Origin of the sequence: Curtobacterium sp. AB451, from assembly GCF_050585845.1 — a bacterium.
Lineage (GTDB): Bacteria > Actinomycetota > Actinomycetes > Actinomycetales > Microbacteriaceae > Curtobacterium.
Map to the genome: position 1 here is coordinate 449845 of NZ_JBOBQG010000004.1, position 115343 is coordinate 565187.

Sequence of the window (115343 nt, forward strand, 5' to 3'; positions counted from 1 at the left end):
GTCGACGGCGTACACGACGCGGCCGATCCCGGCCTCGAGCAGCGCGACGGCGCAGGGCCCGGTGCGACCGGTGTGGTTGCAGGGTTCGAGGGTCACGACGGCGGTCGCGCCGACGAGGTGTGCCGGGTCGACCCTGGACAGTGCGTCCACCTCGGCGTGTGGGGTGCCGGCGCCCTTGTGCCACCCCTCGGCGAGGACGTCGCCCGCGGGCGAGAGGATGACGGCGCCGACGCGGACGTGGTCGCCGACCGCGGGGCCGAGTGCCGCGAGCTCGAGGGCTCGGCGCATGGCACGCACCTCGGCCGGGGACGCCGAGGAGTGCGCCGGCGGGGATGCCGACGGGTCCGGCGGAGCGGGTGTCGCGGTCACGTTCCGAGACTAGCGGCGATCGGTCGGTGACGCGTCATCACGCTGTCCCCCGTCCGGGTCGATGGGCCAGGGGAGGTCGGACGCCGGCGTCCCGTCGGCGCGGCGCAGGCCCTTCCACGCCGCGGTCGGCGCGCCCTGGCGTCCGGGCACGAGCGCGTCGCCGGTGCCCGTGTACGAGAACCCCGCGGCGCGGGCGACGGCAGCCGAGGCGGTGTTGCCGACGTAGCACTCCCAGTAGACGTCCGGGGCGCCCTCGGCGAAGGCCCAGTCGACCACGAGGCCGACCGCGTCGTGCATGAGTCCGGCGCCGCGTGCCGAGGGTGCGAGCCAGAAGCCGAGGTCGCGTCGGGCGGTGCGGTACCCGATGATCCCCTCGAGCCAGGTGGACCCGGTCCGGCGGATCGCCCACGTGTACTCGCGGTCGGACGCCCACCCCGGGCCGACGAGCGCGTCGACGAAGGTGGCGGCGTCCCGGGCGGTGTACGGCGTCGGGATCGTGGTCCAGCGCACGATGTCCGGGTCCTGGCAGGCCTCGGTGATCGCCGCGGCGTCCGCCCGGGTGGGCACGTCGAGGTGCACCCGGGCGGACGACAGCGTGACGGGGCGCACGGTCAGCGCCGGGTGCGGGGCACGAAGCCGATGCGCTCGTAGACCCGCGCGAGGGTCTCGGACGCGATCGACTCAGCGCGGTCCGCCCCGATCGCGAGCAGTCGGTCGAGTTCGGCCGGGTCGTCGAGCAGCTCGAGCGTGCGGGCGCGCACCGGTTCGAGCTCGGCGACGACGGCGTCGGCGACCTCGCCCTTCAGGTCGCCGTAGCCCTTGCCCTGGAACGACGTCTCGAGGTCGGCGACCGCGGTGCCGGTGAACGCCGACAGGATCGACAGCAGGTTCGTGACACCGGGCTTCGCCTGCCGGTCGGCCCGGATCTCGCGCTCGGTGTCGGTGACCGCCGAGCGGATCTTCTTCGCGGTGCGCTTCGGGTCGTCGAGCAGTCGGATGAGGCCGTTGTCGGACGCGGCCGACTTGCTCATCTTGCTCGTCGGGTCCTGCAGGTCGTAGATCCGCGCCGTGTCGGTGAGGATCCGGGCCTCCGGCACGACGAACGTGTCGCCGAACCGCGAGTTGAAGCGCCCCGCGAGGTCACGCGTGAGCTCGACGTGCTGTCGCTGGTCGTCGCCCACCGGCACGACCTTCGTGTCGTAGAGCAGGATGTCCGCCGCCATCAGGATCGGGTACGTGAAGAGGCCGACCGACGCGGCCTCGGCACCCTGCCGGGCGGACTTGTCCTTGAACTGGGTCATCCGGCTCGCCTCACCGAAGCCGGTCAGGGTGTTCAGGACCCAGGCGAGCTCGGCGTGCGCCGGCACGTGCGACTGCACGAACAGCGTCGCCTTCGTCGGGTCGATGCCCGAGGCGATGTACTGCGCGGCCGTCGCCCGCGTGTTCGCGCGGAGCTCGGCCGGGTCTTGCGGCGAGGTGATGGCGTGCATGTCGACGACGCAGTAGATCGCGTCGTGGTCGTCGAGCAGCGTCCGCCACTGCATGAGCGCGCCGATGTAGTTGCCGAGGTGGAGGGAGCCGGCCGAGGGCTGGATGCCCGAGAAGATGCGCGTCGTGGTCATGGTGCTGTCCTGTGCTGGAGCGTGTGGGGGAGCGGGTCAGAGTTCGTAGTCGACGACCACGGGGGCGTGGTCGGACCATCGCTGGTCGTACGCGGCAGCGCGGTCGACCGTGTACTGCGTGACCTTCGCGGCGAGCTCCGGGGTCGCCACCTGGTAGTCGATGCGCCAGCCCGTGTCGTTGTCGAAGGCCTGGCCGCGCCACGACCACCACGTGTACGGGCCCTCGACGTCGCCGGCCTGGGCGCGGCCCACGTCGACCCACCCGAGGCCCGGACCGGTCGAGCCGTCGGCACCCTCGACCTCGGCCCCCTGCTCGCCGAAGAACCGCGAGAAGTAGGCGCGCTCACGGGGCAGGAAGCCGGCGCGCTTGACGTTGCCCTTCCAGTTCTTGATGTCCCGCTGGTCGTGCCCGACGTTGAGGTCGCCGACGACGACCGCGAGCGGGTTGTGTGCGCGGAGCTCCGGCAGCCGCTCGGTCATCGCGTCGAGGAACTTCCACTTCTCGTCCTGCTTCGGGGTGTCCACCTCGCCCGAGTGGACGTACGTCGACACGACCGTCACCGTGGTGCCGCCGATCTCGTAGTCCGCCTCGAGCCAGCGCCCGGCCGAGTCGAAGTCGTCGGCGCCGAGCGCGACGCGGTGCACGTGGGCGCTGTGGCGCGAGGCGATCGCGACGCCCGCGCGACCCTTCGCGGTCGCGGGGTCGTGCACGATGTCCCACTCGTCGCCGAGGAGCCCGGCGAGGTCGTCGCTCGACGCACGGACCTCCTGCAGCGCGAGGACGTCGACGTCGCGGGTGGCGAGCCAGTCGCCCATCCCCTTCCGGAACGCGGCACGGATGCCGTTCACGTTGACGGATGCGAGGCGCAGGCGTGTCATGCACAACACCCTATCGGCGGGTGCCGACACGGACGCGCCGGTCGTAGGCTCGCGCCGTGACCGTCGTGATGACCGTGGGCGAGGTGCTTGCCGCGTTCCGACCCGTGGCCGAGCAGATGCTGCGTCCGGACGAGTTCCGCGGAGCCGAGTTCTGGGTCTACACCGACGGGCTCGAACGACTCCGCCGCGTGGTCGAGACAGACGTCGCCGACGAGGGCATGGTCCTCGCGTGGTCGATCGCCGGCGACGACGGCGATTCCTGGCTGTGGCTCCAGGAAGGCGAGCAGGAGATGCTCCTGAAGATCGCCGATGACCTGCAGGACTTCATCGCCGAGAGTGCCTTCGCCTGGGGCGAGCTGCGCCCGATCCCGCCACTGGGGCAGTAGGGGCGACCGGACGACGGACGGGAGGCGCGGTGCCAGCCGGCACCGCGCCTCCCGTCCGTCTCGTGGTCGCGTCCGGGACGCGCCCCGCGCGATCAGGCCGCGTCGTGGTCCGTCTTCAGGAACTCGACCAGGCTGTCCGCGGTCGTCTCGGCGTCGTCGCCCGAGACCGTCAGGGTGACCTCGTCGCCGTTCTCGATGCCGAGGCCGAGGAGCGCGAGGATGCTGCCCGCGTTGCCGGACTTGTCGCCCTTCGCGATGGTGACCTGGTGGCCGGACGCGGTCACGGTCTGGACGAAGAGGGAGGCGGGGCGGGCGTGCAGCCCCGACGCGCTGGCGACGGTGACGGTGCGGGTGGCTTCGGACATCGATGTACTCCTGTCGATGGGTGGTTGGCTCATGGTAGCGAGCGCGGGGTGGGCGGTTCCGGTGCGCCTGACCGAGGTCAGTCGCGGCCCGGCCAGAAGACCTCGGTGCCGGCGGCCTCGACCTCGCGGACGAGGTCGGCGTTCACGCCGGGGTCGGTGATGATCGTGTCGATCGCGGCGAGCGGGGCGACACGACCGAACTCCTCGCGGCCGAACTTGGTGTGGTCGGCGAGCAGGATGCTCCGGCGGGCGGACTTGATCATCGCGGACTTCACGGCGGCCTCGGCCATGTTGTGCGTCGTCAGGCCGCGTTCCGGGGTGATGCCGTTGATGCTGATGAACGCGACGTCGACGCTCACCATCCCGATGAGCTGGTGCGTCCAGGTCCCGACGCCGGCGAGCGAGTCGCTCCGGATGTTGCCGCCGAGCAGGTGCAGGTCGATGCCCGGCCGGTTCGCGACGGCCATCGCCACCGGCAGGGAGTGGGTCACGACCGTGAGGCCGCGGTCGTTCGGGAGCAGCTCGGCGAGGCAGATGGTCGAGGTGCCGGCATCGATCATGATCGAGCCGTTCTCGGGCAGCTCCCCGATCGCAGCCTCGGCGATGACCATCTTCTCGGCCTGGTTGATGCCGCCGCGGTCGCCCACGCCCGGGTGCAGGGTGATGCGCTCGACGGGGATCGCGCCGCCGTGCGCGCGACGGACCAGCCCGCGCCGCTCGAGCGAGGTCAGATCGCGGCGGATCGTCTCCGGCGTGACCTCGAGCAGCTCGGCGAGGTCCTTCACGTCGACCCGACCCTGCGCCCGCGCCTGCTCGACGATGCGCTGGTGGCGCTCTGGTGCGTACATCGGGGCCTCGTCGTCTCGGAACGGTGGAGTCGGAACGGAACGGACACGACCGGGCACGTCCTCGGCGACCATGACCGGAACGGTTCAGCCACCAGACGCAAACGGGCATCTGTTTCTGCATTTTTATCCCCGGATGTGTTTGTTTGTCAACGTGGATCGGGGTATGGTGCTGCACAGCCGCACCGGCGGGGTCCCGTCTCCGGTCGTGCGCACCGAACGAACCACCCCACCGCAAGCGCGCGTGAGATGAAGGAGTCTCGAATGTCCGAACTGCTCGGCACCGGCGTCGGCCGCGGCGTCGCCCACGGCCCCGTGCTCCGCATGGCGGACCCGCTCGGCGAACCGTCGAAGGACGCGCTGACGGGTTCCGCGGACGACGCGAAGCAGGCGGTGGCCTCGGCGCTGGCAGCGGTGGCGGACGACCTCAACAAGCGCGGGCAGCTCGCCGGCGGCGACGCCCAGGCCGTGCTCGAGGCGCAGGCGCTCATGGCGCAGGACCCGACGCTCCTCGACGACGTCCACGCCCGCATCGACGGCGGCACCAACGCCGAGCGCGCCGTCTTCGAGGCGTTCGGCCAGTTCCGCGACCTGCTCGTGTCGATGGGCGGCTACATGGGGGAGCGCGCGGCCGACCTGGACGACGTCGCCCAGCGCATCGTCGCCAAGCTCCGCGGCGTCGCCGCACCGGGCGTGCCGGAGTCCGACACCCCCTTCGTGCTCGTCGCCCGCGACCTCGCGCCCGCCGACACCGCGCTCCTCGACCTCGAGAAGGTCCTCGCCCTCGTCACGCGCGACGGTGGCCCGACCTCGCACACCGCGATCCTCGCCCGCGCCAAGGGCATCACCGCCATCGTCGGCGTCACCGGTGCCGACGACCTGGCCGACGGGCTCGAGGTCGTCGTCGACGCCGCGGCCGGCACCGTGGTCACGGACCCCTCCGCCGAGCTCGTCGCCGACGTCGAACAGCGCATCGCCGACCGCCTCGCCGCGGCCGCAGCACCCCTGACCGCCGGTGCGCTCGCCGACGGACACACCGTCCCGCTGCTCGCGAACCTCGGCAGCCCGGCCGACGCCGCGGGTGCCGTTGCTCTCGGTGCGGAGGGCGTGGGGCTCTTCCGCACCGAGTTCCTCTTCCTCGACTCGCCGAAGGCGCCGACCGTCGACGAGCAGAAGGGCTCCTACAAGCAGCTGCTCGAGGCGTTCCCGGGCAAGAAGGTCGTCGTCCGCGCGCTCGACGCCGGTGCCGACAAGCCGCTGCCGTTCCTCACCGACAAGGACGAGGAGAACCCGGCCCTCGGTCGCCGCGGGCTCCGCGCGCTCCGGAACCACCCCGAGGTGCTCCGCGACCAGCTCACCGCCCTCGCCCAGGCCGACGCCGAGACCGAGGCCGACCTCTGGGTGATGGCGCCGATGGTCGCCGACGCCGAGGAGACCGAGTACTTCGTCGACCTGGCTCGCGAGCTCGGCATCCGGACCGCCGGCGTCATGGCCGAGGTCCCCTCGCTCGCGCTCATGGCCGACCAGGTGTTCACCTCCGCCGACTTCGTGTCGATCGGCACGAACGACCTGACCCAGTACACGATGGCCGCCGACCGCATGCTCGGCACCGTCGCGTCGTACCAGGACCCGTGGCACCCCGCCGTCCTCCGACTCGTCGCGCAGCTCGGCACCGCCGGGCAGCACGCGGGCAAGGCCGTCGGGATCTGCGGCGAGGCGGCAGCCGACCCGCTGCTCGCCGTCGTGCTCGTCGGACTCGGCGCCACGACGCTCTCCATGACCCCCGCGGCCCTCGCCGACGTGCGTGCCGAACTCGGCAAGTACACCCTCGCCGAGGCCCGCGAGATGGCCCAGGCGGCACTCGCCGCGTCGACGGCGGCGGCTGCGAAGTCCGCCGCGGCCGCGACGCACGCCGCCTGATCCGACCCCAGCACCACCTTCCCTCCACACGCAGCAGCAGCACCTCACAGAAAGTCACCGCACATGACAACGTCGTCCGTTGCAGCGCCCGACGCTCCCGCGAAGTCGCGGGGCGGCGCACGCGTCGCCGTTCAGAAGTTCGGCACGTTCCTCTCCGGCATGGTCATGCCCAACATCGCGATCTTCATCGCGTGGGGCATCATCACGGCCTTCTTCATCGAGACCGGCTGGACCCCCGTCGGGATCCTCGGTGGCTTCGGTGAGACGAACGGCGTCGCCAACCCCGGCGTCGTCGGCCCGATCCTGACGTACCTCATCCCGCTCGCGATCGCGATCCAGGGCGGCCGGATGGTCTACGAGACCCGCGGCGCCGTCGTCGGTTCGATCTTCGCGATGGGTGTCATCCTCGGCGCCAACGGCACCGTGATGATCCTCGGCGCGATGATCTGCGGCCCGCTCGGCGCGTACATCATCAAGCAGATCGACAAGATCTGGGACGGCAAGATCCGCCCGGGCTTCGAGATGCTCGTGAACAACTACGCGGCCGGCATCCTCGGCTTCGTGCTCGCCATGATCGGGTTCTTCTGGCTCGCGCCGGTCTTCAAGGCCATCGCGAACGGCCTCGGCGCGGCGGTGGAGTTCCTCATCAACCACTCGCTGCTCCCGCTCGCCAGCGTGATCATCGAGCCGGCGAAGGTGTTCTTCCTCAACAACGCCATCAACCACGGTGTGCTCGACCAGCTCGGTGCCGCCCAGGTGAAGGAGTCGGGCAAGAGCATCCTCTTCCTGCTCGAGGCGAACCCCGGCCCCGGTCTCGGCATCCTGCTCGCCTTCACCTTCTTCGGTGTCGGCATCGCCCGCTCGACCGCTCCCGGCGCGATCATCATCCAGTTCCTCGGCGGCATCCACGAGATCTACTTCCCGTACGTGCTGCAGAAGCCGGTGCTGTTCATCGCCGTCATCCTCGGTGGTGCGACCGGTGTCGCGACCAACGTGGCGTTCCACTCCGGCCTCGTCGCCCCGGCGTCCCCCGGGTCGATCTTCGCCGTGATCGGCTCGACCGCGAAGGACAGCTTCGTCGGTGTCATCCTGTCGGTGATCCTCTCGGCAGCGGTGTCCTTCGCCGTGGCCTCGTTCTTCCTGCTGGCCACCCGCAAGCGTGACCTCGCGAACGGCGGCGGGGACATGAGCGCCGCGATGGCGAAGCTCCAGGCCAACAAGGGCCGCGACGTCAACGCCGCGACCTCCGGCCTGCTCGGCAACAACGCCCCCGCCAACGACGAAGAGGCCGAGGCCTCGCTCGGCGGCGTCGGTTCCGCATCGACCGCGACGGCCACCCGCGTGCAGAACGTCGTGTTCGCCTGCGACGCCGGCATGGGCTCGAGCGCGATGGGCGCGAGCGTCCTCCGCAACAAGGTGAAGAAGGCCGGCATCGAGGGCGTCACGGTCGTCAACAAGGCGATCGCGAACCTCGACGGCACGGAGGACCTCATCATCACGCAGGAGGAGCTGACCGACCGCGCGAGGCAGAAGAACCCGGGGGCACAGCACGTGTCCGTCGGCAACTTCATGAACGCGCCGCAGTACGACCAGGTCGTCGACCAGCTCAAGAACCAGTAACGCAGTGCAGTATCGGAGGGGACGGGCCACGGCCCGTCCCCTCCACACGTCCACGACGCCACGTCACGAAGCAAGGAGAACCCCGATGCCCGTCCTGCAGGAGAGCCAGATCCGGATCCACACCGAGGACACCGCACCGACGAAGTCGGAGGCGATGAAGGAGGCGGCCGAGATCCTCGAGGCTGCAGGCGCGGTCACCGCGGACTACTACCCGGCCATGCTCGAGCGCGAGAAGAGCGTCTCGACGTACATGGGGAACTTCCTCGCCATCCCGCACGGCACGAACGACGCGAAGGACGCCATCAAGTCCTCGGCGCTGTCGTTCATCCGCTACGCGACGCCCATCGACTGGGACGGCAACCCCGTCCGCTTCGTCGTCGGGATCGCCGGTGTCAACAACGAGCACCTCGACATCCTGTCCAAGATCGCGATCGTGTTCAGCGACGAGGACGAGGTCCAGAAGCTGACCGACGCGCCGGACACCGCCGCGATCCTGTCGATCCTCGGCGAGGTCAACGAGTGAGCACCCCCACCGCGGTCCACTTCGGCGCGGGCAACATCGGCCGCGGCTTCGTCGGGCTCCTGCTGCACGAGGCCGGGTACGAGGTCGTCTTCGCCGACGTCGCCGCGCCGCTCATCGACGCGCTGGCCGCAGCCGACTCGTACACCGTGCACGAGGTCGGCCACGACGCGCGTGACCACGAGGTCACGAACTTCCGCGCGCTGAACAGCGCCCAGGACGAAGCCGGCGTCGTCGCCGAGATCGCCGCCGCCGCGGTCGTCACGTGCGCCGTCGGCCCGAACGTGCTGAAGTTCATCGCCCCGGTCATCGCCCGGGCCCTCGAACAGCGCGACCCCGACGCCGCCCCGATCGCGGTGATGGCGTGCGAGAACGCCCTGAACGCCACCGACCGTCTGCGCGAGTTCATCGTCGAGGCGCTGCCGGCCGACGTGCGCGACAAGGCGCTCGCCAAGGCCGTCTTCGCGAACACCGCCGTCGACCGCATCGTCCCGGCCCAGCCCGACGGTGCCGGCCTCGACGTCACCGTCGAGACCTACTACGAGTGGGCCATCGACCGCACACCGTTCGGCGGGAACGAGCCCGAGATCCCGGGTGCCCACTACGTGGACGGCCTCGCGGCCTCGATCGAGCGCAAGCTCTTCACCGTCAACACCGGGCACGCCACCGTCGCCTACCACGGCTTCCTCGCGGGGGCGGACAAGATCTCGGACGCGATCGCGATCCCCGCGGTCCGCTCCGAGCTCGAGTCGGTGCTCGCCGAGACGAGCGACCTGCTCGTCCGTCGTCATGAGCTCGACCCCGAGGTGCACCGCGCCTACGTGCAGGCGATCATCGGGCGCTTCGAGAACCCGCACCTGCCCGACACCGTGACCCGGGTCGGCCGGCAGCCGCTTCGGAAGCTCTCCCGTGACGAGCGCTTCGTGTCGCCCGCCGCCGCCCTCGCCGAGGACGGCACGGAGCCGACGGCGTTGCTCGACGCGATGGGTGCCGCGCTGCGCTTCGACGTGCCGGACGACGAGCAGAGCGTCGAACTCCAGGCACTGCTGCGCTCGGACCGGAGCGACGCGGACGTCGTGACCGAGATCACCGGGCTCGACCCGCAGCACCCGCTGCACGCCGCGTTCGCGGACCGGGTGCGGTCCGCGCGCGCCTAGCGTCCTCGACGCCCGCAAGAGACGGACGGGAGGCGCGGTGTCGGCTGGCACCGCGCCTCCCGTCCGTCGTGCACCCGCGTCGGACCGCCGCGTCAGGCCGTCCGCAGCACGAGACCGCCGTGCTCGACGCGCAGGCTGGCGGCGGCCACCAGGCCGAACGGATCGCCGTCCAACTGCAGCTGCTCGGGCTCGTCGAGCACGAGGTCGAGTCGCCGCGCCGTCGTGTAGCCGAGGGTCCGCGACCGCGGCAGGAAGCGTGCGAGCAGGCGGCCGAAGCCCGTGCGGTGGAAGAAGCGGTTGAGCGAGAGGCCGTAGCCGATCTTGGTCCACCCGACACGTCCACGCGGGCGGAACGCCACGGCGTCGAGGAGTCCGTCGTCCGGTTCCGCAGCGGGCAGGAGCAGGAGGCCGGCGGTGAGGGTGCCGCAGTTGCCGACGATGACCGTGTGTGCGCGCATGCCGTGCTCCTCGCCGCCGTCGAGGCGGTACCGGAGGTCGATCTGACGGTTGCCCACGACGGACCGGAGGATCGGGTCGGAGTAGGCGAGCCACCCGAAGCGCTTCTTCAGCCCGGCGTTCGTCTCGGCCGCCATCCGGGCATCGAGACCGATGCCCGCCATCACGAGGAACCCGTGCTCGGCGGTGTCCCCGTCCGCCGAGGTCAGCGCGGCGAACGCGACGTCGACGGGACGGTCCGCGCCGCGGAACGCCGACCGGACGGCAGCCGTCACGTCACCGATCGGGATCCCGAGGTTCCGTGCGTAGAGGTTGCCGGTCCCCGTCGGGAGCAGGGCGATCGGGATCCGGGATCCGTGCAGGACCTCGGCCGCCACCCGGAGCGTGCCGTCGCCACCGACGACCAGCACGACGTCGGGCGCACCGGCTCGCGCCTCCTGCGCGGCGGCGCGGCCGTCGTCGCCGGCAGCGGTCTCGAACCACACGGTGTCGTCCCACCCGAGCGACCCCTGTTCGGTGGCGACCGCCGAACGGAGGGCGGCGAGGTCGACCGCCGAGGGGTTGACCACCACCGCGGCCCGCTGCCGCGCGCTCGGGCGTCGGGCGGGGTCGGGAGCTTCGTGGGGAGAGGGCACCAGACGACGCTACCGTCGGGCGCGGTGCCGGAACGGTCGGCACCGGGCGTGTCCGAACCGCGCGGATCCGGCGAACCTGGCAATCCGGGTCAGTCTGCGCAGGAACACGGGCCAGACTCGCAGCACGGCGAGTGCCGGGCGCCTTCGGCACCTGAGCGGCACCTCTCCTGAACAGGCAGGGGCCGTCATGGCCAGCACGCCCATCGTCCGCTCACTCACCCTCATCGGCACCGGGATCGGACTGGCGGCGGCGCTCGCGCTCGCGTCCTCCGCACCGGCATCGGCCGCGACCGTCATCGACGGTCCGATCAACCTCGGCACCGCAGCGACCTACGGGTCCCTCGGCGCCTCCACCGTCACGAACACCGGGCCGACGACCGTGCAGGGCGACCTCGGCGTCTCGCCGGGCACCTCGATCACCGGTTTCGGCGGCACCGGGAACGGCATCGTGAACGGCACGGTGCACCAGACCGATGCTGCGGCCACCCAGGCGCAGGCCGACACGACGACGGCGTACGGCGTGGCCGCGTCGCTCACCCCGACCCAGACCGGGATCACCGAGCTGAACGGTCTGAGCCTGTCGCCCGGCGTGTACACCGGCGACGCGCTGCGACTCGCCGACACCGGGACCCTGACACTCGCGGGCAGCGCGGACTCCGTCTGGGTGTTCCAGGCCGCGTCCACGCTGACGATCGGGTCGGGGACGCGCATCCTCATCACCGGCGGGGCCAGTTCCTGCAACGTCTTCTGGCAGGTCGGCAGCTCCGCCACCATCGGCAGCGCCGCACAGTTCCAGGGCACCGTCCTCGCGGACCAGTCCGTCACGGCCACCACGGGTGCGACGGTCGTCGGCCGACTCCTCGCACGGAACGCCGCGGTCACGCTCGACACGAACACCATCACGGCGCCGACCGGGTGCCCGGCCCCCGGGACGCCCTCCGAGACGGTCGCGCCGACCATCACCTCGGGTACGCCCACCGCAGCGACCGCCGGGACGCCGTACTCGTTCTCGGTGACCGCGACCGGCAGCCCCGCGCCGACGTACTCCGACGGTGGCACGCTCCCGCCGGGACTCACCATCAACCCCACCACCGGGGTCATCTCCGGCACCCCGACGACACCCGGCACGACGACCGTGACGATCACGGCGGACAACGGCACGGCTCCGGCCGACACCGAGACGTACGTCCTGACCGTCCGCGCACCCGCGGTGGTCCCCTCGCCGTCGGCCACCCCGACGGCTCCGACGTCGAGCGCCCCGGCGGTCCCGGTCGCGGCCGGCTCGGGCGGCGGTGGCTCGGGGACGTCCCCGGCCGAGCTGGCGTTCACCGGCAGCGACCCGACGATCCCGCTCACGATCGCCGGAGCGCTCCTCGTCGCCGGCTCCGCACTCCTCGTGCTGCGGTCCCGTACCCTGCGGACCCGACGACGTCCGGCACCGCGCGCGTAGCGTCGGGGGCATGACGAAGCACTGGGTTGCACCGCGGTTCGGCGGCAGCGAAGTCCTCGAGTACGTCGACACCGAGGTGCCGGCACCCGGCCCGGGCGAGGTGACGATCGACGTCCGTGCCGCCGGGATGAACCCCGCGGACACCAAGCACACCCGGCAGGGCGACCCGTCGGACCTGCCCGTCCCCGTCGGCTACGAGGTCGCTGGGGTCCTCGTCGCCGTCGGACCGGACACCGAGATCGCCTCGGGTGGGGGAGCGGTCGGCGACGAGGTCCTCGCGTTCCGGGTCGCCGGCGGGTGGGCCGAACGGATCACGGTGCCCGCCGGGGACGTGTTCGCGAAGCCGGCGTCGCTCGGGTTCCCCGAAGCGGCGAACCTGCTGCTCGCCGGTACCACCGCGGCAGACATGCTCCGGGTCACCCGTGCGACCGGCAACGACACCGTCCTCGTGCACGGCGCCGCCGGCGCGGTCGGGGTCGGCCTGCTCCAGCAGCTCCGGCTCCTCGGTGCCCGCGTGATCGGGACGGCGTCCGAGCGGAACGCCGACACCGTCGCGGACTTCGGTGGCGAGTGGATCGCGTACGGGGACGGGCTCGAGGACCGCGTCCGGGCGCTCGTCGGGGACGGCACGGACGACCGTGTCGACGTCGCGCTCGACTGCGTCGGCACCGACGAGGCCGTCGACGTCTCCCTCGCGCTCGTCGCCGACCGCTCGCGCATCGTGACGATCGCCGCGTTCGGTCGGGCGGAGTCGGACGGCATCCGAGCGATCGGCGGTGCCCAGCCGGAGAGCAAGGCGTTCCGCGACTCGGTGCGCCAGCGGTTGATCGACCTCGCCGCCTCGGGGGAACTGGTCGTCCCGGTCGCGCGGACGTTCCCGCTCGCCGAAGCACGGCAGGCCGCCGAGGTGCTCGAGTCGCAGCACCCCGGCGGGAAGCTCGCACTCGTCCCCTGACCCTCTGGTGCCCACGTGCCGCGGGGCGCCGCGGTCCGTTGAGTCGTCCGCAGGGATGACGCGTCGGTGCCCCGGCTCTGCTTGACTCGAGGCGCATCGACACGGCTCTGCACGAGCAGGCCACCGGAAGGAACGAACCGTGAGCGACCAGTACCCGCCGCAGGACCCGTACGGCCGACCGTCCGGTGGGCCGGGCCCGTACGGCCAACAGCCGTCCGGCGGGCCGAGCCCGTACGGGCAGCAGCCGTCCGGTGGGTCGAGCCCGTACGGCCAGGACCCGTACGGGCAGCAGCCGTCCGCCGCGCAGAACCCCTACGGCTCGCCCACGCCGAACGGGCAGCAGCAGGGGCCGCCGCCGCTCTGGGCACCCTGGTACGGGATCCCGTTCCCGCAGGCGTTCCTGCGCTTCTGGAAGAAGTACGTCCGGTTCGACGGACGCGCCAGCAAGAGCGAGTTCTGGTTCTGGGCGCTCTGGTACGTGATCGGCAACGCGGCGATCGGCATCGTGGGCTCCGTCATCAACGCGCTGCCGTACATCTCGAACGCCGACGACCGCCTCGTCCAGCTCTGGGCGCTCGCCACCTTCATCGGGTTCATCGCGCTGACCGTCCGCCGCCTGCACGACGTGAACCTCAGCGGGTACTTCGCCCTGTTCTTCATCATCCCGCCGATCGGCGTCCTGTTCGCGCTCATCGTGGGACTGCTCGCCACGGTCCCGCAGGGGCAGCAGTACGACCGACCCGATCGCGGCTGAGTACCCGGAGTGGGCACGGTCCGGGCTCCGAGCGGCGGCGACGAGCGTGCGCGTCCCCCGATCGGGGGTCGTCACGCGGTAACCCGAGCCGCGCTCGATCGATATGGTCGGGAGCGCTGGGCACTGCGCCCGGCAGCGTCCAGCACGTCACACCACCGAGGGGATCCCACATGACCAACGCACAGCCCTACCAGTCCGCCCCCGCTCCGGCCTCCGACCGCTACAGCGTCCTCGCGATCGTCGGGTTCATCCTCGCGTTCGTCGTGAACATCGCGGGGCTCGTCGTCAGCATCATCGCGCTGACCCAGATCAAGAAGACGGGTGAGCGCGGCCGCGGCCTGGCGCTCGCCGGGGTCATCATCTCCGCGCTGTCGATCGTCTTCGGCATCATCTCGATCATCGTGTTCGCCTCGGCCGCGGCGAACATGGGCACGACGACCGGGTACTGATCACCGCGCTCCAGCTCGACCCGAGGCGGCCCGCTCCCGAGGAGCGGGCCGCCTCGCCGTCCGACGGGGACGGGCGACGGGGACGGACGACGGGGCGTCGGTCTGGTTGACTCTCTTCCGTACTCGAGCCGACACACAGGGGGATCCATGAGTGACCAGTACCCACCGCAGAACCCGGACGGACACGAGCCGCAGGGCCAGCAGCCGTCCGGCCAGCCCGGCCAGCAGCCGTACGGCCAGCCCGGCCAGCAGCCGTACGGCCAGCCCGGCCAGCAGCCGTACGCTCAGCAGCCCTACGCACAGCAGCCCTACGCACAGCAGCCCTACGCACAGCAGCCCTACGCACAGCAGCCCTACCAGCCGCAGCAGCACGCCCCGGTCGGCCCCGACGGTGTCCCGCCGCTGTGGGCCCCCTGGTACGGCATCGGGTTCCTCGACGCGTTCAAGCGCTTCTTCGCGAAGTACGCCCGGTTCGACGGGCGGGCCAGCCGCAGCGAGTTCTGGTACTGGATCCTCGCCAACGCCATCGTCACGATCGTCCTGTTCGGCGGGTTCTACGCGGTGCTGATCGGCTCCCTCGTGAGCAGCACACGGGTCGACGCCTACGGCAACCCGTCGGGTGACGCCGCGCCGTCCCCGATCGCGTTCGTGTTCCTCGGCCTCTACGGCATCTGGTGGCTGGGCACCCTCGTCCCGAACATCGCGCTCGGATGGCGCCGGGTCCACGACGCGAACCTCGCCGGCCCGTTCTGGCTGATCGGCATCTTCGTGAACGTCGCGGCGATCGTCTTCGGCGTCCTCGAGTCGAACCCCGCGGGTGCGCGGTTCGACCGACCGGACCTCGGGTAGTCCATCCCGCACGACGAAGCGACCCGCACCACGAAGCGGCCCGCACCGGAGGGTGCGGGCCGCTTCGTCGTGCGGCAGTCGTGCTGCGGGAGCGGCGCGGCAGCCGTGGATCAGGTGACGCGGATCAGACCACGCGGAGGCGTGAGAGCGAACCGTCCACGACGAGGTCGCGCACCGTGACCGACGGATCCGCCGTCTGGAAGCGCAGCGCGCCTCCGGGCTGGTCGAACCAGGGCTGGACGAACCGGACGGTCACGAGGAACGGCCGTTCGACCAGGTAGCGGTGCGTCTCGGGCGACCCGGCCACGTGCGGCGGGAGCGACCGCTGCGCCAGCGGGGTGTCGAGGGGGTGCAGGAGGTAGCCGTCCGGGCCCCCGATCCGGTCGACCGGCACGCCCGCCGGGATCTGGATGGTCAGCCCCTGCTCGCCCGCCTGCGCGACCTGCTGCGCGAGCTGCGGGTACGTGGACGCCGCCCGGTCGCGCAGCCCGTCGAGCTCGTGGCGGGGGATGTCCTTCGGTGCCGGGAACGGACGGTTGAGGAACCGCCGGAGCATCTCGACGGCATCCGCTTCGCCGCGGGCGGTCGCGAGACGCCGGGCGGTGCCGTAGTCCACGACCTCGAGGGCGAAGTCACCGGCACCCTCGACCGGCACGACCCGCAGTGCTCCCTCGACCGGGGGCTCGTGCAGGGTCTCTCCGGGGAGCTGCACGTAGCGGATCGTGTAGCCGAGCTGGTCGAGGATGGGGCGGGTCTCCGCGAACGTCATGGCCGCGAGCCTACCGGGTGCGACCTATGCCTTCCCTCGCATGATCGCCTGCTTGACCTCGGAGATGGCCTTCGTGACCTGGATGCCGCGCGGGCAGGCGTCGGTGCAGTTGAAGGTGGTGCGGCAGCGCCAGACCCCCTCCTTGTCGTTGAGGATGTCGAGCCGGACGTCCGCAGCGTCGTCGCGCGAGTCGAAGATGAACCGGTGCGCGTTGACGATCGCCGCGGGGCCGAAGTACTGGCCGTCGGTCCAGAACACCGGGCAGGACGACGTGCACGCGGCGCAGAGGATGCACTTCGTGGTGTCGTCGAAGCGGGCACGGTCGGCGACGGACTGCACGCGCTCCTTGCCCTTCTCCGGTGCCGAGCTCGCCTGCAGGAAGGGCTGGACCTCGCGGAAGGACTTGAAGAAGGGCTCCATGTCGACGACGAGGTCCTTCTCGAGCGGCAGCCCCTTGATCGCCTCGACGTAGATCGGCTTCGACACGTCGAGGTCCTTGATGAGGGTCTTGCAGGCCAGCCGGTTGCGGCCGTTGATGCGCATCGCGTCGGAACCGCACACACCGTGGGCGCAGGAGCGACGGAAGGTCAGCGAGCCGTCCTGGTCCCACTTGATCTTGTGCAGCGCGTCGAGGATGCGGTCGGTCGGCAGCATCATGACGTCGAAGTCCTGCCAGCGCGGCTCGTCGTCGACGTCCGGGTCGAAGCGCCGGATGATCAGGGTGACCGAGAACGATCCGGGAGGGGCGTCCTGCACGGTGTCGGTGCGGGGTGCGTCGGAGACCAGGGTGTCGGTCATCTCAGTACTTCCTCTCCATCGGCTGGTACCGCGTCACGACGACTGGTTTCCAGTCGAGGGTGATGTGGTCGTCGGCGAGTGACGAGTGCGGATCGCCCGTCAGGTACGCCATGGTGTGCTGCATGTAGTTCTCGTCGTCGCGCTTCGGGTAGTCGTCGCGCATGTGGCCGCCGCGGGACTCCTTGCGGTTGCGGGCCGAGTAGACGACGACCTCGGCGAGGTCGAGCAGGAACCCGAGCTCGACCGCCTCGAGCAGGTCGGTGTTGAAGCGCTTGCCCTTGTCCTGCACGGAGACCTGCATGAACCGGTTCCGGAGCGTGTGGATCGTCTCGGTGACGCGGGCCAGGGACTCGTCGGTGCGGAACACCTGCGCGTTCTTGTCCATCTCGTCCTGCAGTTCCTTGCGCAGCACGGCGATGCGCTCGGTGCCGGTCGACGCGCGGAGCTGGTCGAGCATGTCCTTGACGGCCTGCTCCGGGTGCTCGGGCAGCGGCAGGAAGTCGGCGGTCTTGACCCACTCGGCCGCGTTGTTGCCGGAGCGCTTGCCGAAGACGTTGATGTCGAGGAGCGAGTTCGTGCCGAGTCGGTTCGAGCCGTGGACCGAGACGCACGCGCACTCGCCGGCGGCGTAGAGCCCGGGGACGACGGTCGTGTTGTCGTACAGGACCTCGGCATTGACGTTCGTCGGGATCCCGCCCATCGCGTAGTGCGCGGTCGGCATGACGGGCACCGGCTCGACGACCGGGTCCACGCCGAGGTAGGTGCGGGCGAACTCGGTGATGTCCGGGAGCTTCGTCTCGAGCACCTCGGCGCCGAGGTGCGTGCAGTCGAGCAGCACGTAGTCCTTGTTCGGACCCGCGCCGCGGCCCTCTGCGACCTCTTGCACCATGCACCGGGCGACGATGTCGCGGGGTGCGAGGTCCTTGATCGTCGGGGCGTAGCGCTCCATGAACCGCTCACCCGAGGCGTTGCGGAGGATCGCGCCCTCGCCTCGGGCACCTTCGGTCAGGAGGATGCCGAGGCCCGCGAGCCCGGTCGGGTGGAACTGGAAGAACTCCATGTCCTCGAGCGGGAGACCGGTGCGCCACACGATGCCGACGCCGTCGCCGGTGAGGGTGTGCGCGTTCGAGGTCGTCTTGTACATCTTTCCGAAGCCGCCGGTGGCGAAGATCATCGCCTTGGCGTGGAAGACGTGCAGGTCGCCGGTTGCGAGTTCGAAGGCGACGACACCGGCGGGCTGCTTCCGGGTGACGCCGTCGTCGCCCGTGACGTCCACCATGATGAGGTCGAGCGCGTAGAACTCGTTGAAGAAGTTCACGCCGAGCTTCACGCAGTTCTGGAACAGCGTCTGCAGGATCATGTGACCAGTGCGGTCGGCCGCGTAGCAGGCCCGGCGGACCGGGGACTTGCCGTGGTCGCGCGTGTGCCCGCCGAAACGGCGCTGGTCGATCTTGCCCTCGGGCGTGCGGTTGAACGGCAGACCCATGTTCTCGAGGTCGATGACCGCGTCGATGGCCTCCTTCGCGAGGATCTCGGCGGCGTCCTGGTCGACCAGGTAGTCGCCCCCCTTGATCGTGTCGAAGGTGTGCCACTCCCACGAGTCCTCTTCGACGTTCGCGAGCGCCGCGGCCATCCCGCCCTGCGCTGCACCGGTGTGCGAGCGGGTCGGGTACAGCTTCGAGATGACGGCCGTCTTCGCCTTCGGACCGGCCTCGATGGCGGCACGCATGCCGGCACCGCCCGCGCCGATGATGACGATGTCGAACTGGTGGTGGTGAACGGTGGTCTCGGTCACTGGGGCCTTTCCGGGGTGGTGGCCGCGCCGTCGGGGGAGTGGACGGCGGGCGAGTAGGGGGTCGCGGCTGCGGTCGGCGGGACTACTGCGCGGGGCAGAACGACGGCAGGTCCGCGGCGGCTGCACCGGCGGGGCACGGGTCGAACGTCCAGCAGACGAGCAGGCCGAGCACGATGAGCACGACGCAGGCGATGAGGATCGCGACGAGCAGGGTCTTGCGGATGCCCGGCTTCGACACGTAGTCGTTGACGATCGTGCGCATGCCGTTCGACCCGTGGATCAGCGCGAGGACGAGCATGAGCGAGTCCCACACCTGCCAGAACGGCGACGCCCACTTGCCGGCGACGAACGCGAAGTCGATCTGCTTGACGCCCTCGCCCGCCACCATGTTGACGAAGAGGTGCCCGAAGATCAGCACGACGAGCAGGACGCCCGAGCCGCGCATGTAGATCCAGCCCCACTTCTCCCAGTTGGTGGTGCGACGGGCTGCTGCTGCGGAGCGCGGGGGCTCGATGGTCTGCGTGGTCATCCGGATGCCCCCTAGTTGAAGTCGGCGACGAGGTTCATGAGCTGGCGCGGCAGGAAGCCGGCGATGGCGATCGCCCAGAGGACGAGCACGATCCAGAACATGGCGCGCTGGTACTTCGGGCCCTTCGACCAGAAGTCCACGAGGATGATCCGGAGCCCGTTGAACGCGTGGAAGACGATCGCCATCACGAGGGCGATCTCACCGAGGTTCATGATCGGCGTCTTGTACGTGCCGATGACCGCGTTGTACGCCTCGGGGGACAGCCGCACGAGGGCGGTGTCGAGGATGTGCACCAGCAGGAAGAAGTAGATCGCCACACCGGTGATGCGGTGCAGGACCCAGGACCACATGCCGGTCGAGCCCCGGTAGAGGGTCCCTTGCGGTGTCCGAGAAGCGCGCGGCGCATCGATCGTCACCCGGGGTGCGGCGGTCGCCGTACCCCCTCCGGTCTGCTCGGCCATGAGCTCGTCCTCCCATAGGACGGGCTCGCCCGATCGGCGAGCCCTTGCCGTTCGTGTTCGTGTGGAACACGACCATCCTATGCGCGTGCGCTGACCTTCTCGTGCCAACCGGTCCGGGCACCTCGCGTCGCGGCGGGCGGCGCGCCGATCGTGCGGGCCGTGTCGTGGTGGCCGAGCAGCTGGTCGCCGACCGCCTCCCACGTCGTGCCCTCGACCCGGAGCCGTCCGGCGGAGCCCATCCGTGCGGCCTGGGCGCGGTCGTGGTGCAGGGCGAGCACCGCGCGGCGGAGGGCCTGCGGCTCGTCCGGGTCGTACAGGTCGCCGTCGAGTCCGGGGGCGACCAGGTCGACCGGGCCGCCGGCCGCGGGTGCGATGACCGGCAGGCCGCTCGCGTGGGCCTCCTGCAGGGTCTGCCCGAACGTCTCCGCCGGACCGGTGTGCACGAACAGGTCCAGGGCGGCGTAGGCGTCCGCGAGGGCGTCGCCGCGCAGCGGCCCCGTGAAGGTGACGTCGAGGTGCCGGAGCCGTCGTTCGAGCATCGCCCGCGACGGACCGCCGCCGGCGACGACGATCCGGATCCCCGGGACGCCGCCGAGCTCGGCGAGCCGCTCGACCTCCTTCTCCGGTGCGAGCCGCCCGACGTACCCGACGATCGTCTCGCCGCGCGGGGCGATCCGCCGCCGGAGCGCCCGGACGTGCGCCGAGGAGCGCCGCGCCGGGTGGAACAGGTCGGTGTCGACGCCGCGACCCCAGCGGGCGACCCGCGGGACGCCGTCCTCGGCGAGCATCGCTGCGGTCGCGGTCGACGGCGCGAGCGTCAGCGACGCGCCGGCGTGGATGCGCCCGAGGATCTTCCGCACCAGCGGGATGGTCGCGGTCAGGCCGTTGCGGCGGGCGAACCCGGCCACGTCGGTCTGGAAGACGGCGACGGAGGGGATGCCGAGCCTCCCGGCCGCCGTGATGGCGCGTCCACCCAGCAGGAACGGGCTGGCGGCGTGCAGCACGTCGGCGCCGGAGGCGGCGAGGATCGTGTCGAGCACCGGGTGCGGGAGTGCGACCGGGAACTGGCGGTACGCGACCGCCGGCACCCGGTGGACGTCGAACGAGCGGTAGCGCTCCACCTGCGTCCGCGAGCGGAACTGCGCGATGCCGGGGGTGTCCGGCGCGATGACGACCGCGCGGTGACCGCGGCGTTCCAGGTGGTCCAGCACCGCGAGGACGCTGGTGGTGACGCCGTTGAGGGTGGGCAGGAAGCTCTCGGTCACGACGGCGACGGTCCGTTGGGACGTGCCGCGCTCCACGCTGCGTGCGTTCATGGCGATGCCCATGCTCGGCCCCGGGTGTGTCCCGTCGGGGCCGCCGACGTGAACGCCCGGCACGCAGGCGGTGAACAGCCGCGCCCGCGGGTGGACGGGAGGCGCGGCGCACGACCGGCGGGCCGGCTGCGGCCGTCGCGTGCGGACTCCCGCACCGCGAGCGTGCGGGAAGGGTGCGGGAAGCACCCAGGTCGCGCACGGTGGCACCGGTACGGTGAGCACGTGGCAGACGCACTCGAGGACTTCTACGCGATCATCCCCGCCGGGGGCATCGGATCGCGACTGTGGCCGTTGTCGCGCGCCGACGCGCCCAAGTTCCTGCACGACCTGACCGGGTCCGGCACCTCGCTGCTCCGGCAGACGTGGGACCGCCTCGCGCCGCTCGCCGGCGAGCAGCGGATCATGGTCGTGACGGGCCGGGCGCACCGCGTCGCCGTCGAGTCCCAGCTCCCCGGCGTCGCGGACCACAACGTCGTGCTCGAGAGCGAGCCGAAGGACTCCACCGCCGCCATCGGCCTCGCCGCGGCGATCCTGCGGCGCCGAGAGCCCGACGTCGTGATCGGCTCCTTCGCCGCCGACCACGTCATCGGCGACGCCCGTGGGTTCCGCCGGTCGGTCCGCGAGGCGGTGGTCGCCGCGCGTGCCGGGTACATCACCACGATCGGCATCACGCCGACCGAGCCCGCGATCGGCTTCGGCTACATCCACGCGCACGGCGACCCGATCGGCATCGACGGGGCCCCCACCGCACACGCGGTCCGCTCCTTCGTCGAGAAGCCGGACCTCGACACCGCACGGTCCTACGTCGAGCAGGGCACCTACCTCTGGAACGCCGGCATGTTCATCGCCCGGGCCGACGTGCTGCTCGCCGAGATCGGCCGGACGAAGCCCGCGCTCCTCGCCGGCCTCGAGGAACTCGCCGACGCGTGGGACACCTCGGCACGCGGTGCCGTCGTCGACGCGGTGTGGCCCGAGCTCGAGAAGATCGCGATCGACTACACGGTGGCCGAGCCCGCGGCCGCTGCCGGACGCATGGCGGTCATCCCCGGCGACTTCGACTGGGACGACGTCGGCGACTTCGCCTCGCTCGCGAAGCTGCAGTCCGGCGGCCGCGCCAACAACCTCGCGGTGCTCGGTGACGGCGCCCGCATCCTCGCGGACTCGTCGAGCGGCATCGTCGTCTCGCACAGCCAGCGGCTCATCTCGCTCATCGGCGTCGAGGACATCGTCGTCGTGGACACCCCCGACGCCCTGCTCGTCACCACGAGTGCGAACGCGCAGCGGGTCAAGGGTGTGGTGGATGCACTGAAGATCAGTGGCCGCGGCGACGTCCTGTAGCGCTCCACCACGAAAAGCGCTTGACGTCCCCCGAACTGGGGGTCCCGCCGTGACACCGCGTTACGGGCGCGTTTCCGCGCGGTCGCGATCCCGTAACTGATCCCAGGAGTCCCTCAGGGGCGTTCTGTACCGGCCGGGCGGTCGTGTACTGTCGCCACGATCGCCCGGAACGCACGTGGTCCGGGCACGCTCCCCGGAGGAACCCACCCATGACATCTCGTACCCGTCAGGTCCTGTTGAGCTCCCTCGCGCTGGCCGGCACCGTCGCCGTCCTCGCCGGCTGCTCGGCCGCCCCGTCCGACACCGCGACCGGCAACAAGACCAGCTTCCGCCCCTGCATGGTCTCCGACGCCGGTGGCTTCGACGACAAGTCGTTCAACCAGCTCGGCTTCGAAGGCATGAAGGACGCCGCCGCGGACCTCGGTGCCACCTACAAGTCGGCCGAGTCCAAGGACGCCACCGTCTACGACTCGAACATCGAGCAGCTCATCGGCCAGAACTGCAACCTCATCGTCACCGTGGGCTTCAACCTCGCCGACGCCACGAAGAAGCAGGCCGCCGCGAACCCCGACACCGACTTCGCGATCATCGACGACAACTCGATCGACGCCGAGAACGTCAAGCCGATCACGTTCGACACCTCGCAGGCGGCGTTCCTCGCCGGCTACGCGGCCGCCTCGTACTCGAAGAGCGGCGTCGTCGGCACCTTCGGCGGCATGCAGATCCCGACCGTCACGATCTTCATGGACGGCTTCGCGGACGGCGTGAAGTACTACAACGAGCAGAAGTCGAAGGACGTCAAGGTCGTCGGCTGGGACGTCGACAGCCAGAAGGGCTCGTTCACGGGCGGCTTCGAGGCCGGCACCCAGGCCAAGGCCGTCGCGCAGACCCTCATCGACCAGGACGCCGACGTGATCCTGCCCGTCGGTGGCCCGATCTACCAGTCCGCTGCCGAGGCGATCAAGGACGCGAACAACGGTTCGGTGCTGATCGGTGCGGACAGCGACCTGTACGAGGCCGACCCGCGCTACAAGGACATCGCGTTCACGTCCGTCGAGAAGGGCATGCGCCCCGCCGTCAAGGACGTCGTCGAGCAGGCTGCCGACAAGAAGTACTCCAACGAGCCGTACGTCGGCACGCTGAAGAACGACGGGGTCGGCATCGCGCCGTTCCACGACTACGCCGACAAGGTCGACAGCGGCCTCGAGAAGGAGCTCGACACCATCAAGTCGGGCATCATCGACGGGTCGATCAAGGTCGAGACCAAGGCGACCGTCAAGTAGTCCGGTGGACGCGGGCGGGGGACCCTCCCTCGCCCGCGTTTCCGTGCGCCGATCACAGAAACAGACTCTGAGAACATGAAGCTCGAACTCCGCGGCATCACGAAGCGGTTCGGCCCCCTCGTCGCCAACGACCACATCTCGCTCACCGTCGAGCCGGGTGAGGTCCACTGTCTCCTCGGGGAGAACGGCGCCGGCAAGTCGACCCTGATGAACGTCCTGTACGGCCTGTACCAGGCGGACGAGGGCGAGATCCTGCTGGACGACGTCGTCCAGGACTTCGACGGCCCGGGTGACGCCATGCGTTCCGGCATCGGCATGGTGCACCAGCACTTCATGCTCGTCCCCGTCTTCACCGTGGCGGAGAACGTCATCCTCGGCCAGGAGCAGACCGCGTTCGGCGGCCGGCTCGACCTCGCCGGCGCCCGCAAGCGCGTCCGCGAGATCTCGGAGCGGTTCGGGTTCGACGTCGACCCCGACGCCAAGGTCGAGGACCTGCCCGTCGGCGTGCAGCAGCGCGTCGAGATCATCAAGGCGCTGTCCCGCGACGCGAAGGTGCTGGTGTTCGACGAGCCGACGGCCGTCCTCACCCCGCAGGAGACCGACGAGCTGATGGGCATCATGCGGCAGCTCCGCGCCGCCGGCACCGCCATCGTCTTCATCACCCACAAGCTCCGCGAGGTCCGCGAGGTCGCCGACCGCATCACCGTGATCCGTCTCGGCAAGGTCGTCGGCGAGGCGTCGCCGACCGCGACGAACAACGAGCTCGCGGCGCTCATGGTCGGCCGCGCCGTCTCCCTCGTCGTCGACAAGGCGCCGGCCACCGAGGGCGAGGACGCGCTCGTCGTCGACGGGCTGACCGTCACCGACCCGTCCGGCATCGTGCTGGTCGACGACGTCTCGTTCACGGTCCGGCGCGGCGAGGTCCTCGCCATCGCCGGGGTCCAGGGCAACGGGCAGACCGAGCTGACCGAGGCGATCCTCGGCCTCGAGCCGGTGCACGCCGGGCACGTCACGCTCGACGGCCGCGAGCTCACCGGCCGCACCGTCAAGCAGATCCTCGACGCGGGCGTGGGCTTCGTTCCGGAGGACCGCAAGGAGGACGGGCTCGTCGGCGAGTTCACCATCGCCGAGAACCTCATGCTCGACCGTGCCGACCACGCCGAGTTCGTCCGCGCCGGCACGATCCGGTCGGCGGAGCGCGACGCGTTCGCCGACGAGAAGATCGCCGAGTTCGACATCCGCACCCCGAGCCGCGCGACCGCCGCCGGCCGGCTGTCCGGCGGCAACCAGCAGAAGATCGTCCTCGCCCGCGAGCTGAGCCGCGAGCTGCGGCTGTTCGTGGCGGCGCAGCCGACGCGCGGCATCGACGTCGGGTCGATCGAGTTCGTGCACAAGCGCATCGTCGCCACCCGCGACACCGGAGTCCCGGTCATCGTCGTCTCCACGGAGCTCGACGAGGTCGTGGCACTCGCCGACCGGATCGCCGTGATGTACCGCGGCGCGATCGTCGGCATCGTCCCCGCGGACACCCCGCGGGACGTCCTCGGCCTGATGATGGCCGGCGAACTCCCAGAAGGAACGGCGCAGGTCGCATGATGGCCGCAGAACTCCAGAGCACCCACACGACCGGAACGGAGCTGGCAGCGTGAGCAACACGCCAGACAACACGCAGCCGGACGCACCGCTGACCGACGACCGCCTGCAGGACGTCGAGGCCACCCCGCACCTCATGACCGACTCCGCCGACGACACCGAACGTCGCCAGGGCGGCGACCGCTGGCAGGCGGCGCTCCAGGGCATCGTGAACGGGTCCGCCCTCGTGACGGTCCTCGCCGTGGTGCTCGCCCTCGTCGCGTGCGGCATCCTCATCGCCATCACCGACGAGAACGTCCGCGCGGCGGCCGGGTACTTCTTCGCCCGACCCGCGGACACCTTCCGGGCGATCGGCACCGCGGTCGGCGGCGCGTACGCCTCGCTGTTCGAGGGCTCCGTCGTCAACTTCGGGGCGTCGACCTTCCAGCAGGCCATCGTCCCGATCACCCGCTCGGTCGACTACGCCGTCCCGCTCATCGCGGCCGGTCTCGGCATCGCGCTCTCGTTCCGCGCGGGCCTGTTCAACATCGGCGGCCAGGGACAGATCCTGATGGGCGCCGCGGCGGCCGGCTGGGTCGGCTTCTCGTTCGACGGCCCCGCCGCGATCCACATCCCGCTCACGATCGTCGCCGGCATCGTCGGCGGTGCGGTGTGGGCCGGCATCGTGGGCGTGCTCAAGGCACGGACGGGCGCGAACGAGGTCGTCCTGACGATCATGCTCAACTACGTCGCGCTCTACCTCGTGAGCTACATGCTCCGCACGCCGGGCCTCCTGCAGGCACCGGGCAGCCCGAACCCGATCTCGCCCGCGACGAAGGACAGCGCGGTGCTGCCGCCGCTGTTCGGACCGCGGTACGGCGTGGACCTCGGCTTCGTGGTGGCGATCATCGCGGTCGTCGTCGTGTGGTGGCTCGTCAACAAGTCCTCGCTCGGCTTCCGGTTCCGCACCATCGGTGAGAACCCGCGCGCCGCCCGCGTGGCCGGCATGAGCGTGCCGTCCCTGACCATCTGGGTCCTCGTCATCTCCGGTGCCCTCGTCGGCATCGCGGGCGCGTACCAGGTGCAGGGCGCGGTCACGACGGGCTTCACCTCCGGCATCGACGCCGGCATCGGGTTCGACGCCATCACCGTGGCACTGCTCGGTCGGTCGAAGCCGTGGGGCGTGTTCTGGGCGGCGATCCTGTTCGGCGTGCTGAAGAACGGCGGCTACGCCATGCAGGCCGCGAACGGCATCCCGATCGACATCGTGGGCGTCATCCAGGCCCTCATCGTCCTCTTCATCGCGGCCCCGCCGCTCGTCCGCGCGATCTTCCGGATCCCGCAGCCGGGCGCCCGTCGCCGCGTCTCCACGAAGAACAGCAAGAAGGCGGTCGCCGCGTGAGCACCCTCAGCCCCACCGCGCCCAGCGCGTCCCCGCTCGCCGGCCGTCCGGTCGAGACGACCCGCAGCTGGAAGCTGGCCATCGGGTACGGCGTCTTCACGCTGATCGCCCTCGTCCTCTTCGCGCTGCTGCCCCGCACCGGGACGACCACGTTCCGCCTCGCCAACAGCGGTGACTTCTTCGCCCTGCCCGACGTGCCGCTGCCGGCCGTCGCGACCGGGATCGTCGTGGTCGTGCTGCTCGCCGTGCTCACCGTGTACGCGCTCGTCGAGACCCGTGCGCTCCGCCGCGTGCCGATGTGGGTCACCGCGGTGTTCGCCGTCGTGTTCGTGATCGGGTTCCTGACCTGGGCCGCGGCGGGCAAGTCCCTGCCGATCCCCGGTCTGCTGCTCGGCGCGCTGAGCCTCAGCGTCCCGCTCGTGTTCGGCGCCCTCGGCGGCGTCATCTCGGAGCGCGTCGGTGTCGTGAACATCGCGATCGAGGGCCAGTTCCTCGCCGGTGCCTTCAGCTCCGCGATGGTCGCGTCCATCACGGGCTCGCCGTGGGTCGGCCTGGTCGCGGCGCTCGTCGCGGGCACGCTCGTGTCGTTCATCCTCGCGGCGTTCAGCATCAAGTACCTCGTCGACCAGGTGATCGTCGGTGTCGTCATCAACGCCTTCATCTCCGGGCTGACCGGGTTCCTCTACTCGCAGGTGCTCTCGCCGAACGAGACGACGCTGAACGTGGGCGTCCGGTTCCCGATCGTCCCGATCCCGGTCCTGCACCAGATCCCGGTGATCGGTCCGGTGTTCTTCGAGCAGCGCGTCACGGTCTACCTGGCGTACGTCGCGGTCGCGGTGGTCACCTTCGGGCTCTTCAAGACCCGGTGGGGCCTGCGCCTCCGTGCCGTGGGCGAGCACCCGCAGGCCGCCGACACGGTCGGCATCAACGTCACCGGCACGCGGTTCTGGAACGTCTCCCTCGCCGGCGCGATCGCGGGCCTCGGCGGTGCGTACTTCACGCTCGACGCGGTCGGTCCGTTCACCAAGGACATGACCGCCGGCGCGGGCTACATCGCGCTCGCGGCGGTCATCTTCGGTCGTTGGGACCCGATCAAGGCCACCCTCGCGGCGCTGCTGTTCGGCTTCGCGTCGAACCTGCAGAACACGCTCGGCGCGATCAACTCGCCCGTCCCGAGTGAGTTCCTGCTCATGCTCCCGTACGTGGTGACGATCTTCGCGGTGGCCGGCCTGGTCGGGCAGTCGCGCGGTCCCGCTGCGGCGGGCAAGCCGTACATCAAGAGCTGACGGCCAGGAGGCACGGCACATGACCGACACGCACGCTGCGGGCGACGACCACGTCGCGTCCACCGACCAGACGGGCTGGGCGGACCCGGCCACGGCCCTGGACGGGCGCGGCGGCCGGACCGCCGCCGACGCGGCGGGGGCCGACCCGCGCCTCCCGTCCGACGTGGACTGGACCGCCCTGCGGACCGCCGCGACGGCCGCGATGGGGCACGCCTACGCGCCGTACTCGTCGTTCCCGGTGGGCGCCGCGGCGCTCACCGACGACGGCCGGATCGTCTCCGGGTGCAACGTCGAGAACGCGAGCTACGGGGTGACGCTCTGCGCGGAGTGCTCGCTCGTCTCGCAGCTGCACATGACGGGCGGCGGCAAGCTCGTGGCGTTCACGTGCGTCGACGGCGACGGGGCGACCCTGATGCCGTGTGGCCGGTGCCGCCAGCTGCTGTTCGAACACTCGGCCGAGGGCATGCTCCTCGAGACCGTCTCCGGCATCCGCACCATCGACGAGGTCCTGCCGGACGCCTTCGGGCCGCGGACCCTCGTCACCTACCAGCAGGAGCACTGATCCCATGGCCGTCGAGCCCTTCGACACCGTCGACCTCATCCGCACGAAGCGCTCCGGCGGCGCCCTCAGCACCGCCGAGGTGGACTGGCTCGTCGACGCCTACACGCGCGGCTACGTCGAGGACCCGCAGATGGCCGCGATGGCGATGGCGATCTTCCTGAACGGCATGGAGCGACGCGAGGTGAAGGACCTGACGCTCGCGATGATCGCGTCGGGGGAGCGGATGTCGTTCTCGTCGCTCGGCAAGACGACGGTCGACAAGCACTCAACGGGCGGGGTCGGCGACAAGATCACGCTGCCGCTGGCGCCCCTGGTGGCGTCGTTCGGCGTCGCGGTGCCGCAGCTGTCCGGCCGCGGGCTCGGCCACACCGGGGGCACGCTCGACAAGCTCGAGTCGATCCCGGGCTGGCAGGCGGCGCTGTCGAACGACCGGATGATGGAGATCCTGTCCGACGTCGGCGCGGTGATCTGCGCCGCGGGCTCCGGCCTGGCCCCCGCCGACAAGAAGCTCTACGCGCTCCGGGACATCACCGGGACCGTCGAGTGCATCCCGCTCATCGCCTCGAGCATCATGTCGAAGAAGATCGCCGAGGGCACCGGTGCGCTCGTGCTCGACGTGAAGTTCGGGTCCGGTGCGTTCATGCCGACGTACGAGGCGTCGCGGGAGCTCGCGCAGACGATGGTCGACCTGGGCAACGACGCCGGGGTGAAGACCTCGGCGCTGCTCACCGACATGGGGATCCCGCTCGGGCTGACGATCGGCAACGCGCTCGAGGTGCGCGAGTCGGTCGAGGTGCTCGAGGGCGGCGGGCCGGCCGACGTCGTGGAGCTGACCGTCGCACTCGCGTCGGAGATGCTCGCGCTGGCCGGACTGCCGGACGCCGACCCCGCCGCCGCACTGGCCGACGGCCGCGCGATGGACACCTGGCGCCGGATGATCCAGGCGCAGGGCGGGGACCCCGCAGCCGCGTTGCCGGTCGCCCGCGAACAGCACGTCGTCACCGCACCGTCGTCGGGCGTGCTCGCGCAGCAGGACGCCCTGCCGTTCGGCGTCTCGGCCTGGCGCCTGGGTGCCGGCCGTGCGCGCGCGCAGGACCCGGTGCAGGCCGGGGCGGGCATCGAGCTGCACGTCAAGCCCGGTGACACCGTCGCCGCGGGGCAGCCGCTCTGGACGCTCCACACCGACGACGCGTCGCGGATCCCGCGGGCGCTCGAGTCGCTCGAGGGTGCGTGGTCGATCGGCACCGAGGCGCCCGCGCGGGGACCGATCGTGCGCGAGCGCATCACGGGCTGAACCCGGGCGGTGGGACCGGCCACCGGCCGGGCCGCGGCTGCCTGCCCGGCTGTGGAGAGCCTCCAGTGGGTCCCGTCGTCTGTTGTGCACCGGTGCCTGCGCTCGGTCGGTGACCACCGATAGCCTGAGTGCATGAGCTCCGACGCCACCACCTACCGCCTGCCCGACGCCGGAGCGGTCATCAACGACCTGCCCAAGGTCTCGCTGCACGACCACCTCGACGGTGGCCTGCGTCCGGCGACGATCGTCGAGCTGGCTGCCGAGGCCGGCGTGGCGCTGCCGACCACCGACGCCGTGGCGCTCGGTGCGTGGTTCGCCGACCAGTCGAACTCGGGGTCGCTCGTCGAGTACCTCAAGACCTTCGACGTCACCACCTCGGTGATGCAGACGGCGCCCCAGCTGCACCGCATCGCGAAGGAGTTCGTCGAGGACCTCGTCGCCGACGGCGTGGTCTACGGCGAGGTCCGCTGGGCACCCGAGCAGCACCTGCGCGGCGGTCTGACGCTCGACGAGACGGTCGAGGCCGTGCAGGCCGGCATCGAGGAAGCCGTCGACGCCGCCGGTGGTCGCATCCGCGTCGGACAGCTCGTCACCGCGATGCGGCACGCCGACCGATCGCTCGAGATCGCCGAGCTCGCCGTCCGGCACCGCGACCACGGGGTCGTCGGCTTCGACATCGCCGGGGCCGAGGCCGGGTTCCCCGCCTCGAACCACCGCGCCGCCTTCGACCACCTGGCGTCCGAGCTGTTCCCCGTCACCGTGCACGCGGGCGAGGCCGATGGGCTCGCCTCGATCCGGTCCGCGCTCGTCGACGGCCGTGCGCTGCGCCTCGGGCACGGCGTCCGCATCTTCGAGGACGTCACCCTGTCCGACGCCGGTGACGGCTCGACGCTCGCCTCCCTCGGCGAGGTCGCCTCGTGGGTGCGCGACCGCGAGATCCCGCTCGAGGTCTCGCCGTCGTCGAACCTGCAGACCGGCGCGATCGCGGCGTGGGGCGACGACCTCGCCGACCACCCGTTCGACGTGCTCTACCAGCTCGGCTTCCGGGTGACCGTGAACACCGACAACCGCCTGATGAGCGACACGACGCTGTCGAAGGAGCTCGCGCTGCTCGCGGGCACGTTCGGCTACGACCTCGACGACCTCGCGGCGTTCCAGATCAACGCGGCGCTCGGCTCGTTCCTGCCGCTCGAGGACCGCGAGGACGTCATCGCCACCATCACGGCCGGCCACCAGGAGGCCTGACGCATGCCACTGCCGCCGCTGCCGGACTCCGCCGTCGTGCTCGGGGCGACCGCGTCCTCGTGGCGTGACGCGCTCGGCGCGGCCGGTGGTGCCCTCGTGTCGTCCGGAGCGGCGACCGAGCCCTACACCGACGCGATGATCGCGCTCGTCGAGGAGCACGGGCCGTACATCGTCATCTCGCCGGGGCTCGCGTTCGCGCACGCCCGGCCGGGGCCGGCGGTCCTCCGGGACGGGCTGTCCGTGGTGACGCTCGCCGAACCGGTGACGTTCGGGCACCCGCACAACGACCCCGTCCGGGTCGTGCTCGGGCTCGCGGTCGCCGGTGTCGGCACGCACCTCGAGTCGATCGGCGAGATCGCGAACCTGTTCAACGACGCCTCGGTGACCGGTCGGATCGCCGCGGCGACCACGGCGGACGAGGTCCGCGCGATCATGGGGGTGTCCGCGTGAAGATCGTGACCATCTGCGGCGCGGGCATCGGGGCCAGCGCGATCCTCAAGGTGAACGCCGAGAAGGCACTCGTGACCCTCGGGCTGACGGCCTCGGTGGTGGCGGCCGACGTGGCGTCCGTGCAGCGGGTGTCCGACGACGCGAACGTGATCCTCACGAGCGAGGAGTTCGTTGAGGCGATCGGGTCCACCTACGCCGAGGTCATCGTGATCCGGAACCACTTCGACCAGGCCGAGATCACGGCCGCGGTGGACCGGGCGCTCGGCGAACACTGACGCCGTTCCACGACCGCTCGGCGGGTTCGGTGCCCTCTAGAGTTGGGGCATGAGCACGGAGAACCCGCTGAACGACCCCGCCGCAGACCCGTTCGAGGTCGCGCGTGACGCCGCCGAGGTCATCGCCTCGAAGTCCGGCATCGACCGCCACGACATCGCCCTGACCCTCGGCTCCGGCTGGGGCAAGGCCGCAGACCTCATCGGCGAGACGGTGTCCGAGATCCCGGCGTCCGAGGTCCCCGGCTTCAGCGCCTCCGCCGTGCCCGGACACTCCGGCACGGTCCGTTCGATCCGGCTGGCCGACGGTCGCCACGCACTCGTGATCGGTGCGCGCACGCACTACTACGAGGGGCACGGGGTGCGCCGCGTCGTGCACAGCGTCCGGACCGCTGCGGCGACCGGGGCGTCGATCATGGTCCTCACGAACGGTGCCGGTGGCATCAAGGAGCACTGGACGCCCGGGACCCCGGTCCTCATCAGCGACCACATCAACCTCACCGCCGACAGCCCGCTCGAGGGCGCCACGTTCGTCGACCTCACCGACCTGTACTCGTCGCGGCTCCGAGCGGTCGCCCGCGGCGTGGACCCCTCGCTGGACGAGGGCGTCTACACGCAGTTCCGCGGTCCGCACTACGAGACCCCCGCCGAGGTCCAGATGGCGAAGACCATCGGCGGGCACATCGTCGGCATGTCCACCGCGCTCGAGGCCATCGCCGCGCGGCAGGCCGGCATGGAGGTCCTCGGCTTCTCGCTCATCACGAACCTGGCCGCCGGCATCCAGAAGACGCCGCTGTCGCACGCCGAGGTGCTCGAGGCCGGCCGCGAGGCCGAGCCGGTGATCGCCGACCTGCTCGCCCGGGTCGTGACGGCGCTCGGGGACGACCGGTGAAGCTCGACGTCGACGGGGTCGTCGCTGCCGCACGGGACTGGCTCGCGCAGGACCCGGACCCGGTGACCCGTTCCTCGCTCGATGCGGCGATCAACCGGGCGGCGACCGGCGACGGTCCCGCCGTGCAGGACCTCGCCGCGCGGTTCGCCGGGCGCCTGGCGTTCGGCACCGCCGGCCTCCGCGCCGAGCTCGGGTACGGACCGCTCCGGATGAACCGAGTCGTCGTCACGCAGGCCGCGGCCGGACTCGCCCGGTTCCTCATCGACACCGGCCGGCGGCAGAGCGTGGTCATCGGCTACGACGGCCGGGTGAACTCGGACGTCTTCGCGCGCGACTCGGCCGAGGTCATGCGCGGCCTCGGACTCGAGGTCACCCTGCTGCCGTCGGCGCTCCCCACGCCCGTGCTGGCGTTCGCCGTGCGGCACCTCGACGTCGGTGCCGGGGTGATGGTGACGGCGAGCCACAACCCGCCGCGGGACAACGGGTACAAGGTCTACCTCGGCGAGGACGACGAGGGGTCGCAGATCGTGCCGCCGGTCGACGCCGACATCGCGGCCGCGATCGACGCCGTCGCCGCTGGCTCGATCACCGACCTGCACCGCGCCACCGACTACACCGTCGCCACGTCCGAGCTGCTCGACGCCTACGTGTCCGCCACCGCGGCGACGGTGGCTGTGCCCGGGCTCGCACCGGACGCGCAGCCGAAGGTCGTCTACACGGCCATGCACGGTGTCGGGTGGGAGACCGCCCGCGCGGTGTTCGAGGCGGCCGGGTTCGCCGAGCCGGTGACCGTGCCCGAGCAGATCGAGCCGGACGGGGCGTTCCCGACGGTGTCGTTCCCGAACCCCGAGGAGCCGGGGGCGATGGACCTGTCGATCGCGCGCGGCGTCGCCGTCGGGGCCGACCTCGTCATCGCGAACGACCCGGACGCCGATCGTCTGGCGCTCGCGATCCCGGACGGCAGCGGGTCCTTCCGTCGACTCTGCGGCAACGAGGTCGGGTGGCTGCTCGGGTGGCGTGCTGCCGCCCAGGCGTCCGCTGCCGGGGTGGGCGGGACGCTCGCGGCGTCGATCGTGTCGTCGCCGGCGCTCGCCCGGGTCGCCGCGCGGCACGGGCTGGAGTACCGCGACACCCTCACCGGCTTCAAGTGGGTCTCGCGTGTGCCGGGGCTGCTGTTCGGCTACGAGGAGGCGCTCGGCTACCTCGTCGACCCCGACGTGGTCCGCGACAAGGACGGCATCTCGGCGGCGCTGTCGCTGCTGTCGCTCGCGTCGGAGCTTGCCGCCTCAGGGTCGTCGATCGCCGGGCAGCTCGACGCCTTCGCCGCCGAGTTCGGGGCGTTCGCGTCCGGGCAGGTGGCGACCCGGGTCGACGACCTCGCCCGCATCGGGCAGGTCATGGCGTCGCTGCGGTCGAAGCCGCCGACGACGCTCGGTGGGCTCTCCGTACTCGCGGTGACCGACTACGCCGACGGTGTCGAGGGCTTCCCGCCGTCGGACATCCTGCGCTACGAGCTCACGGGCGACGCACGGGTGATCGTCCGCCCGAGCGGCACCGAGCCGAAGGTGAAGGTCTACATCGACACCGTCGCCGCGACCCCCGCCGAGGCGCAGGCGCTCGTCGACGCCCTCGCCGCCGACGTCCGCCCCCTGGTGTCGTAGGCCGGGGCCGCGGCGCTCTGCGGTGCCGGCGTCCGCGCCCGCGCCCGGCGCCTCGCACAACGAAAGTCACGTCGAACCGTGGTCTTCCCCGGCTCGACGTGACCTTCGTTGTGCGGCGGCGAATCGCGTCCTCCTCCACACACCCACCCGAAGGGCGCGCCGTCCACGGAAGCGGCCACGATGTGCGCTGGTGGGGCAATCCCGGACAACGCTCGTGCGATGGCACGACTCACGATCATCCACGGTGGCACCGCCGATCCGTCCGGCCGCAGGGGGCGAGCCCTCCAGCGCGCGGCGGATGCCGGAGACCTCGTACGCCTCGTCCCCGGTCGCTTCGTCGACGCAGCTGAATGGCGACGAGCCACGCCCGGAGAGCGACACATTGCGCGGATCAAGGCGGTGCACGACCGTCTCGCCCCTCGTCTCGTGGTCTCGCACGCGTCGGCGGCCGCGCTGCACGGCCTGCCCTGGACCGGTGAGTTCCCCGACACCGTCGACGTGCTCGATCCTCGACGGACGACGTCGCAGGGACTGGCGCACGTCCGCAAACGGCCAGGCGCCCAACGGACGATCCGGACACAGGCCATGGTGTCGAACGGCCGCCGGCTCACCGACCTCGTGAGCACTGCCGCCGACCTCGCGATCTCGTACGACCTCCGCATGTCCGTGCCGGCGTTGGACTCGGCGCTCCGACGCGGACTGGCCCGAGACGACATCCGTGCCGAAGTCGTCGCCCGGAACGCCGTCCACGGGCGGCAGCGAGCGATCACGGCGATCGAGCTCGCCGACGCCGCGAGCGGATCGCCGGGGGAATCCATCGGACGAGTCGCGCTCGACGAGGCCGGCGCCCCTCGTCCCGTACTCCAGCGCGAGTTCTGGGATGCGGACGGCTTCATCGCACGGGTGGACTTCTGGTTCCCCGACGAGGGTGTGGTTCTGGAGTTCGACGGGAAGGCGAAGTACGTCGACCCGGCGCTCCGCGCAGCCGGGACGACCGTTGCCGACGTCGTGGTGTCGGAGAAGCGACGAGAAGACAGGCTGCGCAGGCATCCGGAGGTTCAGGCAGTGGGACGGTTCGGATGGCCGGAAGCACATGATGCCGAGGTGCTCCGGGCGCTCCTTCGAGGACTGGGCGTCCCGACGAGCCGGCGTTCGTTCGCCCGACTGCGCTGATGGCGACTGGCGCTCGAGGTGCTCGCGCACAACCAAAGTCCCTCCGAACCGCGCGATGCTGTGGTTCGAAGGGACTTTGGTTGTGCGAAGCGCGGCGCGCGGCGGCGCGCGCGTTCGCGCCTACGCGAGCTCGAGCAGCACGTGGCCGGACGAGATCGTCTGGCCGACGGGGGCGTTCAGCCCCGTGACGACGCCGTCGCGCGGGGCAGCGACGGGCTGCTCCATCTTCATGGCCTCGAGCACGACGAGCAGGTCGCCCTTCACCACGGTGTCACCCTCGGCGACCGCGAGCTTCACCACCGTGGCCTGCATCGGGGACGTCACCGACCCGGACGAGGCGAGCCCGCCGCGCACGCCGGACGACCGACGCTTCGGGGGAGCCGAGGGCCCGGCCGGACGACGACCCGCAGCGCCACCGACGCCGACGATCGACGGCATGGTGACCTCGATGCGCTTGCCCTGCACCTCGACGACGACGCTCTCGCGGTCGGCCGGCGCGGGGAGCTCCTCGGGGGAGCCGCTCCACGCGGGGATGTCGTTCTGGAAGTCGGTCTCGATCCACTGCGTGTAGACGGAGAACGGCTCGTCGTCCGACGTCGCGAACGCCGGGTCCGACACGACGGCACGGTGGAAGGGGAGCACGGTCGGCAGGCCGGTGACCTCGAACTCGGCGAGGGCACGGCGCGAGCGCTCCAACGCCTCGGCGCGTGTGGCGCCGGTGACGACGAGCTTCGCGAGCATCGAGTCGAACGAGCCGGACACGACGTCGCCGGACACGACGCCCGAGTCGACGCGGACACCGGGGCCGGACGGCGCGTGGAACGCGTGCACGGGGCCCGGCGCGGGGAAGAAGTTCCGACCGGGGTCCTCGCCGTTGATGCGGAACTCGAACGAGTGGCCGCGTGCCACGGGGTCGGAGTAGTCGAGCACGCCGCCCTCGGCGATGCGGAACTGCTCGCGGACGAGGTCGATGCCGGTGACCTCCTCCGAGACGCAGTGCTCGACCTGCAGGCGCGTGTTGACCTCGAGGAAGGACACGGTGCCGTCGGCGCCGATGAGGAACTCGCACGTGCCGGCACCGACGTAGCCGACCTCACGGAGGATCGCCTTCGACGACTCGTACAGGCGCTCCGTCTGTGCGGCGGTGAGGTACGGCGCGGGCGCTTCCTCGACGAGCTTCTGGTGGCGACGCTGCAGCGAGCAGTCGCGGGTGGAGACGACGACGACGTTGCCGTGCTCGTCGGCGAGGCACTGGGTCTCGACGTGGCGCGGCTTGTCGAGGTACTTCTCGACGAAGCACTCGCCCCGACCGAACGCCGCGATCGCCTCACGCGTCGCCGACTCGAACTGCGACTCGACCTCGTCGCGGGTGCGGGCGACCTTCAGGCCGCGGCCGCCGCCGCCGAAGGCCGCCTTGATGGCGACCGGCAGGCCGACCTCGTCCGCGAACGCGATGACCTCGGAGGCGTCCTTGACGGGCTCGATGGTGCCCGGTGCGAGCGGCGCGCCGACCTTCTCGGCCACGTGACGCGCGGACACCTTGTCACCGAGCTGCTCGATGGACGCGGGCGACGGCCCGATCCACGTCAGCCCCGCGTCGATGACGGCACGGGCGAAGTCGGCGTTCTCGGCCAGGAAGCCGTAGCCCGGGTGCACGGCGTCGGCGCCGGACCGTCGGGCGACCGAGATGATCTTGTCGATGACGAGGTAGGTGTCGGCGCTCGTGGTGCCGTTCAGCGCGTAGGCCTCGTCGGCGAGGCGTGCGTGGAGGGCGTCACGGTCCTGGTCGGCGTAGACCGCGACCGATGCCTTGCCTGCGTCGCGGGCCGCGCGGATGATGCGGACGGCGATCTCGCCGCGGTTCGCGATGAGGACCTTGCTGATACGGGGCATGGTAAGTCAGCGTATTCGTGCGGGAGGGCCACGAATTGACTGGCACCCACAAAGAACGAGCGCGAAGAAGTGTGGATGTCTACAGTGCCCACAGGTCGTGCCAGGCGATGCCGAAGCCGCGGAGCAGCATCGACCGCAGCACCGGGAGCGACAGCCCGACCACGGCCGACGGTGCGCCGTCGATCCGGGTGATGTAGGCCGCGGCCCGTCCGTCGATCGTGAAGGCGCCGGCCACCTCGAGTGGTTCGCCGGTCGCGACGTACGCGTCGATCTCCTCGGGGGACATGTCGTCGGCGAAGGTGAGGACGGCGCTGTCGACCGCCACCACGTGGTCACCGGCGGCGACCATCGCCGACCCGCCGGGCGTGACACCCGCGACGAAGGCGGCGGCGCCCAGCGGTCCACCGCCCGACGCGTCCACGGTGCGGACGGGAGGCACGGTGTCGGCCCGACCCGCGCCTCCAGGCCGCTGGGCGGGTGCGTCCAGGACGTCGGGTGCGTCTGCAACGCGGCGCCGGTCGACGACGCAGTGCCCGCTCCAGAGCGTGCCGCCGCCGGCGGCGAGCATCTGCCGCCACCGCTCCCGGGCGACCTCGGGGTCGTGGGGCTTGCCGTACAGCACGCCGTCGACCTCGAACGCGGAGTCCCCGCCGAACACGAAGCCGTCGACCGGGGACCCGTCGACCGGGGCGTCCGCGACGGCCGAGGCCTTGGCGACCGCGAGCATCGCCACCAGCTCCGGCCCGGTCAGGTCGCGGCCGAGCGACGTGGCGGCCCCGGCGACCGCGGCGTCCTCGTCGACACCCGGCGCGACGAGCACCGGCTCGATCCCGGTCTGGGCGAGCAGGGCACGGCGGGCGGGGGAGGTACTCGCGAGGTACAGACGCATGGGAACATCGAACCATGGGTGAATCCGTCGGAACGCTGCTCGACCTCGACGTCACCGGGATCGCCCACGGCGGCATCTCGGTGGCACGGCACGAGGGGCGGGTGGTGTTCGTGTCGGACGCGATCCCGGGCGAGCGCGTCCGTGCCCGGGTGACCGAGGACCGGAAGAAGTCGTTCTGGCGCGCCGACACCGTGTCGGTCGAGACGCCGAGCGAGCACCGCGTCGACCACGTCTGGCCCGAGGCCGCCCTCGACCGCGACCCCGCGGTCCGTGCCGGCGGCGCCGAGTTCGGGCACATCGCCCTCGGCCACCAGCGCACGCTGAAGCACGACGTCCTGGTCGACTCCTTCGCCCGGTTCGCCCGCACCGACCTCGCCGAGGTCCTCGGGCACGACGTCGTCGTCGAGGCCGCGCCCGGCGACGACGAGACCGGCGGCACCGGGTGGCGCACCCGGGTCCGTCTGCACGTGGACGAGGACGGGACCGCCGGACCCTTCGCCGCCCGGTCGCACACCGTGGTCCCGGTCACGTCCCTGCCGCTCGCGAGCCGCACCGTGCAGGAGAGCGCACCGCTCGGCCGCGGCGCGATGCCCGGTGCCTCGGTCGTCGACGTCCTCGCACCGAGCGGCTCCGAGGGCGCGCGCCTCGTGATCGACGAGCAGAAGCCGACCGTCGTCACCGAGACCGTCGGGGACCGCTCGTTCCAGGTGGACGACAACGGCTTCTGGCAGGTGCACCGCCAGGCGCCCGCCGTGCTGACCGCCGCGGTGCAGGACCTCGTCGACCGCGACCGGCTCGACCCCGAGGGGCAGCACCTCGACCTCTACGGCGGTGTCGGGCTGCTCGGCGCGGCGCTCGGTGACCTCGTCGGGCCCCGAGCGAAGCTGACGAGCGTCGAGAGCTCCGAGCGCGCCACCGAGCACGCGCAGGAGAACCTCGCCGAGTGGATCGGCGTGCGCGCCGAGACCGCCCGCGTCGACCGCTGGCTGCAGCGGACCGTGTCGTCGCTGACGGCGACCGAGCGGCAGCGCCACCGCGCCGGCACCGTCGTGCTCGACCCGCCGCGCTCCGGTGCCGGTCGCGAGGTCGTCGTGCAGATCGCGGCGCTCCAGCCGGCGCAGGTCGTCTACGTCGCCTGCGACCCGGTGGCCCTCGCGCGCGACGTCGCGACGTTCGCCGACCTCGGGTACCGCCTGGAGGCGCTGCGTGCGTTCGACCTCTTCCCGCACACCCACCACCTCGAGGCCGTGGCGCGGCTGGTGCCCGTCGCCTGACGTCGATCACGGGCCGGGCCGGGCGCATCGGGCTCGACGCGCCCGGGACGGCTCGGTCCGATGCGGCGGCTGCGCGGTGACCCACGGGGCTGGCCGTTCCGCGCGACGCGTGTCGCCCGCGGACACGTCGGCGCGGCGCGATCGCATCGCGCTGCTGCCTGAGTCCGACCTGGGTATCCTTGGGCGGTGATGGCGGACCGGTTTCAGGGGCCGGCGAGCACATCGACGAGAGAGGCCACCGTGGCAACAGACACGACCACCACCGGAACGACCGGACTGGCGACCAAGCCCGTCCGTGTCGCGATCGTCGACGACCACGAGTCCGTGCGGCTCGGGATCCAGGCAGCGTGCCAGAACGAGGGGTTCGAGGTGGTGCTCACCGCCGCGAGCGTGCCCGAGTACATCGAGAACCTCGGTGGGCGCGAGGTCGACGTCGTCGTCCTCGACCTGTCCCTCGGCGACGGCTCGACCGTGACCGCGAACGTGAAGGGTGTGCAGGGCACCGGTTCCGCCGTGCTCGTGCACTCGATCGCCGACCGCGTCGCGAACGTCCGTGAGGCACTGGCCGCAGGGGCGGCCGGCGTCATCCCGAAGTCCTCGGCGACGAAGACCGTGATGGCCGCCGTCGCCACCGTCGCGCGCGGGGACGTGCTGAACAACCTCGAGTGGGCCAGTGCGATCGACGCCGACCGCGACTTCGCGAAGGCGCAGCTCGGACGGCGCGAGCGCGAGATCCTGCACCTGTACGCCTCGGGCCTCCCGCTGAAGCTGGCCGCGCAGCAGCTCGGCATCGGCTACTCCACCGCCCGCGAGTACCTCGACCGCATCCGTGTCAAGTACGTCGAGGTCGGTCGACCCGCCCCGACGAAGGTCGACCTGCTCCGTCGCGCGGTCGAGGACGGCATCCTGCCGGGGCTCGACTCGGGCATCGACCCCGACGGCGACGGCCGCTGAACAGCATGACGGCGGCGGACGCTGCACCCGGCAACGGCGCCGGGGCCGGTCCCGGCACGACGGCCGGTGCCGGAGCCGCGCCCGCCGCAGGGGCCGGGGCCGCCAGGACGGCCGTCGGGGCGATCGAGCCCGCGCCGTTCGGCGCCGATCCCGCACGGAGTGTCCGCGCGTCCATCACCCAGGCGTCGGTCGAGCGTGCCTTCGCGATCCTCATCGCCGTGGCCGCGCTCGGCTTCGGTGCCACGACGGTGCCCGCGGTGCTGTCCCAGCTGCCGTACCTCGACCCGGTGTGGGGGCCGGTGGCCGCCTGCGCGCTCGCCGCGTCGTTCCTGTTCGTGGGGGCGTCGGTGTTCGTGCGGCGCCTGGCCCAGATCGCGCAGATCGTCTGCGCCCTCGTGTTCCTCGTCGTGCTCGTCACCTGGCCGCTGACGGCCCGCGAGCCGATCCCGTCCGACCAGGCACCGTGGCCGTGGTGGCTCTGCACCGTCGGGTCGACGGCCGCCGCCATGGGGTTCGCGCCGTGGCGGGCGTCGGTCTACACCGCACTCGTCCCGGCCGTCTACGTGGTGATCCGGTTCACCCCGGCCGGCGGCGACGCGGGCGCCGGCGCGGTCCTCAACGGCTTCTACACGGCGATCCTCAGCGGTGCCGCCCTCATCATCGTGATCGTGCTGCGCCGTGCGGCTGCGGCGGTCGACGCTGCCCAGGCGACGGCGGTCCGTCGGTACTCGCACGCCATCCGCGAGCACGCGACCGAGGTCGAACGGGTCCAGGTCGACGCGATCGTCCACGACAGCGTCCTGACGACACTGCTCTCCGCCGCGCGCGCGGACACCCGTGACGCCCGGGTGCTCGCCGCGCGCATGGCCCGGAACGCGATCGACCACCTCGAGGCGGCCGCGTCGGACGGTCCGGGGGACGCACCGCCGGTCCCGCTCGTCGACCTGCGGGAGCGGATCGCCGACGCCGTCGGGGCCCTCGCGGCGCCGGTGCGCGTCGACCGCGGGCACCTCGGGACGGCCCGTGTCCCCGCGATCGTGGCGGACGCCGTGGCCTCCGCGGCCGTCCAGGCCGCGGTGAACAGCGTGCAGCACGCCGGCCCGGCCGACGTCGAACGCTGGATCGTCGTCGAGCAGCGCGGTGCCGGCGTGCACGTCGAGGTCGGTGACCGCGGGACGGGCTTCGACACCGCGACGATCCCCGCCGAACGACTCGGCGTCCGCCGCTCGATCCTGGAACGCGTCGTCGCGGTCGGTGGCACCGCCGAGATCGTCACCGCGCCCGGAGCGGGCACGCGGGTACTCCTCGACTGGCGCCCGACGACGGGGGAGCCGCGGTGAAGGCCTCACTGCCCGCCGGCGTCGCGATCGGGCTCGCCACGCTCTTCTCGGTGTACCACCTGGTCCTCGCCGCCACGACGCTCCCGGGGGCGGCCGAGATCGGCCCGGTCCTCGCGTGCATGGTGCTCTACGCGGCCGCGACCGGGGTCGCGGTGTTCGTGCACGGGCGTTCGCTGCCGGTCTGGGCCGCGTGCTTCGCGCTCGCGACCGCCGTCGTGCTGCCGATCGTCGCGTCGCCGACCGTCGACCTGGCAGCGGGGCCCGGGAACGGCACGTGGTGGATCGCCGCCGTCGGCACGCTCATGGTCGTCCTCGTGGTGCGCGGTCGCGGACCGTTCGCCTGGGTCGGGGTCGGCTTCCTCGCGGTGCACGCCGTCGCCTGGGCCGGGCTCGGGGCACTCGGATCGCTCGGGGTGCTCGGCAGCGTGTCGTGGGTCGCGATCGCCACCGGTCTCGCCGCGGCGACGAGTCGGGCCACGCGCGTCACCCGTGACTTCGTCCGCGCCGAGCAGGAGACGGCGGACTGGCAGGCGGCGCAGGATGCCCACGTCTTCGAGCGCCAGTTCCGCCTGAGCCAGACGACGCGGATGGCGCTGCCGATGCTGCAGCGGATCATCGAGACCGGCGGTGACCTGGACGACGCCGAGCGTGCCGAGTGCCTGCACCTCGAGCAGGCCATCCGCGACGAGATCCGCGGTCGGTCGCTGCTGTCGGACGACGTCCGCGACGAGGTGATGCGGCTCCGTCGTCGCGGCGCCACCGTCCAGCTGCACGACGACGGTGGGCTCGACGACCTCGAGATGCCCGACCTGCGCCGCGTGCACGCTCGGATCGCCGATGCGCTGCGGCAGGCCCGTGAGGCCGACAACGTGATCATCCGGACGGTCCCCGAGGGCTCGGCGTCCGCCGTGACCGTCGTGGGGCTGCGGCTCGACCTCGCTGCGAGCGAGTCGGCGGCCCTCGGCGCGGGCATGGACGACGAGGACGGCGACGAGGACGACTCGGTCGTGGTGTGGCTGGAGATCCCGCGGCACGAGGTCGTCTGACCCGAGTCGGCGGACGACCTCGTCGCGCCGGGATCGCCGGCGGCGGACGCGTCTCGACCTGCCCGGAAACGGGGAACGGGCCGGTCGGAAACCGACCGGCCCGTTCACGACCCGAGTCTGAGCGACAACCCGAATATCGCCCTGACTCGTAGCTGGTGGTGGCGTCGTACCCTAGTCGGCCACCGACCTGCGATGTTCTTCGTTGAAGGACACCGAACACTGACTACTATGCCTGCCGCTGAACGCTCTGTCAGTCGTCATTATGGGGGACAAAATCGCCCATTTCCGACCGCATCGCACCGAGCTGTCCCCCGTCTGAGGGGAGACGGACCGGGAACTCCGCCCACGAGGGGCACGGAGTGCGTCGGGACCCAGGGGTACATGCTCGCTCGCACCGAGCGGTGCGCGCAAGCCCCGGGGCGTCCTAGCGGAGCGAACGGCTCCAGGCGCCGGCCCCGTGCTCGAGCGGTCGACGGAGCCCCCGAGCGGACGCGTCCCACCCGGACCGCGGCGACACGGTGACCTCGGGTCGGCCGAGCGAGGCGGCCTCGTCGGCCTGCCGCTGCAGGACGGCGATGACGGCGGCGAGTTCCTCGGGCGTGGGCTCGCCGGACACGACGCGCACGTCGGCGGCGGCGGAGGCCGCACGCTCGGCGGGGACGGCGGGGACGGCAGCGGCGTGGCGGCCCATCAGCGTGCGCCCGTCACAGCGGGATGTTCCCGTGCTTCTTGGGCGGCAGCGTCGCACGCTTCCCGCGGAGGGCCCGCAGCGCCTTGATGACCGAGACGCGCGTCGCGTGCGGCTGGATGATCCCGTCGAGCTCGCCGCGCTCGGCCGCGAGGTACGGGGAGGCCACGTTGTACGTGTACTCGTTCGCCAGCTTCGCGCGGACGGCGGCGACGTCCTCGCCGGACTCCTCGGCACGCTTGATCTCGGCGCGGTACAGGATGTTGACGGCGCCCTGACCGCCCATGACGGCGATCTCGGCGGTCGGCCACGCGAGGTTGATGTCGGCGCCGAGCTGCTTCGAGCCCATGACGATGTACGCGCCGCCGTAGGCCTTGCGGGTGATCACGGTGACGAGCGGCACGGTGGCCTCGGCGTAGGCGTACAGGAGCTTCGCGCCACGGCGGATGACGCCGGTCCACTCCTGGTCGGTGCCGGGCAGGTAGCCGGGCACGTCGACGAGGGTGAGGATCGGGATGCCGAAGGCGTCGCAGAACCGGACGAAGCGCGCGGCCTTCTCGCCGGCGTCGATGTTCAGCGTGCCGGCCATGGCCTGCGGCTGGTTCGCGATGATGCCGACCGTGCGGCCCTCGACCCGACCGAAGCCGATCAGGATGTTCGGCGCGAAGAGCGGCTGCACCTCGAGGAACTCACCGTCGTCGACGACGTGCTCGATGATCGTGGTGACGTCGTAGGGCTGGTTCGTCGAGTCCGGGATGACGACGTCGAGCTCGCGGTCGGCGTCCGTGGTCTCGAGCTCCGGGGCCACGTCGTACGCCGGCGCGTCGGACAGGTTGTTGTCCGGCAGGAAGCCGATGAGCGACCGGGCGTAGTCGAGCGCGTCGGTCTCGTCCTCGGCGAGGTAGTGCGCGACGCCGGAGACGGCGTTGTGTGTCTGCGCGCCGCCGAGCTCCTCGAAGCCGACGTCCTCGCCGGTGACCGTCTTGATGACGTCCGGGCCGGTGACAAACATGTGGCTGGTCTTGTCGACCATGATCACGAAGTCGGTGAGGGCGGGGGAGTAGACCGCGCCGCCGGCCGCCGGGCCCATCACGATCGAGATCTGCGGGATGACCCCGGACGCCTGCGTGTTGAGGCGGAAGATCTCGCCGTACTTGCCGAGCGCGACCACGCCCTCCTGGATGCGGGCGCCGCCCGAGTCGAGGATGCCGATGATCGGCACGCCGGTCTTCAGCGCGTGCTCCATCACCTTGACGATCTTCTCGCCGGCGACCTCGCCGAGCGAGCCGCCGAAGACGGTGAAGTCCTGCGCGTAGACGGCGACGTTCCGGCCGTGGATCGTCCCGACGCCGGTGACGACCGCGTCACCGTAGGGGCGCTTGGACTCCATGCCGAAGGCGTGGGTGCGGTGCCGGACGAACTCGTCGAACTCGACGAACGAGTTCTCGTCCAGCAGCTGCTCGATGCGTTCGCGCGCGGTGCCCTTGCCCTTGGCGTGCTGCTTGGCGATGGCGGCCTCGCCCGCGGCGGTCACGGCTTCGTGGTACCGCTCGCGGAGGTCGGCGAGCCGTCCGGCCGTCGTCGAGAGATCGGGGGTGTCTCCTGAAGTCACCCGCTCACCCTACCGGCGGTGACGGCGGGGCCGGTTGGAGGTCCCCCACGGTTCCTGCCCGTAGATTTGCTGCATGTCCACACCCGTGCCGTCGACGTTCCCGCTGACCCGAGCCGTCGTCGAGGCCGCCGGCGCCGTCCTCACCGAGCCCGCGACGACCGGGTCCACGAACGCCGACCTGCTCGCCGTCGCGTCGACCGAGCCGCACGGCAGCGTGGTGGCGACGCTCGACCAGACGGCCGGACGCGGCCGGCTCGACCGGAGCTGGACGGCCCCGGCCGGCGAGACGCTCGCGGCGAGCCTGCTCGTCCGCGCCGACCTCGACGACCGTGACCGCGGGTGGTTGCCGCTGGTCGCCGGGGCCGCGATGCGCGACGCGATCGCCGCGGAGCTGGGCGTCCCCACCGAGCCGGGCCGCGCCTCCGGGCCCGCACCCCGTGTCGCGGTGAAGTGGCCGAACGACGTCCAGGTCGACGGCCGCAAGGTCTGCGGCATCCTCTGCCAGGTCGCGGACGACGGCAGCGTCGTCGTCGGCGCCGGGGTGAACCTCACCATCCCCGCCGACCGGCTGCCGACCCCGACCGCGACCTCACTCGCGCTCCAGGGGGCGCCAGGCTCCGCACCGGAGCTCGCCGACCGCGTGCTGGCCGCGTTCCTCCGCGCGGTCCAGGAGGCCGTGGTCGCCCTGGTCGCGGGCGGTGACGACGCGGAACGGGTCCGGTCCCACGTCCGGTCGGCCTGCGGCACGATCGGGCAGCGCGTCCGCCTCGAGCTGCCGGACGGCACGACCTCCGAGGGCGACGCGACCGGGATCGACGACGAGGGTCGGATCACGATCCGGGATCGAGCGGGCGTCTCCAGGGACGTCGCCGTGGGGGACGTCACCCACCTGCGGTATGCATGACGGCATGACCGACGAGCCGCCGCCCGAACGCGTGGTCGCGCGGCTGCGGCCGCACGCGCGCCGGCTGGTGCGACCGGCGGTCTTCGTGGTGCTCGTCATGCTCGCCGGCGGGTTCGGCTTCGGTGTGTTCCGTGCCCAGCTCGCGTGGCTGAACGCGGTGGTGGCCGGCCTCGTCGTACTCCTGGTGTTCCTCGGCGGGGCGATGCCGCTCTTCCGCTGGATGTCCGAGCGCTACGTCGTGACCACCCGGCGTCTGGTCGTCGTGCACGGCCTCGGGACGCGTACCCGACGGGAGCTCCTGCACTCGCGGGGCTACGACGTGACGGTGCGGCGCCGCGGCCTGCAGGGGGTGTTCCGGTCCGGGGACGTCCTCGTGTTCCCCGGGGACGAACCGGCCCTGGTGCTCGGTGACGTCCCGCACGCGGACCTCGTCGTCGCGGTCCTGCACGACCTCGTCGAGGCGCACGAGGCACGGCGCCGGCACCGCGAACCCGACTGGGACGAGATCGTCGGCGGCGCCGACCGCCCCCGTTGGGGCGACGTCCGCCCCTGACGGTTCCCCGGCGACGGGCGCTGTGCACCCGAAGTCCACCGAGACTCCGGTACCGTCTTCGACGTGCGTATCTCTGTCATCGGCTGCGGTTACCTCGGTGCCGTGCACGCCGCCTCCATGGCCAAGCTCGGGCACGACGTCGTCGCGGTGGACGTCGACCCGTCCAAGATCGAACGGCTCGCCGCGGGCGAGGCCCCGTTCTTCGAGCCCGGTCTGCCGGAGATCCTGCGCGAGGCGCTCGCGTCCGGTCGCATCCGCTTCACGACCGACATGGCCGAGGTCGCCGGTGCGCGCGTGCACTTCCTCGCCGTCGGCACCCCGCAGGGGCCGACCGGTGCCGCGGACCTGACGTACGTCGACGCCGCGGTCGCGGCGCTGACGCCGCACCTGTCCGCGGGCGAGTTCGTCGTCGGCAAGTCCACGGTCCCGGTGGGCACCGCGGCGCGCCTGGCCGCCGAGGTGTCCGAAGCGGTCCCCGGTGCGACGCTGGTGTGGAACCCGGAGTTCCTCCGCGAGGGCTTCGCGGTGCAGGACACGATCAGCCCGGACCGCTTCGTCTACGGCGTGCCGGACGGTGCCGCCGGACAGGCCGCCGTCGACGTCCTCGACGAGGTCTACGCCGAGGCCCTGGCCGCCGGCACGCCGCGGCTCGTGGTCAACCTGCCCACGGCCGAGCTGGTGAAGATCAGCGCGAACGCGTTCCTCGCGACCAAGATCTCGTTCATCAACTCGATGGCGGAGATCGCCGAGGTCGCCGGGGCCGACGTCACGGCCCTCGCCGACGCGATCGGGCACGACGCCCGCATCGGCCGGAAGTTCCTCAACGCCGGCCTCGGGTTCGGTGGCGGTTGCCTGCCGAAGGACATCCGGGCGTTCCAGGCGCGGGCGGACGAGCTCGGGGTCGGGGAGTCGCTGGCGTTCCTGGCCGACGTCGACGCGACGAACCTGCGTCGTCGTGCGCACGTGGTCGAGCTCGCGCAGGAGCTGCTCGGCGGGGACGTCACCGGCAAGCGCGTCGCGGTGCTCGGGTTGGCGTTCAAGCCGAACTCCGACGACGTCCGTGACTCACCGGCGCTCGACATCGCCGGACGGCTGCAGGCCCTCGGGGCGACGGTGGCCGCGTACGACCCGGAGGCCGTGGTCACGGCGCGCCGGGTGCGTCCGGAGCTGGAGTACGCCGAGCGCGCCACCGACGCGCTGCGGGACGCGGACCTCGTGCTGGTCCTGACCGAGTGGACCGAGTTCCGCGAGCTCGACGCGGCCGCGGTTGCCGCGCTCGTGGCGGACCCGATCGTGGTCGACGGCCGCAACTGCCTCGACCGCGACGCCTGGACGGCAGCCGGCTTCACCTACCGCGGCATGGGCCGCTGACCACCGCGCGGGGGCGGGGGATGACGATCGACGACGCGCTGACCGACGACCGTCCCGCCGCGGTCCCCTCGGGTCCCGCCGCTCCGCACCGACGACGCTTCGGGGCGTTCCACGAGGGGCGTCGTCCCTCGCGGGCGTCGCTCCTCGCGAACGGCGCGCTCCTCGCCGTCGCCGCGCTGCTCGTGGCGTTCGTCGCGTACCGGACGCGGCTCGAGGTGACGAACATCGACGGCATCTCGTACATGTCGATCGCCAAGCAGTACGCCGAGTGGCACTGGGCGGACGCCGTGAACGGGTACTGGTCGCCGATGGTGTCCTGGCTGATGGCGCCGCTCATCGCGATCGGCGTCGGGCAGACCACCGCCTTCGCCGTCGTGAACACGCTGTCCAGCGTCGCCGTGCTGGCGATGGGGGCGTGGCTGCTGCTCCGGACGACGGGCAACGGCTGGACGGCGGGGTGGTCGATCGCCGCGACCACGCCGCTCATGATGGCGAACGTCAGCCTGCAGACCCCGGACACCCTCGTGCTCGTCTGGTGCCTCGGGTTCCTCTGGGCACTGCTCGCGGCGGACCGCGCCTGGCACGGGTCGATCCGGCGGATCGTCCTCACCGGGGTGCTGCTCGGGGCGGTGTGCGCGCTGGGGTACTGCACGAAGGCGTTCCTCGTCCCCGTCTTCCTCGTCGTGGTGCCGGTGTGGGCCGTCGTCCGCTGGTTCCAGGACCGTCCCGAGGCTCGGGAACGCCGTTCCGTCCTGCTGCCCGTCGTCGCCCTCGTCGCGGTGGTCCTCGTGTCCGCACCGTGGGTCGTCGCCCTGTCCGTGAAGTTCGGCGGGGTCGAGGTCGGTTCGTCGCTGACCGTGAACGTGTCCGGCAAGTTCAGCGACTCGTCCGGCAAGGACGCCGACGAGTACCGGATCCCCACGCCACCGAACGCGCGGGCCGTCTCGCCGAACGAGGACCGGACGCCGTCGATCTACGACGCCGGGCTCCTCACCGCCGAGCGGACCGTGCCGGCGGAGTCCGTCGCGGGGTCGGCGACGGAGTCGTCCCGGAGCCAGACCACCACGCTCGTCGGCAAGGTGCGGTACTACGTCGAGCAGCGACTCGAGGCGCTGCCGTTCTACTTCCTCCGCATCGGCTCGTTCGCGCCGTTCGCGCTCGCCATCGGCGTGGTGTTCGTCGGCGCGGTCGTCGCCGGGGTGGTGCACTACCGGCGGTTCGTGTTCGCGAGCATCGTCGGCATCTTCTCCGGCGTGTACCTGCTCGGGTACGCCGGGATCGCGACGGTGGACACCCAGGGCGGGAACGCCCGCTACTACCTGCCGCTGTTCACCGGGTCCGTGCTGATCGCCGCCGCCCTGCTGCCGACGATCTGGCGCGCGGCCAGGCGGGGTCGCCGGGTCCGGAAGGTCGCGACGGTCGTCGCGTGCGCCGTGCTCGTCGTCGCGGCGTACAGCCAGAACGTCAACGGGGTGCGTGCGCCGTTCTCGGTCATGACCACGAAGCCGTCCGGCATCCCCGCCGGACAGGTGCTCGGCGGCGTCGTCACGCCGGACGAGCCGCTCCCGGACCTGCTCGTCGCGAACCACACGCTCCCCGCCGGCAGCCGGATCCTCGGGACGAACACCCGCGACACCGTGCTCGTCGCCTTCCGGACCGGCACCCAGATGTACGGCGAGAACGGGCAGCAGTACGACTACGAGGACCCGGCCTTCGTCGACCTGCTCAAGCGGTCCGGGGTGCAGTACTTCCTGAACTACTCGAACGCGCTCATCCCGAAGGACCGGGACTACTCGGCGATCGGCACCCTCGAGGAGAGCTTCACCGTCGACCAGACCTGCCAGGACATCAAGTCGGCGCCGGTCCAGCCGTGCCTCGTCGACGTCGTCAAGGTGTCCGGGAACTGACGCCGCTCGGCGCCCAGAGCCGCACGACCACCGTGGCCCACCCGACGACGACGAGCACCCCCACGACGGCGACGAGGGCGAACGGCACCGGACCGGAGACCTCGTAGCGGTCGACACTGGCGGCCGAGATCGGCCCGCTCGCGGTGTTCCAGAACCACCCGGCGGCGACCGCGATCCCCCAGGTCCCGATCGCCGGGAAGGCCACGGACAGCACCAGGGGGAGCGCTGCTCGGCCCCGCCCAGGGAGGGGGAGGCGCCGCCACGCCACGGCGCTGAGCACGACGAGGCACAGCAGGGCCGGGAACAGGTAGCGGCCCTGCGTCCCCGCGACCTGGGTCGTGTCGAGGTAGGCCCGGGCACTGCTCGCGGTCTGCACGAGCAGCAGGAGGGCGGGGAAGACCGCCAGGCACCACGCCGCACGGCGGGTTCGGCCGCGACGGAACGCCCACCCGACCAGGACGACGAGCACCACCAGCGTCAGGACCGCGGTGAGGAGGTCGCCGATGCTGACCTGCGCTCGCTGCCCCGGCGACCCCCAGAAGGTCCGTGTGAGGGTGCCCCAGCTGACGTCGAGGAAGTGCCACACCGAGGGACCCTGACCGTCCGGGAACGGCCGGTCCGGGCGGAGCGCGGTGTACCCGTCCGGCTGCAGGGTGTGGAAGCGCACGAGGTTGCGCAGCCACCACCACGCCCCGATCGCCGCGGACACCCCGAGGACCGCCACGGTGCGCAGCAGCCGGCGAGGGAACGTGAGGACGCCGGCTCCGGCGGCGAGCATCACGACGGCGACGAACGGCACCGCGGGGAGCCCCGTCCCCTTGGTCCAGACGAGCAGGCCGAGCGCGACGCCCGTCGTCAGGAGCGTCCGGCGCGTCAGGTCCCCGGTGAGCAGGCGGGTCGCCAGCCAGACCACCACGCCGCCGAGCAGGAGGGTCGGGGCGTCGTTCGTCACCGAGGCCCCGATCGAGGCCAGTTGCGGCACGGCGAACAGGGCGAGGGCACCGAGCAGGGCGGCGCGCGGCGATCGCGTGACACGGCGGACCGACGCCCACGCGAGGAGCGCCAGCGGGGTCACGAGGACGGCGTCGACGAGTCGGAGCGCGACGAGCGCGTGGTCCCACCGCAGGGAGCCGTAGTGCAGCGCGCGGAGCACGACGGCGTCGACCACGTAGGCCGTCGGCGGGTGCTGCGACATCTGGTTGACGGTCGTGGAGTCACCTGGGTGTGCCGCGAGCAGCCCGCTCACGGTCGACCACGCCGAGGAGTCGCCGTCGGCCTGCTCCTGCAGGGCGGCGCGGACGGCGTTCGTGACGTGCATCGTGCCGGGAGCCGGCCACCCGGACCCGGTCGCGACGTGGACCGCGGCGTCGAGGTGCGCCGCTTCGTCCGGTGCCTGGAAGGCCGGGACGACGAGGGCCCAGAGCACGAGCCAGAGCCCGAACACCGCCGTGGTGACGCCGACCCACAGCCGCTCGCGCCGCGGGACGGCGGGGTGCGGTTCGGACTGCATCGAGCGGACTCCCGGGGTCGGCGACGCCACCTCGGTCGGCGGCGCCTCGAGCCTACTGGCCCGGTGCCCACCGGGCGGGACCTACTGGCCGGCGACCTCGGAACCGGCGACCGACGACTGGGAGACCGTCGACGCGGTGCTCGTCGACGCGGCGCTCGTCGGCCCGTCGGTCTCGGCAGCTCGTGCCGCCCGGGCGCGACCGCGCTCGGGGTGGTACACCCACACCTTGTAGAGCCAGAAGCGGAACACGGTGCCGAGCACGAGTCCGATGACGTTGCCGGAGATGTTGTCCGCCAGGGCCGAGGTCAGGCCGAGCACGTAGTGGGAGATCCCCAGGCAGCCCAGCGAGATGACCATGCCGCCGAGCGAGACGATCACGAACTCGACGCCCTCGCGCGTCGCCACCGCCCGCCGCTGTTCGCGGAAGGTCCAGTAGCGGTTCCCCATCCAGTTGACGAAGATGGCGACGACGGTCGAGACGACCTTCGCCCAGAACGGTCCCGAGTGGACCTCGTCCGGGCTGAGCACGGTCGCCCGCAACAGGTTGAAGATGCCCGTGTCGACCACGAACCCCACCGCACCGACGACGCCGAAGCGTGCCAGTTGGGCCACCAGTCGCCGCACGGTCTCTCCCGGGTCCGTAGAGTTGTCCCTGGTCGTGCGCTGCACGGCCGACCAGGCGGTCGCACACGACGGCGACCCGAACATCGATTCTAGACAGCGCGTTCTCGCCGGACGGTGTGAACGACGGAAGGAACACACAGCATGGCGTTGCGCGTCGGGGTCATCGGTGGAGGACAGCTGGCTCGGATGATGGTGCCGGCGGCGGTCGAGCTCGGGCTCGACATCCGGGTGCTGGCCGAGGGGCCGGGCATGTCGGCCGCCATCGCGGCCACCGCCGAGGGGGACTACCACGACGTCGAGACGGTGCTCGCGTTCGCGCGCGACGTCGACGTCGTCACCTTCGACCACGAGCACGTGCCCCAGGACGTCCTGGCTGCCCTCGTCGACGCCGGCGTCGCGGTGCACCCCGGTCCGGCGCCGCTCGCCGTCGCGCAGGACAAGATCACCATGCGCACGCGCCTCACCGAGCTCGGACTGCCGGTACCGGACTGGGCCGCCGTGCACGACCCCGACGAGCTGCAGGCGTTCCTCGACGACCACGGCGGCCGCGCCGTCGTGAAGACCGCACGTGGCGGGTACGACGGCAAGGGTGTCCGCGTGGTCACCGACCCGGCCGACGTCGCCGACTGGTTCATCGCCGTCGCCGAGGCCGGCGGCGGGCAGGCGCTCCTGGTCGAGGAGCTCGTGGCCTTCACCCGCGAACTCGCGCAGTCCGTCGCACGGCGGCCCTCGGGCGAGGTCGTCGCCTGGCCGCTCGTCGAGACCGTGCAGCGCGACGGCGTGTGCGCCGAGGTGTTCGCCCCCGCCCCCGACAGCGCGGGGCGCATCGCGGACATGGCCGAGGACATCGCCGTCCGCATCGCGACGGAGCTCGGGGTGACCGGCGTCCTCGCGGTCGAGCTGTTCCAGACCGACGACGAGCGCATCCTCATCAACGAACTCGCGATGCGTCCGCACAACACCGGCCACTGGACCATCGACGGCGCCACGACCAGCCAGTTCGAGCAGCACCTGCGCGCCGTGCTCGACCTGCCCCTCGGCGCGACCGGTTCCTTCGCGCCTGCTGCGGTGATGGTGAACGTCCTCGGCGGGCCGGCCGACGGCGACCTCGCCGGACGGTACCCGGGCGCGCTCGAGGCGTTCCCCGAGGCGAAGTACCACTTCTACGGCAAGGCGCCGAGGCCCGGCCGCAAGGTCGGCCACGTCACCGTCATCGGCGACGACCTCGACGACGTCACCTACCGCGCACGGGCCGCGGCGGCGCACTTCGACGACTGAGGCTGCAGTCCCGACGCTGACGACGCCCGACGGGAGGCACGGTGCGGGCCCGCACCGCGCCTCCCGTCGGTCGTCCGGTCGGGTCTGACGTCCGCACGCACGGTCCGCAGAAGAGCGGACACCCCATCGGGTGGCACCCGATCTGGCGTGTGTACCCGCGCTCCGGCGCGTGCTCCCATGGACTCGTCAGGGGTCGTCGAGTCTGCAGGGAGTCCGTCATGCGCCGCGCCGGTGTGTTCGCCACCACAGGAGCGGTGGGCGCGTTCGTCGCGCTCGCCGCGGGGACGCTGACGCCCACCGCCGCCGACGCGGCCACGAGTGCCGCGTCGATCCGCGCGGCGAGCGCGACGTCGCTGTACGCCGCGGGGCCGTACCGCTCCGACACGAGCGAGGCGGCGAAGCAGGCGGCTGCCCTGGCGACGAGCGACCCGCGCGGCGCGGCGGCGGCGCGGACCATCGCCGGGTACCCCGTCGCCATCTGGCTCGGCGACTGGACCCGTGGCGCGACGCTGACGAAGACCATCGACGCGGCGATCGCGGGGGCCGAGCGGACGGGCACCACCGCGGTCTTCGTCACCTACGCCATCCCGCAGCGCGACTGCGGCGGGTACTCCGCCGGTGGCTTCGACGAGGCCACGTACGACGCCTGGGTGGACCAGATCGTGGCACGTGTCGCCGGGCACCGGGCCGCCGTGATCGTCGAACCGGACTCCCTGGCGATGCTCAGCAACAGCGCGTGCAGTGACACGCTCGACGCCCAGCGCTACCGCATCCTCGCGCGGGAGGTCGCCGCGTTCACGGCCGCGGGTGTGCCCGCCTACCTCGACGCCGGGAACTCGAACTGGGTCCCGCCGGCGGTGATGGCGTCACGGCTCGAGAGCGCCGGCGTGCGGCGCGCCCGGGGCTTCTTCACGAACGTCGCGAACTACTACCCGACGGCGCAGGAGCAGGCGTACGCCGAGCGCGTCTCGGCGCTCACGGGTGGGTCCCACTACGTCATCGACACGTCACGGAACGGCCAGGGCTGGCGCGGCACGTGGTGCAACGGGCCGGGCTCCGGACTCGGGACGTCGCCGCGGGTCGTCTCCGACGGCTCGGCCCTCGACGCACTGCTCTGGGTGAAGACCCCGGGCGCGAGCGACGGCACGTGCAACGGTGGTCCGGTGGCCGGGACGTGGTGGTCGCCCTTCGCCGAGGCGCTCGTCGCGAACGCGCGGACCGGGACGACGGTCGCCGCAGCCGCGCCCGCCCGGACGGCCCCGGCCGTCGCGCCGACCGCGCACCGGGAGTCCGTGTCGTCCGGGTCCAAGCGCCGCGTCACGGTGTCGGGGTGGACGTTCGACCGCGACGACCTGACGAAGCCCGTCACCGTGCGGGTGACCGTCGGCGGCAAGGTCGTCGGGACGGCGACGGCGAACGTGTCGCGGCCCGACGTCGACCGGGTGCACCGGGTCGGCCGGAACCACGGGTTCCGGACGACGGTGCCGGTGTCGAGCGGGAAGCGCAGCGTGTGCCTCACGGCGGTCGGCATCGGCCGTGGCGGCGACACGTCGATGGGGTGCGTGACCCTGTCCGTGCGCTGAGGAACGCGACCATGCGCCGGTCCGTGCCCGTCCGTCCGTGCGTGGACGTGCCCCCGGCGTACGTCGACGCCCGCCGTCGTGCGGGAGGATGGCCGCATGCCGCGTGATCTCGTCCGTCGTGCCGTCCGCCGACTCCGTCGCACCCTGACCGGCGGACAGCCGGTCGCCCCGACGGCACCGACGCGGCCGCCGGTCCTCGGGTACGTCGTGGCCGGCGGTGGTGGCGCGCACCCCGCCTCGGCGCACGTCCGGGTCGTCCGCCGCACCGAGCACCTCGCGCGCTCCGGTGCCGCCGAGGTCCGTCAGGTCGACCCCGCCGCGTTCCTCGACGGCACCGACACGACCGACTACCGGGCCGTCCTCGTCCAGCGGGACATCCTGCGCCGCGAGGACGTGGCGCCGTTCCTGGCCGCCGCAGCGGCGCGGGGGATCCGGGTCGCCGCCGAGGTCGACGACGACTTCTTCACCGACTCCGGCCGCGATCGTCTGGCCCGGGCCGAGTACGACCCGGACCGACTGGCCTCGATCGACGCCCTCGTCCGCGGCGCCGACCTCGTCGTCGTCAGCACCGAGGAGCTCGCGGCGCTCGTCCGGCCGCTCGCACACCGCGTGGTGGTCGTCCGGAACGCCCTGGACCCGACGCTCTGGACCCCGGGGGAGCCCGTCGCCGACGACGACCGCCCCGCCGACGAGCACCGGGTGCTCTACATGGGGACGCTCACGCACGGCGCCGACCTCGCACTGCTCCAGGGCGTCTTCACCGACCTGACGGCCGCCGACGGCACCGCGATCCGGCTCGAGGTCATCGGGGTGACCGAGGACCCCGACGAACCCGACTGGTACCGCCGCGTCGAGGTGCCGGACGGGCACTACCCGGCGTTCGCCCGGTGGCTCGTCGACCACCGGCAGCGGTGGCGGGCCGGGGTCGCACCGCTGCGTGACGAGGAGTTCAACCGCGCGAAGAGCGACCTCAAGGCGATCGAGTACACCGCGCTCGGGCTCCCGGCCGTCGTGTCCGACCGCCCGTCCTACCGCGACGCCCGCGGGCACGGCGTCGCCGCCGTCCCCGACGACGTCGACGCCTGGCGCGCAGCCCTGCGGAGCGCCGTCGCCGCTGGCGCCGCCGATCCCGTGGCCGCCCGCTGGGTGCGTGACGAGCGGACGATCGGCCACGACGGCGACACCTGGCGGTCCGCACTGCTCGACTAGGCTCGTGGCGTGACCGACACCGCAGCCCCCGTCCAGCCGCTCGTCTCGATCATCATGGGGTCGGACTCCGACTGGCCGACGATGCGCGCCGCGGCGGACCTGCTCACCGAGCTGGGGATCCCGTTCGAGGCCGATGTCGTGTCGGCGCACCGCACGCCCGACAAGATGACCCGGTTCGCCCGCGGCGCCGCCGCACGCGGCATCCGCGTCGTCATCGCCGGGGCCGGTGGCGCGGCGCACCTGCCGGGGATGGTCGCCTCGATGACGACCCTGCCGGTGATCGGCGTCCCGGTGCAGCTGGCACGCCTCGACGGGCTCGACTCGCTGCTGTCGATCGTGCAGATGCCCGCCGGCATCCCGGTGGCGACGATGGCGATCAACGGTGCGGCGAACGCCGGGCTGCTCGCTGCGCGGATCATCGGCTCGTCCGACCCTGCCGTCGCGGCGCGTCTGGGCGAGTACGCCGACGGGCTCGAGCAGCTCGTCGAGGAGAAGGCCCAGCGCCTGCGCGACTCGCTGTAGTCCGAGCCGACGGGCGACCCGTTGCAGGCCGGGCGGCCCGCTACAGGTCGGCGTGCAACTGCCAGGTCTCGGCAGCCGAGTCCTTCCAGTCGTACATGCGGGCACGGTCCGGTCCCGCGACGGCCAGCTGCCCGGCGAGCAGCGGGTCGTTGACCACCTGGTAGACGGCCTGCGCCAGCCGTTCCGGGTAGGAGTCTCGGGGATCGCGGGCCACCGTGACACCGGCGTCCGACGCGACCTCGCGCACGGCGTCGTCGTCCGAGTGCACGACGGGCGTCCCGAAGCTCATCGCCTCGATCACGGGGAGCCCGAAGCCCTCGGCCAGGCTCGGGAACACGAACACCGTCGCGCGGTCGTACGCCACGGCGAGGTCTTGGTCGTCGATCCGGCCGAGCACCTTCACGCGTTCGCGGGACAGCCCCGCGCGTTCCGCGGTGCCGTACACGTCGACGTCGCCCCAGCCGTCCGGCCCGGCGATCACGAGCGGGACGTCCGCGGGTGCGTCCGGGTGCGCCATCGCCTCGATGAGGTACCGCAGGCCCTTCCGGGGCTCGAGCGTGCCGACAGCGAGCACGTAGCGCTCCGGCAGGCCGAGCCGCTCGGCGCGGAGGTCCGCGTCGACCGGGGTCCGCAGTCGCCCGCTCGGGGCGCCGCCGATCACCCGGAGGCGTTCGTCGAAGCGGTGGATGCCGTTCAGGGCGCTCGCGACCGCGTGCGTCGGGACGACGACGGCGTCGGCGTGCTTCCACGCGCGCTTCACCATCGCGCGGTGGAAGTGGACGCCGCGGGGCGTGAGGGTCTCGGGGTGCGTCCACGGCACGGTGTCGTGCACGGTGACGACCGTCTGTCGGCCGGGGTCGCTGAAGCGGTCGTGCTTGACGAGCGGCGCGAGCACGCTCGGCGAGTGCACCATGCCGCGTCCGACGTTCCCGACGAGACCGCCCTGCCAGGCGACGGAGAGCTCGCGACGGGGGAGCGCCAGGCGGTCGAGGTCACCGAGTCCGGGGAGCAGCATCCGGATGTGCGCGAGCTCGTCCTTGCCGACGGCGGACACGATGCCGGCGACGTCGCAGCCGTCCGGGGCGTTCTCGATGAGGTGCCGCGTGAGCTCTTCCGCGTACCGACCGATGCCGCCGGGGACGGGGGCGACGATCTGGTCCACGACGACGTGGAGTGTTGTCATGGGGTGCGCCTCCTCGTGGTGCTGTGGTGCGCACTGCGCGGTCGGAAAGCGACCATATCAGTCTGCGCGGGGAGGAACCGGGGCGCTCGATCGGGGTGTGGCGAGGGCGCTGCGTCGGCGGTGCCGGGCGGCGAGCGCGGCCCCGACACCGGCGAGCACGACGTCGCCGATGGTCATGAACACCCGGCTGATGACGGCCAGCGCGAACGGTGCGGACCCGCCCGCCACGCTCCCGAGCAGCAGCACGAGGATGCCCTCGCGCGGGCCGAGGCCGGCGGGTGCGATGACCACGACGAAGCCGACGAGCCACGCGACCGCGTACGCGCCGACGGCCACCGGGAACAGGGTCGGCGAGTCGGCGCCGAAGGCCCGGAGCACGACGGTTGCCTGCACGCCGTAGGCCACCCACATGACGAGCGACCAGACGAGCGACATCGCCGTGCCGGACCAGGTCAGGGTGGTGTCCTGCGGCGGGCGACGCAGGACCCGGAACGCGAGGGCGATGAGCCGGCCGAGGACGGGCGGGGTGAGGCACACCAGGCCGACGACGATCACCGGGATGAGCCACCAGAACGTCTGGAACCCGGTCGACGACGACAGCAGCACGGCGACGATCCCGACGATCGCGGCCGTGACCATGCTGACGAGCATCGAGGCGAGGGCGGCGACCGCGCTGCCGGTGCGCTGCAGGCCGTGCGCCCGACCGAGCTCGGCCTGGGCCGCGATCGACCACACGCCACCGGGGATGTACTTGCCGAGCTGCCCGACGAAGAAGATCGACGACGCCGCGGCCACCCGGACCCGGTACCCGCTCGCGGCCATCATCGCGCGCCAGGACAGCATGTTCGCGACCAGGGCGACGATCGTGAAGACGACGCCGACGGTGACCGTCGTCGCGTCGAGGCGGGCGAAGTCGTGGACGATCTTGTCCCACTGCTTCGCGATGCTCCAGACGAGGAACGCGACGGCCACGACGGCGGCCACCCACTTCACCGCGGTCAGCACGCGAGCGCGTCGACCGGTCGTCGGCACCGCGCCCGTGGCGACGTCGGAGGAGGTGTCGAGCGGGTCGGGTGACCCTGCGGCCGAACCCGTAGGCTGTTGTGCGTCCATCGACCGACAACTCTAAGGGAGCGCGCTGGATGCGACCCGATCCGGATCTCCGTCCGACCCTCCTCGTCGCCGCGTCGACCTTCCCGGCCGAGGCCGGCGACGGGACGCCCGGCTTCGTGCTCGACCTCGCGACGGCCCTGTCCGACGAGTACCGCGTGGTCGTCGTCGCGCCGATGACCCGTGGCGCCGCCGCCGAGCAGCGCATCGGTGACGTCGAGGTGCGTCGGTACGCGTACTTCCCGTCCCGGTGGCGCGACCTCGCCGACGGCGCGATCGTCGACAACCTCCGGGCGAAGCGGTCCCGCTGGGTGCAGGTCCCGTTCTTCTTCGTCGCGATGGCCGCCGCGCTCCGCCGCGAACGCCGCCGCTCCCGGCCCGACGTCGCGCTGCTGCACTGGATCATCCCGCAGGGCGCCGTCGGCCAGCTCGTGCTCGGTGACCTGCCGCGCGTCGTGACCACGCTGGGCGGCGACCTGTACGCCCTGCGCAACCCGCTCCTCCAGGCCGTCAAGCGCTCCGTGATCCGCAGCGCCGCCTCGGTGACCTGCATGAGCACGGACATGGCGCGGGAGCTCGGCAAGCTCGGTGCCCGCGCCGACCAGGTGCACGTCGTCCCCATGGGCGTCGACCTCGAGCCGATCACCCGTGCGGTCGCCCGCGAGACCCGCGTGCCCGGCCGGGTGCTCTTCGTCGGCCGACTCGTCGAGAAGAAGGGCGCGATCGTCCTGCTCGACGCGCTCGACCGGACGGCCGAGCAGCCGAGCGAGGTCGCGGTCGTCGGCGACGGCCCGCTCCGTCCCCAGCTCGAGGCCCGTGCCGGATCCGCCGTCACGTTCCTCGGTGCCCGCGGCAAGGAGGATCTCGCATCCGAGTACGCCCGGGCACAGATCGCGCTCTACCCGTCCGTCCCCGCGGCGAACGGTGACCGCGACGGGCTGCCCGTCGCGCTCCTCGAAGCGATGTCCGCCGGGTGCGCGATCGTCGCGTCGGCCGTGCCCGGCATCGTCGACGTCATCGAGGACGGCGTGAACGGCCTGCTCGTCGAGCCGGGTGACCCCGCGGCGCTCGCTGCGGCGGTGGACCGCCTGCTCGCCGACCCCGAGCTCGCCGAGCGACTCGGCCGTGCCGCGGCCGAGACCGCGGCAGCCCACACCGTGGACGCTGTCGGCGACCGGTACCGCGAACTGCTGGCGGCCGCGCGCCGCTGACGCGTGCCTGCGGGTCAGGAGGCGCGGTGCGGGCTGGCACCGCGCCTCCTGGACCGCGTCAGGTCACCGCGAGAACGACGCGAGCTCCTGCTTGAGCTGCTGGTCGATGTACGGCTCGAGCGACTTCGCCCAGGTGCCCGTGATGTGGCTGGTGTCGCGGTAGACGAGCACGCCCCCGATCACGGCCGGGCAGGTGGTGTGCGTGCAGTAGTACTTCGTCAGGTCGACGACACCGCCCGTGCCGCCCGCCGCGGTGAACTCCGCCATCGCCTCGGCCGACGAGTCCGTCTGGGCGAGCGCCACCGACCGCGGGTTGTCGCACGAGCCGTCCGTGGGGCCGGTCATCCGGCTGACGCAGGCCACCACGTCGCGTCGGGGGACCGGGTTGTCGCGCACCGCGATCACGGGGAGTTCGTCACCCGCGGCCCGCTGCCATGCGTCGAGCAGGCCGGCGCGTGTCGCGTCGTCGCGCTCTGCGCCCTCGGGGGCGTCGACCGGCATCTGGGTCGTCGAGTGCGCGACCACCAGGGCATCGGCATCGCGGTGCTCGGCGACGAACGCGATCGCCTGCTGCTTCCATCGGTCGCAGCCGCGGCCCGATGCGGGGCTCAGGGCCTGCTGGTGCGCGGTCGTCAGGTAGCACCCGCCGATGCCGGCGAGGTCGATGCGCCACCCGTTCCGCTCGGCGATGTCCCGGTACGCGCCGAGCAGGGTGTTGCTGTGCGAGTCGCCGATGACGAGCAGGTGCTTCGAGTACCCCGACGCCTTGCCGAGCACGCACGGGTCGAACCGGCCGCTCCAGCACTTGCGGAAGTTGGGGTCCGGCTCGTCGGGCGAGGGGTTCGGGTCGTCCTCCTTCGCGGCGGACGGAGCGGGCACGCGGACGTCGGCGAGGCGCGGGTCCACGCAGGGCTTCGCGGCGCTGATCTCCGCCGCCGCACCGAAGCACGGCGCGTCGCCGTCCTCGAGCTGCCTCGTGAAGGTCGCCGCCTGCACCTCCTGCACGTGCACCGCGGTCAGCGTCGACACACCGAGCGCGGCCACGACGACCGTGCACACGACGCCGAGGACCGCCACGCGACGTGGGCGCAGCGACCGGACCCACCCGGAGAACCGGAGCGGCTCCTCGAACCAGACGGTCGTGACGGCCGCGAGGACGAGGGAGAGCGCGAGGACCGCGACCTTGCTCTTCCAGCCGAGCGGGTGGTCGAGCCAGATCGGCACGATGACGACGAGCGGCCAGTGCCACAGGTACAGCGAGTACGAGATGCGGCCGACGAAGGCGATCGGGCGGACCGCGCCGAGCGTCTCGAGGAGCGTGCCCGCACCGAAGGTCACCACGAGCGCCGCACCGACGACCGGCAGGGCCGCGGCGATGCCGGGGAACGGCGTCGCCGGGGTGATCACCACGAGGGCCGCGAGGAGTGCGAGGGCGCCGAGGACCGCGGCACCCGACCGGACACGCCGGGCCACGGCCGTGCGCGGCGTCCGGATCACGACGGTCGCGGCGAGCCCACCGAGCGCGAACTCCCACGCACGCGTTGCGGTCGAGAAGTACGCGACGCCCGGGTTGGTGGCCGTCTGGACGATGCACCACACCAGCGAGGCCGCCACGACCGTGCCGAGCAGGACGCGTGCCGTCCTGACGGGGGAGATCCGCTTCCGGACGACGAGGGCGAGCAGGAGCAGCAGCAGCGGCAGCGCGATGTAGAACTGCTCCTCGACCGACAGCGACCAGAAGTGCTGGAAGGGCGAGGCCTGGTTGTCGGCGTCGAGGTAGTCGACCGAGCTCGCCGCGAGTTCCCAGTTCTGGGCGTAGACCGTCGAGGCGATCAGCTCGCGTCCGTACTGCGACCACAGTGCGCTCGGGACGACCAGCAGCACCGCGGCGCCGGTCGCGAGGATCGTCAGGAACGCACCGGGGAGCAGGCGCTTCGCCCGGCGGGACCAGAACTGCCCGAGCCGGATCCGACCGGTGGAGCGCTGCTCGCGCAGGAGGTGGCCGGTGATCAGGTAGCCGGAGATGACGAAGAAGACGTCGACGCCGACGAACCCGCCGTGCAGCCGGTTCGGCCAGAGGTGGTAGACGACGACGGCGAGGACGGCGAAGGCGCGGAGCCCCTGGATGTCCCAGCGCGTGGTGTCCCGGGCACGGTGTGCGGGACCGCGGAGATCCTCGGTTGCAGTGCTCACTGACGGCATCCTACGAGTTCCCGTGGGATCCTCGGAATCCGACGCGGCTTCTCGAACGCTCAGGCCCGGGCCGCGCGGAGGGCGTCGACCGTGTTGCGGACGCCCTGGCCGAAGTCGGTGAACTCCCGCGCGTCGACGCTCGGCAGGACACGCGAGGCGAACCGGAGGTCGAGCCCCTGGAACGTCGCGGACGGGTCGGCACCGTGCCGGACGTCGAGGGGCTCGCCGAACGCGTCCTCGACCGCGGCGACGACCTCGGAGATCGTGGCGCTGCGACCGGAGGCGAAGATCTTCGTGACGGTGGTGCCGGCGGTGCCGCTGGCGCCGTCGGTGCGGCTGGTGGCCGCGTGGTCGGGCGTCTCGACCGCGTCCATCGCGTCGAGCACCATCGCGGCGGCGTCGTCGATGTAGAGGTAGTCGCGCGTCGTCTCCGTCGGGACGTAGATCGACGACGGTCGGCCCTCGAGGTGCGCGAGCGCGAGCTGGGACACCAGCCCCTGCGCCTTGCCGAGGTTCGCCCCCGGCCCGTACAGGTTCGAGAAGCGTCCGACCACCAGCCGCGCCCCCGTCGACGCGGCCCAGGTCCGGAACCGCGCCTCTGCCGCGAGCTTCGCCCGGCCGTACGGAGCGAGCGGGGCCGTCTCGGAGTCCTCGTCGAACGGTGCCGGCGACGAACCGGCGTAGACCGCCCCGGCCGAGGACGCGAAGAAGAGCGTCCCGGGAGCGGCGTCGTCGCCCTCGACGGTCTCGAGGACCCGGGCGATGAGCTGCTGCTCGGCCTCGAAGACCTCGGCACCCGTCGCGACCACACCCGTCCCGGCGCACCAGACGACCCGCCACCCGGCGTCCGGGGTGCGGACACCGCGGATCGCCTCGACGAGCGCCTCGACCGCGGCGTCCTGGTCGTCCCAGGGGACCGACGCCGCACGGACGTCCGCCCCCGGCGTGGCAGCGGCGGCACGACGGACCGCGCGGCCGAGGAACCCGCCGGAACCGACGACGAGCGTCGCGGGGGTCGACGAGGCCGTCACGCTGTGAAGACCCCGGCGGCGGTCGCAGCGTGCAGCGCCTCGCGCCAGTCGCGCATCGGTGCCAGGCCCGCACGCGACCAGCCGTCGTGGCCGAGCACGCTGTAGGCCGGACGCGGCGCGGGCCGGACGAACGCGGCGCTGTCGGTCGGCAGGACCCGCTCCGGGTCGAGCCCGTTCTCGGCGAAGATCGCCTTCGTGAAGTCGTACCAGGAGCCCTGGCCCGAGTTCGTGCCGTGGTAGATCCCGGCCGGGGCGTCGGTGTCGACGAGCTCGACGATGCGTCGGGCGAGGTCACCGGTCCACGTCGGCTGCCCGACCTGGTCGGTCACGACGGACACCGTGTCGTGCGTCTGGGCGAGCCGGAGCATCGTCGCGGCGAAGTTCGGCCCGTGGGCACCGTAGATCCATGCGGTCCGCACGACGTACGACGAGTCCGGGGCGATCCGGAGCACGTGCGCCTCGCCCTCGGCCTTGGTGCGACCGTACGCGTTCAGCGGGTCGGTCGGGGCGTCCTCGGCGTAGGGCGCGGTGCCGTTGCCGTCGAAGACGTAGTCGGTCGAGACCGTCACGAGCTTCGCGCCGTGCCGGACGGCCGCCTCGGCGAGGAGCGCCGGCCCCGTGGCGTTCACCGCGCGGGCGTCGGACTCGTGCGTCTCGGCGTCGTCGACCTTGGTGTACGCCGCCGAGTTGATGACGACGTCGTGGCCGGCGACGGCGGCGTCGACCGCGTCGGGGTCCGTGATGTCGAGGTCGGCGCGGCCGAGCGCGGTGACGTCACGACCCTGCAGCGCGAGCTGCAGGTCGCGACCGAGCATGCCGGCGGCGCCGGTGATCAGGGTGCGGGTCATCGTGACGTCCGGGCTCAGGCGAGCGCCGCGCGCTCCTTGAGGGGCTCCCACCAGGCGCGGTTGTCGCGGTACCACTGCACGACGTCGGCGAGGCCCTGCTCGAACGGCACCTGCGGCTCGTAGCCGAGCTCGGCCTGGATCTTCGAGATGTCGACCGAGTAGCGGAGGTCGTGGCCGAGGCGGTCGGCGACGCGGTCCACGTACGACCAGTCCTTGCCGGTGGCGTCGAGCAGCAGCTGGGTGAGCTCCTTGTTCGTGAGCTCGGTGCCGCCACCGATGTTGTAGATCTCGCCCGCGCGGCCCTTGGTGAGCACGAGGGCGATGCCTCGGGTGTGGTCGTCGACGTGCAGCCAGTCGCGGATGTTGTTGCCCTCGCCGTAGAGCGGGACGTGCTCGTCGTCGATGAGGTTCGTGACGAACAGCGGGATGACCTTCTCGGGGAAGTGGTACGGCCCGTAGTTGTTCGAGCAGCGCGTGATCGAGAGGTTCAGCCCGTGCGTGCGGTGGTAGCTCCGCGCGAGCAGGTCGCTGCCGGCCTTCGAGGCGGAGTACGGCGAGTTCGGCTCGAGCGGACGCCCCTCGTCCCACGAGCCCTCGCTGATGGAGCCGTAGACCTCGTCGGTGGAGACGTGCACGAAGCGCTCGGTGCCGTGCCGGAGCGCGGCGTCGAGCAGGCGCTGGGTGCCCACGACGTTGGTCTCGACGAAGATGCCGGAGTCGCGGACCGAGCGGTCGACGTGGGACTCGGCGGCGAAGTGCACGATGGCGTCGATGCCGGGGACGACCTCGTCGAGCTTCGCGGCGTCGCGGATGTCGCCCTGCACGAAGGTGTAGCGCGGCGAGTCGGCGACCGGCGCGAGGTTGTCGAGGTTGCCCGAGTAGGTCAGGGCGTCGTAGACGACCACCTCGGCGCCCTCGAGTCCGGGGTACGCGTCCTGCAGGGTGCGACGGACGAAGTTCGAGCCGATGAAGCCGGCTCCGCCGGTGACGAGGATCTTCACGAGGTCAGGTTCCTTTTCGGAGTCGGTGACGGTGGATCGATGGACGAGTGTAGCGGGGCGGACCCGGACGCCGTGGTCCGCCGGGCCTCGACGAGCGCCCAGACGCCGGCGGCCACGGCCAGCAGCAGGACCACGGCGAAGCCGTAACGCCCGGCCGAGGTGAGGTTGACGAGTCGGCCGAGCCCGGCGACGGTGACCTGCAGGTGCGTGTTCTCGTAGAAGCCGCGGTAGGCGACCGTCAGCCCGTAGAGCCCCACGATCGGGAACGTCCAGGTCAGGATGCGAGCGAGACGGGCCCGCTCCGGAGCGCTCGTGACGAGGTTCCGCCACGCCACCGCGCTCACCACGACGAGCGGCACCAGCCCGATGAACAGGTAGCGTCCCTGCGCTCCGGCGATGAGCTGCGTGTCGTCGTACGAGGCGAAGTTGTTCTGCAGCTGGATCACCAGGGTGATCGCGGGCAGCACGAGCATCACGATCGCGGTGGTCCGGTTCGCGGTGCGTCGGAACGCCCAGCCCACGATCACGGCCAGGGCGACGACGGTGAGCGAGTCGGTCAGGATCTGGCTCATCGGGTAGCGCAGCGCGCCGAACTGGCCCCAGAACGACGAGGTGAGGCGGTCCCACTCGACGTTCATGAACTCGCCGAAGTTCGCGCTCGTCTCACGACCCCACGGCTTGTCCTGCCGGACGGCGCTGACACCGTCGGGTTGCAGCGTGCCGAACAGGACGAGGTTGCGGATCCACCACCAGGACCCCAGCGCGGCGACGATCGCCCCCGCGACGGCGGTCCGGCCGATGCGTGCACCCCAGGACAGCGTGCCGTGGCCCGCGACCAGCAGGGCGACGGCGACGAACGGCACCGTCGGCAGGCCGGTGCCCTTGACCGAGCAGACCGCCGCGACGGCGACACCGAGCCAGACGGCGATCCGCCACCGGTGGTCGCCCGTGAGCGCCCGGGCGGCGAGCCACGAGATCACGGCACCGAGCAGGATGACCGGTGCGTCGTTCGTGACGGAGGACCCGATCTGCGCCAGCTGCGGGACGGCGAACAGCGCGAGGGCGCCGACGACCGCGGTCCGGGGCGAGCGTGTGACGCGCCGCACGGTGGCCCAGGTGAGGGCGGGCAGGGGGAGCAGCAGCACGACGTCCATGAGGCGCAGGGCCATCACGCCGACGTCCCACCGCAGGTGGAAGAACCCGATGCCCTTGAGCACGACCGCGCCGACGCCGTAGTAGGTCGGCGGGTGCTGCGTCATCTGGTTGACGAAGTCGTGGTTGCCCGGGTTCTCGGCGGTGAGCTGGGCGACCGTGTCGCGGTTCGCGGCGGCGACCGTGGTCGACTGCCCCTGTTCGACGTACGTCGTCGCGAGCAGGTCCATGTCGCCGGGTGCGGGCCACCCCTTGCCCAGGGCGAGCTGTTCTGCGGCGTCGAAGTGCGCCGCCTCGTCCGGGGCCGCGAACATCGGCGTCAGGAACGCCCAGAGCGTGAGCAGCAGCGCGAACGCCGCGGTCAGTGCGACGACGGTGCGTCGTTCCCCCCGGGACACCGGCAGTGCGGCGGTGCCCTCAGTCGCCATAGCGCTGCAGCTTCTGCAGGTCGAGCTGTTCCTCGGCCAGCGTGCGGTTGAGCCTCGTGAGGTCGGCGACGACGCCGATCACGACGCTGAGGACCGCGGTGATGAGCAGGACCACCCCGAGGATGATCGACTGCAGGTGGTTGCCGCCGGTCTGCATCGCGAGGAGCACGAGGTAGCGCACGAGCGGCCAGAGGCCGAGCGCGCCGAGGATCGCCGCGACCCAGAGGAACAGTGCCATCGGGCGGTACATCAGGTACACGCGGGCGATCGCGGACCCGGACTGGAACATGTGCTGCCAGATGTTCTTGAACAGGCGGGACTCGCGGGTCTTCGGGTTCGTCGTGATCGGGATCGACGCGATCGCGAGGCGCTTGTACCCGGCCTGCACGATCGTCTCCATGCAGTAGCTGAAGCGGGTGACGATGTTGAGGCGGATGAGCGAGTACTTCGAGTACGCGCGGAACCCGCTCGCGGCGTCCGGCAGGTCGAGCCCGGCGGCGCGGGAGGCCACCCACGAGCCGAAGCGCTGCATGAGCTTCTTGAAGCCCGAGAAGTGCTCGATGGTCCGGGTCTGCCGGTCGCCGATCACGATCTCGGCCTCCTTGCGGAGGATCGGCTGGACCAGCTCCGCGATGTGCGCCTGCGGGTACTGGTTGTCGCCGTCGGTGTTCACGACGATGTCGGCACCGTGGAGCAGCGCGTAGTCGACGCCGTCACGGAACGACCGGGCGAGGCCCATGTTCGTGGTGTGGTGCACGAAGTGCCGTACGCCGTGTTCCTTGGCGACCTCGACCGTGCGATCGGTGCTGCCGTCGTTGATGACCAGGATCTCGATCTCGTCGATGCCGTCGATCTGCTTCGGGATCGAGTCGATGACGCTGGCGAGGGTGTTCTCCTCGTTGAGGCAGGGGATCTGGACGAATAGCTTCACGGGCTCGCTGGGTCTCTTTTCGGGAGTCGGCAGTGCGCAGAACCATGACAGCCTATGCGAACTCGCGCCTTGCTAGGCTTCCCCGGTGCAGATCCGCGAACTGAAGATCCCCGGCGCGTGGGAGTTCACGCCCGTCCAGCACGGCGACGCACGAGGAGCGTTCCTCGAGTCGTACCGTGCCGACGTCCTCGAGGAGACGGTCGGTCACCCGCTCGACCTGCGGCAGGTGAACATGTCGATCTCGTCGGCCGGCGTCGCGCGGGGCATCCACTACGCCCTCGTCGCCCCGAGCCAGGCGAAGTACGTCACCGCGGTCCGCGGGGCGTTCATCGACTACATCGTCGACATCCGGGTCGGCTCGCCGACCTTCGGCCAGTGGGACTCGGTCCGCATCGACGACGTCGACCGCCGGGCCGTGTACCTGTCCGAGGGGCTCGGGCACGCGATCGTCGCGCTCGAGGACCGCTCGACGGTGAACTACCTCGTCAGCGCGCACTACGACCCCCAGCGCGAGAAGGGGATCACGATCCTCGACCCGACCGTGGGCCTCACCCTGCCGGACGGCATCGGCGAGCCGGTCCTCTCCGAGAAGGACACCAACGCGCCGACGCTCGAGCAGGCGGCCGAACAGGGCCTCCTGCCGACGTACGAGGAGTGCGTGGCCTACACCGAGTCCCTCCGCACGACGAAGTAACGAACGAAGGAAGACGATCCCGATGAAGGGCATCATCCTCGCCGGGGGTTCCGGCACCCGCCTCTGGCCGATCACCAAGGGCATCAGCAAGCAGCTGATGCCGATCTACGACAAGCCGATGGTCTACTACCCGCTGTCGACGCTGATGATGGCGGGCATCCGCGAGGTCCTCGTCATCACGACGCCGGAGTACAACGACCAGTTCCGTGCGCTGCTCGGCGACGGCTCGGCGCTCGGCATGGACATCCAGTACGCCGTGCAGCCGAGCCCGGACGGCCTCGCGCAGGCGTTCGTCATCGGCGAGGACTTCATCGGCGACGACAGCGTCGCGCTGGTCCTCGGCGACAACATCTTCCACGGCACGGGCCTCGGCACGAACCTCCGCAAGAACACCGAGGTCGAGGGCGCGACGATCTTCGCGTACCACGTCGCCGACCCGAAGGCCTACGGCGTCGTCGAGTTCGACGACAACTTCACCGCCGTCTCCATCGAGGAGAAGCCGACCGAGCCGAAGTCGAACTACGCCGTCCCCGGTCTGTACTTCTACGACAACAAGGTCATCGAGATCGCGAAGACGATCGAGCCGAGCGCCCGCGGAGAGCTCGAGATCTCGACCGTCAACGAGCGCTACCTCGAGGCCGGCGAACTCGGTGTCCAGGTCCTCGACCGCGGCACCGCCTGGCTCGACACCGGCACGTTCGAGTCGATGATGCAGGCGTCCGAGTACGTCAAGGTCATCGAGGACCGCCAGGGCTTCAAGATCGGCTGCATCGAGGAGATCGCCTGGCGCAACGGCTGGATCGACGACGCGCAGCTCGCCGAGCTCGCCGCCCCGCTCGTCAAGGGCGGCTACGGCGTCTACCTCCAGCGGCTCCTCTCCGCCTGATCGCCCCGTGGCGATCTTCGGCCGGCGCCGCCGTCGGGAAGCGACGCCCTCCGGTTCCGATGCGGTCCAGGAGGCGCGACACGCGTCCGTGACGGCGGCGTCACCCGTCCGCGTGGCCGGTTCCGACGTCCCGCTGCCGCAGCTGGATGTGCCGGTGACGGTGGTCGTCACGACCCGCTCGGACCGGCACGCCGATGTCGCACGACTCGTCGACGTCGCCCGTGCCGCGTTCGGGCGGACGGTCGACGTCCGGGCGGTCAGCTACGTGGCCGACGCCTCGCCCGAGGACGCGTTCGACGGGGCGCTGCCGTGGGTCCGGACGGACGCCGTCGACGGGATCGGCTCGGCGGTCAACGCCGGGGTCGCCGCCGGCGTCGGCCGGGTGCTCGTGGTCGTGGACACCTCGGTCGTGATCGACGCCGACGCGCTGAGACTGTTCGCGCACGACGTGGGGCGTCCCAGCCAGGCCGTCGTCCGGACGGTCGACGGCGAGGCGCGCACCGGAGCCCGGCTCGTGCGCCCCGGAGCGCTGCCGTGGTCGGACGACCGTCCCGCGCCCGAGGACGACCTGGTGTTCGGGGCGGACCAACCGGTGATCGCGATGCCGCAGTGGGCCGTGGTGGCCGCACCGTGCCTCCCGGACGAACGCACCGCCCTCACGGCGTGGACCGCCGACGCGGCCGCGGCTGCCCACACGGCCGTGCGTGTCCGCGACGTCGGTCCGGTGGTCCGGACGGTCGAGCCGGGCCGCACCGTCGACGCCGGCGTGGTGGACGTCGTCGCATCCTGGCGTGACCGATCGCGGACGCCGGTCGGGGGTCTCGGTGCCGGTGTCGTCGCCGGCCCGCCGCTGCCGCCGTGGGGTGCCCGGCCTGTGACGCCGGCCCGCCGCTCCTGCCGTCCCGCTGCCGATCCGCTCGCCTGGTCGATCAAGATCGCCGCACCGGCAGGGCCCGACGGTGACGGCTGGGGCGACGTGCACTTCGCCGCCGAGCTGGCCGCCGCCCTCGAGCGACTCGGGCAGCACGTGCGGGTCGACCGCCGCGACGCGCACGTGCGGGACGACGACGGAACGGACGACGTCACCCTCGTCGTGCGGGGACTCGACCGGGTGCCGCCGAACCCGGCGTCGGTGAACCTCCTGTGGGTGATCAGCCACCCGGACGACGTCGCGGACACCGAGCTGCGGTCGTTCGACCGGTCGTTCGCCGCCGGTCCGGCGTGGGCCGCCGACGCTGCCGCGCGCTCGGGCGTGCCGGTCGAGACCCTGCTCCAGGCGACCGACCCGGCGGTCTTCCGTCCGGACGTGTCCGCCGGGCCCGATGCCGGCCGGGTCGTCTTCGTCGGGTCGACGCGCGGTGCCGCGCGCCCGGTCGTCCGGGACGCGGTCGCCCTCGGCGCCGATCTGCGCGTGCACGGCCCCGGGTGGGAAGGCGTCGTTCCGCCGGAGCTCCGCGGCGAGCCGGCGCTGTCCCGGTCCGAGGTCGCGGGTGCCTACGCGTCCGCCCGTGTCGTGCTGAACGACCACTGGCCGGACATGGCGGCCGGCGGGTTCGTGTCGAACCGGGTGTTCGACGTGCTGGCGTCCGGGGGAGTCGTCGTGACGGACCCGGTGGTCGGGCTCGGTGACGTGCTCGACGTCCCGACGCTGGCGGTGGCGCGGTCGCGGGAGGACCTGGCGGACCTGCTCGACCCGGCGCACCCGTGGCCGTCGGCCGCCGAGCGCGCCGAGGTCGCCGCGCACGTCGCCGCCGAGCACTCGTTCGACGCCCGGGCCCGCGTGCTGCTCGCCGCCGCGCGCGAGGAGCGCACCCGCCTCCGCCGCTGAGCGCGCCGCGCCCGCGCTGCCCCGCCCCGGCGTCGAACCACGTTCGCGACGTCGAACCAGGCCGCGTGCCCGGTTCCACGTCGGAACCCTGGTTCGACGCGGGCACGGCTGCGCCGCCGCACAACCAAAGCCGCGTGGAGCTGCGCGGGCGCTACTTGCGCGTGACCCACCGAGCGCGGACCGACAGTCCGACGCGCAGCACGAGCCGCAGCGGCCACAGCCACCACGCCCGGTACTTGCGGGACAGGAACCGGTAGGCGCTCCGGTGGTGCTCGACCTCCATACGGCGCCGGTTCGACGACGTCGAGTGGGCCCCGGTGTGCGTCACCACGGCGGTCGGCACGTACACGTTCGCCCGCCCGGCGAGCCCCACACGCTGGCCGAGGTCGACGTCCTCGAAGTACATGAAGTACGACTCGTCGAAGCCCTCGAGCTCGCGGAACAGCGACGTCCGGATGAGGAAGCAGGCGCCGGACAGCCAGCCGGCCTCGCGCTCGACGACCTCGGTGGTCGACCAGTAGCGCTGGCTCCACGGGTTCGCCGGCCAGAACCGTGAGAACGCCGCGTGACCGAGTCCGGTGCGGAGCGAGGGCAGCTGCCGTGCCGAGGGGTAGGTGTCACCGTGCTCGTCGAGGATCCGCGGACCGAACGACCCGCCGGTCGGGAGCCGGTCGGCCGCGGCCACGAGTTCGTCGATGGAACCGGGCGCGAGGACGACGTCGGGGTTCGTGACGAGCAGGAACTCCGGGCGGACGTCCGGCAGGACGTCGTCGAGGGCGCCGAGCGCGGCGTCGATCCCACCGCCGTAGCCGCGGTTCCCGCCGGAGGACACCACGACGGCGCCGTACGACTCGCCGATCGCCCGGAGCGCCTCGAGGTCCGTCGAGCCGTTGTCGGCGATGACGACCGCGACCGGGGACGTCGACGCCGCCTCGATGCTCGCGAGGAACGGCCGGATCGTCTCACCCGTGTTGTACGTGACGGTGAGCACCGCGACCCGGGTCATCGGACACCCCCGGCGACGGCCCGGTAGGCGTCGGTGTGCACGGCCGCGGTGGCGTCCCAGGTGAAGTCCTCGGCCCGCCGGAGCGCAACGGCACGGTGCGACGCGACGAGCGCCGGATCGTCGAGCAGCTCGGCGATGGCGGCCGCCAGCGCCGGGGCGTCGGGTTCGCTGTACACGGCGGCGTCGCCCCCGACCTCGGGCAGCGACAGGCGTCTGGTCGTGAGCACGCACGCGCCCGTGGCCATCGCCTCGACGACCGGCAGACCGAAGCCCTCGCCGAGCGACGGGTAGACGACGAACTCCGCGCCGCCGAGGAACCCGGAGAGGTCCTCGAGGGGCAGGTACCCGGCCTCGACCACGTGGTCGGCGTCCTGCAGTGCGTCGAGGCGTTCGATCGCGGCCTCGTCCCAGCCGCGGGCGCCGGAGAGCACCAGCCAGGGCGTGTCCGAACCGGTGACCGTCCGGGCGTCGCGGACCGAGGCGTACGCGTCGAGCAGGGCGGTGACGTTCTTGCGTGGCTCGATCGTGCCGAGGAAGGCGATCCAGGCGGCGTCGTCGGGGAGTGTCGCGGCGATCCGGGCGTCCTCGACCGCGGCGGTGGACGGTTCGTGGAAGACGGTGCGGTCTACGCCGAGCGGGGCGACCCGGACGTCCGCACGGATGCCCGGGACGACGCGTCGTGCCTCGGTCGCGGTGGCGGCACTCGGCACGACGACGACCGGACGGGTCCGGAGCGAGCGGCGGCTCCACCAGGTGAAGAACGTGCGCTTCAGGCGGGAGTGCCACTCGGGGTTCGAGAAGAACGTGGCGTCGTGCAGCGTGACGACGGAGCCCCGCCGCCAGGCGAACGGGAACGTGTAGTGCGGGGAGTGCAGCACCGTGGCGCCGATCCGCCGACCGAGTGCCGGCAGCCCGGTCTGCTCCCAGAGGAACCGCAGCGGCACGGACTCGGTCCACGCCGGCGCGGTGTGCAGGGTCGCGTGCGGTGCGACGGTGCGGAAGTGGGCGGCGTGCACGGGCCGCACGACGAGGTGCACGTCGAGTGTCGGGTCGGTCAGGTGCGACACGACCCCTTCGACGTAGCGTCCGACACCGCCGAGGTTGCGCGGTACCGCGGTCCCGTCGATGAGGACGGTGAGCTGCGGCACGCGTGGTTCCTTCCGGCCGGGGACGCCGCGGCCGGGACCGTCGACGGGGGAGCCTCCAGGATAGCCCGCCCCGCTCATGCGGTCGGGTCCACGGCGCTCCGCGGGACGGACGCGACCCGCGTCTCGCGGCGGCGGCGCGCGAGGTGCGCGGGGAGGCGCCCGACCACGTCAACCAGCGCTGCCAGGACGAGCCGCGCCTCCCGTCTGCTGCGGCTGGACCGCAGACCCACCAGCCCGCGCGCTGCGGTCCGGACCGCAGCGCGCACCACGGTCGGCCACGGCGCGTGCCACAGGGCGACGACGAGGCGGTTGCGGGCGTTGCGGAACACGAACAGGTCGCTCTGCACGCCGGACGACGCCGAGTGGTCGTGCTCGACGACGGCGTCGGCCGCGTACTCCACGCGCCACCCGCGGCGTCGGAGCCGCCAGGCGAGCTCGGTGTCCTCGTAGTACATGAAGAGCGACTCGTCGAGGAGGCCCACGTCCTCGAGGGCCGCGACGCGCAGGGCGGAGGCACCGCCCGAGAAGCCGAACACGTCGCGCTCGGCCGGGTGGTCGGCGGGCGCGAACCAGTCGCGGTCGGCTCCGTTGCCGTCGCGGTCGACCCGGACGCCGGTCGAGTTGAGGCGGACCTCGCCGTCCGGGTCGGGGACCCAGGTGCGGCCGTCGTGGTCGCGGAGCGCGCGTCCGGCGGGTGGTGCGGCGTGGGCCGGGAGGCGCGACCAGCGCCCGGCGAGCACGATGCGGCCCGTCACGGCCGCCACGGCCGCAGGGGCGGCGTCGAGGTGGTCGCGGAGGGCCGCGACGAAGCCGGGAGCGGGGTCGGCGTCGTTGTTGAGCAGCACGACGACGTCGGCGTCCGCGTGCCGGATGCCCGCGTTCGCCCCGGCGGCGAACCCGCCGTTGCTGGCACGGACGATCACCGTCGCCTCCGGCAGGTCGCGGCGGAGCACGGCGACGGAGTCGTCCGTCGAACCGTTGTCGACCACGAACACCTGGTCGGCCGCGCCGTCGTCGAGCACGGCGCGGACGGCGCGGGTCGTGAGGTCGGCACGGTTCCAGTTGACGACGACGACCGCGGTGCGGGAGGCGCCGTCGTGCAGCGTCAGTCGAGCTCCTCGATGGAGGGCTTGGCGTAGACGCTGCCGACGGCGTCGCCGAACGACGGGACCTCGAACGAGTCGCACTCCGGCAGGTCGTGCAGGTGCCGGCCGGCGGAGTCCATCATCGACACGTTGATGAAGTACTTGCCGGTGCCGAAGTTCGTGTCCGTGATCCGGAGCCGGAGCTTCCGGCGCCCGTGCAGCGGTTCGAGGTGCACGCCCATGATGCCGGTGGTCGTGCCGTAGACGACCTGTCCGGCGGTGTTGTTGATCTGGACGGCGGCCTCCCAGTCGGTGACGCCGTCGAGGTGCTCGAACTCCATGTCCACGACCAGGTCGTCGCCCGGCGTGACGGGGGCGCGGTGCTGCTTGCCGTCGGCGTGCACGGTCGCGCCGAGCACGGTGCCGCGGCCCACGGCGACGTCGGCGCTGAGCTCGCCGGAGCGGCGCTCCTCGAGCACGTCGCGGAACTTGCTGACCGCCTGGACGGCGTCCCCGTCGTGCAGGACCTTGCCCTTGTTGAGCAGCACGACCCGGTCGCACATCTCCTGCACCTGGCTGAGCGAGTGCGTGACGATGATGATCGTCTTGCCCTGCTCCTGGAACGACCGGATGCGGTCGAGGCACTTGCGCTGGAACGCCTCGTCGCCCACCGCCAGGACCTCGTCGACGAGCAGGACGTCAGGGTCGGTGTGCACGGCGACCGCGAAGGCGAGTCGCACGTACATGCCGGAGCTGTAGAACTTCACCTGGGTGTCGATGAAGTCGCCGATGCCGGAGAAGGCGAGGATGTCGTCGAACCGTTCCTCGGTCTCCTTGCGGCTCAGGCCGAGCAGCGCCGCGTTGAGGTAGACGTTCTCGCGACCGGACAGGTCCGGGTGGAACCCGGCGCCGAGTTCGAGCAGGGCCGCCAGACGGCCGCGGCGCGAGACGGTCCCGGACGTCGGCTGGATGATCCCGCCGATGGCCTTAAGCAGTGTCGACTTGCCCGAGCCGTTCTGACCGATGAGCCCGACGGTCGTGCCCGCCTGGATCGAGACGGTGACGTCGTCGAGCGCCCAGAAGTCCTGGCGGTGCTTCCGGCCGGCGCGGCCGAGCGTGACGATCCGCTCGCGGATGGTGTTGTCCTTGCGGACGGTGAAGCGCTTGCGGACGTGGTCGATGACGATGACGTCGGGGCGCTCGTCGCCGTCCTGCTGCGTGGTGGGCGCGACGGGGGTGCTGATGGCCATGGTCTAGAGCTCCTGCGCGAAGTTGCCCTGCAGGCGGGAGAAGACCCGCTGCGCGCCGATGAGGCAGAACAGGCCGATGACGAACGCGATGCCGAGTCGGAGCATGAGGTGGTCCGGGTAGACGACCTTCGCGGGGTCGTGCAGCCAGATGGCGTTCTGCATGCCGAGCACGGACAGGGTCAGCGGGTTGTTCGTGTAGACGGTCAGGATCCACTGGACCTGCAGCTCCTTGAGGACCATCGAGTACGAGTACACGATGGGCGATCCCCAGAGGAGCACCATCAGGCCGACGTCGATGACGAACTGCACGTCCCGCAGGTACACGTTGAGCGCCGACAGGACGAGCCCGATGGCGGCGCCGTAGACGACGATGACGGCGAGCGACGGCACCAGGTAGACCAGGCCCTCGTGCAACGGGAACGCGCCGAGCACGAGCGTCGCCGCGATCAGGATGACGAACTGGATGGCGTAGTTGACCAGGGCGGCGCCGACGCTCGCGAGCGGGAAGACCTCGCGCGGGACGTAGACCTTCTTGATGAGGCCGCTGTTGCCGACGATCGAGCCCGTCGACCCGGCGACGATCTCGCTGAAGAGCGTGTACGCCCCGAGGCCGGTGAAGACGTAGATCGCGAAGTTGTCGATGCCGTGCGCGGCGCCGAGCACCTTGCCGATCACGAAGTAGTAGATGAGGAGCTGGGTCAGCGGCCGGACGAGCGTCCAGACGAACCCGAGCGCCGAGTCCTTGTACCGCGCCTTGAGGTCGCGGCGCACGAGCATGCCGAGCATCTCGCGCTGCCGGAACACGTCACGCAGTTCGCGCCAGGTTCCTCGGATGGCACTCGTCGGAGCGCCGACCACGACCAGGGGCTCCTTCGCGAGCGCGGCCATGCGGGCTTGATCGACCATGTGTCTCTTCGTTCGTGGGGGCAGGACCGGAACAGCATACTCACCGCATCACCCAGGACGCCGGTGCGTCCGGCGGATCGAACGACACCTGTCGTCCGCCCCCGTGCGGGGGTGAAAGTGCGCGGATTTAACCCTCAACCTTCACTTTCGGGTTACCGTTGACGCAACCCGGACCCTTGTCAACATCCACAGGACGGCCCGTCAGCATGCACCTCGCATCACGGCCGATCGCTGCGATCGCGGTGCTCGGTGCTCTCAGTCTCCTCTCGGCGGGTTGTTCCGCCGGGAGCGACGACGATCCGACCGCGTCTCCCACGCGCTCGGCGAGTGCCACCGCCACCGCCACGGCGACCGACTCACCCACCGCCTCGTCGACCCCGTCGCCGAGCACTCCCGACGACACGGACGACAGCCCGTCGGCGTTCCCCGGCACCGGCCAGACCACGGAGCCCGACGACGACCCGTCCGAGTTCCCCGCCACGGCGGTCGTCACGTACGCCGGCTGGGACACCGGCAGCCGGACGCTCCAGGCGGGCGGCCTCGTCTCGGGCACGACGAACACATCCGGCACGTGCACGTTCACCGCGAGCAAGGGCGGTGTCAGCCGGACCCTGACGAGCACCGCGGAGGCCAGTGCGTCCTCCGTCAACTGCGCGCAGGTGTCCTTCCCCGCGGCCCAGGTGTCGAGCGGCACCTGGTCGATCACCCTCGACTACCGGGTCGGCTCGCAGTCGACCACGTCCGACCCGATGACGGCGGAGGTGCCGTGATGCGATCCATCCGAACCGACGGGCGACGACGCCCGCTGCGGTCGTCCCTCGCCCTCGTGGCCGCGCTTGCCGTGGCGGTGAGCGGGTTGACCTTCGGCACGGTGCTGTCCGAGCAGACCACGACGGAGTCCGCCTCGGCCGCGACCGCCGCGTCGTTCGACCCGGGCAACATCATCAGCGACGTGAACTTCTACAACGGGTCCGCGATGAGCGCGTCGTCCGTGCAGTCGTTCCTCAACAGCGTCGCGCCGAACTGCCGGCAGGCGTCCGGCGGCCCCGCGTGCCTGAAGAACTTCTCGCAGAACATGAGCGGCATCGCCGCCGTGTCCGGACGGTGCTCCGCCATCAACGGCGGCGTGAAGTCGGCGGCCACGGTCATCGCGCAGGTCGGTGCCGCGTGCGGCATCAGCCAGAAGGTGCTCCTCGTGCTCCTGCAGAAGGAACAGGGCATCGTCGCGACGAACAGCCCGACGAGCTACATGTACCTGCACGCCACGGGCTTCGCCTGCCCGGACACCGCGCCGTGCGACCCGAAGTACTACGGCTTCGGGCAGCAGGTGTACGCCGCGGCGCTGCAGTTCAAGCGCTACCAGGCGTCGCCGACGTCGTGGGCGTACCAGGCCGGCCGCAACAACTCGATCCTCTACAACCCGAACGCCGCGTGCGGTCGGAAGACGGTCTACATCAAGAACCAGGCGACCGCCGGGCTGTACATCTACACGCCGTACACCCCGAACGCGGCCGCTATGTCGAACCTCTACGGCACCGGTGACGGCTGCTCGGCCTACGGCAACCGGAACTTCTGGCGGATGTACACCGACTGGTTCGGCTCGCCCACCGGCGGCAGCTCGCCCGTCGGCAGCGTCGACTCCGTGAAGACCGGCTACCGCCAGGTCACCGTTGGCGGCTGGGCGTACGACCCCGACGTCGCCACGAAGCCGATCCGCGTCGCGTTCTACGTCGACGGCGTCGGCAAGCGGACGATCGACGCGAACGCGAACCGCTCGGACCTCGCCAGCCGGCTCGGCGCGGGGAACACCGCCCACGGGTACTCGACCACACTCACCGGCATCGGCGGCGGCAGCCACAACGTCTGCGTGTTCGGCATCAACCAGGGCCAGGGCGCGAACGCGCTGCTCGGGTGCCAGCAGGTGACCGTCCGGACGGGCGCGCCGTTCGGCAAGCTCGACCAGGCCACGCTCGCCGCGGACAAGCTCTCGGTGCGCGGCTGGGCGATCGACCCGGACACGACGTCCTCGGTCGCCGTGCAGCTCCGCGTGGACAACGTCGTGAAGAAGTCCTGGACGGCCAGCGCCTCGCGCACCGACGTCGAGAAGACCTACCCCGGCTGGGGCTCGGCGCACGGCTACTCCGCGACGATCGGCGGCATCGGCGCCGGGAAGCACACGATCAGCACGTGGGCGAAGGACTCGTCGACGGGCAAGTGGACCCAGCTCGGGTCGAAGTCCGTGACGAAGGCCAGCGGTTCGCCGTGGATCATCATCGACGAGGCGTCGTCCACGGTGCCGGGCAAGCTGAAGATCCGCGGCTGGACGGCCGACCCGGACACGATCGCGCCGTTGCGCGTCCACCTGTACCTGGACGGCAAGCCGCTGACCTCGTTCACGGCCGACCAGACCAAGGCCGGACTCGACAAGGCGCTCCCCGGCTACGGTGACGACCACGCGATCCTGTTCACCCGCAGCAGTGTGCCGGCGGGCAAGCACCAGCTCTGCATCATCGCGATCAACGTCGGCCCCGGCGGCAACAGCAACGTCTGCACGACGTTCCAGACGCCGACCGGTCCGCCGAAGGTGACGATCGAGTCCGGTTCGTCGCCGACCCTCGGCTCGCTGCGCGTCAGCGGGTACGCCGTCGACCCCGACACCGTCCAGCCGATCGGCGTGACGTACACGGTGGACGGCAAGAAGGTCCAGACGGGCACGGCCGACCAGGTGAGCGACACCGCGGCGAAGGCGTTCCCGGGGTACTACTCGAAGCACGGCTTCCAGGCGACGCTGACCGGCATCGGCCCGGGCAAGCACACCGTCTGCGTCGTCGGGACGAACGTCGGCGGCGGCTCGAACGCGAACGCGTGCAGCACCGTGGCGATGACCTCGGGCAACCCGGTCCTGCTGCTCGACGAGGTCTCGTCGCCCGGCACCGGCCAGGTCAAGGTGCGCGGCTGGGCCATCGACCCGGACACCGCGTCGCCGATCCAGGTGCACGTGTACCTGAACGGCGCCGGCGCGAAGTCGCTGACCGCGAACCAGGCGAAGGCCTCGCTCGCGACCGTCTACGGCGGGTACGGGGCGAACCACGCGTTCTCGACGACGCTGACCGGCAAGGCCTCCGGGAGCACGCAGGTGTGCGTCTACGCGATGAACACCGGCGCCGGGTCGAACACGACGCTCTGCCGGACGCTCACCGTCAAGTAGGCGGGCTGGCGGTCGGGAAGACCGCGACGCGGAAGACGGGAGGCGCCCCACCAGCTGGTGGGGCGCCTCCCGTCTCGTGCGTGGCCGGGTCCGGTGCGCGCGCTGCACAGCCGTGCACGGTGCTCAGCCGCGCGTCGCGCAGGCGTGGGCGGTGCTCAGCCGTGGTCGCGTCCGCGCACGACGCGCGCGAGGCCGCCGAAGCGGTGCAGCAGGCGGTACTCCGCCGACCGGGTGAGCGCGTCGTACTCGCGCGCGATCGCGTCGCGCTCCGCTTCGGCCCGTCGACGGGCGGCGTCGAACGACGCGACGGCCTCCTCGGCGACGACGAGCCGCTCGTTGATGTCGCGGACGCCCTGCAGGTGCACGTCGCGCTCCTGCTCGGCGACCCGAAGGACCTCGCGCTCGTTCGTCGCCCACCGCAGGAAGGGCGACCGGCTGCCGGTCCGGGAGCGGGCGTGCGCGATCGCGGCCTCGAGGACCGGGCGCACCTGCTCCGCACGGGCCGTGAACGAGTGGCGCGCCAGGACGACGCCACGCAGCCGCTCGACGAGCCCCGTCCGCTCGTCGTCCGGCATCGCGAGCGCCCGCTCGAGCGATGCGGCGTCGTCGAAGACCGGCACGTCGGCGAGACCGAGCTCCTCGAGCCCGAGCGCGCAGTCCGTGACGGGCAGGGCGCCGGCCGCGAGCGACTCGTACAGGCGGGAGTTCAGCGTGCCGTACTCGGCCGCCGGCGCGATGACGTCGTCGACCACGAAGGCCGCCGACCGGTACACCTCGGGGAGGGCGAAGTAGGGGACCATCGGCCGCAGCTCGACGCCGGGCGAGGGCTCGACGTGCTCGGCGTTCGCGGCGAACCAGACGATCGGCTCGGCCGGACGGACCTCGTCGAGGACGTCCTGCACGTGGCGTCGGACACCCCAGAAGTTGACGGTCGCCACCGCACGGTCGCTCCGCGGGGCGTCGGGGTCGGTCGTGAAGAGGTCGGTGTCGACACCGATCGGCACGACCTCGACCGGGCCGTCGTACTGCTCGGCGATCGCGTCGCGGGCGGCGGACGACGAGGTCCAGACCGCCTCGAACTCGTCGAGGTACGGCAACGCCGCCCACTTCGCCGTCCAGTTGCGCACCCACGCCACGAGGGCGGTGGTCGGCGGCACCCGGCCGGGCACGAAGGACTCGATCATGACGACCACGACGGCGGTGTCCTCCGGCACGGGGTCCGCCCAGCGGGTCATCGGCCACATCAAGACGCCCCACCCGGCGTCCCGGAGTGCCCGGGCGAGCCCGAGCGCGACGTAGAGGTCGCCCTTGCCCTCGGTCGTGTCGTCCGTCGAGACCGCGAACCGCACGGTCCCGCGAGGTCCCTCGGCGTGCTGACCGGCGGCGATCGCCGCGTAGTCCTCCGCCAGAGGGGAGGACGTGGGAGCGGTCGGGATGCTGGTCGCGGTCACCGAGCCATTCTGCACGAATCGGCAGTGATCACAGGGGAGCGCGGGCGCGCGCCTTGTAGGGTGTCATCGGCCGACGGCACCCCGCGGCCGACCCGTCGATCCGCGCCTGGCGCGCGGCAGCTGCTGGAGGAACCGCGTGACAGAGCGCAAGCCGGGAGTCGTGTCCGTCATCCTCGTGAACTACAAGGGCACGGACGACACCCTGACGAGCATCGCGGAGCTCCGCAAGCAGGACTGGCCGCAGGACCGCCTCGAGGTCATCGTCGTCGAGAACGGCTCCGGTCCGGAACACCTCGGCCGGCTCAAGGCGTCCGAGCTCGACTTCACGCTGGTCGACGCGGGGGCGAACCTCGGCTTCACCGGTGGCTGCAACCTCGGCGTCGAGAAGTCCTCCGGCGAGATCGTGGCGTTCCTCAACAACGACGCACGTCCCGACACGGGCTGGGTGCGCGAGGCGATGGCGACGTTCGCCTCCGGCGCGGACATCGGCGCCGTGGCGTCGAAGGTCCTCGACTGGGAAGGCGTCAACGTCGACTTCACCGAGGCCGCGATGACCTGGTACGGCATGGGCTACAAGCCGTTCGCGGGCTCGCCGGACACCGGGCGCTGGGAGTCCGAGACGGACGTGCTGTTCGGCACCGGCGCGGCGATGTTCATCCGCGCGGAGCTCTTCGAGCAGCTCGACGGCTTCGACGACCGCTACTTCATGTTCTACGAGGACGTCGACCTCGGCTGGCGGCTCAACCTGCTCGGCTGGCGCTTCCGCTACCAGCCGAAGTCCGTCGCGTTCCACAAGCACCACGCGTCGATGAACAAGTTCGGCGACTTCCGCGAGACGTACCTGCTCGAGCGGAACGCGCTCTTCACGCTCTACAAGAACCTCGGCGACGAGCAGCTCGCAGCGGCCCTGCCGGGGTCGCTCGCGCTCGTCGTCCGCCGCGCCGTCGGTCGGGGCGAACTCGACTCGACCGAGCTCGACCTCCGCAACCCCGGCGACGACAGCGTCCCGACGATCCCGGTGCCGAAGACCGCGATGGCGGGGATCTACGGCGTCGACCAGTTCGTCGAGCAGCTGCCGTCGATGACCGAGTCGCGCCGCGCGATCCAGGCGACCCGCGTCCGTAGCGACCGCGAGCTGCTGCGCCTGTTCGGCAACCGCGACGAGCCGGCGTACCCGATCGAGAACTACCTCGCCGGCTACGACAAGATCGTGCACTCCCTCGGCGTGCTGGACGTCGGCACCCGACGCCGTGTGCTCATCATCACCGGCGACTCCATCGGCGAGAAGATGGCCGGCCCGGCGATCCGCGCGACGCAGATGGCGAAGCAGCTCGCCGGCGAGCACGACGTCCGGGTCATCAGCCTGACCCGCTCGTCGCAGATCGACCCCTCGTACGAGGTCGTCACGGTGCCGCACCGGCACCCGCGGCAGATGGTCGAGCACGAGGCCTGGGCCGACGTCATCATCGTGCAGGGCCACGCGCTCCGCCTGTTCCCGGTGCTCGAGTCGACGAGCAAGATCCTCGTCGTCGACGTCTACGACCCGCTGCATCTCGAGCAGCTCGAACAGGGCCGCAGCGACGACGTCGACCAGTGGAACCGTCAGATCCTCGACGCCTCGGACACCCTGAACCACCAGCTCGAACTCGGCGACTACTTCATCTGCGCCTCCGAGCGCCAGCGCATGTTCTGGCTCGGGCAGCTCGCCGGCTCCGGCCGTGTGAACGCCCGCACCTACTCGCGCGACCCCGACCTCCGCTCGCTCATCGGCGTCGTGCCGTTCGGGCTGTCGTCGACGCCGCCGGTCCACGACCAGCAGCGGGTCAAGGGCGTCGTCCCCGGCATCGGGAAGAGCGACAAGCTCGTCGTCTGGGGCGGCGGCATCTACGACTGGTTCGACCCGATCACGCTCGTCCGCGCGATCGGCCGGCTCGCCGCGAAGAAGCCGAGCGTGAAGCTCTTCTTCATGGGCGTGCAGCACCCGAACCCCGACGTGCCCGAGATGGACATCGTCGCCAAGGTCCGCGCCGAGGCCGACGCGCTCGGCCTGACCGGCAAGAACGTGTTCTTCAACGATGCGTGGATCCCGTACGAGGAGCGCGGCGCGTACCTGCTCGAGGCCGACGCCGGCGTCTCGACGCACTACGAGCACCTCGAGACCACGTTCTCGTTCCGCACGCGCATCCTCGACTACCTCTGGGCGCGCCTGCCGATCGTGACGACCGCCGGTGACTCCTTCGGTGACCTCGTCGCCGAGGAGAAGCTCGGCATCGCGGTGCACGAGCAGGACATCGACGGCCTCGCCGCCGCGCTCGAGACGGCGCTCTTCGACAAGAAGGCCCGTGCCGAGTTCATCGGCAACGTCGACCGCGTGCGCGAGCAGTTCACGTGGGAGAACGTCCTCGCGCCGCTCGTCGAGTTCTGCCGCAACCCGATCCGCGCTGCCGACAAGAGCGTCCGCGACACGTCGTCGACGATCCAGCCGCACGCCATGCGCGTGCGTGTGCCGGACCGCAAGAAGCTCTACGGTGTCCGTCACGACCTCGGTCGCGCCGTGCACTACTTCCGCACCGAGGGTCCGCGGAGCGTCGCGGGCAAGATCAAGCGTCGGCTGCAGAACCGGTGACCGCGGGCGCCACGGCGCTCGTGATCGTGCCGACCTACAACGAGGCCGAGAACGTCCGCACGATCGCCACGGCCGTCCTCGGAGCGCTGCCGGACGCGCACCTGCTCGTCGTCGACGACGCGAGTCCCGACGGCACGGGTGCCCTCGTGCGGCGGCTCGCGGCCGAGGACGACCGGGTGCACCTGCTCGAGCGCTCCGGCAAGCTCGGCCTCGGGACCGCGTACGTCGCCGGCTTCCGCTGGGGGCTCGAGCGCGGCTACCCGCTGCTCGTCGAGATGGACGCGGACGGTTCGCACCCCGCCGACCGGCTCCCGGCTCTCGTGGCCGCGGTCGACGAGGCCGACGACGTGATGCTGGCGATCGGATCGCGGTGGATCCCCGGGGGATCGGTCGTCGACTGGCCGCTCCACCGCGAGGTCCTCAGCAGGAGCGCCAACACCTACGCCCGTCTCGTCCTCGGGATCGGGGTGCGGGACGTCACCGCCGGCTTCCGGGTGTACCGCGCCGACGCCGTCCGTCGGATGGACCTCGCCGGGATCGACTCGAAGGGGTACTGCTTCCAGGTGGACATGACCCTGCGCGTCGACGACCTCGGTGGGCGGATCGTCGAGGTGCCCATCCGCTTCCGTGACCGCGTGCACGGGGTGTCGAAGATGAGCCGTTCGATCGTGGTCGAGGCGATGCTGCGGGTCACCCAGTGGGGCGTCCAGCGCCGCTTCGGCCGCCGTCGCGCCGCACGTCGCTGACGCGGGCTCCCGCGCGCGCTGTGCGGTGCACCCGGGCGCTCGGTGCCTGGCGCCTGGTGCCCGGCGCCTGGTGCCCGGTGCTTCCGGGCGTACCTGGTGCGATCGGGCGTACCTGGCGAGAAGTTCCGACCAGGTACGCCCGTTCCCGCAACCCATTGCGCCCGTTCTGGGAAGAATCGACCCGGCGTGCCGGCGGCAGGGTCGGGCACCCCCGCTGCTTCCGCGTGTGCCGCGTGCCCCCTTGGGTGCCGAGGACTCCCGCGCGTACCTGGTGCTTTCGGGCGTACCTGGCGAGAAGTTCCGACCAGGTACGCCCGTTTCCGCAACCCATCGCGCCTGTTCTGGGAAGAACCGCCCCACGGACCGACCCCCCGGGCCGACCCCCCCCCGGACCGACCCGCTGACCGGGGTCGCCGGAAGGACCGGACCACAGACGGACGGGAGGCGCGGTGCCAGCTGACACCGCGCCTCCCGTCTGTGAGGTCGACGCGTCTCAGACGCAGCTGACGTTGTAGTCCTGGTTTCCCGCGACGTACTGCGTCATCCGCACCTGGCTGCCTGCGGTGAGGCCCCCGGCCGAGCACGCCGCCTGTGCGGCCGCGACGCCGTCGTTGCCGACCGCGATCCAGCTCGGCAGGCCACGGAGCGTCGAGGTCGAGGGGACCGTCCCGACGATCTGCCCGAACTGGTACTTCGTCGAGTAGATCCCGATCGTGGAGACGCCCGCGGCCTTGAGCGCGGCGATCATGCCCTCGACGTCAGCGCGGTTCTGGGTCTTGTCGCTCTGCCAAGTCGGCCCGGAGCCGTCATCGGCTTTCTCGACGTCGATCCACCAGCGGTACGACGATGGTGTGTCGACGCCTCGGATGTGTGTCGCCTCGTAAGCGCGGGCATAGCCGTACATCCACGAGCATCCGGCGTCGTAGCCCCCGGTGCACTTGTTGTATGGGTGGGTGACTTTCTGACCTGAAGGATATTCGTCGCTCGAAGGCCACGATGAGGCTTGAGAGCCTGGGTTCGCCGCGAGCATGTAGAGCTGAGCCTTCGGTTGCGTCGTCCCGCCAGCGGTGGACTTTGCCCACGTCAGCTGATTCGCGAAGCACGGGTTCGACGTGTTGACGAGATTTCCATTCACCCCGACTACTCCGAACGCCGAATTCGTCGGCAGAGACTTTCCGCACTGCGGCCACGAGACGTCGGCGCCGAAGCCGGAGCCGCTCGACCCGTCGAGGAAGTACCCCGCGACGTCGAGGTGCAGCACCGCCGAACCCGTCGACGCCTTGACCTGCACGCGCCGGTCGACGCTCGACCCGGTGACCTTCGACATGACCAGGTTGGCCACCGACCGTCCCGGCGTGAACAGCTGGGTCGCGACCTGCGCGTCCGCGCCGGCCGGAGTGACCCGCAGGTAGGCCGCACTCGTCGGGCCGGTCACCTCGGCGTTGGCCACGACGGCCGTGGCGGTGCCGGGGACGCCCGCGGTCCCGGTGAGCCGCACGGTGCGGGTGGTGCTCGTGATGGTGCCACCGTAGGCGCGCGTGGTGTCGATCGGGACGAACACGGAACCGGTCGTCGACGCCGAGTAGTAGCCCGCGACGTCGAGGTACACCGTCGCGCTGCCCTTCGACAGCTTCACCTGGACGGCACCGTTCACGAGCTTGACGATCGCGAGGTTCGACAGCGACTGCCCGGCGCCGAACAGCTGGGTCACCACGCCCGGGTCCTGGCCCGCGGGGGTGACCCGGACGTACCCGGCGGCGGACGGGCCGGAGACCTGGGTGTTCACCACGACTGCCGTGGCGTTGCTCGGGACGCCGCCCTTGCCCGCGAGCGGCACCTTCGTCGGCGAGGTCCCGACCGTCCCGCCGAACACCCGGGAGGCGTTCAGCGGCGTGTAGGTGGCGCCGGAGCCGTCGGCGTAGTAGCCGGCGACGTCGAAGTAGCCGTTCGCACTGCCACGCGACAGCTTCGCCTGGATCTTCCCGCCCGCGAGCCGGACGGTGACGAGGTTGGCGATGGTCTGCCCGGCAGCGAAGTCCTGCGTGGCGACGGTGGCGTCGCGGCCGGCCGGGGTGACGCGCAGGTACCCGGCCGCGGTGGGCGACTTGACCTCGACGTTGACGACGACGGCGGTCGCGTTCGCGGGGACCCCGGCGAGACCGGCGATCGGGACGACCTTCGGCGTGGTGGTCAGGCTGCCCGACCACACCCGGGTGGTGGTGATGGGCGTGTACCGCCCGGTGGTGGGAGCCGCCGCCTGGGCGGTCGTCACGGGTGCGACGACGGCTGCGGCGGTGGCGACGAGCGTCGCGGTCAGGACGAGTGCGAGGCGACGGTGCAAGCGCATGTGGTGTTCCCCAGGTCACGAAGGACCGCCCCCTGACGGTCCCCGGCAGTCTAGGTGCACGATGCAACGAGCGTGGGGGATCGGAGCGGACCTGTGCACTCCGACACATCCCGACCTCCTGTGGAGGGGCGTGGGCAGCCGCGTGGCCGACGCGCCCCCAACGACCGCCCGATCAGCCGCGTGGCCGACGCGCCCCCAACGACCGCCCGATCAGCCGCGTGGCGGAGGCACCCTCACGACCCTCCGCTCAGCCGCGTGGCCGACGCGCCGCCACGACGACCCGCTCAGCCTCGCGGCAGGTGCCGCCGCCACGACCGACGCCGCGCGGCGATGACGAGCACCGCGACGAAGACCATCAGCCCCGCACCGTGCAGCAGGTAGCTCTCCGCAGCACTCGTCACGCCGAGCAGCACGAGCACGGCCGCGGGCCACACGTACGCGACGCCGGGGAAGGTCGTCGCGGTCACCCACGCCCGCGCGAACGCGAGCAGCGCCGTCACCGCGAGGATGATCGTGCCGGCGAGCCCGATCTGCAGCCAAGCGTCGACGAAGGCGTTGAGGCCGGACGTGAACCGCTGCCCCGCGGGGTCGATGAACGTGACGTACGGCACCACGGCCTCGTGCGGCCACGTGCCGACCCACCCCCAGCCCTGGATCGGGAACTGGCTCACGAACACGCGGATCTGCGTCCACAGGTCGAGCCGCGTCGCCGTGCCCCCGGCGGCTCCGATCTCGGCGAGGACGCGGTGCCGCGCGAGGATGCCGAGGGCGATCATCAGCAGCACCGCTGCGCCGAGGACGCCGTTCACCACCGGCCTGGTGGTCGGTCGGGCGTGTCGGAGTGACCAGAGCGCCAGGGCGGTCACGGCGAGGGCGATCATCGCGAGCCCGGTGATGGGGGACTGCACGAGCATCAGCGCGATGACCGCGAGGGCGGTGGAGCCGATCGCGCGCCACATCGTCACCGAGCGGGTGAGGAACTCGACGACGAACGTCACCAGCGCCATCGCCGCGATGAACCCCATGAAGTTGCGGGTGCCGCCGATGCCCTGGATCGGGCCGCCGTAGGCGATGTTCCCCTGGATGCCGAACGCCGGGATCGGGGTGTCGATGACGAGTCCGGACAGGACCTCGAGGCCGAGCGCGGCGACGAGCAGGATCCGGAAGGCGTCACCGGACGCCCGGATCACCTGCACCAGGTCACGACCCAGCGCGAGGTACAGCCCGAGCCCGATGAAGCCGACCGTGCCGACGAGTCCCCGGAGGGCCACCCACGAGTACTCGCTCCACACCACGCTCAGCGCGCAGTACCCGACGAACGCCAGGAGCGACAGGGGGAGCACCCCGTGCCACTCGATCCGGTAGCGCTGCCCGAGCAGGCTCAGGCCCGCGAGGACGAACAGCGTGACGAGCACGGCCCACACGCCGGCCCGCCCGACGAGCGCGGTCACGGTTGGCTGCCCGAACGCGAACAGCACGATCACGGTCGCGAGCGCCTGGCTGAACCGCCCGCCCGCCGAGAACCCGATCCACGCCGAGAGGTACCGTCGCGCGAGCACGCGTCTGGTCACCCGGCCGTCCGTCACCACACCATCTTGGCGCATCCGGCCTTGCCGACCGGTGAGCCGACCGGTGGACGCCCCGACACCGCGCACCGGTGCCGTCGTCGGTCGGGCACTCCGGGGCGCGCTCGAACCGTCGGATCGGCCCGTCCCGGCATATCGACGATCCGCGATGTCGGCGTACGATCAGCGCACCATGGCGCGCGGCTCGCGGCGGTTCGGCGCACCGACGGTCGCTGCGGTCGTCGGCGGATCCGCCACGGCCCTGGCCTGGTGGCGGCTCGGCCCGACCACCCGCGGCACGGTGTGGGCCGAGGACGGCGGCGTGTTCCTCCGCGACCGGCTCGCGCTCGGCCCCGGCGCGGTCCTCGAGCCGTACGCCGGGTACCGCCACCTCGTCCCGCGGATCGTCGTCGACCTCGCGTGGCTCCTGCCCGTCGAGCGGTACGCCGTCGCCGTCTCGGGTCTCGCCTGCCTGGTCGTCGGTGTCGTGTGCGCGCTCGTGTTCCTGCTGTCCGGCGACGTCGTCCGACCGTGGCCCCTCCGGGTGCTGCTCGCCGCCGTCCCCGTCGTGCTGCCCCTCGCGCCCGTCGAGATCAGCGGGACGGCCGCGAACCTGCACTGGTACGTGCTCGTCCTGGTGCCCTGGACGGCCACCCACCGTGCCCGGACGTGGTGGGGTGCGGCGGCGCTCGCCGTCGTGACCCTGGCCGGCGCGCTCACCGAGCCGCTGGCGACGCTGTTCCTCCCGCTGCTCCTCGTGGCCTGGCTGCCGCCGACGCGGACCGCGAGCGGGCGCGTGGACCTCCACCAGCTGCCCGTCACCCTCGCCGCCGTGCTCGGCAGCGCGGTCCAGGTCCGGACGGCCCTGACCGACGAGCGTGCCTCGCGCCCAGGAGACCTCCACGGGGCCGACGTCCTCGCCGGGTACCTGCTGCAGCCGGTCGGTGGTGGGTGGGACCGCCGGGTCGGTGTCGTCGCCGAGGCGGTGCGGACGCACGGGTGGGGCGCCGTGGTCGTACCGGTCGTGCTGCTCGGTGTGGTGCTCGTCGCGGCGGTCGTGCTCGGTCGGGGCCGTGCTCGATGGGTCGTCGTCGCCCTCGGCGCCGGTTCGTTCGTGGTGTGGTGGGCGGCGCTCGCGGTGAACGGGTCGCCGGTGCAGGACTGGGCCGGCCTCGGCCCGGCAGCGGTGGGGGCGCCGCCGTCCCGCTACGCGGCGGCGTCCGGACTGCTGCTCGTGTCGGCGGCGGTCGCCGGGGCGTCGGTGGTCATCGGGTCGGTCGGGCGGACGGGAGGCGCGGCTCGGCTGGGCGCGGCGGCCCTCGCCTGGTGCGTGGTCGCCGCCGTCGTGGTCGCCGCCGTCACGAACGCCCCGCCGGGAGCGACCAGACGGAGCGCCGGTCCGGTGTGGGCTGCCGAGGTCCCGGCGGCCGCCGCGGCCTGTCGGGCAGACCCCGCGATCGGGTCGGCGGAACTCCGGACGGCACCGTGGCGGGCCGCGGTGCCCTGCGACCGGCTCGTCGTCCGACGATGACCCGGCGGACGGGGAGCGTCCGCGCCCGAGGCGCCGGGGTCGGCGGCGAGGGACCGGCGACACCGGGTCGACCACGCGGGGTCAGCGGCGTGCGGGCGTCCGGAACTCGCGGCGTGCCGGTGGTGTGCGCGGTCCGTCGCCGGCCGACACGGGCTCCTCGCCGACCAGCACGATGCGGGTCTTGATCGCGATGAGCGCGAACAGCACCCAGTTCCCCTGGTAGAGCAGCCGTGACTCGGTCACCGACTGCACGAGGAGCGCCACGACGACGAGCAGCGGCAGGAGCGACACCGGGTCGAAGGGCCGCGGGGACAGCGTCCGGTCGTAGCCGATCCGGGTGGCCGAGGCCCAGGACCGGCTGAGGGTCGTGACGACGTACACCAGGAAGACGAGCAGCCCGATGATCCCGGTCTGCATCCAGACGTCGAGGTAGGCGTCGTGCGCCTGCAGGTACGTGACGCCCTTGCGGTGGGCGAGGTCGGCGAGCGTCGGGATACCCGGCCACCAGTAGCCGATCCAGCCCCAGCCGACGACGGCGTGCTCCTGGGCGAGCCCGACGACCCGCTCCCAGATCACGCCGCGGCCGGTCGCGTCCGAGCCCTTGCCGAGCAGCTCGGACACCTGACCGCGGAAGAGGAACGCGGCGACGCCGACCACGACCGCCCCCGCGGCGACGGCCAGGTACCGCGGGGTCCGACGTTCGGTCGGCACCCGGCGGATCCAGAGCGCGACCGCGAGCGCGACGAGGACGACGACCCCGGCGGCCAGCACGGTCGAGGACCGGGTGAGCACGAGGACCACGAGCGCCACGACGGTCCAGCCGATCGCCCGGTTGCGGCGGAGCCGACCCTCGGCGTACTGCACGGCGACCGCGATGAGGGCGAGGAGCGCCACCATCGCGAGCAGGTTCGCGTTGCCGGGCAGGCCCTGGATGCGCCCGCCGGTGAAGAGCTCGGCGCGCGAGAAGTAGAACGCGTCCGGGATCTTCCGGTCGCCGTAGTCGGTCCACACCGGGGCGATGGGGTGCCGGAGGACGACGGCCACGAAGGCCTCGAAGAGGAGCGAGCCCATCAGCACCCAGCGGAGCGCCAGGCTGAGGGCGTCGGTGATCCGGCGCCAGGTCAGGGTGGAGGCGATCGCGAACGCGGCACCGGCACAGATCACCTGCACCGCGAGGCTCGAGATCGTGGCGAAGCGCCAGTGCGACCACGCGACGGACACGAGGCACCAGGCGAGGAAGAGCCAGAGCGCACGGGGCGTGCGCGTGATCGGTGGACGGGCCCGCACGATGATCGTCGTGGCCCAGACCGCCGCGGCCGCCCAGAGCAGACCGGCGCCGACCCAGGTGAGGGTGTTCGGCACGGCGTCGCCGGCGAAGAGCACGAACAGGATCGTCGCGCCGAATGCGAACGCCTCGCGTTCGGGCACGGAACCGCGCGCCAACGGCCAGGTGTTCGTCACGACGCCAGGGTACCCGGGGAGCGCACGTCGACCGCCGATAGGCTCGTGCGCATGTTCCTCGGCATCACGAACACGCCCCGCGACTACGCGTGGGGATCCGTCACGGCCATCCCCGAGCTCCTCGGCCGGACGGTCACCGGCGCCCCCCAGGCCGAACTCTGGCTCGGCGCCCACCCCGGCAGCCCGAGCGTCGTCGTGAACCCGGCGATGGTCGGCGGCGCCGACACCGTCCTCGACTGGATCGCCGCGGAGCCGCAGGACGCCCTCGGTCCGGACCGCACGGGCCTGCCCTTCCTGCTCAAGGTCCTCGCGGCCGCCGCGCCGCTCTCGCTGCAGGCGCACCCGACGCCGGAGCAGGCTCGCGAGGGCTACGAGCGCGAGGAGGCCGCCGGTGTCCCGATCGACGACCCGGCGCGCAACTACAAGGACCCGTTCCCGAAGCCCGAGCTCGTCGTGGCGCTCAGCGAGCGGTTCGAGGCGCTGAGCGGGTTCCGCCCCGTGACCGAGACCCTCGCCGACGTCGAGGCGCTGGACGCGGGCTCCGGACGCCTCGGCCCCCTGACGGTGCACCTGCAGCACGGGCTCGAGGACACGGTCCGGTGGCTCGAGACGGCGGACTCGTCGGCCGCCGCCGTCGTGCAGGCCGTGAGCGACCTCGCCACCGCGCTCGCCGAGGACGCCCACACGCCGAACACCCGGACGGCCAGCGACCTCGCGTCGAGCTACCCCGGTGACCCCGGCATCGTGGTCTCGCTGCTCATGCACCGCGTCACGCTCGCCGCCGGCGAGGCCATGTACCTGCCGGCCGGGAACATCCACGCGTACCTCGACGGCCTCGGCATCGAGCTGATGGCCCCGTCCGACAACGTCCTGCGCGGTGGACTCACGCCGAAGCACGTCGACGTCCCGGAGCTGCTCCGGGTCCTCGACTTCACGGCGTACCCGGCACCGCTCCTCGCGCCCGAGCGGGTCGACGGCGGCGTCGAGCGCTTCGCACCGGACGGCGTCGGGTTCGCCCTGCTCCGCGTCTCCGGCGACGGACGTCCAGTCGGCCTGTCCACCGGCGGTGTCGCCCCGCTGCACGGCCCCTCGATCGCGATCTGCACGGCCGGTGCCGTCACGCTCGTCGGTGCGCGGTCGGCCACGCTGCTGCGGCAGGGGGAGTCCTGCTACATCACCCCCGACGAGGGCGACGTCACGGTCGAGGCCGACGGCGGGAACGGTGTGGCGTCCACGGTCTTCATCGCCACGGGTGCGTGAAGCCGCAGGGCGTGGCGGTCTGACGCCGCGCCGGTTCCGCTAGCGTGGCCAGCATGAGTTGGCTGGTCACCGGCGGCGCCGGGTACATCGGGTCCCACGTCGTCCGAGCACTGCGTGCGGCGGGCATCGACACCGTCGCGTTCGACGACCTCTCGAGCGGGTTCCGGGCCTTCGTGCCCGAGGACGTGCCGTTCGTCGAGGGCACGATCCTCGACGGCGACCTGGTCGCCCGGACGCTCGAGGAGCACGTCGTCACCGGCGTCGTGCACGTCGCTGGCTTCAAGTACGCGGGGGTGTCGGTCGAGCGGCCGCTGCACACCTACGAGCAGAACGTGACCGGCATGGCGACCCTGCTGCGGGCCATGGCGGAGAGCGGTGTCACGAAGGCGGTGTTCTCGTCGAGCGCCGCCGTCTACGGCACCCCGGACGTCGACACCGTGGTCGAGGACACCCCGAAGGCGCCGGAGTCGCCCTACGGCGAGTCCAAGCTCATCGGCGAGTGGCTCCTGCGCGACATGGAGGTCGCCGCCGGCTTCACCACCACGTCGCTCCGCTACTTCAACGTCGTCGGGTCGGGGGAGCCGGACCTGTACGACGCGAGCCCGCACAACCTCTTCCCGCTCGTCTTCGACGCCCTGCTCGCCGGTCGCACCCCGCGGATCAACGGCGACGACTACGCGACGCCCGACGGCACCTGCGTGCGGGACTACATCCACGTCGCCGACCTCGCGCACTCGCACGCGGTCGCCGCGCAGAAGCTCGAGGTGGGCGAGACCCTCGAGCGCGCCTACAACCTCGGCAGCGGCGACGGTGTGAGCGTCCGGCAGATCATGGACGCCATGGCGAAGGGCACGGGCATCGCGTTCGAGCCGGAGATCGCCCCGCGACGCGCCGGTGACCCCGCCCGGATCGTCGCGACCGGCGAAGCTGCAGCGCGTGACCTCGACTGGGCGATGCGCCACACCCTCGACCAGATGGTCACCAGCGCGTGGGAGGCCCGGCGCCGCATCGGCTGACGGCGGATCGCGGCCGGCTGACGGGCACGGCGTTTGTCCCCCGAAACCCCGACAGACCGGCCGCGACACGCCCGTACGGGGGACATGACACGCCGGAACGGTCAGTGCCTTCTATGATCCGCGACTTGACTCTGGCGAATGACACCGCTGTAATTACAGGCAACGACAGCGATCGTTGTGGTCCCGTTATCGAGACGTCAGGGGTGATCAGGGTGAACGGTTCCGACTTCCACGCCGGAGTACCGGAGGACTGGCACGTCGACCCTGTGTCGCTCGGCGTCCCGGGTGTGCGCCGTCCGGAGTCCGACGACGAGGAGAACCCGCTCGCCTGGCAGGTCGACTCGCTCTGCGCGCAGACCGACCCCGAGGCGTTCTTCCCGGAGAAGGGCGGCTCGACGCGTGAGGCCAAGAAGATCTGCACCTCGTGCGAGGTCCGCTCGCAGTGCCTCGAGTACGCGCTCGAGAACGACGAGCGGTTCGGCATCTGGGGCGGCCTCTCCGAGCGCGAGCGCCGCAAGCTGCGCAAACGGGCGTAACCGCGCCCACGGCGCGCCAGCGCCGTGCGGTTACGCCCCTGAGGAGCCTGCGACGAAGGCGCCGGGGGCCAGCCACGTCACGACTCTCTGACCGCACGTTGATGGCCTCCACAGGTTCACGGCGCGCCGCCCCGCGGGGCCGAGCCGCGCCTCCTGGCCCGTAGAGTGACGCCCGTCATGCAGCCCAGAGTCACCGCGATCCTCGTCGCCGCCAACGGAGCGGACCACCTCGACCGGACCCTGGACGCGCTCGCGGCCCAGACCCGGCACCCCGAGAACCTCGTCGTCGTCGACCTCGGGTCCACCGACGGTTCGACCGCCGACCTCGCGTTCGGCGGGTCCGCGGAACTCCTGCGCCTGCCCGCCGGACGCCCCTTCGGCGAGGCGGTCGCGCGTGGGGAGCGCGAGGCGCCGCCCGCGGTCGCCGACGAACCCGTCGACGAGTGGCTCTGGCTGCTCGGCCACGACAACGCTCCGGCTCCGACCGCGCTCGCCGACCTCCTCTCCGCCGTCGAGATCGCCCCCAGCGTCGTCGTCGCCGGTCCGAAGCTCATCGACGTCGACGACCCCTCCCGGATCCGCGCGTTCGGCGAGAGCATGACCCGGTTCGGTCGGTCGCTCGGCCTCGTGCAGGACGAGCTCGATCAGGGGCAGCACGACCGGCACACCGACGTCATGGCGGTCGCCGCCGGCGGCATGCTCGTCCGTCGCTCCGTCTGGAACGAGCTCGGCGGGTTCGACCCCGCCCTGCCGAACGTCGACGCCGCGCTCGACTTCTGCGTGCGGGTGCGCCTCGCCGGACACCGCGTCGCCCTCGTCCCGGAGGCCCGGGTGACGAGTGCCGGGCCCATCGAGGAGTTCGGCCGCAAGCGGGTCTCCGAGGGACGCCGTGTCCGGATGCACCGCCAGGCGCAGCTGCACCGCCGGATGACCTACGCACCCATCGGGGTCCTCTGGCTGCACTGGCTCACGCTCGTGCCCTTCGCGATCGGCCGTGCCGTCGGGCACCTCGTCGCGAAGCACCCGGCGGCGGTCGGCGCGGAGCTCGCCGCGGCCTTCTCGGTCGCCTTCGGCGGTGGGACCGGACGGTCGCGCCGCGTCCTCGCGCGCGGGAAGAAGCTCGGGTGGGCGGCCGTCGAGCCGCTCCGGGTCAGCTGGCGCCGGGTGCACGAGCGGCGCACCACCTCGCGCGACGTCGAGCTCGCTCGGGTCGAGGACGCCCCGATCGCCCGGGCGTCCTTCCTCGGCGACGGCGGGATCTGGGTCGTGCTCGCCGCGGCGGTCCTCAGCGTCGTGACCCTCTACCCCCTGCTCGGCTCGCCGGCGCTGACCGGTGGCGGGCTCCTGCCGCTGAGCACCGACGTCGCCCGACTCTGGCAGAACGTCGGCTACGGCTGGCACTCGATCGGGACCGGGTTCACCGGCCCGAGCGACCCCTTCGCCGCGGTCGTCGCGGTGCTCGGATCCATCACGTTCTGGTCGCCGTCCACCTCGGTGGTGCTCGTGATGCTCGTCGCGTTCCCGCTCGCCGCGCTCGGCGCCTGGTTCGCGGTCCGGAAGCTGACCACCCGCACCTGGGTGCCGGTCATCGGCGCGGCGCTGTACACGATCGCGCCGACGCTCGTCGGTGCCGTGACGAGCGGGCACCTCGGTGCCGTGATCGCGCACGTGCTCCTGCCGTGGCTGTTCCTCGCCGTGCTCGAGGCGCACCGGTCGTGGGCGTGGGCCTCCGGCGCGTCCCTGCTCTTCGCCGTCGTCGCGGCCTCGGCGCCGTCGCTGCTGCCGGTCCTGCTGCTCGGCTGGCTGGTGTCGCTCGCCGTCGGCTGGCGACGCGCGCACCGACGGGTCTTCATCCCGGTGCCGGCCGCGGTGCTCTTCCTGCCGCTCGTGCTCGCACAGGTCGCCCGCGGCAACGTGCTCGCCGTGTTCGCGGACCCGGGCGTCCCGTCGGCCACCCGTGCGCCGTCGGCGTTCCAGCTCGCCATCGGTCAGCCGGTCCCGGACTGGAGCGGCTGGCTGCCGACCACCTCGGGCCTCGCACTCGCCGCGTGGATCCTGCCCGTGGCGATGGCGGTCCTCGCGCTGCCGATCGCCGTCGCCGCCATCGGCGCGATGCTCGGCCACCGCTGGGCCGTCACCGGCGCCGTGCTCCTCATCGCCCTGGCCGGCTTCGCCACCGCCTTCGCCGCCACCCACGTCGCGGTGACCGGCGTCGGGTCGACCACCACGATCATCTGGCCCGGCAGCGGGTTGTCCGTCTACTGGTTCGGCATCGTCGCCGCGGCGAGCATCGGGATCGACGTCCTGCCGCGCACCGCGCCGGTGGCCGGGCTCGTGACCACCGTCGTGGCCGCGGTCACGGTGGCGCCGGCGTTCGGGGCGTTCTACCTCGGCAACGCGGTGATCCAGCCCACGTCCGGCCGGGTGCTCAGCGCCTACGTGAACGCCGAGGCCCTGGCGAACCCCGACGTCGGCACGCTCGTCGTCGACCCGCAGGACGACGGCTCGCTCGCGGTGTCGCTGGAACGCGGGCAGGGGTCGACGCTCGACGACCAGACCACCCTGGACTCGACCGCCCTCACGCTCAGTCGGTCCGGGGCGCAGCTCGCGACCCTCGCCGGCAACCTGGCGAGCCGGAGCGGCTACGACCCGGAGCCCGCGTTGCGACAGCTCGGCGTCAGCTTCGTCCTGCTCGACGACGCCCCGTCGGGTTCCTCGGCGCAGGCGGTCCACGACCGTGCGGCGGGTGCGATCGGGCAGAACGCGCTGTTCACGAGCATCGGCGAGACCACGAGCGGGCAGCTCTTCCACTACGAGGGCGACGTCGACCGTCCGTCCACCGGATCGGCCGGCGCCCGCGCCACGCACGTCCTCTACCTCGTGGTCCTCGGCGTCGTGTTCGGCGCCGCGGCGCTCCTCGCGGTGCCCACGGCACCCCGCCGACGCCGTGCCACCTCGAACGTCATCGAGGCCGAGGAACCCGCCACCACCTTCGACGAGGAGCGCGACGAATGAGCCGTACCCCCGCCTCCGTCCGCCGCTGGGTCGTCCGCGGCACGGCGACCGCGATCGCCGTCGTGGTCGCCGCCGGCGCCGTCACGGCCGCGCACGCCATCGGCACCGAGACCGCACCGGGGCGCCCCGCGGGCAAAACCGTGACGCCCGTCCCGGCGGACGCCGAGCGCGTCTGCGCCGGCAACGCCCTCCGGCTCTCCGACGACGCCGGGAACGACGCGACCAAGGCGAGCACGGTCGGGACCGCCACCGTCGCCACCGCGACCACCGGGTCGAGCGTCGAGCGCTCCGGGCTCGACGACTCCTCGACGGGCGGGAGCAAGCCGCGCCTCCTGACCGCACCCGCGGGGGACACGACCCCGCAGGTCGCCGGCAGCAGCTACCAGAGCGTCGCGAGCGGTGACCTCGTCGGGGTCGGCGCGGCGTCGTGCGACGACCCGAGCCAGTCCACCTGGCTCGTCGGCGGGTCCACCGAGACCGGCCGCACGTCCCTCGTCACCCTGTCGAACCCGACCGACGTGAACGCGACCGTCGACCTGTCGATCTACGACGGCTCCGGGACGGTCAGCGCCCCCGGCACGACGGGCATCGTCGTCGCACCGAACACGCAGAAGGTCGTCCCGCTCTCCGGGTTCGTGTCCGACCAGGGATCGACCGTCGTGCACGTCGAGTCATCAGGCGGTCAGATCGTCGCGCACATGCAGGAGTCGATCGTCCGGACGCTCACCCCCGGCGGCTTCGACATCATCTCCGGCGGCGCCGCACCCGCGACGTCGCAGATCATCCCCGGCGTCGTCCTCGACGGCGCCCAGGAGGCCCAGCGCGGCGACGACACCGCCGACGCCGCACCGATCGTCCGCCTCTTCGTCCCCGGCACCGAGGCGGCCCGCGTGACGCTCGGCATCACCACCGCCGACGGGGGCGGCTCCACCGTGAACGCCACCGCCGAGCCCGGCGTCGTCACCGACGTCGCCCTCGACGACTTCCCGGACGGCCGCTACGCCTTCACCGTGACGTCGACCGAGCCGCTCGTCGCCGGCGCCCGCACGACGACGCCGACCGACGACGGCCGCACGGACGTCGGGTGGTTCGCCTCGGCGGACCCGCTCGGCTCGTCCACGATCACCGCGGTCGCACCCGGCGAGAACCAGCGCATGACGTTCGTCAACCCGACCCGGTCCGACGCCGACGTCACGATCCGCTCCGGCGACGAGACGCAGGACGTCCAGGTCGTCGCCGGCGGTGTCCGCACCGTGATCGTCCCGGTCGCGAAGCAGCTCGAGCTGCAGGGGACCGAGGGGCTCGTCGCGGGCGTGACGTACATGGGCGAGGACGGCATCGCCGGGTTCCCGGTCCGCGCCGCCACCGAGGTGTCCACGCCGGTGCGGGTCTACCCCTGAGCCGTGGCGCCCTGCGTCACCAGTGGCGGTAGCGGTCGGGCGCCAGGTCCCACGGGTCCTTGTCGATCAGCTCGCCGACCGCACGGAACACCGCGGTCTCGATGATGATGCGCTTGTCTGCGTCGTCCTTCTCGGGGCTGCGGGTGACCCGCTCGACGGGGACGCGGAACACGGTCACGCGACGTCGCTCGCGGTCCACCCGCCACCGGGGCATGTGGTCCGGCAGGGACTGGTCGGTCGGCATGTCGGCGACCTGGAAGACGACGCCCTCGAGTTCGGCGGGCCAGAGGCCGAGCAGGTAGTGCGCGGTGTCGCCGACGATGCGGTCGAACGTCTCGGCGCGCGTGATGATCGGCGCGAGGTCCGGTCCGGTGACGCTCGAGCGACCGCCGCGCCCGTGTCGGGAGCGGCCGCGGCCACGGTCGACCGGCGTGACGAGAGGGGTCCTGCGACGCATCACCACATCGTACGCGGCGGCGGACGCCCTGCCGCGCTCCGGTAGGGTCGGTGGCGGTATGGACGTGAGGATCTGCAGCAAGGTCGCCTGTGGCGCGAGCGCGGCGGCGACCCTCACGTACGACTACGGGGACTCCATGGTCGTCGTCGGTCCGCTCTCGACGCGCGTCGAGCCGCACGGCTACGACCTCTGCTCACGCCACGCGGCGCAGCTGCGCGTGCCGCGCGGTTGGCAGGTGGTGCGGCGCGAGCCGCTCCGTCGCGACGCGGACTGATGCGGTCGGGCACAGTCCTCCACAGGCGGCTTCCCGGAGGCGCGGTGCACGGCACCGACGTCGTCTGACGACCCGCGCCTCCCGGCGTGGAAGACTGGGCCCATGCGCACCGAAGCCCGTACCGCAGCACCGTTCCGTGTCGCCGACCTCGCCCTCGCCGAGGCGGGGCGACACCAGATCCGCCTCGCCGAGAACGAGATGCCGGGGCTGATGTCCCTGCGCGAGGAGTTCGGCGCGTCGCAGCCGCTCGCCGGTGCGCGCATCGCCGGGTCGCTGCACATGACGGTGCAGACGGCCGTCCTCATCGAGACCCTCGTCGCGCTCGGCGCCCAGGTCCGCTGGGCGAGCTGCAACATCTTCTCGACGCAGGACGAAGCCGCCGCGGCCGTCGCCGTCGGCTCGACCGGGACCCCCTCGTCGCCGGCCGGCGTCCCGGTGTTCGCGTGGAAGGGCGAGACGCTCGAGGAGTACTGGTGGTGCACCAGCCGGATCTTCGACTGGTCGGCCGAGGCAGCCGCCGCCGGTGCCGACTGGACCGGCCCGAACCTCATCCTCGACGACGGCGGTGACGCGACCATGCTCGTGCACACCGGTGCCGATGCCGAGGCCGCCGGGCGTGTGCCCGAGGCGGGTGCCGACGCGAGCACCGAGTGGAAGATCGTCCTCGACACGGTCGCCGCGTCGCTGCAGGAGTCGTCCGACCGCTGGACCCGCATCGCGGCCGACATCGAGGGCGTCACCGAGGAGACCACCACGGGCGTGCACCGCCTGTACGAGCTCTTCCGCAACGGTGAGCTGAAGTTCCCGGCGATCAACGTCAACGACTCCGTCACGAAGTCGAAGTTCGACAACAAGTACGGCATCCGGCACTCGCTGCCCGATGGCCTGAACCGTGCGACCGACGTCCTGATCGGCGGCAAGGTCGCCTTCGTCGTCGGCTACGGCGACGTCGGCAAGGGGGCGGCCGAGGCGCTGCGCGGGCAGGGTGCCCGCGTCATCGTGTCCGAGGTCGACCCGATCTGCGCGCTCCAGGCCGCGATGGACGGCTACCAGGTGGCACGCCTGGCGGACGTCGCCGACCAGGTCGACATGGTCGTCACCTGCACGGGCAACCTCGGGGTCGTCGGCGTGGACGAGATGCTCGCGCTGAAGCACCTCGCGATCGTCGCGAACGTCGGACACTTCGACAACGAGATCGACATGGCCGGGCTCGAGGCACTGCCGGGCGTCGAGAAGGTCGAGATCAAGCCGCAGGTGCACGAGTGGCGCCTGCCGACGGGCCGTTCGATCCTCGTGCTCTCCGAGGGGCGCCTGATGAACCTCGGCAACGCCACCGGCCACCCGTCCTTCGTGATGAGCAACTCGTTCACGAACCAGGTGCTCGCGCAGATCGAGCTGCACACCCGGCGCGACGAGTACCCGACGGGGGTGTACGTGCTGCCGAAGCACCTCGACGAGAAGGTGGCGCGTCTGCACCTCGACGCGCTGGGGGTCGCGCTGACCGAACTCCGACCGGAGCAGGCGGCGTACATCGGCGTCCCGGTCGAGGGCCCATACAAGCCCGAGCACTACCGGTACTGACGCCGCGCGCCGGGCGTGCGCCGGGCGCGCCCGCGTGCGCCCGGCGCGCTGCGCGTGCGGGCTGCGCCTGCGCGCCCGGCGCGCTGCGCGTGCGTGCTGCGCCTGCGCGCCCGGCGCGCTGCGCGTGCGTGCTGCGCCTGCGCGCGCTGCACGCTGCGCGTGTCCGCTGCACGACCACGGTCACTCGGAACCGCGCACGCGCGGTTCCGGGTGCTTTCGGTTGTGCGCCGGGCCGCGGCCGTCAGTCGCGCCGCTCCGCGCCGGTCGCGCCGGTCGCGCCGGTTCGTGCCGGAGAGCGCCGCGGCCCGCGCCCCCGGTCGAACACTGCGCCCCGATGGAACGGGGCGCAGTGTTCGTTCCGGGGCGCGGACCTGCGCGCGGCGCCGCGCTTGCGCGTTCTCGGCGCGCTGCCTGCGCGCGGCACAACCAAAGCCGCCTGGAACTGCGCATCCGCGCGGTTCCAGGCGCTTTTGGTTGTGCGCTGCCCGCGGACGGTGCGCGCGGCGCGCTCGTGCGCTCCGCGCCCGCGCCTGCGGCGCGCCGGCGCCTGTCCGCCGCCCGCGGGTCGTGCGCGCCCACGCCGCGTGCCGGCGCCGCGCCCCGCGCCCGGCGCCCCCGCGTCAGCGCGGGAAGCCGGGCGGCCGCGCCGTCGCCACCGCCGACGCGCGGGCGAGCACCGCCGCCCGCCCTCGCAGTGCCCGCAGGTCCCGCTCCCGCCGCAGCACGACGACCCCGGCGAGGAAGACCTCGGGTCGGACCGGCGGCACGGGGTGTGCGTACCCGGCGACTGCGGCGGCCAGGTCACGCGCCGTCGCCTCGCGCAGCTCGGGCCGGAGGTCGGCGGCACCGCGGAAGAACGCCCCGAGCCGGTTCTCGAGCCGCTGCGGCAGCGCCGACACGTCCGCGACCCCGGCCCAGGCCACGAGCTCCGCGGGCATGAGGACCTCGGGGTCGCGCAGCTTCGCCGTGCGCTCGTGCTGCACGAAGGTGCCCGCGAGCAGGTCTCCGAGCCGCCGTGGCCGGGAGCCGAACAACGCGACGAGGAACGCCACCGACCCGACGGTCATCCACAGCTCGAACAGTCCGACGAGCGCTCGGGTGAATGCGTGCCGGAACCCGATCGCCCCGCCGTCGAGCCGCACGACCCGGGTGCCGGTGGCGTAGCGGCCGACGCTCTTGCCGCGGGTCGCGGTCTCGAGCGCCGCCGGCACGAGCACTAGCACGGCGACGAGGGCGCCGATGCTGAGGGCCGCGGCCCACGCGTCGTCGAGGCCGCTCGGCCAGACGCGGGACAGGCCGAACACGAGCATGAGGTAGAGCGCGAGCAGGCAGACGCCGTCGATGAGCGCCGCCGCCAACCGCAGCGCGATGCCGGCGGGTTGCACGTCGAGTGCGACGGCCTCGCCGACGACGAGCTCGTCGTGGGTGTCCTCGAGCGCTCGGACGAACCGACCGTCGGCGAGGTCACGCGGCACGCGGGTCTTCGGCATGGGATCATTCTGTCGGAGACACCCGGCGTCCGCGTGGGGACCGTCCGGACGGGCCGTGCGCACGACCGACACGAGCGGCACCGGAGCGCGGACGCAACGACTGCGGACGCAACGACTGCGGACGCAACGACTGCGGACACGACGAGTGGGGGAGACGCTGTGGACCTGGACGCCTACACCGAGGTGCACCGCGACCGGTGGCAGGAACTCGACCGACTCGCCCGCGCCCGTCACGCCTCCGGCGCCGACGTCGACCGCCTCGTCTCCGGCTACCAGGAGGCCGCGACCGACCTCGCCCGGATCCGTGGCGCCGCGCCGCGCTCCGCCGTGGGTGACCGCCTCTCGCTGACCCTCTTCCGCGCTCGGCTCCGGTTCACCGGCACCCCGGTCGACCCGCTGGCAGCCGTGACGGCGTTCTTCGTCCTGCAGCTCCCCGCGGCCCTCCACCGGATCCGCTGGGTCACGATCTGGGTCGCGGCGGCCACCGCGGCGGTCGCGGCGATCACGGCGGTCTGGATCACGACGACGCCGGGAGCCGTCGACACCTTCGGCACGCCCGAGGCGCTGCGGCAGTACGCGACCCAGGACTTCCAGGCGTACTACTCGGACCACGGCCTCGGCGCGTTCACGGCACAGGTGTGGACGAACAACGCCTACATCGCCGCCACGATGGTCGCGTTCGGCATCACCGGCCTCTTCGTGCCGTTCTCGATCGGCCAGAACGCGTTGAGCCTCGGCGTCTCGGCGGCGATCATGCACGACCAGGGCCGGCTCGGCGACTTCTTCCTGTACATCGCCCCGCACGGCCAGCTCGAGCTGTACTCGATCTTCCTCGCGGCGGCCGCGGGCCTGATGATCTTCTGGTCGTGGGTCGCGCCGGGTGCCCGCACCCGCGGCCAGGCCCTCGCCGAGGACGGCCGAGCGCTCATCACGATCGCCGTCGGCCTCACGCTCACGCTCCTGCTGTCCGGACTCGTCGAGGGCACCGTGACCCGTCAGGACTGGCCGTGGCCGGTGAAGATCGGGATCGGCACCGTCGCTCTCGCGGCGGTGCTCTGGTACCAGTGGGTCCTCGGCGGGCGCGCGCACCGCGCGGGGCAGCGCGGCGACCTCGAGGAGTTCGAGCGCGGCACGTCCGCCCTCGTCGCCGACTGACGGCTAGAGCCGCCCCGACGCCTTCGCACGGATGTAGGCGTCGGCGACGAGCGGTGGCACCTGCTCGGGCGCAGCGCGGACGACCTCGGCTCCGGCGCGTCGTGCGACGTCGGCCACGCCGTCGGCGTCGAGGAGCGTGCGTTCGGCGGCGGCGCGCCGGTGGACGTCGCGCTCGGCGCGGGCCGGGAGGGACGGCACCCGCCCGCCGCGTCGCCGCGGCTCCGGGGCGGTCGGCTCCACGGCCCCGCTCGCCATCCGCTCGACCGTCGGGTCCGTCACGCTGGTGACGACGACCGCGTGCCGCCGGGTGAGCCGGGGGAGCACGGCGAGCAGGTCGCCCGACGCCCCCACGGAGTCCAGGCTCGACACGAGCACGACGAGCGCCCGCGAGGTGGTGATCGAGTCGACGAGCCCCGGGACCGCCGCCCAGTCCGTCGCCGCGAGCCCGGCCTCGGTGAGCGCGAGGGTCTCGCCGAAGCGCTGGACGACGTCGCTGCGGGTGGCACCGTGCACCCGCGAGCGGACGGTGTCGTCGAGCACGGCGAGGTCGACCCGGTCGCCAGCAGCTGCGGCCAGGGCACCGAGGAGCAGGGCGGACTCGATGAACGTGTCGAGGCGCGGTTCGTCGTCGACGCGGCCGGCACCGGCACGCCCGGCGTCGACGACCACGATCACCCGACGGTCGCGCTCCGGACGCCAGGTGCGCACCACGAGGTCCTGGCGCCGGGCGGTCGCGCGCCAGTCGATCGACCGGACGTCGTCGCCGCGCACGTAGTCCCGCAGCGAGTCGAACTCGGTGCCGTGACCGCGGAGCTGGAGCGTGGTCTCGCCGTCGAGCTCCCGCAGACGTGCGAGCCGCGAGGGCAGGTGCCGACGGGACCGGAACGGCGGGGTGACGACCAGCTCCGCCGGCGCCGGGACGACCCGTTGCCGGGCCGCGAGTCCGAGCGGGCCGAACGCGCGCACGGCGACGCCAGCGGACGCCCGACGGCCGCGCCGGAACGGGGCGAAGCGCATGCGTGCCGTCCGGCGTTCGCCGGCGGGGACCTGCAGCCGCATCCGCCGGGGGGCGTGTCCGGCGGAGGGCTCCCACATGTCACGGACCACGCCGCGGAGCGTGCGGCTCCCGTCGTTGGCGAGGACGAGCGTGCCGTCGGCGGTGGTGTCGCGCCGCGCGAGCCTCGGCATCCGCCGCTCGACGCGCACGGCGGTGAGGTCGGCGGCGAGCAGCACGTCGAGCACGGCGGCCAGCACGACCACCCCGGCCCAGGCGAGACCGGCCCATCCCGTGCCGAGGAGCACGGTGGGCACGATCGCGACGGCGAGGAGCGCGACGAAGCGGCCGGAGATCGCCACTAGATCGGCACCCGGACCTGCTCGACGACCTGCTGCAGCACCCCGTCGGCGCCGACGCCCTCGAGCTCGGCGTCCGCGGCGACGCGCAGCCGGTGTCGCCACACGGGCAGGAGCATCGCCTGCACGTGGTCCGGTGTGATGGCGTCGTAACCGGTGAGCCACGCCCACGCCTTCGCCGCGGCGAGCAGGGCGGTCGCGCCGCGGGGGCTGACCCCGACCCGCACGGAGGGAGCCTGCCGGGTCGCGCGGGCGAGGTCGACGATGTAGGCGAGGACGTCGTCCCGTGCCCCGACCTCGCGGACCGCACGCTGGGCGGCCAGGACCTCGTCCAAACCGAGGACCGGGGCGATGCCGGCGGAGCGGACGTCACGCGGCACGAAGCCGTCGGCGTGCCGCCGGAGCACCTGCCACTCGACGTCGCGCGGCGGGACGTCGAGCGTGAGCTTCATGAGGAAGCGGTCGAGCTGGGCCTCCGGCAACGTGTACGTTCCCTCGAACTCGATCGGATTCATGGTCGCCGCCACGAAGAACGGGTCGGGCAGCGCGCGGGCGTCACCGTCGACGCTGACCTGGCGCTCCTCCATGGCCTCGAGGAGCGCGGACTGCGTCTTCGGCGGCGTCCGGTTCACCTCGTCGGCGAGGAGCACGTTCGTGAACACCGGCCCCTCGCGGAACGGGAAGGTACCGGTCGAGGCGTCGTACACCAGCGAGCCGGTGACGTCGCCGGGCATCAGGTCCGGCGTGAACTGGATCCGCTTGGTGTCGAGGGACATCGCGGCCGCGAGGCTCCGGACGAGCAGCGTCTTCGCGACGCCGGGGACGCCCTCGAGCAGCACGTGCCCCTGCGCGAGGATGCCGACGATCATCCCGGACACCGCGCCCTCCTGCCCGACGACGGCCTTGCCGACCTCGGCGCGGAGCCGTCCGAAGGCGTCGCGGAGCGGATCGGCCGGACGGGTCGCCTGCGGGCTCTGGGTGGTGGACGGGTCGGTCACGGGCGTGCTCCTCGGTGGTCTCGGTCGGTCTGGCGGGCGCCGGTGGTCGCGGCGAGGACGGCGCGTTCGAGCTCGTCGAGTGCTGCCGCTCCGGCGGTGAGGCTGCGGTCGTCGGTGGTCGGCCCACCGACGAGGACGGCCCCGACGCGGCGGTCGGGGATCCCGGTGGCGCGGGCCGCGGCACGGACGACCTCGTCGACGTGGGCCGACCGGGGGAGTCCGAGCCGACGAGCCGTGCGCCGGATGGCCGCGATCCGGAGCGTGTCGAGGGCGTGGGTGCGATCGCCGGTGCGGGCGGCGAGTCGGGCGCGGCCCTCGGTGGTCTCGGCGGCGCGCACCACGACGGGCATCCGCTCGACGACGAGCGGCCCGAGGCGACGGCCGCGCCAGAACGCGGCGGCGACCGCGACGAGGCCGAGCAGCGCGAGTGCGCTCGGGACCCACGGCGGTGCCAGCGAACCGAGGGTCGGCGCTGCGTCCGAGGCGCCCGGGACCGGGGTGTACCAGGTGAGCGTCGCGTCGTCGCCGAGCAGCCCGAGGGCGAGCGCGGCGTTGCCGGCGGTGGTGATCGTGTCGTTCCGGAACGCCGCGGTGGTGCCGACGAGGGTGACGTCCCCGGCGGCCGTGTCCGTCCGGACGAGTCCGTACACGCGCTCGCCGCCCGAGCCGGACGGCGCGCAGAGGTCGGTCCCCGCGGGCGCCCGTCGACCGTCGGGTACGGCGTACCCGGTCCCCGTCGCCGTGATCCGCTCGGCCGTGGCGGCGGCGGGGATCGCGCAGGAGGTCGTGCGGACGGTGTCGTCCCCGTCGACCGGCGCGGCCGGTTCGACGTCGAGACCGAACGCGTCGAGCACCCGGGGGTCCGAGCTCACGAGGACGACGTGCTCGGCCTCACGCGCGAGCCGCCGCGCGACGGCGGGGTCGAGGACACCGCGCTCGTCGTCCACGAACACGGTGCCGTCGGCGATCCGGTCCGCACGGTCCACCACACGGACGTCGGTGCCGCGCTGTTCGAGGACGCGCACCAGCGCCTTCGCGCCGCTCGCGGACGTGGACGCCGGGTCGAGCGGAACCCGGTCGGTGGCGGGCCGCCCGACGACCGCGGTGAGCACGGCGAGGAGCGCGCCGACGAGCACGACGGCGACCCACGCACCGACACGGCGGCCGCGACCTCCCCGGCCGCGCTCCGGCTGTCCGGACGCGGCCGACCGCGGCGGAGTGGTCACCGTGGCGGTCACGCGGGCACCGCCGGGGTCGTCGCATGGGCAGGACGTGCCGTCCGGACGGCGTGCTCGGTGTCGAGGACCTCGCGGGCTGCCGTCTCGGTGGCCGCGACGTCCAGGTAGCGGACCTCGTCGAAGGTGACGGCCGCGTGTTCGATCCGGGTGGCCTCGACCGGGAAGACCCGTGCCGCGCGGCCGGCGATGGCCCGCGCGGTGGCTCCCGGGACGTCCCGCACGAGGTCGCGCTCACCGAGTCCCCTGGCGATCGCGCGGTACCCGTCGAGGACCGCGCGCGACCAGTCGCCGGCGCGGAGGGCAGCGCGGGCGTCCTCGGCGATCGCGCTGGCCGGACGGAGGTCTCCGTCGTCGAACACGCCGCCGGACTCCCCGTCGGCGAGCCGCGCCCGTCGGCGGGGGAGTCCGCGGGCGACGACCACGAGCACGACGACCGCCACGAGCACGACCACGGCCGTCCAGAGCAGGGTCTGCGCGACCGCCGGGGACCCGAGGCCGTCGGCGCGGAGCGACCCGAGCCAGTCGAGGACGGCACGCGAGGCGCGGTCCCACCACGTCACGTGCGCACCGTCGTACTCCGACCGCTCGAGCTCGTGCTCGAGGAGCCGACGTGCCTCGTCGGGACCGATCGTCATGCCCGGCCGTCCGGCGGGTAGCGACCGGGAGCGCCGCCCCACTGCGGCGGCGCGGTCGGCCCACCGGCGGCACCGGGGCCGGGCTGTCCGGGCCACGGCTGCCCGGGCGCGGTGCCCGGCTGCCCGGGCCACGGCTGCTGCGGCGCAGCGCCCGGCCACCCCTGCCCGGGCCAGACCGGCCGGTCGACCCGCGGCGACGGCGCGAACGGGTCGGTCGGCGTTCCTGTCTCGAGGTGCGACGCGATCCGCTGGTCGAGCGCCTCGGTCCGGATGCGACGGTCGATCGCCAGGAAGGTCACGACGGACGCCGACAGCACGTCCGTGACGCACTGCACCGCGATGCCGAGCAGGCTCCCCACGACGATCGCGATCACCCCGCCCGTCCCGGCACCCGAGGCCGCGTCGGTCTGGCCGAGCGGGTCGAACGTGCCGCCCAGGAGCACCGCGCCGATCGTGAGCGGGATGGTCGCGATGGACACCGCGACACCGAACACGGCCTGCACGAGCAGGATGATGCCGAAGGTGCGCCAGAAGGCTCCACGGGTGAGGCGCCACGACTGCGCCGCGGCCTGGAAGACGGGGCGTCCCTCGAGCGCGATGGTCGGCACGGTGAACGCGAACTTCGTCCCGAGCCACACGAGCACGACCGCGAAGCCGAGGCCGAGCAGGAAGAAGCCGAGCAGGAAGGCGCCCAGGCCGGAGCCGGAGCCGCTCCCGGAGGCCGCGGCGACGAGCCCGATCATGACGCCCACGAACACGATGCCGATCACGACGCCGGCCGCGAGCTGCAGCAGGATCCAGGCGACCACCGACCAACGGCGCCCGGCGAGCAGGGCCCAGAGTCCGCGGAAGGTCGCGCGTCGGCCGAGGACGCGTGCGCCGGTGTCCGCGGCGACCGGCGCGACGAGGAAGCCACGCCCGAGGTAGGCCAGGAACGGCAGCGCGACGGAGAGGACGAGCCACAGGGTGAACGAGCCGGCGAGGATCGAGTCCGAGCCGGTCGCGCCGCCGTCGACCGCTGACAGCATGCGCGATTGGAGCGCCTGCTGACCGAACACGCTCACGAGCGTCGAGAGGAGCCCGAGGACGCCGCTGAGGAGCAGGCTCCAGAGCAGGAGCACCCGCGCGTTGCGGCGGAACACGGTGAACGCGCCGGCGAGGACGTCGCCGAGCCCGAGCGGCCGCAGCGGGATGACCGGTCGCGACCCGACCGGCGGGGAACCGGACGGACCCCCGGGGCCACCGACCCACGCACCGGGCTGACCCGGCCACGCGCCGGACTGGCCGGACTGACCCGGCCACGCGCCGGACGGCTGCGACGCCGGGGGCCGAGCCGCGCCTCCTGGACGCTCGTCCCGACCGTCCTCGGACCCGCCGGGCGCACCCGGTACCTGCCAGTCGGACATCGCCGCCCCCCTCGTGCTCCCGACCACGCACGCGGAAGACGCGGTCGACACCCATCCTGTCGGAAAACGCCGTCGCACGGGGCCTCGGCTATCGTGAGGGGTCAGGTGCCGACCGGGCACTGCCGCACGTCACACGGAGTCCCCATCACATGACACCGCGCATCCTCGTCGTCGACGACGACCAGGCCCTCGCCGAGATGATCGGCATCGTCCTCCGCTCCGAGGGCTACGAACCCGAGTTCAGCGCCGACGGCAACGACGCCATCGACGCCTTCCACGGGACGAAGCCCGACCTGGTGCTCCTCGACGTCATGCTCCCGGGCATCGACGGCATCGAGGTGTGCAAGCGCATCCGTGCCGAGAGCGGCACGCCGATCATCATGCTCACGGCGAAGGGCGACACCTCCGACGTGGTCGCCGGCCTCGAGAACGGCGCCGACGACTACGTCGTGAAGCCCTTCAACCCGAAGGAGCTCGTCGCCCGCATCCGCACCCGGCTCCGGCCGACCGCCGCGGACGCCACCGTGCTCCACGTCGGTGACCTCACCGTCGACGTCGCCGGGCACGAGGTCCGACGCGGCGACGCCGTGATCGCGCTCACCCCGCTGGAGTTCGACCTGCTGCGGGCCCTGTCCGAGAAGCCCAACCAGGTCTTCACCCGCGAGATGCTGCTCGAGCAGGTGTGGGGCTACCACTACAAGGCCGACACCCGGCTGGTGAACGTCCACGTGCAGCGCCTCCGCGCGAAGATCGAGCACGACCCCGACAACCCGAAGATCGTCACCACGGTGCGCGGCGTCGGGTACCGGGCCGGAGGGTCCTGAGCACCGTGCCGTCCACACCGTCGACCGGCGGCGTCGCCGTGCGGGGCAGACTCGCCCGCGCCGGCCGCCGTGTCCGACGGTGGGTCCGGCGCGGCTGGCGGGGTGTCGCGTACCTCTGGCGCCGCTCCCTGATGTTCCGGTCGGTCGCGATCACGGTGATGACCACCGGCCTCGCGATCGCGATCATCGGCACCGCCGTCATGATCAGCATCTCGAACAACGTCTACGCGCAGCGCCGCGACCAGATCGAGTCCGAGTCCGCCCGCGCCACGATCGTCGCGCAGGGCATCTTCGACGCGGCGACCGCCGGCGAGGACAACAACCAGAGCGAGCTCGAGACCCTGCAGAGCGAGGCGCAGCAGGCGATCCTGTCGAACACGACGAGCCCCGGCGGCACCAGCATCGCCATCGAGCGGACCCCGGACCAGCCCGGCCCGCAGACGGTGCAGAACGTCGCCAGCCAGGGCTTCCCGGATGCCGTGATCACCGACGCCCTGCGCAAGGAGGTCGGCAAGGACACCGGTCGGCTCAGCCTGCAGCCGGTGCGGCTCGAGGACGACGGGCGCCGCCAGCCCGGGCTCGCGGTCGGGTCGACGCTGCAGATCCCGAGCGCCGGGCAGTACGAGCTGTACCTCGTGTACGACCTCTCCGACGCCCAGCAGACCCTCGACTTCGTCTCGCAGACGCTCTCCATCGGCGGTGTCGCGCTGATGGTGCTCATCGCCCTCGTCACCTCGCTCGTCGTCCGGCTGGTCGTCGTCCCGATCCGCGGTGCCGCCGAGACGAGCCGCAAGATCGCCTCGGGCCGGCTCGACGAACGCATCCCGGTGCGGGGCAACGACGACATCGCCACCCTCGCCCGGAGCTTCAACGGCATGGCCGACGCGGTGAGCCGGCAGATCACCCAGCTGGCCGAGCTCTCCCGGGTGCAGCAGCGGTTCGTCTCCGACGTCTCCCACGAACTCCGCACCCCGCTCACGACCATCCGGCTGGCGGGCGACATGCTCTACGACTCCCGGCACGCGTTCGAGCCGTCGGTCGGCCGGTCTGCCGAGCTCCTGCACGCCCAGGTGGAGCGCTTCGAGCTGCTGCTCGCCGACCTCCTCGAGATCTCCCGCTTCGACGCCCAGGCCGTGCACCTCGACCCCGAACCCGTCGTCCCCGCGGCCCTCGCCACCGACATCGTCGACGAGTTCCGCCCGCTCGCCGAACGCGCCGGCATCGACCTGCAGCTCCTGACGCCCGGCGGCCACACCACCATGCAGCTCGACGCGAAGCGCATCCGCCGCGTCCTGCGCAACCTCGTCGGCAACGCCATCGAGCACGGCGACGCGAAGCCGGTGCAGGTCGTCGTCGACAGCGACGCCCGCTCCGTCGCGATCGCCGTCCGCGACCAGGGCATCGGCATGCCGCCCGAGGACGCCGCCCGCGTGTTCGACCGGTTCTGGCGTGCCGACCCGAGTCGCAAGCGCACCATCGGCGGCACCGGACTCGGCCTCGCCATCTCGCTCGGCGACGCGAACCTGCACGGCGGCAGCATCGACGTCTGGTCGCGCCCCGGCGAGGGATCCGCCTTCGTGCTGACCCTGCCGCGCAACGACCGCGTCGCCGTCACCACCTCGGCGATCCCGCTCCCGGACCTCGACGAACCGTACGACGGCCCCCGCGCCGTCCGAGAGGACGACTGATGCGTACCCGACTCCGCACCCTCGTCGCCGTGGCGCTCGCCGCGGTGACGGTCGTCGCCGTGTCCGCCTGCGCCGCGATCCCCACCGACGGCGCGGTCCGGTCCGGCGGGGTGATCAAGGACCAGTCGGTCTCCGGCGTCGACTACCGCCCCGGCAAGCCCGTGCCCGGAGCCGACCAGACGACGATCCTGCGCGGCTTCATCGCCGCCGGCACCGGCGCGGCGGACGACTACGAGGTCGCCCGCGAGTTCCTCGCCTCGGGCTTCTCGACCAAGTGGAACCCTCGGCGCCAGGTGACGATCCAGTCCGGCAACCCGGCCGTCGAGCGCGTCGGCGAACGGGAGCTGACCTACACCCTCACGGCGAGCGCCACCGTCGACGCGGACGGCGAGTACACCCAGGCGGTCCGCCCCACCTCGTCCACGCTCACGTTCCAGTTCACCCGCGAGGACGGCGAGTGGCGCATCGCCTACGCCCCCGACGGCATCATCCTGTCGCCGGTGAGCTTCGAGTCGGTGTTCCAGCAGCACGCCCTGTACTTCTACGACCCGACCTACCGGTTCCTCGTCCCCGACGAGCGCTGGTTCCTCGCGCGGTCGTCGACGAGCACCCGGATCGCGAGCGCCCTGCTCGCCGGTCCGGCGGACTGGCTCAAGGGGGCCGTGGTGTCCGCGTTCCCCGAGGGCACGCAGCTGTCCCTCAACGCCGTCACCGTCGAGAGCGGGACGGCCCTCGTCGACCTGTCGAGCGACGCCCTCGGCGCCAGCAGCGAGGCGAAGGCACGGATGCGCGAGCAGCTGACCAAGTCGCTCGCCTCGGTCGCCGCGGTGTCGTCCGTCGACATCACGGTCGAGGGTGGACCGTTCTCCATCCCCGACACCGGCGGCGTCGACGCGCAGCAGAACCCCGACGTCGACGCCCGCCCGCTCGTCGACGAGGACGGCACCGTCGGCTACTCGGCGCTCGGCGGCGGCAAGATCGCCCAGCTCGGCGGCGGGATGGGCACCGAGATCGGCGACCTCCGACCGTCCTCGTTCGCTCTGTCGGCCTCCGGCACCGCCGCCGTGGTCGGGAACGGCGACGGGGTGACGGTCGTCCGCGGCCGCAGCCACCTGCGCGTCGACGCGACCGACGGTCTGGTGCCGCCCTCCATCGACGACCTCGGCTTCGTCTGGGTCGCGTCCGAGGACGACACCCGCCGCGTGACCGCCTACGGCCTCGGCGGCGACCCGCACGAGGTCTCCACGACGCTCCCGGCCGGCGACCTCGTGTCCTTCCAGGTGTCCCGCGACTCCACCAGGGCGCTCGCCCTCATCGAGACGAACGACGGCCCGAGCCTCTACGTGATGGCCATCGTCCGCGGCGCGGACCGCACGCCGACCTCGCTCGGATCGCCGGTGCGCGTGCAGGCCGCCACCGGGAACGCCGTCGGCGCGGCCTGGATCAGCGACTCCGACGTCGCCTCGGTCGGGCAGACGACCTCGGGCCCGGACGTCGTCCGCTCGACCATCGGTGGGCAGTCGAGCACCCTGCCGAAGCCCGACGGCCGGGCGACCCAGATCGTCGGGGGGAGCGGCGGCTCCATGCTCCTGCGGCTGTCCGACGGCTCCGTCCTGCAGTCGACCGGAGGCGGTTGGGAGACGACGGGCATCACCGCGGACGTCCTCGGCGTCCAGCGCTGACGTCGGTCCTCCACAGGGCGGCGGTCCGGGAGGCGCGTCCGCAGCCCGGCAGACCGGTGCCCGCCCGGCGGTGGGTCGGGTCAGGATCGGGGGCATGACGAACACCGATCGTGCCGGCCCGGAGCGGGGCGCCGCCGGCGCCGCGGGTGCGGCTGGTGCCGCGGGTGCGGCTTGCGCTGCGGCTGGCGCCGTCGGCGTCGCGCGGCCCTGGCGGGACGCGGTGCTCGCGGTCGTCGGGCTCTTCCTGCCGGTGGCGTGCGCCGGGTGCGGCCGACCCGACCGTGCCCTCTGCAGGCCCTGTCGGCAGGTCCTCGACGCGATGCCCGGCCGGGTGCGCCTCGTCGCGGGGGTGCGGCTGGACGCGGCCTTCGAGTACACCGGGCTCGTCCGGACGATGCTCCTCGAGCTGAAGCTCCGCGGGCGCGTCGACCTCGCCGGGCCCCTCGGCGCGCGGTTCGGCGGGCTCGTGCGGACGGCGCTCGCCGAGGCCGGGCCGGGCGCCGTGCTGCTCCGGGTCCCGCCCTCACCCCGCGGGGCCCGGCGCCGGGGATTCGACCCGGTCGTGCTCCTGGCCGCGCGCGGGGGCGTCCGGCGTCCCCGGGCGCTGTCGCGGGTGCGGTCCCGTGCGTCGTGGCGGCTCGGTGCCGGGGACACGCCCGGGGGAGCCCTGGGCGTGGGTGGTCGGGCCGGCGCCGGGCAGAAGGAGCGCAGCGCGGTGGAACGGGTCGCGGCGACGGTCGGCACCCTCACGGTCGAGGGCGTCGCCGGTCGGCCGGTCGGCCGGTCGTCGTGGTCGACGACGTCGTCACGACGGGCGTCACGATGGCCGAGGCCGTGCGGGCCGTCCGCGCCGCGGGTGGTCGGGTCGTGCGGTGCGTCGCCGTCGCCAGCGTCGACGACTGACGGGCGACGGTCCGGCACCAACGAGCCCCGTGTCCGGTCCAGTGTCCAAACCCGTGTCCGTGTCCGTGCCCGTGCCCGGGTCGCTCGCCGGCGGCGCGACCACATCGGTGAACGCTCGGTGGCCACTGTGTGTCCGGTGGGTGTCCGGGCGACTCACCGACTTCGCGTGACGCCCGGGGGTCGCCGGGTCTAGCCTCGCGTCAAGGCGTTCAGGATCGCCGGATGGAGGCGACGCGCTGAGTCTGGATGGGAGCCGCCACATGGACGTGACGATCACGGGCCGGAACATCGGGGTCACCGACCGATTCCGCACCTACGTCGAACAGAAGTCCGAGAAGATCGACGTGCTCGCCGACCGCGCCCTCGCGTTCGAGGTGCGCATCAGCCGCCACAACGAGAAGTCGGGCGGGCAGGGTGAGGACCGCGTCGAACTGACCCTCATCGGCCCCGGGCCCCTCGTGCGGGCGGAGTCCGCCGCATCGGACAAGTACGCCGCCTTCGACCTGGCCTTCGCCCGCATCATGGAGCGACTCCGTCGGGCACGCGACCGCCGCAAGGTGCACCGTGGGCGCCACCGCCCGACCTCGGTCTCCGAGGCCTCCGGGACCGCCTTCGAGCGGATGGGTGTCGTCCCCGCCGACGGCAAGCTCATCGAGACCGTCGCGACGGGTGCCCTGCCGGTCGTGGACGCCACGGCCGAGGACGACGAGAACGAGGTCTACAGCCCCGTCGTGATCCGGCACAAGGTCTTCGAGGCCGGTCCGATGACGGTCGACGACGCGCTGTACTTCATGGAGCTCGTCGGACACGACTTCTACCTGTTCGTCGACGCCGAGACGCACCGACCGAGCGTGGTCTACCGCCGCAAGGGCTGGGACTACGGCGTGATCGGCATCGACGACCCGTCCACCGACACGGCGCCGGCAGCGGCGTCCGGATCGGAACCGGCGGTCGCGATCGCCTGACGATCGCTCAGCACCACCGACGGCACCCGGGTGTGCGCGGTCCGTTCGCGGGCCGCGCACACCCGCTCCGTTCACAGCGGCCGGAGTCGCCGGGTTGCTAGCATGACTGGCTGTTCGCATCGCGCAGGTCGCGCGTGACGATCTCGTAAGGAGCT

The 115343-nt window shown here is 72.3% G+C and carries 100 protein-coding genes (1 of these 100 running past the window's edge); 57 read left to right on the forward strand and 43 right to left on the reverse strand.

All coding sequences use genetic code 11. The annotated features are described in order from the left end of the window. The 4 genes from ribD to ACQXVK_RS12075 form a co-directional block, all read right to left on the reverse strand. Positions 1-288, reverse strand: the beginning of a protein-coding gene (ribD, locus tag ACQXVK_RS12060) for a bifunctional diaminohydroxyphosphoribosylaminopyrimidine deaminase/5-amino-6-(5-phosphoribosylamino)uracil reductase RibD (protein ID WP_022907342.1). It extends 765 nt beyond the left edge of the window; the window shows 288 of its 1053 coding nt (coding positions 1-288); it begins with the start codon at positions 286-288; the stop codon falls past the left edge of the window. Positions 289-378: 90 nt separating this feature from the next. Then, entirely contained in the window at positions 379-978 is a 600-nt protein-coding gene (locus ACQXVK_RS12065; protein WP_430853686.1) for a GNAT family N-acetyltransferase, read from the reverse strand. Between the two features lie 2 nt (positions 979-980). Further along, on the reverse strand, positions 981-1991 hold the full coding sequence (trpS, locus tag ACQXVK_RS12070) for a tryptophan--tRNA ligase (protein ID WP_430853687.1): 1011 nt from the start codon (positions 1989-1991) through the stop codon (positions 981-983). Between the two features lie 36 nt (positions 1992-2027). Next, a complete protein-coding gene (locus ACQXVK_RS12075; RefSeq protein ID WP_022905914.1) occupies positions 2028-2870 on the reverse strand; it encodes an exodeoxyribonuclease III in 843 nt (280 codons plus the stop codon). 56 nt (positions 2871-2926) lie between these two features. Here ACQXVK_RS12075 and ACQXVK_RS12080 point away from each other — a divergent pair, with 56 nt between their 5' ends. Beyond that, the gene (locus ACQXVK_RS12080; protein WP_022905913.1) at positions 2927-3256 is read left to right on the forward strand and encodes a hypothetical protein; all 330 of its coding nucleotides are present in this window, start codon (positions 2927-2929) and stop codon (positions 3254-3256) included. Between the two features lie 92 nt (positions 3257-3348). On the opposite strand, the gene ACQXVK_RS12085 is transcribed toward ACQXVK_RS12080, so the two are convergent. Together ACQXVK_RS12085 and ACQXVK_RS12090 are read right to left on the reverse strand one after the other, a co-directional pair. Then, entirely contained in the window at positions 3349-3621 is a 273-nt protein-coding gene (locus tag ACQXVK_RS12085) for an HPr family phosphocarrier protein (protein WP_022905912.1), read from the reverse strand. A gap of 77 nt (positions 3622-3698) precedes the next feature. Further along, complete coding sequence (locus ACQXVK_RS12090) at positions 3699-4469, reverse strand: DeoR/GlpR family DNA-binding transcription regulator (protein WP_402268305.1); 771 nt, start codon at positions 4467-4469, stop codon at positions 3699-3701. A gap of 261 nt (positions 4470-4730) precedes the next feature. Here ACQXVK_RS12090 and ptsP point away from each other — a divergent pair, with 261 nt between their 5' ends. The 4 genes from ptsP (at position 4731) to ACQXVK_RS12110 (ending at position 9683) form a co-directional block, all read left to right on the forward strand. Then, positions 4731-6386, forward strand: a complete 1656-nt coding sequence (ptsP, locus tag ACQXVK_RS12095) for a phosphoenolpyruvate--protein phosphotransferase (protein WP_430853688.1) — start codon at positions 4731-4733, stop codon at positions 6384-6386. 63 nt (positions 6387-6449) lie between these two features. Then, positions 6450-8006 carry a PTS mannitol transporter subunit IICB gene (locus ACQXVK_RS12100; protein WP_416394790.1) on the forward strand — a complete coding sequence of 519 codons (1557 nt, stop codon included), beginning with the start codon at positions 6450-6452 and terminating at the stop codon, positions 8004-8006. 85 nt (positions 8007-8091) lie between these two features. Continuing rightward, positions 8092-8529 carry a PTS sugar transporter subunit IIA gene (locus tag ACQXVK_RS12105; protein ID WP_022907882.1) on the forward strand — a complete coding sequence of 146 codons (438 nt, stop codon included), beginning with the start codon at positions 8092-8094 and terminating at the stop codon, positions 8527-8529. Beyond that, on the forward strand, positions 8526-9683 hold the full coding sequence (locus tag ACQXVK_RS12110) for a mannitol-1-phosphate 5-dehydrogenase (protein WP_430853689.1): 1158 nt from the start codon (positions 8526-8528) through the stop codon (positions 9681-9683). Before ACQXVK_RS12105 ends, ACQXVK_RS12110 begins: the two co-directional genes overlap by 4 nt. A gap of 92 nt (positions 9684-9775) precedes the next feature. Here the strand turns inward: ACQXVK_RS12110 and ACQXVK_RS12115 are convergent, their stop codons facing one another. Beyond that, positions 9776-10774 carry a diacylglycerol/lipid kinase family protein gene (locus ACQXVK_RS12115; RefSeq protein ID WP_430853690.1) on the reverse strand — a complete coding sequence of 333 codons (999 nt, stop codon included), beginning with the start codon at positions 10772-10774 and terminating at the stop codon, positions 9776-9778. A 187-nt stretch (positions 10775-10961) separates the two neighbouring features. Between ACQXVK_RS12115 and ACQXVK_RS12120 the strand changes: the two genes are divergently transcribed. From ACQXVK_RS12120 to ACQXVK_RS12140, 5 genes are all read left to right on the forward strand, one after another. Continuing rightward, a complete protein-coding gene (locus ACQXVK_RS12120) occupies positions 10962-12224 on the forward strand; it encodes an ice-binding family protein (RefSeq protein ID WP_430853691.1) in 1263 nt (420 codons plus the stop codon). Between the two features lie 10 nt (positions 12225-12234). Beyond that, positions 12235-13179, forward strand: a complete 945-nt coding sequence (locus tag ACQXVK_RS12125; protein WP_430853692.1) for a quinone oxidoreductase family protein — start codon at positions 12235-12237, stop codon at positions 13177-13179. 139 nt (positions 13180-13318) lie between these two features. Then, the gene (locus ACQXVK_RS12130) at positions 13319-13933 is read left to right on the forward strand and encodes a DUF805 domain-containing protein (RefSeq protein WP_430853693.1); all 615 of its coding nucleotides are present in this window, start codon (positions 13319-13321) and stop codon (positions 13931-13933) included. Positions 13934-14103: 170 nt separating this feature from the next. Then, positions 14104-14382: a DUF4190 domain-containing protein gene (locus tag ACQXVK_RS12135; protein WP_022907489.1), complete on the forward strand. Its 279-nt coding sequence runs from the start codon at positions 14104-14106 to the stop codon at positions 14380-14382. 147 nt (positions 14383-14529) lie between these two features. Further along, positions 14530-15231: a DUF805 domain-containing protein gene (locus ACQXVK_RS12140; RefSeq protein ID WP_430853694.1), complete on the forward strand. Its 702-nt coding sequence runs from the start codon at positions 14530-14532 to the stop codon at positions 15229-15231. A 124-nt stretch (positions 15232-15355) separates the two neighbouring features. Here ACQXVK_RS12140 and ACQXVK_RS12145 read toward each other — a convergent pair whose 3' ends face one another. The 6 genes from ACQXVK_RS12145 to ACQXVK_RS12170 all read right to left on the reverse strand — a co-directional run bounded on the left by ACQXVK_RS12145 (position 15356) and on the right by ACQXVK_RS12170 (position 20899). Next, the gene (locus ACQXVK_RS12145) at positions 15356-16000 is read right to left on the reverse strand and encodes a TNT domain-containing protein (protein ID WP_402268279.1); all 645 of its coding nucleotides are present in this window, start codon (positions 15998-16000) and stop codon (positions 15356-15358) included. Between the two features lie 24 nt (positions 16001-16024). Then, positions 16025-16798 carry a succinate dehydrogenase iron-sulfur subunit gene (locus ACQXVK_RS12150; protein ID WP_022907492.1) on the reverse strand — a complete coding sequence of 258 codons (774 nt, stop codon included), beginning with the start codon at positions 16796-16798 and terminating at the stop codon, positions 16025-16027. A gap of 1 nt (position 16799) precedes the next feature. Further along, entirely contained in the window at positions 16800-18593 is a 1794-nt protein-coding gene (sdhA, locus tag ACQXVK_RS12155; protein ID WP_430853695.1) for a succinate dehydrogenase flavoprotein subunit, read from the reverse strand. An 82-nt stretch (positions 18594-18675) separates the two neighbouring features. Beyond that, entirely contained in the window at positions 18676-19122 is a 447-nt protein-coding gene (gene sdhD, locus ACQXVK_RS12160) for a succinate dehydrogenase, hydrophobic membrane anchor protein (protein ID WP_079236494.1), read from the reverse strand. A gap of 11 nt (positions 19123-19133) precedes the next feature. Beyond that, positions 19134-19583: a succinate dehydrogenase, cytochrome b556 subunit gene (sdhC, locus tag ACQXVK_RS12165; RefSeq protein ID WP_083857977.1), complete on the reverse strand. Its 450-nt coding sequence runs from the start codon at positions 19581-19583 to the stop codon at positions 19134-19136. A 77-nt stretch (positions 19584-19660) separates the two neighbouring features. Further along, on the reverse strand, positions 19661-20899 hold the full coding sequence (locus ACQXVK_RS12170; protein ID WP_430853696.1) for a glycosyltransferase family 4 protein: 1239 nt from the start codon (positions 20897-20899) through the stop codon (positions 19661-19663). A gap of 222 nt (positions 20900-21121) precedes the next feature. Here ACQXVK_RS12170 and ACQXVK_RS12175 point away from each other — a divergent pair, with 222 nt between their 5' ends. From ACQXVK_RS12175 to ACQXVK_RS12235, 13 genes are all read left to right on the forward strand, one after another. Further along, positions 21122-22237, forward strand: a complete 1116-nt coding sequence (locus ACQXVK_RS12175; RefSeq protein ID WP_402268271.1) for a mannose-1-phosphate guanylyltransferase — start codon at positions 21122-21124, stop codon at positions 22235-22237. A 209-nt stretch (positions 22238-22446) separates the two neighbouring features. Continuing rightward, complete coding sequence (locus ACQXVK_RS12180) at positions 22447-23520, forward strand: BMP family lipoprotein (RefSeq protein ID WP_430853697.1); 1074 nt, start codon at positions 22447-22449, stop codon at positions 23518-23520. Between the two features lie 75 nt (positions 23521-23595). Continuing rightward, positions 23596-25116 carry an ABC transporter ATP-binding protein gene (locus tag ACQXVK_RS12185; RefSeq protein ID WP_402268265.1) on the forward strand — a complete coding sequence of 507 codons (1521 nt, stop codon included), beginning with the start codon at positions 23596-23598 and terminating at the stop codon, positions 25114-25116. A gap of 49 nt (positions 25117-25165) precedes the next feature. Next, the gene (locus tag ACQXVK_RS12190) at positions 25166-26494 is read left to right on the forward strand and encodes an ABC transporter permease (RefSeq protein ID WP_430853698.1); all 1329 of its coding nucleotides are present in this window, start codon (positions 25166-25168) and stop codon (positions 26492-26494) included. Continuing rightward, a complete protein-coding gene (locus tag ACQXVK_RS12195; protein ID WP_416394808.1) occupies positions 26491-27780 on the forward strand; it encodes an ABC transporter permease in 1290 nt (429 codons plus the stop codon). The genes ACQXVK_RS12190 and ACQXVK_RS12195 overlap by 4 nt, the downstream gene beginning before the upstream one ends. Positions 27781-27943: 163 nt before the next feature. Then, positions 27944-28342, forward strand: coding sequence for a cytidine deaminase (locus tag ACQXVK_RS12200; RefSeq protein ID WP_402268446.1), 399 nt, complete (start codon positions 27944-27946; stop codon positions 28340-28342). 4 nt (positions 28343-28346) lie between these two features. Continuing rightward, complete coding sequence (locus tag ACQXVK_RS12205) at positions 28347-29636, forward strand: thymidine phosphorylase (protein ID WP_430853699.1); 1290 nt, start codon at positions 28347-28349, stop codon at positions 29634-29636. Positions 29637-29768: 132 nt separating this feature from the next. After that, positions 29769-30881, forward strand: a complete 1113-nt coding sequence (locus ACQXVK_RS12210; RefSeq protein ID WP_430853700.1) for an adenosine deaminase — start codon at positions 29769-29771, stop codon at positions 30879-30881. A 3-nt stretch (positions 30882-30884) separates the two neighbouring features. After that, positions 30885-31331 (forward strand): PTS sugar transporter subunit IIA, encoded by a 447-nt coding sequence (locus tag ACQXVK_RS12215; protein WP_430853701.1) that lies wholly within the window; start codon positions 30885-30887, stop codon positions 31329-31331. Continuing rightward, on the forward strand, positions 31328-31606 hold the full coding sequence (locus ACQXVK_RS12220) for a PTS sugar transporter subunit IIB (protein ID WP_022908139.1): 279 nt from the start codon (positions 31328-31330) through the stop codon (positions 31604-31606). Before ACQXVK_RS12215 ends, ACQXVK_RS12220 begins: the two co-directional genes overlap by 4 nt. 49 nt (positions 31607-31655) lie before the next feature. Then, on the forward strand, positions 31656-32495 hold the full coding sequence (locus ACQXVK_RS12225; RefSeq protein WP_402268247.1) for a purine-nucleoside phosphorylase: 840 nt from the start codon (positions 31656-31658) through the stop codon (positions 32493-32495). Next, a complete protein-coding gene (locus ACQXVK_RS12230; RefSeq protein ID WP_430853702.1) occupies positions 32492-34156 on the forward strand; it encodes a phospho-sugar mutase in 1665 nt (554 codons plus the stop codon). Before ACQXVK_RS12225 ends, ACQXVK_RS12230 begins: the two co-directional genes overlap by 4 nt. A gap of 219 nt (positions 34157-34375) precedes the next feature. After that, a complete protein-coding gene (locus tag ACQXVK_RS12235; protein ID WP_430853703.1) occupies positions 34376-35329 on the forward strand; it encodes a hypothetical protein in 954 nt (317 codons plus the stop codon). A gap of 120 nt (positions 35330-35449) precedes the next feature. On the opposite strand, the gene ACQXVK_RS12240 is transcribed toward ACQXVK_RS12235, so the two are convergent. Together ACQXVK_RS12240 and ACQXVK_RS12245 are read right to left on the reverse strand one after the other, a co-directional pair. Then, entirely contained in the window at positions 35450-37222 is a 1773-nt protein-coding gene (locus tag ACQXVK_RS12240) for an acetyl/propionyl/methylcrotonyl-CoA carboxylase subunit alpha (protein ID WP_022908143.1), read from the reverse strand. Positions 37223-37301: 79 nt separating this feature from the next. Continuing rightward, positions 37302-38111, reverse strand: a complete 810-nt coding sequence (locus ACQXVK_RS12245; RefSeq protein ID WP_430853704.1) for a Maf family protein — start codon at positions 38109-38111, stop codon at positions 37302-37304. 14 nt (positions 38112-38125) lie between these two features. Between ACQXVK_RS12245 and ACQXVK_RS12250 the strand changes: the two genes are divergently transcribed. The 4 genes from ACQXVK_RS12250 (at position 38126) to ACQXVK_RS12265 (ending at position 42725) form a co-directional block, all read left to right on the forward strand. Then, positions 38126-39385 carry a class I SAM-dependent RNA methyltransferase gene (locus tag ACQXVK_RS12250; RefSeq protein WP_430853705.1) on the forward strand — a complete coding sequence of 420 codons (1260 nt, stop codon included), beginning with the start codon at positions 38126-38128 and terminating at the stop codon, positions 39383-39385. A gap of 189 nt (positions 39386-39574) precedes the next feature. After that, a complete protein-coding gene (locus ACQXVK_RS12255; protein WP_430853706.1) occupies positions 39575-40339 on the forward strand; it encodes a response regulator transcription factor in 765 nt (254 codons plus the stop codon). A 5-nt stretch (positions 40340-40344) separates the two neighbouring features. Next, entirely contained in the window at positions 40345-41679 is a 1335-nt protein-coding gene (locus ACQXVK_RS12260) for a sensor histidine kinase (protein WP_430853707.1), read from the forward strand. Next, on the forward strand, positions 41676-42725 hold the full coding sequence (locus ACQXVK_RS12265; protein ID WP_430853708.1) for a hypothetical protein: 1050 nt from the start codon (positions 41676-41678) through the stop codon (positions 42723-42725). The genes ACQXVK_RS12260 and ACQXVK_RS12265 overlap by 4 nt, the downstream gene beginning before the upstream one ends. 424 nt (positions 42726-43149) lie before the next feature. On the opposite strand, the gene ACQXVK_RS12270 is transcribed toward ACQXVK_RS12265, so the two are convergent. Both ACQXVK_RS12270 and ACQXVK_RS12275 read right to left on the reverse strand, forming a co-directional pair. Continuing rightward, positions 43150-43416, reverse strand: a complete 267-nt coding sequence (locus ACQXVK_RS12270; RefSeq protein WP_022908149.1) for an acyl-CoA carboxylase subunit epsilon — start codon at positions 43414-43416, stop codon at positions 43150-43152. A 13-nt stretch (positions 43417-43429) separates the two neighbouring features. Further along, the gene (locus tag ACQXVK_RS12275; RefSeq protein ID WP_430853710.1) at positions 43430-45025 is read right to left on the reverse strand and encodes an acyl-CoA carboxylase subunit beta; all 1596 of its coding nucleotides are present in this window, start codon (positions 45023-45025) and stop codon (positions 43430-43432) included. A 73-nt stretch (positions 45026-45098) separates the two neighbouring features. On the opposite strand from ACQXVK_RS12275, the gene ACQXVK_RS12280 reads away from it, so the two are divergent. From ACQXVK_RS12280 to ACQXVK_RS12295, 4 genes are all read left to right on the forward strand, one after another. Beyond that, positions 45099-45929, forward strand: coding sequence for a biotin--[acetyl-CoA-carboxylase] ligase (locus tag ACQXVK_RS12280; RefSeq protein ID WP_430853711.1), 831 nt, complete (start codon positions 45099-45101; stop codon positions 45927-45929). Positions 45930-45933: 4 nt separating this feature from the next. After that, positions 45934-46482, forward strand: coding sequence for a PH domain-containing protein (locus tag ACQXVK_RS12285; protein WP_070418457.1), 549 nt, complete (start codon positions 45934-45936; stop codon positions 46480-46482). A 63-nt stretch (positions 46483-46545) separates the two neighbouring features. Next, positions 46546-47853, forward strand: coding sequence for a UDP-glucose dehydrogenase family protein (locus ACQXVK_RS12290; RefSeq protein WP_430853712.1), 1308 nt, complete (start codon positions 46546-46548; stop codon positions 47851-47853). 20 nt (positions 47854-47873) lie between these two features. Further along, positions 47874-49760 carry a hypothetical protein gene (locus tag ACQXVK_RS12295; RefSeq protein ID WP_430853713.1) on the forward strand — a complete coding sequence of 629 codons (1887 nt, stop codon included), beginning with the start codon at positions 47874-47876 and terminating at the stop codon, positions 49758-49760. Here the strand turns inward: ACQXVK_RS12295 and ACQXVK_RS12300 are convergent. Both ACQXVK_RS12300 and ACQXVK_RS12305 read right to left on the reverse strand, forming a co-directional pair. Next, positions 49741-51270 (reverse strand): DUF2142 domain-containing protein, encoded by a 1530-nt coding sequence (locus ACQXVK_RS12300; protein ID WP_430853714.1) that lies wholly within the window; start codon positions 51268-51270, stop codon positions 49741-49743. The genes ACQXVK_RS12295 and ACQXVK_RS12300 overlap by 20 nt on opposite strands. 81 nt (positions 51271-51351) lie before the next feature. After that, positions 51352-51882, reverse strand: coding sequence for a GtrA family protein (locus tag ACQXVK_RS12305; protein WP_022907156.1), 531 nt, complete (start codon positions 51880-51882; stop codon positions 51352-51354). A gap of 153 nt (positions 51883-52035) precedes the next feature. Between ACQXVK_RS12305 and ACQXVK_RS12310 the strand changes: the two genes are divergently transcribed. The 4 genes from ACQXVK_RS12310 (at position 52036) to purE (ending at position 56486) form a co-directional block, all read left to right on the forward strand. Continuing rightward, on the forward strand, positions 52036-53172 hold the full coding sequence (locus tag ACQXVK_RS12310; RefSeq protein WP_430853715.1) for a 5-(carboxyamino)imidazole ribonucleotide synthase: 1137 nt from the start codon (positions 52036-52038) through the stop codon (positions 53170-53172). 218 nt (positions 53173-53390) lie between these two features. Then, on the forward strand, positions 53391-54755 hold the full coding sequence (locus tag ACQXVK_RS12315; protein ID WP_430853716.1) for a glycoside hydrolase family 6 protein: 1365 nt from the start codon (positions 53391-53393) through the stop codon (positions 54753-54755). Positions 54756-54851: 96 nt separating this feature from the next. Next, a complete protein-coding gene (locus tag ACQXVK_RS12320) occupies positions 54852-55964 on the forward strand; it encodes a hypothetical protein (protein WP_430853717.1) in 1113 nt (370 codons plus the stop codon). 9 nt (positions 55965-55973) lie between these two features. Further along, positions 55974-56486 carry a 5-(carboxyamino)imidazole ribonucleotide mutase gene (gene purE, locus ACQXVK_RS12325; protein WP_022906187.1) on the forward strand — a complete coding sequence of 171 codons (513 nt, stop codon included), beginning with the start codon at positions 55974-55976 and terminating at the stop codon, positions 56484-56486. Positions 56487-56526: 40 nt separating this feature from the next. Here the strand turns inward: purE and ACQXVK_RS12330 are convergent, their stop codons facing one another. After that, positions 56527-57669: a glycosyltransferase family 4 protein gene (locus ACQXVK_RS12330; RefSeq protein WP_022906188.1), complete on the reverse strand. Its 1143-nt coding sequence runs from the start codon at positions 57667-57669 to the stop codon at positions 56527-56529. A gap of 57 nt (positions 57670-57726) precedes the next feature. Beyond that, complete coding sequence (locus ACQXVK_RS12335) at positions 57727-58782, reverse strand: lysylphosphatidylglycerol synthase transmembrane domain-containing protein (protein WP_430853718.1); 1056 nt, start codon at positions 58780-58782, stop codon at positions 57727-57729. Between the two features lie 29 nt (positions 58783-58811). Between ACQXVK_RS12335 and ACQXVK_RS12340 the strand changes: the two genes are divergently transcribed. Next, positions 58812-59990, forward strand: coding sequence for a glycosyltransferase family 4 protein (locus ACQXVK_RS12340; RefSeq protein ID WP_430853719.1), 1179 nt, complete (start codon positions 58812-58814; stop codon positions 59988-59990). A 63-nt stretch (positions 59991-60053) separates the two neighbouring features. On the opposite strand, the gene ACQXVK_RS12345 is transcribed toward ACQXVK_RS12340, so the two are convergent. The 6 genes from ACQXVK_RS12345 to ACQXVK_RS12370 are packed head-to-tail and all read right to left on the reverse strand — an operon-like array spanning position 60054 to position 67574. After that, positions 60054-62183, reverse strand: coding sequence for an acyltransferase family protein (locus ACQXVK_RS12345; protein ID WP_430853720.1), 2130 nt, complete (start codon positions 62181-62183; stop codon positions 60054-60056). A 59-nt stretch (positions 62184-62242) separates the two neighbouring features. Then, positions 62243-63214, reverse strand: coding sequence for an NAD-dependent epimerase/dehydratase family protein (locus ACQXVK_RS12350; protein ID WP_430853721.1), 972 nt, complete (start codon positions 63212-63214; stop codon positions 62243-62245). Further along, positions 63211-64062 (reverse strand): dTDP-4-dehydrorhamnose reductase, encoded by an 852-nt coding sequence (gene rfbD / locus ACQXVK_RS12355; protein ID WP_402268190.1) that lies wholly within the window; start codon positions 64060-64062, stop codon positions 63211-63213. The genes ACQXVK_RS12350 and rfbD overlap by 4 nt, the downstream gene beginning before the upstream one ends. A 14-nt stretch (positions 64063-64076) precedes the next feature. After that, positions 64077-65063: a dTDP-glucose 4,6-dehydratase gene (rfbB, locus tag ACQXVK_RS12360; RefSeq protein WP_430853722.1), complete on the reverse strand. Its 987-nt coding sequence runs from the start codon at positions 65061-65063 to the stop codon at positions 64077-64079. Beyond that, on the reverse strand, positions 65060-66643 hold the full coding sequence (locus ACQXVK_RS12365; protein WP_430853723.1) for a DUF2142 domain-containing protein: 1584 nt from the start codon (positions 66641-66643) through the stop codon (positions 65060-65062). The genes rfbB and ACQXVK_RS12365 overlap by 4 nt, the downstream gene beginning before the upstream one ends. Continuing rightward, the gene (locus ACQXVK_RS12370; RefSeq protein WP_416395603.1) at positions 66633-67574 is read right to left on the reverse strand and encodes a glycosyltransferase family 2 protein; all 942 of its coding nucleotides are present in this window, start codon (positions 67572-67574) and stop codon (positions 66633-66635) included. Before ACQXVK_RS12370 ends, ACQXVK_RS12365 begins: the two co-directional genes overlap by 11 nt. Before the next feature lie 85 nt (positions 67575-67659). On the opposite strand from ACQXVK_RS12370, the gene ACQXVK_RS12375 reads away from it, so the two are divergent. From ACQXVK_RS12375 to ACQXVK_RS12385, 3 genes are all read left to right on the forward strand, one after another. After that, positions 67660-68268 (forward strand): dTDP-4-dehydrorhamnose 3,5-epimerase family protein, encoded by a 609-nt coding sequence (locus tag ACQXVK_RS12375; protein WP_022906295.1) that lies wholly within the window; start codon positions 67660-67662, stop codon positions 68266-68268. 22 nt (positions 68269-68290) lie between these two features. Continuing rightward, complete coding sequence (gene rfbA / locus ACQXVK_RS12380) at positions 68291-69154, forward strand: glucose-1-phosphate thymidylyltransferase RfbA (RefSeq protein WP_402268178.1); 864 nt, start codon at positions 68291-68293, stop codon at positions 69152-69154. Positions 69155-69308: 154 nt separating this feature from the next. After that, positions 69309-70982 carry a glycosyltransferase family protein gene (locus tag ACQXVK_RS12385; protein WP_430853724.1) on the forward strand — a complete coding sequence of 558 codons (1674 nt, stop codon included), beginning with the start codon at positions 69309-69311 and terminating at the stop codon, positions 70980-70982. Positions 70983-71133: 151 nt separating this feature from the next. Here the strand turns inward: ACQXVK_RS12385 and ACQXVK_RS12390 are convergent, their stop codons facing one another. The 5 genes from ACQXVK_RS12390 to ACQXVK_RS12410 all read right to left on the reverse strand — a co-directional run bounded on the left by ACQXVK_RS12390 (position 71134) and on the right by ACQXVK_RS12410 (position 76377). Then, positions 71134-71988 (reverse strand): glycosyltransferase family 2 protein, encoded by an 855-nt coding sequence (locus tag ACQXVK_RS12390; RefSeq protein ID WP_430853725.1) that lies wholly within the window; start codon positions 71986-71988, stop codon positions 71134-71136. Beyond that, a complete protein-coding gene (locus ACQXVK_RS12395; protein ID WP_430853726.1) occupies positions 71985-73136 on the reverse strand; it encodes a glycosyltransferase family 4 protein in 1152 nt (383 codons plus the stop codon). The genes ACQXVK_RS12390 and ACQXVK_RS12395 overlap by 4 nt, the downstream gene beginning before the upstream one ends. Positions 73137-73210: 74 nt before the next feature. Beyond that, on the reverse strand, positions 73211-74323 hold the full coding sequence (locus ACQXVK_RS12400) for a glycosyltransferase family 2 protein (RefSeq protein ID WP_430853727.1): 1113 nt from the start codon (positions 74321-74323) through the stop codon (positions 73211-73213). Then, a complete protein-coding gene (locus ACQXVK_RS12405; protein ID WP_022905591.1) occupies positions 74242-75471 on the reverse strand; it encodes an ABC transporter ATP-binding protein in 1230 nt (409 codons plus the stop codon). Before ACQXVK_RS12405 ends, ACQXVK_RS12400 begins: the two co-directional genes overlap by 82 nt. Positions 75472-75474: 3 nt before the next feature. Then, entirely contained in the window at positions 75475-76377 is a 903-nt protein-coding gene (locus ACQXVK_RS12410) for an ABC transporter permease (RefSeq protein ID WP_430853728.1), read from the reverse strand. A gap of 206 nt (positions 76378-76583) precedes the next feature. Between ACQXVK_RS12410 and ACQXVK_RS12415 the strand changes: the two genes are divergently transcribed. Together ACQXVK_RS12415 and ACQXVK_RS12420 are read left to right on the forward strand one after the other, a co-directional pair. After that, positions 76584-77147: a hypothetical protein gene (locus ACQXVK_RS12415; protein WP_430853729.1), complete on the forward strand. Its 564-nt coding sequence runs from the start codon at positions 76584-76586 to the stop codon at positions 77145-77147. After that, complete coding sequence (locus ACQXVK_RS12420; RefSeq protein WP_430853730.1) at positions 77147-79585, forward strand: hypothetical protein; 2439 nt, start codon at positions 77147-77149, stop codon at positions 79583-79585. The genes ACQXVK_RS12415 and ACQXVK_RS12420 overlap by 1 nt, the downstream gene beginning before the upstream one ends. 155 nt (positions 79586-79740) lie before the next feature. Here the strand turns inward: ACQXVK_RS12420 and ACQXVK_RS12425 are convergent, their stop codons facing one another. After that, a complete protein-coding gene (locus tag ACQXVK_RS12425; RefSeq protein WP_430853731.1) occupies positions 79741-81036 on the reverse strand; it encodes a glycosyltransferase family protein in 1296 nt (431 codons plus the stop codon). A gap of 136 nt (positions 81037-81172) precedes the next feature. Here ACQXVK_RS12425 and ACQXVK_RS12430 point away from each other — a divergent pair, with 136 nt between their 5' ends. After that, complete coding sequence (locus ACQXVK_RS12430; RefSeq protein ID WP_430853732.1) at positions 81173-83662, forward strand: glycosyltransferase; 2490 nt, start codon at positions 81173-81175, stop codon at positions 83660-83662. After that, on the forward strand, positions 83659-84408 hold the full coding sequence (locus ACQXVK_RS12435) for a polyprenol monophosphomannose synthase (RefSeq protein WP_416395586.1): 750 nt from the start codon (positions 83659-83661) through the stop codon (positions 84406-84408). The genes ACQXVK_RS12430 and ACQXVK_RS12435 overlap by 4 nt, the downstream gene beginning before the upstream one ends. 493 nt (positions 84409-84901) lie before the next feature. Here the strand turns inward: ACQXVK_RS12435 and ACQXVK_RS12440 are convergent, their stop codons facing one another. Both ACQXVK_RS12440 and ACQXVK_RS12445 read right to left on the reverse strand, forming a co-directional pair. Further along, the gene (locus tag ACQXVK_RS12440; protein WP_430853733.1) at positions 84902-86755 is read right to left on the reverse strand and encodes a hypothetical protein; all 1854 of its coding nucleotides are present in this window, start codon (positions 86753-86755) and stop codon (positions 84902-84904) included. A gap of 284 nt (positions 86756-87039) precedes the next feature. Next, on the reverse strand, positions 87040-88326 hold the full coding sequence (locus ACQXVK_RS12445; RefSeq protein ID WP_430853734.1) for an O-antigen ligase family protein: 1287 nt from the start codon (positions 88324-88326) through the stop codon (positions 87040-87042). Between the two features lie 163 nt (positions 88327-88489). On the opposite strand from ACQXVK_RS12445, the gene ACQXVK_RS12450 reads away from it, so the two are divergent. Beyond that, the gene (locus ACQXVK_RS12450) at positions 88490-89851 is read left to right on the forward strand and encodes a hypothetical protein (protein WP_430853735.1); all 1362 of its coding nucleotides are present in this window, start codon (positions 88490-88492) and stop codon (positions 89849-89851) included. A gap of 81 nt (positions 89852-89932) precedes the next feature. On the opposite strand, the gene ACQXVK_RS12455 is transcribed toward ACQXVK_RS12450, so the two are convergent. Beyond that, positions 89933-91312 carry an O-antigen ligase family protein gene (locus ACQXVK_RS12455; RefSeq protein WP_430853736.1) on the reverse strand — a complete coding sequence of 460 codons (1380 nt, stop codon included), beginning with the start codon at positions 91310-91312 and terminating at the stop codon, positions 89933-89935. Between the two features lie 51 nt (positions 91313-91363). On the opposite strand from ACQXVK_RS12455, the gene manA reads away from it, so the two are divergent. The 5 genes from manA to ACQXVK_RS12480 all read left to right on the forward strand — a co-directional run bounded on the left by manA (position 91364) and on the right by ACQXVK_RS12480 (position 98539). After that, positions 91364-92572, forward strand: coding sequence for a mannose-6-phosphate isomerase, class I (manA, locus tag ACQXVK_RS12460; RefSeq protein WP_430853737.1), 1209 nt, complete (start codon positions 91364-91366; stop codon positions 92570-92572). A gap of 53 nt (positions 92573-92625) precedes the next feature. Beyond that, positions 92626-93588: a UDP-glucose 4-epimerase GalE gene (galE, locus tag ACQXVK_RS12465; RefSeq protein WP_430853738.1), complete on the forward strand. Its 963-nt coding sequence runs from the start codon at positions 92626-92628 to the stop codon at positions 93586-93588. Positions 93589-93791: 203 nt separating this feature from the next. Continuing rightward, the gene (locus ACQXVK_RS12470) at positions 93792-94124 is read left to right on the forward strand and encodes a WhiB family transcriptional regulator (protein WP_022907674.1); all 333 of its coding nucleotides are present in this window, start codon (positions 93792-93794) and stop codon (positions 94122-94124) included. A gap of 177 nt (positions 94125-94301) precedes the next feature. Beyond that, positions 94302-97139, forward strand: coding sequence for a glycosyltransferase (locus tag ACQXVK_RS12475; protein WP_430853739.1), 2838 nt, complete (start codon positions 94302-94304; stop codon positions 97137-97139). Further along, positions 97136-98539 carry a DUF5719 family protein gene (locus ACQXVK_RS12480; RefSeq protein WP_430853740.1) on the forward strand — a complete coding sequence of 468 codons (1404 nt, stop codon included), beginning with the start codon at positions 97136-97138 and terminating at the stop codon, positions 98537-98539. The genes ACQXVK_RS12475 and ACQXVK_RS12480 overlap by 4 nt, the downstream gene beginning before the upstream one ends. A 16-nt stretch (positions 98540-98555) precedes the next feature. On the opposite strand, the gene ACQXVK_RS12485 is transcribed toward ACQXVK_RS12480, so the two are convergent. After that, a complete protein-coding gene (locus ACQXVK_RS12485; protein ID WP_430853741.1) occupies positions 98556-98996 on the reverse strand; it encodes a hypothetical protein in 441 nt (146 codons plus the stop codon). A 58-nt stretch (positions 98997-99054) separates the two neighbouring features. Here ACQXVK_RS12485 and ACQXVK_RS12490 point away from each other — a divergent pair, with 58 nt between their 5' ends. Together ACQXVK_RS12490 and ahcY are read left to right on the forward strand one after the other, a co-directional pair. Continuing rightward, on the forward strand, positions 99055-99270 hold the full coding sequence (locus tag ACQXVK_RS12490; protein WP_430853742.1) for a DUF3499 family protein: 216 nt from the start codon (positions 99055-99057) through the stop codon (positions 99268-99270). A 102-nt stretch (positions 99271-99372) separates the two neighbouring features. Further along, on the forward strand, positions 99373-100851 hold the full coding sequence (ahcY, locus tag ACQXVK_RS12495) for an adenosylhomocysteinase (protein ID WP_402268126.1): 1479 nt from the start codon (positions 99373-99375) through the stop codon (positions 100849-100851). Between the two features lie 620 nt (positions 100852-101471). Here ahcY and ACQXVK_RS12500 read toward each other — a convergent pair. Continuing rightward, on the reverse strand, positions 101472-102341 hold the full coding sequence (locus ACQXVK_RS12500; protein WP_430853743.1) for an RDD family protein: 870 nt from the start codon (positions 102339-102341) through the stop codon (positions 101472-101474). A gap of 159 nt (positions 102342-102500) precedes the next feature. On the opposite strand from ACQXVK_RS12500, the gene ACQXVK_RS12505 reads away from it, so the two are divergent. Continuing rightward, a complete protein-coding gene (locus ACQXVK_RS12505) occupies positions 102501-103496 on the forward strand; it encodes a stage II sporulation protein M (protein ID WP_430853744.1) in 996 nt (331 codons plus the stop codon). A 3-nt stretch (positions 103497-103499) separates the two neighbouring features. On the opposite strand, the gene ACQXVK_RS12510 is transcribed toward ACQXVK_RS12505, so the two are convergent. From ACQXVK_RS12510 to ACQXVK_RS12530, 5 genes are read right to left on the reverse strand one after another with little or no spacing between them, the layout of a single operon-like run. Next, positions 103500-104852 (reverse strand): DUF58 domain-containing protein, encoded by a 1353-nt coding sequence (locus tag ACQXVK_RS12510; RefSeq protein ID WP_430853745.1) that lies wholly within the window; start codon positions 104850-104852, stop codon positions 103500-103502. Next, entirely contained in the window at positions 104852-105847 is a 996-nt protein-coding gene (locus ACQXVK_RS12515; RefSeq protein WP_430853746.1) for an AAA family ATPase, read from the reverse strand. Before ACQXVK_RS12515 ends, ACQXVK_RS12510 begins: the two co-directional genes overlap by 1 nt. Beyond that, complete coding sequence (locus ACQXVK_RS12520) at positions 105844-107085, reverse strand: DUF4350 domain-containing protein (protein ID WP_430853747.1); 1242 nt, start codon at positions 107083-107085, stop codon at positions 105844-105846. Before ACQXVK_RS12520 ends, ACQXVK_RS12515 begins: the two co-directional genes overlap by 4 nt. After that, positions 107082-107720, reverse strand: a complete 639-nt coding sequence (locus tag ACQXVK_RS12525) for a DUF4129 domain-containing protein (RefSeq protein WP_430853748.1) — start codon at positions 107718-107720, stop codon at positions 107082-107084. The genes ACQXVK_RS12520 and ACQXVK_RS12525 overlap by 4 nt, the downstream gene beginning before the upstream one ends. After that, entirely contained in the window at positions 107717-109126 is a 1410-nt protein-coding gene (locus tag ACQXVK_RS12530) for a glycerophosphoryl diester phosphodiesterase membrane domain-containing protein (RefSeq protein WP_430853749.1), read from the reverse strand. Before ACQXVK_RS12530 ends, ACQXVK_RS12525 begins: the two co-directional genes overlap by 4 nt. 149 nt (positions 109127-109275) lie before the next feature. On the opposite strand from ACQXVK_RS12530, the gene mtrA reads away from it, so the two are divergent. The 5 genes from mtrA (at position 109276) to hpf (ending at position 115188) form a co-directional block, all read left to right on the forward strand. Continuing rightward, complete coding sequence (gene mtrA / locus ACQXVK_RS12535) at positions 109276-109950, forward strand: MtrAB system response regulator MtrA (protein ID WP_022905943.1); 675 nt, start codon at positions 109276-109278, stop codon at positions 109948-109950. A 5-nt stretch (positions 109951-109955) separates the two neighbouring features. Next, positions 109956-111638 carry an MtrAB system histidine kinase MtrB gene (gene mtrB / locus ACQXVK_RS12540; RefSeq protein WP_430853750.1) on the forward strand — a complete coding sequence of 561 codons (1683 nt, stop codon included), beginning with the start codon at positions 109956-109958 and terminating at the stop codon, positions 111636-111638. Continuing rightward, positions 111638-113320 carry a GerMN domain-containing protein gene (locus tag ACQXVK_RS12545; protein WP_430853751.1) on the forward strand — a complete coding sequence of 561 codons (1683 nt, stop codon included), beginning with the start codon at positions 111638-111640 and terminating at the stop codon, positions 113318-113320. Before mtrB ends, ACQXVK_RS12545 begins: the two co-directional genes overlap by 1 nt. 630 nt (positions 113321-113950) lie before the next feature. Then, positions 113951-114223: a phosphoribosyltransferase family protein gene (locus ACQXVK_RS12550; RefSeq protein WP_430853752.1), complete on the forward strand. Its 273-nt coding sequence runs from the start codon at positions 113951-113953 to the stop codon at positions 114221-114223. A gap of 260 nt (positions 114224-114483) precedes the next feature. After that, positions 114484-115188: a ribosome hibernation-promoting factor, HPF/YfiA family gene (gene hpf, locus ACQXVK_RS12555; protein ID WP_430853753.1), complete on the forward strand. Its 705-nt coding sequence runs from the start codon at positions 114484-114486 to the stop codon at positions 115186-115188. The last annotated feature ends 155 nt before the right edge of the window (positions 115189-115343 follow it).

What these genes read in the sequence shown, in the direction of transcription:
- trpS (WP_430853687.1), bottom strand. Translation starts at nt 1,991, where the DNA reads ATGACCACGACGCGCATCTTCTCGGGCATCCAGCCCTCGGCCGGCTCC.
- ACQXVK_RS12075 (WP_022905914.1), bottom strand. Translation starts at nt 2,870, where the DNA reads ATGACACGCCTGCGCCTCGCATCCGTCAACGTGAACGGCATCCGTGCC.
- ACQXVK_RS12085 (WP_022905912.1), bottom strand. Translation starts at nt 3,621, where the DNA reads ATGTCCGAAGCCACCCGCACCGTCACCGTCGCCAGCGCGTCGGGGCTG.
- ACQXVK_RS12090 (WP_402268305.1), bottom strand. Translation starts at nt 4,469, where the DNA reads ATGTACGCACCAGAGCGCCACCAGCGCATCGTCGAGCAGGCGCGGGCG.
- ptsP (WP_430853688.1), top strand. Translation starts at nt 4,731, where the DNA reads ATGTCCGAACTGCTCGGCACCGGCGTCGGCCGCGGCGTCGCCCACGGC.
- ACQXVK_RS12100 (WP_416394790.1), top strand. Translation starts at nt 6,450, where the DNA reads ATGACAACGTCGTCCGTTGCAGCGCCCGACGCTCCCGCGAAGTCGCGG.
- ACQXVK_RS12105 (WP_022907882.1), top strand. Translation starts at nt 8,092, where the DNA reads ATGCCCGTCCTGCAGGAGAGCCAGATCCGGATCCACACCGAGGACACC.
- ACQXVK_RS12120 (WP_430853691.1), top strand. Translation starts at nt 10,962, where the DNA reads ATGGCCAGCACGCCCATCGTCCGCTCACTCACCCTCATCGGCACCGGG.
- ACQXVK_RS12125 (WP_430853692.1), top strand. Translation starts at nt 12,235, where the DNA reads ATGACGAAGCACTGGGTTGCACCGCGGTTCGGCGGCAGCGAAGTCCTC.
- ACQXVK_RS12135 (WP_022907489.1), top strand. Translation starts at nt 14,104, where the DNA reads ATGACCAACGCACAGCCCTACCAGTCCGCCCCCGCTCCGGCCTCCGAC.
- ACQXVK_RS12140 (WP_430853694.1), top strand. Translation starts at nt 14,530, where the DNA reads ATGAGTGACCAGTACCCACCGCAGAACCCGGACGGACACGAGCCGCAG.
- ACQXVK_RS12145 (WP_402268279.1), bottom strand. Translation starts at nt 16,000, where the DNA reads ATGACGTTCGCGGAGACCCGCCCCATCCTCGACCAGCTCGGCTACACG.
- ACQXVK_RS12150 (WP_022907492.1), bottom strand. Translation starts at nt 16,798, where the DNA reads ATGACCGACACCCTGGTCTCCGACGCACCCCGCACCGACACCGTGCAG.
- sdhD (WP_079236494.1), bottom strand. Translation starts at nt 19,122, where the DNA reads ATGACCACGCAGACCATCGAGCCCCCGCGCTCCGCAGCAGCAGCCCGT.
- sdhC (WP_083857977.1), bottom strand. Translation starts at nt 19,583, where the DNA reads ATGGCCGAGCAGACCGGAGGGGGTACGGCGACCGCCGCACCCCGGGTG.
- ACQXVK_RS12170 (WP_430853696.1), bottom strand. Translation starts at nt 20,899, where the DNA reads ATGAACGCACGCAGCGTGGAGCGCGGCACGTCCCAACGGACCGTCGCC.
- ACQXVK_RS12180 (WP_430853697.1), top strand. Translation starts at nt 22,447, where the DNA reads ATGACATCTCGTACCCGTCAGGTCCTGTTGAGCTCCCTCGCGCTGGCC.
- ACQXVK_RS12185 (WP_402268265.1), top strand. Translation starts at nt 23,596, where the DNA reads ATGAAGCTCGAACTCCGCGGCATCACGAAGCGGTTCGGCCCCCTCGTC.
- ACQXVK_RS12205 (WP_430853699.1), top strand. Translation starts at nt 28,347, where the DNA reads ATGGCCGTCGAGCCCTTCGACACCGTCGACCTCATCCGCACGAAGCGC.
- ACQXVK_RS12210 (WP_430853700.1), top strand. Translation starts at nt 29,769, where the DNA reads ATGAGCTCCGACGCCACCACCTACCGCCTGCCCGACGCCGGAGCGGTC.
- ACQXVK_RS12215 (WP_430853701.1), top strand. Translation starts at nt 30,885, where the DNA reads ATGCCACTGCCGCCGCTGCCGGACTCCGCCGTCGTGCTCGGGGCGACC.
- ACQXVK_RS12225 (WP_402268247.1), top strand. Translation starts at nt 31,656, where the DNA reads ATGAGCACGGAGAACCCGCTGAACGACCCCGCCGCAGACCCGTTCGAG.
- ACQXVK_RS12235 (WP_430853703.1), top strand. Translation starts at nt 34,376, where the DNA reads ATGGCACGACTCACGATCATCCACGGTGGCACCGCCGATCCGTCCGGC.
- ACQXVK_RS12240 (WP_022908143.1), bottom strand. Translation starts at nt 37,222, where the DNA reads ATGCCCCGTATCAGCAAGGTCCTCATCGCGAACCGCGGCGAGATCGCC.
- ACQXVK_RS12245 (WP_430853704.1), bottom strand. Translation starts at nt 38,111, where the DNA reads ATGCGTCTGTACCTCGCGAGTACCTCCCCCGCCCGCCGTGCCCTGCTC.
- ACQXVK_RS12250 (WP_430853705.1), top strand. Translation starts at nt 38,126, where the DNA reads ATGGGTGAATCCGTCGGAACGCTGCTCGACCTCGACGTCACCGGGATC.
- ACQXVK_RS12255 (WP_430853706.1), top strand. Translation starts at nt 39,575, where the DNA reads ATGGCGGACCGGTTTCAGGGGCCGGCGAGCACATCGACGAGAGAGGCC.
- ACQXVK_RS12260 (WP_430853707.1), top strand. Translation starts at nt 40,345, where the DNA reads ATGACGGCGGCGGACGCTGCACCCGGCAACGGCGCCGGGGCCGGTCCC.
- ACQXVK_RS12270 (WP_022908149.1), bottom strand. Translation starts at nt 43,416, where the DNA reads ATGGGCCGCCACGCCGCTGCCGTCCCCGCCGTCCCCGCCGAGCGTGCG.
- ACQXVK_RS12280 (WP_430853711.1), top strand. Translation starts at nt 45,099, where the DNA reads ATGTCCACACCCGTGCCGTCGACGTTCCCGCTGACCCGAGCCGTCGTC.
- ACQXVK_RS12285 (WP_070418457.1), top strand. Translation starts at nt 45,934, where the DNA reads ATGACCGACGAGCCGCCGCCCGAACGCGTGGTCGCGCGGCTGCGGCCG.
- ACQXVK_RS12295 (WP_430853713.1), top strand. Translation starts at nt 47,874, where the DNA reads ATGACGATCGACGACGCGCTGACCGACGACCGTCCCGCCGCGGTCCCC.
- ACQXVK_RS12300 (WP_430853714.1), bottom strand. Translation starts at nt 51,270, where the DNA reads ATGCAGTCCGAACCGCACCCCGCCGTCCCGCGGCGCGAGCGGCTGTGG.
- ACQXVK_RS12310 (WP_430853715.1), top strand. Translation starts at nt 52,036, where the DNA reads ATGGCGTTGCGCGTCGGGGTCATCGGTGGAGGACAGCTGGCTCGGATG.
- ACQXVK_RS12315 (WP_430853716.1), top strand. Translation starts at nt 53,391, where the DNA reads ATGCGCCGCGCCGGTGTGTTCGCCACCACAGGAGCGGTGGGCGCGTTC.
- ACQXVK_RS12320 (WP_430853717.1), top strand. Translation starts at nt 54,852, where the DNA reads ATGCCGCGTGATCTCGTCCGTCGTGCCGTCCGCCGACTCCGTCGCACC.
- ACQXVK_RS12330 (WP_022906188.1), bottom strand. Translation starts at nt 57,669, where the DNA reads ATGACAACACTCCACGTCGTCGTGGACCAGATCGTCGCCCCCGTCCCC.
- ACQXVK_RS12335 (WP_430853718.1), bottom strand. Translation starts at nt 58,782, where the DNA reads ATGGACGCACAACAGCCTACGGGTTCGGCCGCAGGGTCACCCGACCCG.
- ACQXVK_RS12340 (WP_430853719.1), top strand. Translation starts at nt 58,812, where the DNA reads ATGCGACCCGATCCGGATCTCCGTCCGACCCTCCTCGTCGCCGCGTCG.
- rfbD (WP_402268190.1), bottom strand. Translation starts at nt 64,062, where the DNA reads ATGACCCGCACCCTGATCACCGGCGCCGCCGGCATGCTCGGTCGCGAC.
- ACQXVK_RS12365 (WP_430853723.1), bottom strand. Translation starts at nt 66,643, where the DNA reads ATGGCGACTGAGGGCACCGCCGCACTGCCGGTGTCCCGGGGGGAACGA.
- rfbA (WP_402268178.1), top strand. Translation starts at nt 68,291, where the DNA reads ATGAAGGGCATCATCCTCGCCGGGGGTTCCGGCACCCGCCTCTGGCCG.
- ACQXVK_RS12390 (WP_430853725.1), bottom strand. Translation starts at nt 71,988, where the DNA reads ATGACCCGGGTCGCGGTGCTCACCGTCACGTACAACACGGGTGAGACG.
- ACQXVK_RS12405 (WP_022905591.1), bottom strand. Translation starts at nt 75,471, where the DNA reads ATGGCCATCAGCACCCCCGTCGCGCCCACCACGCAGCAGGACGGCGAC.
- ACQXVK_RS12410 (WP_430853728.1), bottom strand. Translation starts at nt 76,377, where the DNA reads ATGGTCGATCAAGCCCGCATGGCCGCGCTCGCGAAGGAGCCCCTGGTC.
- ACQXVK_RS12415 (WP_430853729.1), top strand. Translation starts at nt 76,584, where the DNA reads ATGCACCTCGCATCACGGCCGATCGCTGCGATCGCGGTGCTCGGTGCT.
- ACQXVK_RS12420 (WP_430853730.1), top strand. Translation starts at nt 77,147, where the DNA reads ATGCGATCCATCCGAACCGACGGGCGACGACGCCCGCTGCGGTCGTCC.
- ACQXVK_RS12440 (WP_430853733.1), bottom strand. Translation starts at nt 86,755, where the DNA reads ATGCGCTTGCACCGTCGCCTCGCACTCGTCCTGACCGCGACGCTCGTC.
- ACQXVK_RS12450 (WP_430853735.1), top strand. Translation starts at nt 88,490, where the DNA reads ATGTCGGCGTACGATCAGCGCACCATGGCGCGCGGCTCGCGGCGGTTC.
- manA (WP_430853737.1), top strand. Translation starts at nt 91,364, where the DNA reads ATGTTCCTCGGCATCACGAACACGCCCCGCGACTACGCGTGGGGATCC.
- galE (WP_430853738.1), top strand. Translation starts at nt 92,626, where the DNA reads ATGAGTTGGCTGGTCACCGGCGGCGCCGGGTACATCGGGTCCCACGTC.
- ACQXVK_RS12475 (WP_430853739.1), top strand. Translation starts at nt 94,302, where the DNA reads ATGCAGCCCAGAGTCACCGCGATCCTCGTCGCCGCCAACGGAGCGGAC.
- ACQXVK_RS12480 (WP_430853740.1), top strand. Translation starts at nt 97,136, where the DNA reads ATGAGCCGTACCCCCGCCTCCGTCCGCCGCTGGGTCGTCCGCGGCACG.
- ACQXVK_RS12485 (WP_430853741.1), bottom strand. Translation starts at nt 98,996, where the DNA reads ATGCGTCGCAGGACCCCTCTCGTCACGCCGGTCGACCGTGGCCGCGGC.
- ACQXVK_RS12490 (WP_430853742.1), top strand. Translation starts at nt 99,055, where the DNA reads ATGGACGTGAGGATCTGCAGCAAGGTCGCCTGTGGCGCGAGCGCGGCG.
- ahcY (WP_402268126.1), top strand. Translation starts at nt 99,373, where the DNA reads ATGCGCACCGAAGCCCGTACCGCAGCACCGTTCCGTGTCGCCGACCTC.
- ACQXVK_RS12500 (WP_430853743.1), bottom strand. Translation starts at nt 102,341, where the DNA reads ATGCCGAAGACCCGCGTGCCGCGTGACCTCGCCGACGGTCGGTTCGTC.
- ACQXVK_RS12525 (WP_430853748.1), bottom strand. Translation starts at nt 107,720, where the DNA reads ATGACGATCGGTCCCGACGAGGCACGTCGGCTCCTCGAGCACGAGCTC.
- ACQXVK_RS12530 (WP_430853749.1), bottom strand. Translation starts at nt 109,126, where the DNA reads ATGTCCGACTGGCAGGTACCGGGTGCGCCCGGCGGGTCCGAGGACGGT.
- mtrA (WP_022905943.1), top strand. Translation starts at nt 109,276, where the DNA reads ATGACACCGCGCATCCTCGTCGTCGACGACGACCAGGCCCTCGCCGAG.
- ACQXVK_RS12545 (WP_430853751.1), top strand. Translation starts at nt 111,638, where the DNA reads ATGCGTACCCGACTCCGCACCCTCGTCGCCGTGGCGCTCGCCGCGGTG.
- hpf (WP_430853753.1), top strand. Translation starts at nt 114,484, where the DNA reads ATGGACGTGACGATCACGGGCCGGAACATCGGGGTCACCGACCGATTC.